Raw genomic sequence first — 112,866 nt, 5'->3', positions numbered from 1 at the left:
GGCCTCCGGGGTGCCGTAGCCGCTGGCCCGGGAGATCTCCTCGACGCCGTCGGTGGTGTCCTCCAGGAGGCGGCGGGCGTGTTCGAGGCGGATCCGGTCCACGTAGCGGCCGGGAGTCATGCCGGTCTCGCTCTGGAAGGCGCGGGCGAAGTGGCGCGGGGACAGGCTCGCGCGGGTGGCGAGCGCCTCCACGCTCAGGTCGGCCTCGGGGTGTTCGGTGATCCAGCGCTGGACGTCTCTGAGGGGGGCGCGCTGGGCGGTCTGGGCGGCGAGCTGGGCGCTGAACTGGGCCTGGTTCCCCGGCCGGCGCAGGAAGACGACGAGGTGGCGCGCGATGGCGAGGGCCACGTCCCGTCCCAGGTCCTCCTCCACCAGGGCGAGGGCGAGGTCGATGCCCGAGGTCACACCGGCCGAGGTGGCGACATGTCCGTCGCGCACATAGATGGGGTCCGGGTCCACCTCGACGCCCGGGTGGTCGCGGGCGAGCTTGTCGCAGTACGCCCAGTGGGTCGTGGCGCGGCGGCCGTCCAGCAGGCCCGCGGCGGCGAGCAGGACCGCGCCGGTGCAGACGGAGACCAGGCGCTCGGCGCTCGGGCCGTGCGCACGCAGCCAGTCGACGAGGCCGGAGTCCGGGCTGCGGGTGCCCTGACCGCCCGGGACGACGAGGGTGTGCGCGGCGAGCCGGTCGCCGAGGGCCTCGTCCGGTACGAGGGTCAGGCCGCCGGAGGTGCGTACGGCGGCGCCGTCCAGGGAGGCCGTGCGGATGCGGTACGTGCCCGGAGTGTGCTGCTCGGCCCCGGCGAAGACCTCCAGCGGCCCGGTGACATCGAGGCTCTGCACCGCGTCGAAGAGGACGAAGAGAACGGTTCGCTGCGCCATGCCCCGATTCTTCGCGGCCGCCGGGATGGCCGCAATGACGAGCTCCCCACCTTTCCTGCCATGGCCCGTCCGGCCCCCTGGCGACGTACCAAGCGGTTGGTAACCTGCCCGGCATGACTACTGCCGCCCTCGAGCCCCGTGCCGGTCGCCGCTGTCACAACATGCTCAACACCCTGCACTCGACGTCCTACTTCGCTCCCGAGCTGGGCAGGGAACTCGCCGCCGTCGGCATCACGCACCCCAGGGCGGTCAACTTCGCGGTGCGGGCCGCCGCGCTGGGTCCGGTCGGTGCGGGCGCGGTGACGGCGACGTTCTACAACTACAAGCACGAGCTGGTCGCCCGGCACGTCCCAGCGGTCTGGGCGATCGCCTCGCCGGCGGACGTGCTGGCGGCACGCGCGCGTGCGGTCGACGCGGCGCTGCGGCGGCTGCTCGGCGAGGAGGCGGTGACGTCCCCGGAGATGGCGGAGGCCGCGCGGCTGGCGCTGCGGGCGGCCGAGGCGTGTGCGCGCGGCGCCCGGCCGCTGTACTCGGCACACGCCGACCTGCCGGTCCCCGAGGAGCCGCACCTGGCGTACTTCCACGCCACGACCCTGCTGCGCGAGCACCGCGGTGACGGTCATCTGGCCGTGCTGACGGCCTCGGGGCTGGACGGCCTGGAGGCCGTGGTGACCCACACGGCGACCGGCAAGGGCATGACGCCGAAGTGGGTGTTCTCCACGCGCGGCTGGACCCAGGAGGACTGGGACGCGGCCTGCGAACGGCTGCGCGGGCGAGGCCTCCTGGACGACGCGGGCGAGCTCACGGCGGAGGGCGTCGCCCTGCGCGACGGGATCGAGGCCGAGACGGACCGGCTGGACCGGGCGCCGTACGAGCACCTCGGGGCGGACGGTGTCGCCCGGCTGACGGAGCTCGGGAAGGAATTCGCGCGGACGGCGGTCGCCGCCGGCGCGTTCCCGGCAGATCTGACCGGCAAGGCCTGAGATCACCGCACGGGCACGCCATGCATGGCGTGCGCCCGCCGCGGTACCCGGACCCCAGTCGGCCACCGTGGCCGGAAGAGGAAAGGGTGAACCACGTGTTCCGTGCAATCGCAGATGTTCTGCGCCAGATCGGTGGCGCGATCGCCACTGTCGTGACGCTTCCGTTCCGGGCGCTCGCCCGGCTCTTCGGCGGCGCGTCGAGCAGCACACGCAGCCGCCGGGTCTGAATCCGTCCCGCCGCGACGGGCCGGGGTGCCGCCCTGATCCCCGGTTGTCGGTGTCACCTGCCACAATTGCCGCGCAACCTCAGTGAGAAGGCGGGACGGGATCGTGACGACACCCCTCGTAGGGTCCATCGAAGGCAGGATCGCCGCGGAGCTCGGCGTACGGGAGCGGCAGGTGAAGGCTGCCGTGGAGCTGCTCGACGGCGGTTCGACGGTGCCCTTCATCGCCCGGTACCGCAAGGAAGCGACCGAGATGCTCGACGACGCGCAGCTGCGCACGATCGAGGAGCGGCTGCGCTATCTGCGCGAGCTGGAGGAGCGGCGGACGGCGATCCTCGACTCGGTGCGCGAGCAGGGCAAGCTGACCGAGGAGCTCGAGGCCCAGATCCGCGGTGCCGAGACCAAGGCGCGGCTCGAGGACATCTATCTGCCGTACAAGCCCAAGCGCCGCACCAAGGCGCAGATCGCGCGCGAGGCGGGCCTCGAGCCGCTCGCCGAGGGACTGCTCGGGGACCCGGGCGTCGATCCGGTCGCCGCCGCCGCCGCGTTCGTCGACGCCGACAAGGGCGTCGCCGATCCGCAGGCCGCCCTGGAGGGCGCCCGCGCGATCCTCACCGAGCGGTTCTCCGAGGACGCCGACCTGATCGGCGAGCTGCGCGAGCGCATGTGGGTGCGCGGACGGCTGGCCGCCAAGGTGCGCGAGGGCAAGGAGGAGGCGGGTGCGAAGTTCGCCGACTACTTCGACTTCGCGGAGCCGTTCACCGAGCTCCCCTCGCACCGGATCCTGGCGATGCTGCGCGGCGAGAAGGAGGAGGTCCTCGACCTCGTCCTGGAGCCGGAGGAGCCGACGGACGGCCCGTCCTCGTACGAGGGCATCGTCGCCCACAAGTTCCAGATCGCCGACCGCGGCCGCCCCGCCGACAAGTGGCTGACGGACACGGTCCGCTGGGCCTGGCGCACCCGCATTCTCGTCCACCTCGGCATCGATCTGCGGCTGCGCCTGCGCACCGCCGCCGAGGACGAGGCGGTGGGCGTGTTCGCGGCCAACCTGCGCGACCTCCTCCTGGCCGCCCCGGCCGGCACGCGCACGACGCTCGGCCTGGACCCCGGTTTCCGTACCGGTGTGAAGGTCGCCGTGGTCGACGCGACCGGCAAGGTCGTCGCGACGGACGTCATCTACCCGCACGTCCCGGCGAACAAGTGGGACGAGGCGATCGCCAAGCTGGCCCGCCTCGCCAAGGAACACGCGGTCGACCTGATCGCGATCGGCAACGGCACGGCGTCCCGCGAGACCGACAAGCTCGCCGGTGAGCTCATCACCAAGCACCCCGAGCTGAAGCTCACCAAGGTGATGGTCTCCGAGGCCGGCGCCTCCGTGTACTCGGCCTCCGCGTTCGCCTCGCAGGAGCTGCCGGACATGGACGTGTCGCTGCGCGGCGCGGTGTCGATCGCCCGCCGTCTGCAGGACCCGCTGGCCGAGCTGGTGAAGATCGACCCGAAGTCGATCGGTGTCGGCCAGTACCAGCACGACCTGTCCGAGGTGAAGCTGTCGCGCTCGCTGGACGCGGTGGTCGAGGACTGTGTGAACGGCGTGGGCGTGGACGTCAACACCGCTTCCGCGCCGCTGCTCTCGCGCGTCTCCGGCATCACCTCCGGGCTCGCCGAGAACATCGTGTCCCACCGGGACGCCAACGGCCCGTTCACGTCCCGCTCGCAGCTGAAGAACGTGGCCCGGCTCGGCCCCAAGGCCTACGAGCAGTGCGCGGGCTTCCTGCGCATCCGCGGCGGCGACGACCCGCTGGACGCCTCCAGCGTGCACCCCGAGGCCTACCCGGTCGTACGCCGGATGGTGAAGACGTCGGGCCAGGAGGTGGCCGCGCTCATCGGCAACACGGGCGTGCTGCGCTCGCTCAAGCCGGCCGAGTTCGTGGACGAGACGTTCGGTCTGCCGACCGTCACGGACATCCTCAAGGAACTGGAGAAGCCCGGCCGCGACCCGCGTCCCGCCTTCAAGACGGCCACCTTCAAGGAGGGCGTCGAGAAGATCTCCGACCTGGCGTCGGGGATGGTGCTGGAGGGCGTGGTGACGAACGTGGCGGCGTTCGGCGCGTTCGTGGACATCGGTGTCCACCAGGACGGACTGGTGCACGTCTCCGCGATGTCCAAGACGTTCGTCAAGGACCCGCGCGACGTCGTGAAGCCCGGTGACATCGTCAAGGTGAAGGTCCTCGACGTGGACATCCCGCGCAAGCGCATCTCCCTGACACTGCGGCTGGACGACGAGGCCGCCGCGCAGGGCCAGCAGGGCGGGGGCGGCGGCGAGCGCCGGCAGCGCGGCGGACGGCCGCCGCAGCAGCGCCAGCGCCAGGGCGGCGGCCGTGGCGGTCAGGGCGGCGGTTCGCGCCAGGCACCGCCTCCGGCCAACAGCGCGATGGCCGACGCACTGCGCAAGGCCGGGCTGCTCGATCCGAAGAACGGCAGGCGCTGACGGCTGCGCCGTGGGGGACTGCGGGCCTGTTGAGGCGGGTCCCGCAGTTCCCCGCGGCCCGGATGAGGCGCTCAGCACCCTCCCTCACCTGGAGTGACCGCTATGCCCGCTTCGCACGTCATCACCTGGGAAGTGCTCGGCAGTGGAGGGTTCGAGACCGCCTGGGCCGAGCTCGACGGTGACGCCCTGCGCGGGCGAGGCAGAGCCGTCGGTATGGATCCGTGGCCGTACTGGATCTCGTACGAACTCGACACGTCCGATGCCTTCGTGACGCGGCGGCTGCGGGTCACCGCGGAGTCCGCGGACGGGGTGCGCACGCTCGACCTGCGGCACGACGGGACGGGCCGGTGGACGGCGAACGGTGAGCGGCTGCCCGAGGTCGACGGCGCCCTCGACTGTGACCTCGGCCTGTGCCCGCTCACCAACACGATGCCGGTGCTGCGGCACGGGCTCCATCGGGCGCCCGGGGAACGGGAGTTCCAGATGGCGTGGGTGTCGGTACCGGACCTGACCGTCGTCGCCTCACGGCAGACGTACACGCATCTCGGTCCGGGGCTGGTCCGCTTCGTCTCCGGCGACTTCCGCAGGGACCTCGTGTTCGACGACGACGGCTTCGTCGTCGACTACCCGGGGCTGGCCACCCGGAACGCGCCCTAGCGCTCGGTCACCTTGCCGTCGGCGACCTCCAGGCGGCGGGTGACGTGGACCGCGTCGAGCATGCGCCGGTCGTGAGTGACCAGGAGGAGCGTGCCCTCGTAGGCGTCCAGGGCCGACTCCAGTTGCTCGATGGCCGGCAGGTCGAGGTGGTTGGTGGGCTCGTCCAGGACCAGCAGGTTGACTCCCCTGCCCTGGAGGAGGGCGAGGGCGGCGCGGGTGCGTTCGCCCGGGGAGAGGGTGGCGGCGGAGCGCAGGACGTGGTCCGACTTCAGGCCGAACTTGGCCAGCAGGGTGCGCACTTCGACGGGTTCGGTGTCCGGGACGGCCGCGCAGAAGGCGTCCAGCAGGGATTCCTCGCCGTGGAACAGCTTGCGGGCCTGATCCACCTCGCCGATCAGGATGCCGGAGCCGAGCGTGGCCGTGCCCGCGGTCAGCGGGAGGCGGCCGAGCAGGGCGGCCAGCAGGGTCGACTTGCCCGCGCCGTTGGCGCCGGTGACGGCCACGCGGTCGGCCCAGTCGATCTGCAGGGACACCGGGCCGAGGGTGAAGTCACCGCGCCGGACCTCCGCCTCCCGCAGGGTCGCGACCATCGCGCCGGAGCGGGGCGCGGAGGCGATCTCCATGCGCAGTTCCCACTCCTTGCGCGGCTCCTCGACGACCTCCAGACGCTCGATCATGCGCTGTGTCTGGCGGGCCTTCGCGGCCTGCTTCTCGCTGGCCTCGCTGCGGAACTTGCGGCCGATCTTGTCGTTGTCGTTGCTCGCCTTGCGCCGGGCGTTCTTGACGCCCTTGTCCATCCAGGAGCGCTGCATCTGGGCCCGGTCCTGGAGGGCGGCCTTCTTGTCGGCGTACTCCTCGAAGTCGTCGCGGGCGTGCCGGCGGGCCACGTCACGCTCTTCGAGGTACGCCTCGTAGCCGCCGCCGTAGAGGTTGATCTGCCGCTGGGCGAGATCGAGTTCGAGGACCTTGGTGACCGTGCGGGTGAGGAACTCGCGGTCGTGGCTGACGACGACCGTGCCGGCGCGCAGGCCGCCGACGAAGCGCTCCAGGCGCTCCAGGCCGTCGAGGTCGAGGTCGTTGGTCGGCTCGTCGAGCAGGAACACGTCATAGCGCGACAGCAGCAGCGAGGCGAGGCCGGCGCGGGCCGCCTGGCCGCCGGACAGGGACGTCATCGGCTGGTCCAGGTCCACGGCGAGACCGAGCGAGTCGGCGACCTCGTCCGCCCGCTCGTCGAGGTCGGCGCCGCCCAGGTTGAGCCAGCGGTCCAGGCTCGTGGCGTACGCGTCGTCCGCGCCCGGGGCGCCGTCGACGAGGGCCTGCGTCGCCTCGTCCATGGCCCGCTGGGCGTCGGCCACGCCGGTGCGGCGGGCCAGGAACTGCCGTACCGTCTCGCCGGGGCGCCGCTCCGGCTCCTGCGGGAGGTGACCGACGGTCGCCGTCGGCGGCGACAGCCGCAGCTCGCCCTCCTCCGGCGCGATCAGCCCGGCGAGCAGGCGCAGCAGCGTGGACTTGCCCGCGCCGTTGGCCCCGACCAGGCCGATCACGTCTCCGGGGGCCACGACGAGGTCGAGCCCGCTGAACAGGGAGCGGTCACCGTGGCCGGCGGCGAGGTTCTTGACGACGAGAGTGGCAGTCACAGGGAGCGATCCTAGTGGCCGGGGCGCACGAAACACGCCTGGGATTTCCGGTGCGCAAGGTCGCCGGGGGCTCGGCGCCCCGCAAAGGGGCGCGGGGAACTGCGCGACGACCAGCCACAGCGGCCCCGCAGCCGCGCGACGGCATATCGCGGCACCCCCGAGGCGAATCGCGCCACCCCCAGCGGAGCGCTACCGTGCCATCGCCTCCACCAGCACGCTCCCCGAAGTCCTGGCCACCACGAACGACTCCCCCTTCACCGCCTTCGCGTCCAGTGCGATGCGATGCCGCCCCGCCTCCAGGATGCCGTCGAAGACCTCGTGGGTGTGGGTGCGGTACAGGCGGTCGAGGCGGTACGCCGTCAGCTGCACGCGGCAGGGCGAGGTGACCTCGACGCCCGCCTCGCCGTCGGCGGCGACCAGCCGGGTCAGCCGGCGCCGCTCGACCGGGCTGCGGTCCAGGGCGTGTTCGATCTGGGCCACCAGCAGGGGCACGATCGGCGCGAGGCCGTCGACGTACGTCACGTCGACTCCGGCGTCGTGGAAGGCACGGCGTACGGCGGCGCGCTGGTCCGCGCCGACCGCGCGGCCGAAGGCGACGGCCCCGTAGGTGCCCAGTTCCTCGGCGGGGACACCGCTGACGTGGTCGGTGATCTCGGCGCCGATGCCGATGGTGCGCAGCGCGGCGGCGAGCTTGGCGAGCAGGGCGACGCGGGCGCCGATGAGGAGGACCCGGCGCCGTGGTGGCTCGGTGTGCTGGTCGAGCAGGGAGCCCAGCGCCGCACGGTACTCGGCGGCCCGGAAGCGGAAGGGCCCGATGCCGTGGTAGCCGTTGAGGTCCAGGTCGGCGTGTTCGTCGGTCTGCCAGGCGAAGTCCCGCCAGATGAAGTCGTCACCCTCCTTGTCGATGACCGCGGTGACGGCGCCGCAGGCGAGATCGGCGCACTCGGGGCAGCCGTAAATGACGTACCGCCCGCCCGGAAGCGGGGCCTCCGCCTCCAGAAGGAGGCTGCGGACCTGTGCGGTGAAGATGGCGGGCGGTACGTCGGAGGCGAGCGGGGAGACGGCGTCGAGGTCGGACAGCTGGAACAGCAGCGGGCGTCCGTCGACGATGAAGTCCACGAAGTCCCGGTGCACCTGGTAGTCACCGTTGGAGAGGACGCCACCGGCACGCATCGCCGGTGCCAGGCCGAAGGTCGCGTACTCGGCAGACATGCTGTGAGTATCCCCAGAGCGGGACCGATATGAGCGCGGCATGACATATTCCGCTACGTCCCGCTCGGGAGGGGAACAGAGGGACGGACCCCGGACGTCCGTACGTGCTCAGCCGTGTTCGTGTCCCAGTGGGTCCCCCTCCGCCTCGGTTCCGGGACCCGGCCCGACCTTGATCTCGAAATCTCCGTCGTACTTCTTGTGGCCCGCGATCACGGCGAGTTCGACGGCCTCGGAGCCCATCTCGGTGCGCACGATGATCGGGTCCCGGCGCAGATCGCGCATGAGGGCCACGCACATGCCGACCATCACCAGGACGAACGGCGCCGCCGCCAGGATCGTCAGGTTCTGCAGGCCGGTCAGCGCGTCGCCCTGGCCGCTGCCGACGAGCAGCATGATGGCGGCGACGGCTCCGGTGACCACACCCCAGAACACGACGACGAACCGGCCCGGTTCCAGGGCGCCCTTCTGGGACAGCGTGCCCATCACGATGGAGGCGGCGTCGGCTCCGGAGACGAAGAAGATGCCGACCAGGATCATCACGAGCAGGCTGGTCGCGGTGGCGATGGGGAACTCCTGGAGCAGGCCGAAGAGTTGACCCTCGGGGGTCTCCTCGCCACCGAGCCCGCCGCCCTCCTTCACCTTCATCGCCGTACCGCCGAAGATCGCGAACCACACGAGGCTGACGGTGCTGGGCACCAGGATGACGCCGCCGACGAACTGCCGGATCGTACGGCCGCGGCTGATGCGGGCGATGAACATGCCGACGAAGGGCGTCCAGGAGATCCACCAGGCCCAGTAGAAGACGGTCCAGCTGCCGAGCCAGTCCGCGACGCCCTGGCCGCTGCTGGCCTCGGTACGGCCGGCGAGCTGGGGCAGGTCGCCGAGGTAGGCGAAGATCGACGTGGGCAGCAGGTCGAGGACGATGATCGTGGGGCCCGCGACGAACACGAAGAGCGCGAGGATCAGGGCGAGCACCATGTTGGTGTTGGACAGCCATTGGATGCCCCGCTCGATACCGGAGATGGCCGAGGCGACGAAGGCCAGGGTCAGTACGGCGATGATGGCGACGAGCAGACCGGTGCTCACGTCGTCCATCCAGCCCAGCTCCTCGAAGCCCGAGCCGATCTGCAGCGCGCCGAGGCCGAGGGAGGCCGCGGAACCGAAGACCGTGGCGATGATCGCGAGGATGTCGATCACCCGTCCGCCGGCGCCGTTGGCGTGCTTCTCCCCGATCAGCGGTGTGAAGACCGCGCTGATGGTCTGGCGCCGGCGCTTGCGGAAGGTGCTGTAGGCGATGCCGAGTCCCACCACCGCGTAGATCGCCCACGGGTGCAGCGTCCAGTGGAAGAGCGTGGTGGCCATCGCCGTCTCCATGCGTTCGGCGGAGTCGGCGGGGTCCGTGCCCGGCGGCGGGGTGGTGTAGTGCGCGAGCGGCTCGCTGACGCCGTAGAACATCAGGCCGATGCCCATGCCGGCGCTGAACATCATCGCGACCCACGACACCGTGCGGAACTCGGGTTCCTCGCCCTCGGCGCCGAGGTGGATACGGCCGTAGCGGCTGATCGCGAGCCACAGGGCGAACACCACGAAGCCCGAGGCGGCCAGCATGAAGGCCCAGCCGCCGTTGTGGATCAGGCCGTTGAGCATCTTCGTGGAGACGCTCTCCAGCGAGTCCGTGGCCGCCCAGCCCCAGATCACGAAAGCCAAGGTGATGACGGCGGTGACGCCGAACACCACTTGGTCCGTGTGGCGGCCGGAAGGGTCCCGCGGACCTTCCCGGCCGCCCCTCTTCATCAGATCATCGGTCATCAGCGGCACCTTCCCCAGGAAACGGTGGATACGCCGGCTCCACATCGTTTCCCAGGACCTACCACAGATCCCGCCGATCACAGCCCCTTCAGCAGTCGATGTCGGGCTCACCTACCGTGAGGTGATACGGGGCGCGCTCGTCGAGAAGGAGCGGGACGAGATCGCGCAGCGACTGGCCGAGCGGGACGTACGTGCCGTGGGTCCGTACTCCGTGCAGGGCCAGTTCGTCCTTGACCTGGGCGTACTGCTCGGGGGTGAGCCGGTAGCCGCAGGGCGGGTCCTGGATCACCTCGGCCGGTTCGGGCGGGTCGTTGTCGGCGCCGCCGAGGTAGACCGGGCCGGTGTCGGCGTAGCCCTTGAGACGGGCCAGTCCGGTCACCGCCTCGATCCGGGCGCGGCGGTCGTCGGTGAAGTCGAACAGGCCCTTGAGCGCTGCGAGTTGGGAGTGCACGCGGCGCCGGTTGTTGAGGGCTCCGTCCGCCTTCTCGGCGTCCGTGAGGGGGTCGACACGGCTCTCGATGAGCAGGCCCACCGAGTGCTTGACGCCGGACATGTTCCGCAGGATGCGCTCCTGCCCGTCACCGGCGACCTGCCGGATCGGCTCCCCGGTCTCGGGGTCGGTCCAGATGCCGTACGTGCCGGTCGAATAGCCGGCGTCCGTCGCGGCGGGCCGTACGTACGCCTTGGACAGGGCCTCGGCCTCGTCGTGGACGTGCGCGTCCGTGTTGAGGTTGCGCGGCCACAGGTCGAACAGGTCCTTGTCGTAGTACGGGGGTGTGGCACCGTACTCGTGCAGGTCGTAGATGACGTCGGGGCGCTGGTCGCGGACGACCGCGGCCAGGGCACGGCCCTCGGCGGTCGCCAGTGCGATGTGGTCGCGGTTGATGTCCACGCCGTCGCTGTTGCCGCGGGTGTTCGCGGCCCGGCCGTCGGGGTTGGCGGTGGGCACGACCAAAAGGGTCGTGCGCTCCAGGAAGCGCAGGGTACGGCGGTCCTTGGCGTAGGCCAGGTCACGGACGGTGGACAGGCAGGCCTCGCGGCCGGAAGGTTCGTCGCCGTGCTGGCTGCACACGAGCAGCACCTTGTTCGGGGTGGGGCGGCTGCCGATGCGGACGAGTTGGAGCGGGCGGCCCGATTTCGTGGTCCCGATCCGGGCGACGGAGACCCGGTCGCTCGCCCTGTCGACGGCGGCGAGGAGGTCCTGTTCCTCTGGCTGGCTGGTCCAGCGGGCGCCGTTCGACTGCTCGAAGCCGGTGCGGGGCGGGGTGTCGGCGGCCTGGGCCGGTACGGCCACGAGGGACGCGGCGAGGGCCGCCGCGGTCACGGCGAGGGTTCGGATACGGGTCACTGGCCTCCCCCCGGGATGCGGTGGGCGGGACGCGGCGTGTGCGTCAGGCCGTCCAGGGGCCCGGTCGGCGCCGCGGCGGACGGCGCGCCGGCGGTGGCGCGGGCGAAGGCGTGGGCGCCGCCGACCAGCGGGACCTCGGCCTTCGTGCGGGACAGGTCGAGCGTGAGGGTCGGCCTGGTCGACGGGGGGTCGATGAGGTCCTTGTCGGTGCCGCCGACGATCAGGGCGAGGCGGTGGCCGGCCGGGACGACGTGGTCCGTGGCCGCCAGGTCGAGGGTGATCGTGTACGCCTTGCCCGGGGTGAGCGGTTCGCCCTTGAGGTCGGAGGCGTGGTTGCCGAGGTCGGCCCAGCCGCGGCTGACGACCGTGGCCTCGACGTCGGCGGTCTTGGCCTTCGTCTCCTTGAAGCAGGCGCTGTCACCGCTCGTGCTCGCGCCCCAGCAGGTGCGGTCGGTGAGCGTGGTGATGCCCTCGCCGCTCGCCGCGTAGTCGCGGATGGTGTCGGGACCGAGGTCGACCAGGACGGCCGAGAGGTGTGCCGTCGAGGTCGTGGGGGTCGCGGTGACGGTGACCTCGGAGGAGCCGGACAGACGCAGGGCGCGGGTGAGCGGCCCGGTCACGAAGCCGGCCTTGTCCGGGGTCGACTGATCGATGTGCGCGGCCCAGTCGGTCTCGCCGCGCTGCGGGTCGTCGGTGAAGGTCTCGGTGCCGCTGCCCTTGCGCAGTCCGAGGGTGCCGACGCCCGCCTCGGTACCCCGGGCGGGGCGCAGGGTGGTGGAGTCGGTGCCGCGCGGCGGCCAGACCTTGGAGGTGACCCACTGGCCGGGGTGGCGCTCGATGTCGGCCATCGGCTCGCGGTCGATGCCGTTGTCGTAGCCGAGGAGTTCGTGGTCGAACCAGCGGTGCAGGGTCTTCACCCAGTCCGCGCGCCGGAAGTCGAAGGGGTCGACATGGCCGGTCTGGGAGAGCCAGATCTTGCGCTCGACGCCGTTCTTCGCGAGGGCGTCCCACCACTGGCCGACGTGCTTCATACGGACGTTGAGGTCCTGCATGCCGTGGATCAGGAAGACGCTCGCCTTCACCTTGCGCGCGTTCTTGACGTAGTCGCGCTCGGTCCACAGCGGCGTCCAGTCGCCGGTGCGCGGGGCGCCGTCGACGAGCGCCTGCTGGACGGCACCGCACTTGGCGCGGGCGTCGGGGCTGTCGACGTAGTTGGAGAGCCAGTCCGGGCCCGAGTCGTAGAGCGGGGCGCCCTGCTGGAAGTAGTAGTCGTACCAGGAGGAGATGGCGCTGATCGGCACGATGGTCTTCAGACCCTCGACGCCGGTCGCGGCGACCCCGTTGGCGATGGTGCCGTCCCAGCTCTTGCCGATCATGCCGGTGCGGCCGTTGGTCCACTTCGCGGTGGCCTTCGTGGTGCCGGTGCGGGTGGTGTACGCCTTGGCGCGGCCGTTCAGCCAGTCGACGACGGCCTTCGCGGAGAGGATGTCGGAGCGGCCGCCGACGTCCACACAGCCGTCGGAGCGGTTGGTGCCGGCGAGGTCGACGCCGACGAAGGCGTAGCCGCGGGGCACGAAGTAGTTGTCGTAGAACAGCGGCATCTGGACGACGTCGCCGTCGGCGTCGTACGTCTTCTTCTGGCCCTCGTTGCCGCGCCCGCAGCAGGAGTAGTACGGGCTCGCGTCCATGATGACGGGTACCTTGCGGCCCTGCTCGGCCGCTTCGCGGGGCCGGACGATGTCGACGGCCACCCGGTCGTGCCTGCCGTCGCGGTCGAGGTCGAGGCCGGTGTCCACCCAGACGGCCTCGCGGATGGCGTCGGCGTAGGAGTGGACGGGTGTGCTCTCCCGCGGGGCCGCGTGGGCGGTCACGGGTGCGAGGAACGTGGCCGCCAGGGCGGCCGCGGCCACGGTCGCGAGCGGTCTCCAGATCGTGAAGCGCATGCGTTTGGGCATGCGCGGACGGTACATCGGTCAACTCCCGTGCAGAAGAGGGCGGCTGACGGCCTGTGAAGTCCAGCGTGGCCGATAAACGCCCTTGCGGCGGATTCACTCATGTCGGCCGAATGGCGATCGTGTGACAGGGGTGGTCATGGACACGCGGGGGGCCCAGGTACTCAATAGGCTCCGGACACACTTCGGCCCCTACGACTTGGAGCTTTCGTGCACCGCAGAATCATGGCGCCGGGCGCACTCGCAGCCGCCTCCCTGATGCTGGCGATCCCGGCTTCGGCCGCGAGTCACTCCCCCGGCGCTCCGGGCATCGGCGACCCCTACTACCCGGCCTACGGCAACGGCGGCTACGACGTCTCCCACTACGACCTGCGGCTGAGGTACCAGCCCGCCACGGACCGGCTGGAGGGGACGGCGACGCTGCTGGCGAAGACCACGCAGGACCTGTCCCGCTTCAACCTGGACTTCCTGCTGGACGTCAGCGAGGTCCGGATCAACGGCGCGAAGGCGTCGTTCGCGACCTCCGGCGAGCACGAGCTGGAGATCACGCCGAACAAGCCGCTGGCCAAGGGCACGTCCGTCACGGTCGTCGTGCGCTACAGCGGTGTGCCGTCGACGAAGGAGGCGTACGGCTTCAACGCGTGGCTGCGCACTCCGGACGGCGGGGTCGCCGCGGGTGAGCCCGAGGGTTCCTGGTGGTGGTATCCGAGCAACGACCACCCGCTGGACAAGGCGACGTTCGACGTGTCGGTGCAGGTGCCGAACGGTACGCAGTTCATCTCCAACGGCACGCTCCAGGGGACGAGTTCACGGGCCGGCTGGACCCGCTACTCCTGGCGCTCCAACAAGCCGCAGGCGACATATCTCGCCACCTTCGCGGCGGGACGCTTCGACGTCACCACGGGGACGTCCGAGAGTGGCATTCCGATCATCAACGCCTACAGCAAGGACCTGGGCGACCACGCGAACGCGGCACGGGCGAGCATCGAGCGGAGCGGGGAGATCGCCGACTGGCTGAGCGAGTACTTCGGGCCTTACCCGTACAACGCGCTCGGCGGGTATGTGCCGAACACGCGGACCGGGTACGCGCTGGAGACACAGACCCGGCCGTTCTACAGCCCCGCGAACTTCGCGAACGGGTCGAACACCTCGGTCGTCGTGCATGAGCTGGCCCATCAGTGGTGGGGCGACCTGGTGTCCGTCAAGGGCTGGAAGGAAATCTGGATCAACGAGGGCTTCGCGCGGTACGCGCAGTGGCTGTGGTCCGAGCACGAGGGCGAGGGGACGGCGCAGGAGATCGCCGACTACGTGTACGCCTCGCGCTCGGCCGACGATCCGTTCTGGACGGTGAAGCCCGGTGACCCCGGGCCGGAGAAGCAGTTCCATATCTCCGTGTACGACCGGGGTGCGCTGGCGCTCCAGGCGTTGCGGAACGAGATCGGGGACGAGGCGTTCTTCGCCGTTCTGAAGGGCTGGCCGCAGAAGTACGCCTACGGCAACGCCACGGTGGCCGACTTCGTGCGGTACGCCGAGGAGGTGTCCGGCAAGCGGCTCGGGTCGCTGTTCGACACGTGGCTGTTCCAGCCGTCGAAGCCGGGCGCGCCGGCGGCGCGCAGTGCGTCGATCGCCAAGTCGGCGCCGGCGCAGCCGAAGTCGTGGAAGAAGATCGCCGCGACGAATGAGGTGCACGAGCACTGAGCGGCGGAGCCGCATGTCGGTACGGCCCCGCACCCCTAGGGGGTCGCGGTGCGCCGGAGTAGTTCCTTGAGGTCTATCGCGTTCGTCTCCGTCGACGGGACCGTGCACGCGTGGGCGCCGGCGACTGTGCCGTACCGGGCGCTGCGCCTTGGGGTCTCGCGGTTCAGCCAGGCGTAGAGGAACGCGGCGGCGAAGGCGTCGCCCGCGCCGTTGGAGTCCACCACCGGCGCGGGCGGTGTCGCCGCCGGCACGTGGGTCAGTTCGTCGTCGGCCAGTACGTAGGCACCCTTCGCACCGGCCGTGGCCACGACCACCTCGGCCCGGCCCCGGTCGGTGATGCGGCGCATCGTGCGCTCGGGGTCGGCCAGGGCGGCGGCGGACAGGAAGACGACGTCCGCGGCCTGTGCGAACGGCTCGTGGTACGGGTTCTCACCGTCCCAGTCGTGCAGGTCGGTGGAGAGCGTCGCGCCCGTCTCGCGCAGGAGGGGCAGGGCGTGGGCACAGGGTTGGGTGATGGCGACGTGGACGTGGCGGCTCGCCCCGGCCAGGTCACGCACCGTGGCCTCGGGGAGGCGGTCGTCGGCGTGGCCGCGGCTGGTGTCGTACAGCGACAGCCGTCTGCCGTCGGGGCTCACGAGGTTGACGGCGCGCTTCGTGCCCGCGGGCTGCGGGATCGCGGTGAGCGCGATGCCCTTCTCTCGGTGGAGGGCCCGGACGAGGTCGCCCTCGGGGTCGTCGCCGAGCATGTCGAGGTGGTGGGTGCGCAGGCCGAGAGCGCTCAGACCGAGGGCCACGAAGTCGCCGGTCTGGCCGGCGCGCGTACGGATGCCGGAATCGATCATGTAGCTGTCGGCGTACGGCAGCGGAAGCTCCGGCACGTACACGATGGTGTCGACGCCGGCCCCGCCGAGTACGAGGACGTCGATGTCGCGGCTCAACTTCCGTCCTCCCCGTGGTCGTAGACGGTGACGGCGATGCCGCGCCGGAAGGGCAGGCTATCTCGCCGTGGTCCCACCCGACAGTGCGCACCTGATGGCCGTACGTGGCTTGTCGCGCAGTTCCCCGCCCCCCTGGTCGGCGTGGGCCCGGCCGCACGACGAAGCGCTCGGTACCTCGGTCGGATGCCCTTCACCGACGGAACGGTGGCGTCACCCCGGACATAAGTGATCTCCGACATGACGCCACCGTAGGGGCCGCCACTGACAACGGCCCCGGGATTACTTCGTGAGGTCGGCCAGTTCGCGGTCCTCCGTCTTCGCCGTGCGGCGGCGGATCGCGTACCAGCCGGCGATCAGCATCGCGGCGATGGCGGGGATGAGGAGGAGGGTCTTGCGGCCGACCTCGGGGTCGTTCCACATCATGCCGAGGCAGGCCAACAGGAAGACGACCGTGGCGATCTCCGTGACGGGGCTGCCGGGGAGGCGGAAGGAGGGGCGTTCGACCAGGCCCGCCTTGGCGCGGCGGACGAAGATCAGGTGGCAGACCATGATGATCACCCAGGTCGAGATGATGCCGAGGGAGGCCACGTTGAGCACGATCTCGAAGGCCTGGGTGGGCATGAGGTAGTTGAGGCCGACGCCGAGGACGCACACGGCGCAGGTCAGCAGGATGCCGCCGTAGGGGACCTGGCTGCGGTTCATACGGGCCGTGAACTTCGGGGCCGAGCCCGCCATGGCCATCGAGCGCAGGATGCGGCCCGTGGAGTAGAGGCCGGAGTTGAGGGAGGACATCGCCGCCGTCAGGACCACCAGGTTCATCACGTCGCCGGCGGCCGGGACGCCGATCTTCGACAGGACCGTGACGAAGGGGCTCTGGTCGGCGGAGTAGACCGAGCCGGGGAGCAGGAGGGCGAGGAGGACGACCGAGCCGACGTAGAACAGGCCGACGCGCCACATGATCGAGTTCACCGCGCGCGGGACGACCTTCTCCGGCTCCGCGGTCTCGCCCGCGGCCACGCCGACCAGCTCCAGCGCGGCGTACGCGAAGATCACGCCCTGCATGACCAGGACGACCGGCATCAGGCCGTGCGGGAAGACACCGCCGTTGTCGGTGATGACGTTCAGGCCGGGCGTCGTACCGCCCACCTCGTGCTGGGTGGCCAGCAGGAAGATGCCGACGAACATGAAGGCCACCAGCGTGGCGACCTTGATGATCGCGAACCAGAACTCCATCTCGCCGAAGATCTTCACCGAGATCAGGTTCACCGCCAGCACCACGGCCAGCGCGATCAGGGCCAGCGTCCACTGGGGGATGCTCGTGAACATGCTCCAGTAGTGCGTGTAGAGCGCGATCGCGGTGATGTCGGCGATACCGGTCGTCGACCAGTTCAGGAAGTACATCCAGCCCGCGACGTACGCGCCCTTCTCCCCGAGGAACTCGCGCGCGTACGACACGAACGAGCCGGACGAGGGACGGTAGAGGACGAGCTCGCCGAGGGCTCTCACCACGAAGAAGGCGAAGATGCCGCAGACCAGGTAGGCGATCGCCAGCGCGGGGCCGGCGTTGTGGAGGCGACCGCCTGCGCCGAGGAAGAGGCCGGTGCCGATGGCACCGCCGATGGCGATCATGTTGACGTGGCGGGCCTTGAGGTCCTTGCTGTAACCGGCGTCGCCCGCGTCCGCGGGCACCTGGGCCGCGTCGGTACGGGGTGCGGCCACTGCCGTGTTCACGGCGTCCTTGCTCACGGGTGGTACCACTCTCTGGTGCGCCCGAGCGGGTCGCGCTCGGGTGTCCGGACGAACGTATGGCCTGCGCCCTTCCGTAAAAGGCACAGACCAAGGGGCCACCTTCCCCCACGGAGCGCGACTCACGCGGTGGCGTACGTCACAGAGCGTTACTTGTCACAGGAACTCACGGTTCGTCGCGAGAGGTGTCACAGCAGTGGTGAGACAGCGATACTGCTGCACATGACGACCGGCACCGAGGAAGATCCCCTCACGATCGACGAGCTGGCCGCGCGGGCGGGTATGACGGTCCGTACGGTGCGGTTCTACGGCACCAAGGGCCTGCTGCCGCCGCCGGTGATCGGTCCGCGCAGGGTGGGGCACTACGGTCGCGAGCATCTGGCCCGGCTGGCGCTCATCGAGGAGCTCCAGCAGCAGGGCATGACGCTCGCGGCCATCGAGCGGTACCTGCAGCAGCTGCCGCCGGACCTGGACGCCCATGACCTCGCCATTCACCGGGCGGTCGTGGCCTCCTGGGCCCCGGACGCCATCGAGACGGTGACGCGGGCGGAGCTGGAGCGCCGGGCGGGGCGGGCGCTCGGGGACGACGACGTGGAGCGGCTGGTCGCGATGGGGGTCGCCGAGGCAGCGGACGGCGGTTACCGCGTCGATCTCGGACTGCTGCGGCTCGGTGTCGGGCTGCTGGACGTCCCGCTGTCTCAGGAAGCGATCCTCTCGGCGCGCAACGTCCTCATCGAGCACGCGCGTGCCGCCGCGCACGAACTGTCGCGGCTCTTCCGCGGCGAGGTCTCCGAACGGGCCGCGCGGGACGTGAAGTCACTCTCCGCGTACATGCACCCCCTCGTCGTGCAAGCCCTGCTGACGACCTTTCAGCGTTCCCTGCGCGAGGACCTGCGGGAGTGGCTGGGCGGCGTGCCGGAGACGGCGGCGGATGAAGGCGGATCCGCCTGACACGTGCGTGGTCCGCGCCCTCGCCGCGCAGGAGGTTCAGCAGGGCGAGGGTGGGCGGCCACGGGAGGGCGAGGGCCGGGTGTCCACGGGAGCCAACAGCCCCGTGGCCGCTCAGCGATACGTCAGCGGCCGTCGGTGAACGTCTCCCCCTTCTCCGCCTTCTCGACCAGCAGCGCGGGCGGCGTGAACCGGTCGCCGTAGCGCTCGGCCAGCTCACGCGCGCGTGCCACGAATCCGGGCAGGCCGACACCTCCCCCGGCGCCCCCGTCGTAGCCGTTGATGTACTGGAGGACGCCGCCGGTCCAGCCGGGGAAGCCGATGCCGAAGATGGAGCCGATGTTGGCGTCGGCGACGGAGGTCAGGACGCCCTCCTCCAGCAGCTTGACCGTGTCGAGCGCCTCCGAGAACAGCATGCGTTCCTGCATGTCCTCGAACGGGATCCGGTGACCCGGCTTCGTGAAGTGCTCGCGCAGCCCCGGCCACAGACCGGTCCGCTTGCCGTCCGCGTCGTACTCGTAGAAGCCCGCGCCGCCGCTGCGCCCCGGGCGGTCGAACTCGTCGACCATGCGGTCGATGACGGCCTCGGCGGGGTGCCCGGCCCAGGTGCCGCCGGCCTCCTCCACGGCCCGCTTGGACTCGTTGCGGATCTTGCGCGGGAGGGTCAGGGTCAGCTCGTCCATCAGGGACAGGACCTTCGCCGGGTAGCCCGCCTGCGCGGCCGCCTGTTCCACCGACGCGGGCTCGATGCCCTCGCCGACCATCGCGACGCCCTCGTTGATGAAGTGGCCGATGACCCGGGAGGTGAAGAAGCCGCGCGAGTCGTTGACGACGATCGGCGTCTTGTTGATCTGCCGGACCAGGTCGAAGGCGCGGGCCAGCGCCTCCTCCCCCGTCCGCTCGCCCTTGATGATCTCGACGAGCGGCATCTTGTCGACGGGCGAGAAGAAGTGCAGCCCGATGAAGTCGGCCTGGCGCTCGACGCCTTCGGCGAGGGCGGTGATCGGCAGCGTCGAGGTGTTGGAGCACAGCAGCGCGTCCGGCTCGACGATGTTCTGGATCTCCTGGAAGACCTTGTGCTTGAGCTCGGGGTTCTCGAAGACGGCCTCGATCACCGCGTCGCAGCCGGCCACGTCCTGCGGGTCGGCCGTCGGCGTGATCCGGGCCAGCAGCGCGTCGGCCTTCTCCTGCGTCGTACGGCCCCGGGAGACCGCCTTGGCGCACAGCTTCTCGGAGTAGCCCTTGCCCTTGACGGCGGCTTCGAGCGCCACGTCCTTCAGGACGACCTCGATGCCCGCGCGGGCGCACGAGTAGGCGATGCCCGCGCCCATCATCCCGGCACCGAGGACGGCGACCTTGCGGACCTTGCGGGGCTCGATGCCCTTGGGGCGGTTGGCGCCGGAGTTGACGGCCTGGAGGTCGAAGAAGAACGCCTGGATCATGTTCTTCGACGTCTGGCCGGCCGCCAGCTCCACGAAGTAGCGCGCCTCGATGGCCTGGGCGGTCTCGAAGTCGACCTGGGCGCCCTCGACGGCGGCCGCGAGGATGTTGCGCGGGGCCGGGTAGGGGGCGCCGCCCGTCTGCTTGCGCAGGTTGGCGGGGAAGGCGGGCAGGTTCGCCGCGAACTTGGGGTTGGCGGGCGTGCCGCCGGGGATGCGGTAGCCCGGCCTGTCCCAGGGCTGCTGCGACTCGGGGTGGGCCTCGATGAACGCGCGTGCCTTGGCGAGCAGTTCGTCCTGCGTGGTGGCCACGTCGTCGATCAGGCCGTTCTGCAGGGCGCGCTGCGGGTTGTACTGGGTGCCCTGGAGGAGGACCTTCAGCAGGGCGTCGGCGATGCCGAGGAGGCGGACGGTGCGGACGACACCGCCGCCGCCCGGCAGCAGACCGAGGGTGACCTCGGGGCAGCCGATCTTGGAGCCGGGCGCGTCGAGGGCGATGCGGTGGTGGCAGGCGAGCGCGATCTCGTAGCCGCCGCCCAGGGCCGCGCCGTTCAGCGCGGCGACGACCGGCTTGCCGAGGGTCTCGATGCGGCGCAGCTGGCGCTTGATCGCCATGCCGCCTTCGAAGAGGTCCTGCGCGGTCTCCGGCGTGACCCGGATGAGGTCGCGCAGGTCGCCGCCCGCGAAGAAGGTCTTCTTGGCGGAGGTGATGATGACACCGCGGATGGTGTCCTTCTCGGCCTCCAGGCGGTCGGTGATCACGGCGAGGGAGTCGCGGAACGCCTGGTTCATGGTGTTCGCGGACTGGTTCGGGTCGTCGAGGACGAGGGTGACGACGCCTTCGCGGTCCTGTTCCCAGCGGATGGTGGTGGACTCAGTGCTCATGGGGAGGTGCTCCGTGTGATCCGTCGGGAGGGGGGTCAGATGCGCTCGACGATGGTGGCGATGCCCATGCCGCCGCCCACGCACAGCGTGGCGAGGCCGTACCGCTTGTCCTGGCGCTCCAGTTCGTCGACGAGCGAGCCGAGGATCATCGCGCCGGTCGCGCCGAGGGGGTGGCCGAGGGCGATGGCGCCGCCGTTGACGTTGACCTTGTCCAGGGACAGGCCCATGTCCCGCACGAAACGCAGCACGACCGCCGCGAACGCCTCGTTGATCTCCACGAGGTCGATGTCGTCGATGGTCAGCCCGGCCTTGGCGAGCGCCTTGCGGGTGGCGGGCGCGGGGCCGGTGAGCATGATGGTGGGCTCGGAGCCGGAGACGGCGGCGGAGATGATGCGGGCGCGCGGGGTGAGTCCGTAGCGCTCGCCGACCTCGCGCGAGCCGATGGCCACCAGCGAGGCGCCGTCGACGATGCCGGAGGAGTTGCCCGCGTGGTGGACGTGGTCGATCTTCTCGACCCAGTGGTACTTCTGCAGCGCGACGGCGTCGAAGCCGCCCAGGTCGCCGATGTCCGCGAAGGACGGCTTCAGCTTGGCGAGGGAGTCGGCGGTGGTGCCGGGACGCATGTGCTCGTCGTGGTCGAGGACGACCAGGCCGCTGCGGTCCTTGACCGGGACGACGGAGCGGTCGAAGCGGCCCTCCTTCCAGGCCGTCGCCGCGCGCTCCTGGGAGAGCGCGGCGTACTCGTCGACGTCCCGGCGGGAGAAGCCCTCGATCGTGGCGATCAGGTCGGCGCCGATGCCCTGCGGCACGAAGTTGACGGCGAGGTTGGTCATCGGGTCGTTGAACCAGGCGCCGCCGTCCGAAGCCATCGGCACCCGGGACATGGACTCCACGCCGCCCGCGAGGACGAGGTCCTCCCAGCCGGAGCGCACCTTGGCGGCGGCCATGTTGACGGCCTCCAGACCGGAGGCACAGAAGCGGTTCTCCTGGACGCCGGCCACGGTGTCCGGCAGGCCCGCGGCGACGGCGGCGATGCGCGCGATGTCGGAGCCCTGGTCGCCGACCGGGCCGACGACGCCGAGCACGATGTCGTCGATGGCGGCCGGGTCGAGGCCGGGGAAGCGGTCGCGGATCTCGTGGATGAGGCCCACGACGAGGTCGATGGGCTTGGTGCCGTGCAGGGCGCCGCTGGCCTTGCCGCGGCCGCGCGGGGTGCGGATCGCGTCGTACACGTACGCTTCGGTGCTCACTGGTAAGCCTTTCGAGGGTGAGGTCAGCCCAGCAGGGAACGGCCGATGATCTCCTTCATGATCTCGGTCGTCCCGCCGTAGATGGTCTGGATGCGGCCGTCGGTGAAGGCACGGGCGACCGGGTATTCGCTCATGTAGCCGTAGCCGCCGTGCAGTTGCAGACAGCGGTCGGCGACCCGCTTCTGGAGCTCCGTCGCCCACCATTTGGCCATCGAGGCGTGGACGGCGTCGAGCTCCCCGTTCGAGTGATCCTCGATGCAGCGGTCGAGGAACGTGCGGGTGACGGCGCATTCGGTGGCCATCTCGGCTATCTCGAACCGGATGTGCTGCTTGGTGGCGAGCGCCCTCCCGAACGCCTCGCGCTCCTTGACGTAGTCGGTGGTGATCTCCAGCAGGTGCTCGGCGGCGGCGATCGCGGAGACGGCGATGCTCAGCCGCTCCTGGGCGAGGTTCGTCATCAGGTGGACGAACGCGCCGTTGAGATCGCCGAGGAGGTTCTCCTTGGGCACGCGCACGTCGTTGAAGAAGAGCTCGGCCGTGTCCTGCGCCTTCTGGCCGATCTTGTCGAGGTTGCGGCCGCGTTCGAAGCCGGCCATGCCGCGCTCGACGACGAGCAGCGACAGCCCGTGCGCGCCGCCCTCGGGTGTCGTTCTCGCGACGACGATTACCAGGTCGGCGAGGATCCCGTTGGAGATGAACGTCTTGGAGCCGCTGAGCACCCAGTGGTCGCCGCGGTCCTCGGCGTGGGTGCGGATGCCCTGGAGGTCGGAGCCGGCGCCGGGCTCGGTCATCGCGATGGCGGTGATCAGGGAGCCGTCGCAGAAGCCCGGCAGCCAGCGCCGCTTCTGCTCCTCGGTGGCGAGGCCGGTCAGATACGGGCCGATGATGTCGTTGTGCAGGCCGAGCGCGAGGCCCGGGGCGCCAGCGCGGGTGAACTCCTCCGCGAGGACGGCGCTGTAGCGGAAATCGGGGGTGCCGCCGCCTCCGTACTCCTCGGGCACCGCCATGCCGAGCAGGCCCTGCTTGCCGGCCGCGCGCCAGGCGTCGCGGGAGACGATGCCGTCCTTCTCCCACTGCGCGTAGTGGGGCAGCACCTCCTTGTCCAGGAAGCTGCGCACGGTCGCGCGGAACGCGTCGTGCTCGGGGGCGAAGATCTGCCGCTTCATTCGGGGCCCTTCATAGGTCCTGGTCCTTCAGGAGGTCGGGTACGTCCCAGTCGCGCGCCACGTCCGCGGTGTCGGCCCCGGGCTGGGCGGGGCCCCTCCGTACGGCGGTCGGGGTCGCAGAGAAGCGGGGGGCCGGGGCGGGCTGGGTGATGCCGCCGTGGTCGGTGAAGGTGCCGCGGGCGGCGAGGTGGGGGTGGTGCGGGGCCTCGCGCAGGGACAGCACGGGGGCCACGCAGGCGTCGGAGCCCTCGAAGACGGCCGCCCACTCGTCCCGCGTACGGGACTTGAAGCGGACGGCGACGGCCTCGCGCAGGTCGCCCCAGCGGGAGAAGTCCTTGCGGGCGGAGGCGAACTCCTCGATGCCGAGCAGGTCCAGGAACTCGGCGTAGAACTGCGGCTCCAGGGCGCCGACCGCCATGTACCCGCCGTCGGCGGTCTCGTAGGTGCCGTAGTACGGGCAGCCGCCGTCCAGGAGGTTGGCGCCGCGCCGGTCCTGCCAGCCGCCGGCGGCGAGCATGCCGTGGATCATCGCGGAGAGGTGGGAGGTGCCGTCGACGATGGCGGCGTCGACGACCTGGCCGGCGCCGGTGGCGCGGGCGTGGTGGAGGGCGGCGAGGACGCCCACGACGAGGTAGAGGGAGCCGCCCGCGTAGTCGCCGACGAGGTTGGCGGGGACGGCGGGCGGTTCGCCGGGGTTGCCGATCATGCCGAGGGTGCCGGTGAGGGCGATGTACGCGATGTCGTGGCCGGCGCGGTCGGCGAGCGGCCCGTCCTGGCCCCAGCCGGTCATCCGGCCGTAGACGAGCCGCGGGTTACGGGCGTGGCAGGCGTCCGGGCCGACCCCGAGGCGCTCGGCGACGCCGGGCCGGTAGCCCTCGATGAGGACGTCGGCGCGGGCGGCGAGGCCGAGCACGCGCGCGGGGCCGTCGGGTGCCTTGAGGTCGACGACCACCGAGCGTTTGTTGCGGTTGGTGATGTCGTACGCGGTGTCGATGGCGAGTCCCGTGCCGCCGGGCCGGTCCACGCGGACGACGTCGGCGCCCAGGTCGGCGAGGAGCATGGCGGCGAACGGGCCGGGCCCGATCCCGGCCAGCTCGACCACGCGCACGCCGGTGAGCGGGCCCTGTCCTGGCGTCGTCGCCATCCTGCCCCCAGGGGTATGACACTACTGCTGTAACACCAGTGATGCTAAGAACATGCCGCAGTGGACACAAGAGCAAGCGCTTAGGAAGTTACCCGCCGGAAGCCCGGCCGCGAACCCGCCGCGGCGGATTCAGCGCGCGTCGAGCTCCGCTATCAGCCGCTTCGGCGCGATGGTGCGGTAGCTCTCCTCCACCCAGTCGCACAGCAGCTCCGCCGCCGGGGCGCCCTTCTGCTCCAGCGGGATGGAGACCCAGCCCGACCTGCCCAGGCCGTATCCGGCGGGTTCGGCGCCGGGACAGGTCAGGGCGTGCGCGTGGGCGGCCTCCTCCTTGAGCTTCACCGTGATGCCCATGGGGTAGCTGCCGTCGTCGACGCCGAGGAAGACGAACACCTTCTTGTTGACCTTCGCGACCGTCTCACCCCAGGGGAACTCCTCGGCCGCACCGGGCATCCCGAGGGCGAACTCGCGTACTTTTTCCCACTTCTTCAGGGCAGTCCTGGGCACGGCCACCGCATACCTCCGGGCTCGTCGTCGGGCTCCGCACCCCTCACGCTAGCCTCGGCCACCGACAACGGCGCGTGGTGCGGGACCGAGGGGTGTCATGAGCAGGCTGAGCAGGACGGATCGTCCCTACGACATCGTGCTCTTCGGAGCGACGGGCTTCGTCGGGGTACTCACCGCGGAGTACCTCGCCGAGCACGCGCCCGAGGGGCTGCGGTGGGCGATCGCCGGCCGCAGTGGCCGGAAGCTGGAGCGGCTGCGCGAGTCGCTGCCCGGCGGGGAGCAGGTCGGGGTGCTGGAGGCGGACGTCGCCGACCCGGCCTCGATGCGCCGGCTCGCCGAGCAGGCGCGCGTGGTGGCCACGACGGTGGGTCCCTATGTGATGTACGGCGAGGATCTCGTCGCCGCCTGCGCGGACACCGGCGCGGACTATCTCGATCTCTCCGGAGAGCCGGAGTTCGTGGACCTGACGTACGTCCGGCACGACGCACGCGCGCGTGAGACGGGCGCGCGGCTGGTGCACGCGTGCGGCTTCGACTCGATCCCGCACGACCTGGGCGCGTACTTCACCGTCCAGCAGCTGCCGGAGGGCGTGCCGCTGACGGTGGACGGGTTCGTGACGGCCGACGCGACCTTCTCGGGCGGTACGTTCGCCTCGGCGCTCAACCAGTTCGCGCGCGGGCGCCAGATGCTGGCCGCCGGGCGCGACCGCGCGCGCCACGAGCCGCGGCTGATGGGACGCCGGGCCGCAGCGCCGACGGGTGCGCCCCGGTTCGCCAAGGAGGTCGGCGCCTGGGCGCTGCCGCTGCCGACGATCGACCCGCAGATCGTCAAGCGCTCCGCGCGGGCCCTGGAGCGCTACGGCCCCGACTTCCGCTACCGCCACTACGCCGCCGTACGGCACCTTCCCGTGGCGGTCGGCGGGGTCGCGGCGATGGGCGCGCTGTTCTCGGCCGCCCAACTGCCGCCCGCCCGCCGCTGGTTGTCCGACCGGCTCAAGCCCGGCGAGGGGCCCGGCCCCGAGAAGCGGGCGCGGAGCTGGTTCTCCGTCCGCTTCGTCGGCGAGGGCGGCGGCAAGCGGGTGTTCACCGAGGTGGCGGGCGGCGACCCCGGGTACGGCGAGACGGCGAAGATGTTCGCCGAGTCGGCCCTCTCCCTGGCCTTCGACGACCTGCCGCCGACGGCCGGCCAGGTCACCACGGCGGTCGCGATGGGCGACGCCCTGATCGACCGCCTGCGCGCGGCGGGCCTCACCTTCCGGGTGGCCGCCGTCCGCTGAACCGGCGCGCGCCTACAGCGGCCAGCCCGCGATGGTGTAGATCATCCCGATGATCCATCCGAGCCCCGCGAGCGTGGCCACCACGAGCGCCGCGGTCACGGCACGCTCGACGGGACGGTCGGGGTCGGCGAGGGGCTTGGGGGAACGGTGCGTCGTCATGAGGCACAGCCTGCCGATCACGGTGGGCCGGCGGCATCCGTACGGGTACTCAGTCGAGGTACTCAGCCGGCCCGTTCAGGACGTGCCGTCGGTTCCGGCCGGCGGCCACTCCCCCAGCGCCTCGGCGATCCGGTTCCGTGTGCCGCGATCCTGTGCGAGGGCGGCGAGCCGGACGGCGAGGGGCCCGACCTGCCAGCCCACGTGGTGGTCGAAGAAGGGCGCGGGACCGGCCGCGTTGTGGGCGAGTTCGGCGACCGTTTCACCGAGGCGGAGCAGTATGCGCCGCTCCTCGGTGAGCTCGTCCTCCGCGGGCGCGCGCCCGCGGACCTCGCCGAACACCTCGCGGCCCCGGCACCATCGGTCACGGTCGGCGGCCAGTTCCAGGGCGGCCTCGATCTCCGGCGGGCGCTCCCCGCCCTCCACCGCCGCCGCGAGCACGCGGCCGGCCCAGGTCACCGGATCGCGCTGCCGCTCGAAGAGCGATCGCCCCCACGTGCGCGTGGGGTCCGCCGCGGCTCGGGCGGCGAGTTCCGGCCGCGGAGCGGTGGCCTCCTTCAGTGCCCGTCGGCACAGGGAGTCCGCACGTCGTGTGGTTTCCGGCAGCCGGTATTCGGGGGTCAACGCCAGGGTGTGGGCGCAGGCGTTGCCGAGGGTCACCCGGTGGCCGGCCGAGACGAAGACCGGCTTGACGGCGTCCCGTGTGCGCAGGGCGCGGCCGACCTCCTCGTCGCCGGACATGAGGGGCGTGGAGGAGCCGCGGGACGGGTCCGGGGCGTCGTAGGTGAAGGTGAACGGGTTCTTGGCGACGCCGATCGTGGGGAGACCGGTGAGGACGCCGAGATGGCTGGCGAGGCCGAAGCGGCGGGGGTGGGCCCGGCCGTAGCCGTCGCAGACGACCAGGCCGGGCGGGCACGGTAGGGCGTCGAGGGCGGCCAGGACGGTGGGGATCTCGCGGAACGCGAGGAGGCCGGGGACGTACGGGAAGGAGATCCGGCCGACGGCCGTGGCCTCGGCGACGACCTCCAGGGTCGCCGCGTCGAGGACGACGGCCGCGGCGGCGACCACGTCCCGCTCGTCGTCGTAGGCCACGTCCACGCCGGTCACGTGCCCGGAGCCGGGCGGGGGCCCCGGTTGGTCGAGCACGACCCGCTCGCGCAACGCGTCCTGGACCGCGCGGGCCTCTTCCTCGGTCGCGGGCCAGCCCGCGGGGATGGGTACGACTGTCATGGTGGCAACGAGCGTAAGGGGACAGGGCCGTTCGCCGACGGCCCAGGGGTAGGCTCGCGATCATGTTCGTGCTGGAGCTGACCTACACCGCCCCGATCGAGGACGTCGACGCCGTGCTGGACGCCCATGTGGCCTGGCTCGACGAGCAGTACGACAGGGGCGTCTTCCTCGCCTCCGGACGGAAGAACCCCCGCGACGGAGGGGTGATCCTCGCCGTCGCGGGAGACCGGGCAGGCATCGAGGAGATCGCCGCGGGGGATCCGTTCGTGCGGGCCGGGGTCTGTGCGTACCGCATCACGGAGTTCGTCGCGACGAAGACGGCACCGGCGCTGGAGCCGTACCGCGAGACGCTCGGCTGAGGCGGGCGCCGGTCACTTGCCCAGGGCCTGCTTGAGCTGGCTCTTGTTCATGTCCGAACGCCCGTGGATGTTGCGCTTCTTGGCCTCCTCGTACAGCTGATCCCTGGTGGGGCCCTGGGAGCCCTGGCCGGACCGCTGACCGCCCCGCTTGCCGGAGGACATGTCCTGGGTGGAGGTGCGGCTGGCGGTCTTCGACTCGCCGGACCGGGCGCGTTCCTTGTTCACGGTCCGCGACGCGATCTCCTTGGCGCGCGAGGCGCTCTCGCCCCGGTCCTGGGCGCTCTTCTTGATGTGCTCGTACTGTCGTTCCCGCTTCGGACTCGAACCGGCTGGCATGTGAGTCACTCCTCTCGCAGTCCGCGTCCGAGTACCCACATTCCGGATCACTTCTCCAGCCGCGCGACCCTGCCTTTCTCGCCCGCGGCCCAGCAGCCCTGGTCGGGCGTGCAGTCGACCGTGTCGTACGAACCGCCGTCGACCGTCCGCCAGGTGCGCCCGCCGTCGGTCGTCAGGTCGGTGCCGGTGGGGCCGACCGCCAGGGCGGCGCCGCGGCTGTGCGGGAGCCAGGTGACACCGGAGCGGTAGGCGGGCGGCGGTGCGCCGGCCGGCGTCCAGCCGCGCCCGGCGTCGGCCGTGCGTGCCGCGGCCCGCGGGGAGGCCTGGTCGGCGCGGTAGTCGCCGCCGACGGCGAGTCCGTGCGTACGGTCGCGGAAGGCGACGGCGAAGACGCCCCGGGCCGGGTCGCCGGCCGGGATCGGCGTGTCGGCGGCCGTCCAGGTCAGCCCCCGGTCGGCGGAGTGCAGGACACGCGCGCGTGCCGCGCCGCCGGTGGCCAGCCAGACGTCCTTCGGCCCGGAGGCGACCAGGCACTGCCCGCTCGCCGCGAAACCCGCCTCGCCCTCCTGCGCCCCGGGCATCCCCTCGCTCGGCAGCACCTTCCAGGAGCGGCCGCCGTCGCTCGTCGACAGGATGCGGAACCTGCCGTCGACCGGGTCGCTCATCGCCAGGCCGTGGCGGTGGTCGAAGAAGGTGAGGCAGTCGTAGAAGGCGCGCGGATCGGTGTTGCGGAAGGACTCGGTCCAGGTCGCGCCGCCGTCCTCGGTGCGGTACACGCGGGACGCCTCGCCCTCGCCGATGGCCAGCACGACGGCCCGCCGGGCATCGAAGGCCTCGACGTCCCGGAACTCCAGGCCGGCGGCTCCGGGCGGTGAGACGTTCCGCCAGCTCGCGCCGCCGTCGGTGGTGCGCAGGACGGTGCCCTTGCTCCCCGCGAGCCAGGCGGTGTGCCGGCTGACCGCGGCCAGCCCCCGGAACCGCACGTCCGGCGTGCCGCTGTCCTTCAGTTCCCAGTGCGGTACGCGGCCCTGCGGCTCGTGCGCCTGCGCGGGCAGGGCCGTCAGCGCGGCCAGCGCCGCACCGCACGCCACCCCCGCGGCCATCGTCCGAACCGTACGCCCCGCCCGTCGCGTGCTCCCCGAACGCCTCATGGCGGGCGAAGCTAGTCCACCGCCACAGTGGCGTCCAGATGGCCGCACCCCCCCCCCCGCGGTGGCCTCCAGACCTCCGCAAGCCGGTACCCGCCACAGGTGACCTTCCGGTCACGGCAGGACGAACAGCCCACTCCCATGCATGAGGGCGGTGACAGAGGTCACTCGCCCTCCGTGTGCACGGATTGGCCGATTCCGTCGTCTCTACCAGTGCCCGGTCTCGTCCACCCGGAAGTTCGTCCAGCCGTCACAAGGGAGCAAGGCGTTGTCCACCGTCATCGAGCAGCCCGTCGAGGCCCGTCTCGTCGCCGCCGCGCCGCGGATGCAGAGCATTCCGGCGACCCTTCACTACGACCGCAGCGACCCGTTCGCCGTCCGGATGACCTTCCCGGCCCCGGCCACCCTGGAGGGCGTCGAGGTCTGCTGGACCTTCAGCCGCGAGCTGCTCGTGGCCGGTCTGGAGGGACCCGAGGGGCACGGCGACGTCCGGGTGCGGCCGTACGGATTCGACCGTACGGTGCTGGAGTTCCACGCCCCCGAGGGCACCGCCGTGGTGCACATCCGCACCGGCGAGGTCCGGCGCTTCCTGCAGTCCACGAGCGAGCTGGTGCCGCTCGGCCTGGAGCACCTCCAGCTCGACCTGGACCACGACCTCGCCGAGCTGATGCGGGACGCCTGCTGAGGACCCGTCCGGCTGGCGCGGCCGCCCCAGCAGATCGTTGAGCTCGCCGTAGTCCAGCCCGCCGGCCAGCGCCTCGTACGTTCCCGCGCCGAGCAGCTCCCGCGCGGCGCGCCGTACGAGGGCGTGGACGGCCTGGGCGATGCCCGCGCCGACACTGACGCGGGCCACTCCGAGCGCCGCCAGCTCGGCGACCGGCGGTGCGCCGGGACCGGCCATCACGTTCAGCGGGGCGTCGACTCCCTCGACGAGCGGCTTCACGGTCCCCGGGTCGACGGCCCCGGGGACGAAGATCCCGTCGGCGCCCGCGGCGAGGAACGCGGCGGCCCGCTCCAGGGTGGCGTCCACTCCCCCGGCACCGCGCAGGAACGTGTCGATCCGGGCGTTCACGAACACGGGCACGCCGGCGGCGTCGGCTGCCGCGCGGGCGGCGGCGATCCGGGCGGCCTGTTCAGCCACCGGACGCAGCGCGGGCCCGCCGGGCTCGTACAGGGCGTCCTCGATGTTCACCCCGACCGCGCCCGCCTCCAGCACCGCCCGGACCGTCGCCGCCACGCCCGCCGGGTCCGGCGCGTAACCGCTCTCGATGTCGGCCGTGACGGGCACGCTCACGGCAGACGCGATGTGCGCGGCCGCCCGCAAGGCCCGGTCCCGGTCCAGCCGGTCGCCGTCCGCGGCACCGAGGGCCCAGGCGAGCCCCGCACTCGTGGTGGCCACGGCGGCGGCCCCGGCGTCCTCGACGATGCGGGCGCCGGCGGCGTCCCAGACGTTCGGCAGGACGAGCGGGGCGCCCGGGACGTGCAGGGATCGGAAGGCGAGAGCGCGGTCGCGGAGCGTGGTGTCCTTGGTCATGCGGTTCACTGAACCAGCCGGACCCGGACGAGGGCTGGCAGAAATCCGACCTCGACGGGCGACGCGAATGCGGAGCTTCGTTCAATCGCGTTGACGTCCTCTCCACTCCCTCGTACGCTGTACAGCGGTCCTGTTGCCGTCGATTGGAGAAGGACGTTGTTCGTCTGAGGTCTGAGACACCGCGTCACACCTGAAGTGTGTGTACGCCGCGTGCGACCTCGGCGTTCGAGCCGTCCCTCACGGAACAGGGCTTTTCTCATGCCCAGGGCCCCTCACCGCCCGTTGGTCGCCGGTGTCTCGATACGCGATTGCCCCTGATCGTTTCGAGCAACCGCGGAGGCGCCCCTATGCCTACTTCCATCAGCTGTACCTCCCTGTCCTTCACCTGGCCCGACGGCAGTGGCGTCTTCGAGGGCCTGGACGTCGCGTTCGGTCCCGGCAGGACCGGGCTCGTTGGCGTCAACGGGTCGGGAAAATCAACCCTGTTGAAACTCATCGCCGGTGAGCTCACCCCGGTCGACGGCACCGTGCGCGTCGCGGGCGAGGTCGGCTATCTCCCGCAGAACGTCACGCTGGACACCGCGCTGAAGGTCGACGAGGCGCTCGGCATCGACGCCAAGCGGGCCGCGCTGCACGCCATCGAGGCGGGCGACGTGGCCGAGGAGCACTTCGAGACCGTCGGCGACGACTGGGACGTGGAGGAGCGCGCCCTCGCCACCCTCGGCGAACTCGGGCTCGGTCACGTCGAGTTGGACCGTACGGTCGGCGAGGTGTCGGGCGGCGAGTCGGTGCTGCTGCGGCTGGCCGCGCTGCTGCTGCGCCGCCCGGACGTCCTGCTGCTGGACGAGCCCACCAACAACCTCGACCTGTACGCACGCCGGCGGCTGTACACGGCCGTCGAGTCCTGGCCGGGAGTGATGGTCGTGGTCAGCCACGACCGCGAACTCCTGGACCTCGTGGACCAGATCGCCGATCTGCGCTCCGGCGAGATCACGTGGTACGGCGGCAACTTCTCGGCGTACGAGGAGGCACTCGCCATCGAGCAGGAGGCGGCCGAGCGCATGGTGCGCGTGGCCGAGGCCGACCTGAAGAAGCAGAAGCGCGAACTGGTCGATGCCCAGGTCAAGCTGGCCCGCCGCAAGCGGTACGGCCAGAAGATGTGGGAGCAGAAGCGCGAGCCGAAGATCGTCATGGGTGCGCGCAAGCGGGCGGCACAGGAGTCCGCCGGCAAGCACCGGATCATGCACGAGGAGAAACTCGCCGAGGCCAAGGAGCGCCTCGACGACGCGGTGGAGGCCGTGCGGGACGACGACGAGATCCGCGTCGACCTGCCGTACACGGCCGTACCGCCGGGCCGCGCCGTTCTCACCCTGCGCGAGCTGGAGCTCGTGTACGGCGCGCGGGTCGCCGGCGGGTTCGATCTGCACGGTCCGGAGCGGATCGCGCTGATCGGACGCAACGGCTCGGGCAAGACGACGCTGCTGCGGACCGTCGCCGGGGAACTGCTCCCGGTGGCGGGCGAGGCGACGGCACACGTGCCGCTCCGCTTCCTGCCGCAGCGGCTGGACGTCCTCGACGACGAGTTGTCGGTCGCCGAGAACGTGGCCCGGTTCGCGCCGGGCGCCACCAACAACCGGATCCGGGCGCGGCTGGCCCGCTTCCTGTTCCGGGGCGCCCGCGCCGACCAGAAGGCGGCGACGCTGTCCGGCGGCGAACGCTTCCGTGCGGCCCTGGCCGCGCTGATGCTGGCGGAGCCCGCGCCGCAGCTGCTGATGCTGGACGAGCCGACGAACAACCTGGACATGGCGAGCGTCCGGCAGCTCACCACGGCGCTGGAGTCGTACGAGGGGGCGCTGATCGTGGCCAGTCACGACGTGCCGTTCCTGGAGTCGATCGGCATCACGCGCTGGCTGATGATGGAGGACGGAGAACTGAAGGAAATCACGCCAGAAGCTGTCGGGTATCCCGCCTAGCTTCGGAGGCATGCCCGAGTTCACAACCGAGATCACGCCCGAATTCGCTCCCGAAATGGCTCCCGAGTTCACTCCCGGGTTCATCACCATCACCGGAGCCCGGGAGAACAACCTCAAGGACGTCACGCTCCGCATCCCGAAAGGCCGGCTGACCGTGTTCACCGGCGTTTCGGGATCGGGGAAGTCGTCGATCGTCTTCGACACGATCGCCGTGGAGTCGCAGCGCCAGCTGAACGAGACCTTCACGTGGTTCGTGCGCAACCGGCTGCCCAAGTACGAGCGCCCGCACGCGGAGGAGCTGCGGGACCTCTCCCCCGCGATCGTCGTGGACCAGCGGCCGATCGGCGGCCACTCGCGGTCCACGGTGGGCACGATGACCGACATCCACTCCGTGCTGCGGGTGCTGTTCTCCCGGCACGGCACACCGAGCGCCGGCCCGGCGACCGCGTACTCGTTCAACGACCCCTCCGGCATGTGCCCGGAGTGCGACGGGCTGGGGCGGACGGTACGGCCGGACTGGGACCGCATCCTCGACCCGGACCGGACGCTCGCCGACGGCGCGGTCCGCTTCCCGCCGTTCGCCGCGGGCACCTGGCAGGGCCAGGCGTACACCAACAGCGCCGACCTCGACCCGCACAAGCCCGTCGGCCGGTTCACCGCCGCCGAGCGGGAGTTCCTGATGCGCGGCCGCCCCGGCAGCAAGGTGACCGTCAACGGCACGGGCGGCACCTGGACCACCGACTACGAGGGGCTCGCCACCCGCTTCGAGCGGCTGTACCTGAAGCGGGACCTGTCGGCGATGAGCCAGAAGACGCGCGACCTGGTGCGCGCGTACCTGGTGGAGGGCGCCTGCCCCGTGTGCGACGGGGCCCGGCTGAACGCGGCGGCGCTCGCGACCAGGATCAACGGCCTGACCATCGCCGACTGCACGCGCATGCAGGTCACCGACCTGATCGCCGTACTGCGGGACGTCGACGGGCCGGTCGCCGGGCCCGTCGCCCGAGCCGCCGTCACCGCCCTCGAACGCATCGACTCCATCGGCCTCGGCTACCTCAGCCTGGACCGCGAGACGTCCTCGCTCTCCGGCGGCGAGGGGCAGCGCCTGAAGACCGTGCGGCACCTGGGCTCCAGCCTCACCGGCATGACGTACATCTTCGACGAGCCCAGCGTCGGACTGCACCCGCGTGACGTCGGCAGGCTCGGCGATCTGCTGCTGCGGCTGCGCGACAAGGGCAACACCGTGCTGGTCGTCGAGCACGACCCGGACGTCATCGCGCTCGCCGACCACGTCGTCGACATGGGGCCGCGCGCCGGTGCGGGCGGCGGGCGGGTGGTGTTCGAGGGGACGCCGGGCGCGCTGGCCCGCTCGGACACGGTGACCGGGCGGTGCCTGGGCCGTCGTACCGCGCTCAAGGAGGACGTGCGAGCGGCGGGCGGCGGTCTGTGGGTGAAGGGCGCCGACCGGCACAATCTGCGCGAGGTCACCGTCGAGTTCCCGACCGGGGTGCTCACCGTGGTGACCGGGGTCGCCGGGTCCGGGAAGAGCACGCTGGTCAAGGAGTTCACCGCCGCCCACGCGGGCGCCGTGGTCGTGGACCAGTCGGCGATCGGGATCTCCGCGCGGTCGACTCCGGCGACGTATCTGGGGATCATGGACACGGTCCGGAAGATCTTCGCCCGCGAGACGGGCACCGAGCCGGGCCTGTTCAGCTTCAACTCCTCCGGAGCGTGCGGCGCCTGCGAGGGGCGCGGGATCATCCAGACCGACCTCGCCTTCATGGACCCGGTGACGACCACCTGCCAGGACTGCGAAGGGCGGCGCTTCAAGGAGGAGGTGCTGCGGCTGACCGTCGGCGGCAACTCCATCGCGGACGTGCTGGAGATGACGGCCGAGCAGGCGCTGGACTTCGTGCCGGACGCGGGCGTGCGGCGCCGGCTGGGCGCGCTGCGGGACGTGGGGCTGACGTACCTCACCCTGGGCCGGCCGCTGTCCACGCTGTCGGGCGGCGAGCGTCAGCGGATCAAGCTGGCGACGCGGCTGCACCGCACCGGAGCGGTGTACGTCCTCGACGAGCCGACGACCGGACTGCACATGTCGGACGTCGACGGGCTGCTCGGGCTGCTGGACCGGCTGGTCGACGGGGGCAACACGGTGGTGGTCGTCGAGCACAACCTGGACGTCGTCGCCCACGCCGACTGGATCATCGACCTCGGGCCGGACGGCGGCCGGGACGGCGGCCGGGTGATCTTCGAGGGACCGCCGCGACAGCTCCTTCGAGCCCGCCGTTCCTACACCGCCGAGCATCTCAGGAGGGCCACAGCATGAGCACGAGGGTTTTGTACGGGCGGGTAACCCCTGCATGATGGCCGTTCGGTGCCCCTTGCATCAGGGGCGCCGGGAACCCGCCACCCACCCGGAGATCCGTCGTGCCCAGCAAGAAGGCCCTCATCCGCCGCCCCAGCCCGCGCCTCGCCGAAGGGCTGGTCACGCACATCGAGCGGGAGAAGGTCGACGTCGATCTCGCGGTCGAGCAGTGGGAGGCGTACGCGGAGGCCCTGCGCACGCACGGCTGGGAGACCGTCGAGGTGGACCCGGCCGACGACTGCCCGGACTCGGTGTTCGTCGAGGACACGGTCGTCATGTACCGGAACGTCGCGCTGATCACCCGGCCCGGTGCCGAGTCCCGGCGTGACGAGACCGTCGGCGTCGAGGAGGCCGTGGCCTCGCTCGGCTGCTCCGTGAACTGGATCTGGGAGCCGGGCACGCTGGACGGCGGCGACGTGCTGAAGGTCGGCGACACGATCTACGTGGGCCGCGGCGGCCGCACCAACGCGGCCGGCGTCCAGCAGCTGCGGGCCGCCTTCGAACCGCTGGGGGCGCGGGTCATCGCCGTACCGGTGAGCAAGGTGCTGCACCTGAAGTCGGCGATCACGGCGCTGCCCGACGGAACGATTCTGGGCCGTATCCCGCAGCTGGACGCCCCGTCGCTGTTCCCGCGCTTCCTGCCGGTGCCCGAGGAGTCCGGGGCGCATGTGGTGCTGCTCGGCGGCGACAAGCTGCTGATGGCCGCGAGCGCGCCGAAGACGGCGGAGCTGCTCGCCGACCTCGGCCACGAGCCCGTGCTGGTCGACATCGGCGAGTTCGAGAAGCTCGAAGGATGTGTGACATGTCTCTCGGTGCGGATGCGGGAGCTGTACGCCTGACGACTGACGCGCTCGCCCTTTCAGCCCCGGGACCTGCGGGTCCTGGGGCTTTTTCGCGTGCCCGTGAACTCCTCGGCGAAGGGCGGCTGATCAGCACTCTTTACATCGCCCTTAACCTACGGCTTCGTAACCTACGGATTCGTAGCCTACGATCCCGTAGGTTCCGGCAACCGCTCGCCGGTTCTCTTCTCAATGTTGCGCGTCCCCCTGGAGTTCCCGTGACGATCACTTCCCCTCATCTCGGCAGCCCTGCTGTCTGGACCGACGCCCGTCTGCTGTACGCGCTGGAGGAAGTGGTCGAGAAGGAACTCAACCGGCATCTGCAGGTCGCGAAGGACTGGATGCCGCACGAGTACGTGCCCTGGACGGACGGCCGTAACTTCCCCGGCCTCTTCGAGGACGGCGAGGCCTGGGACAAGGAGCAGTCCAAGGTCACCGAGATCGGCCGGATCGCGCTCGTGGTGAACCTGCTGACCGAGGACAACCTCCCCAGCTACCACCACGAGATCGCCTCGCTCTTCGGCCGCGACGGCGCCTGGGGCACCTGGGTGCACCGCTGGACCGCCGAGGAGGGCCGGCACGGCATCGTGATGCGCGACTACCTGCTCACCTCGCGCGCGGTGGACCCGGACAAGCTGGAGCAGTTCCGCATGTCCCACATGAGCGAGGGCTTCGAGTCGGACAACCGCCACTCGATGCTGCACTCGGTCGCCTACGTCGCCTTCCAGGAGCTCGCGACCCGGATCTCGCACCGCAACACCGGCCACCAGTCGGGCGACCCGGTCTGCGACCGCATGCTGGCGCGCATCGCGACCGACGAGAACCTCCACATGGTCTTCTACCGGAACCTGCTGAAGGCGGCCTTCGAGCTCGCGCCGGACCTGACGATGCAGGCGGTGCGGGACGTGGTCGTGAACTTCCGCATGCCCGGCCACGGCATCCCCGGCTTCGAGCGCGCCGCCGCCCAGATGGCCATCGGCGAGGTCTACAACATGCGCATCCACCACGACGACGTCCTGCAGCCCGTCCTGCGCTTCCTGAAGATCATGGAGATCGACGGCCTCGGCCCGGAGGGGCAGAAGGCACAGGAGGAGCTGGGGCTGTTCATGGGCGGGCTGGACGCCGAGGCCCTGAAGTTCGACGAGAAGCTGGCGGCGCGCAAGGCGCGCATGGCGGCTCGTGCCGCCGGCTGACCGGCGGCTCTGAGGCTGTTCGACGGCCGGCCCGCTCGTCAGCGGGCCGGCCGTCGCTTTGTTCCGTGCCGGGCCCTCAACGGGACGTACGCCGGAGCGCCAGGCGCTCCTTCTCCGACAGGCCGCCCCAGACGCCGAAGCGTTCGTCGTTGTCCAGCGCGTACTCCAGGCACGCGGAACGGATCGGGCACAGGCCGCAGATCCGCTTCGCCTCACGGACGGAGCTGCCGGGCTCGGGGAAGAAGAACTCCGCCCCGGTCTGCGCGCACAACGCCTCCTCCTGCCAGGCCAGGTCGGGCGGGGTGATCGTCGTGATCGTGTCGATGTGCATGCCCAGGATGGTGCCGGGAGACGAAAAACGTTCGATCAACGCGGGATCAACGCCGCGCCGCGGGGCCCCCGGCCGACTCGATGGTCCCCCTCCGGACGGCGGGACGCACGGCGGCGCGCTGCAATTGTCAGTGGGCGGTGCAAGACTCGGCAGTGCCAGCGGGACCCTGCCGAGGAGGGCGATGATGCTCACCACCCGTTACGTCACCGGCGCGCCGAACTGGATCGACGTCGGCACCCCCGACATCGAGGGCGCCGGTTCCTTCTACGCCGGTCTGTTCGGCTGGCGGTTCCAGCCGGGCGGGCCCGAGACCGGCGGTTACGGCCTCTTCCAGCTCGACGGGAGGACGGTGGCCGGCGGTATGCAGACCACCGAGGAGCAGGGCCCGCCCTCCTGGACGGTGTACTTCCAGGCGCCGGACGCGGACGCCACCGCGAAGGCGGCCGAGCAGGCGCACGGCTCGGTGGTGGTGGAGCCCATGGACGTGCTGGACCTGGGCCGCATGGCCATCCTCGCCGACAAGGCGGGCGTGACCTTCGGCGTGTGGCAGCCGGGCACCAACAAGGGCCTCGACGTGGTCCAGGACCCCGGCTCGCTGTGCTGGCTGGAGCTGTACACCCCGGACGTACCGGCCGCGGCGGGTTTCTACAACGCCACGCTCGGGCTGGAGACCTTCGCCCTCGACTTCTACGGCGGCACCTACACGACGTTCAGCCCCGCGGGCCAGGGGGAGGACGCCATGTTCGGCGGGGTGGTCGACAAGGCCGACGACCCGGCGGAGGCGGAGGGCCCCGCGTACTGGCTGCCGTATTTCGAGGTCGACGACACGGACGCGACGGTCGCGAGGGCGCAGGAGCTGGGCGGCACGGTGCGCATGCCCGCCACGGACCTGCCGGACGTCGGCCGCATCGCCAAGCTCACCGACCCGTACGGCGCCCGCTTCGCGGTGATCAAGAGCGCACCGGCGCGGAGCTGACGGGGCCAGGCCGGACCGGGTCGTATCCGCAAAGTCCCGTCGTCCGACCGCAGGGCGGGCTCCGCGGCGTCCCGGTGCGTGCTCTCGGCGTGCCGGGCGAAGACCCTCGTACTGGATGTACTCAGGACTTCGCCCGGTGCGGCGAGAGGGCGTGCCAGGCGTCGCGGAGCAGGCGGGGCTTTGCGGATACGGCCTAGGCGGACGCGCGCCGTACCAGGGTGGTCGGTAGGACCACGCTGGACGGCGCGGCGGTGATGCCACGCTCGGTGGCCCTCCGGTCGAGGCCGCGCAGCAGCAGGCGGGCCATCAGCCGGCCCATCTCCTCGATGTCCTGACGAATCGTCGTGAGCGGCGGCTCGGTCTGCTCCGCCACCGGCAGCATGTCGTCGAACCCGACCACCGCGACGTCCTCCGGCACCCTGCGCCCGGCCTCCCGCAGCACCCGCAGTGCCCCGGCCGCGGTGAGGTCGTTGGCGGCGAACACGGCGTCCAGGTCCGGGCAGCGGTCGAGCAGTTCGCGCATGGCCCGTTCCCCGCCGGCCGGGGTGAAGTCGCCCTCGACGATCAGCCGCGGATCGGCGTCGACCATGACGTCCCGGTATCCGTCGAGCCGGTCCGCGGCGGACGTCTGGTCGAGGGCGCCGGCGATGTGCGCGATGCGGGTGCGGCCGAGGCCGGCGAGATGCCGTACGGCGTCCCGGGCGCCGCCGCGGTTGTCCACGTCGACGTACACGATGCCCCGCCGGTCTCCGCTCCAGCCGGGCCGGCCGCCGAACACGGTGGGCACCCCGGCGCGTTGGATCAGTTCGGGCAGCGGGTCGTCGAGGTGCAGCGAGAAGACGAGCGCGCCGTCGACATGCCCGCCGGCGAGGTAGCGGCCGACGCGGGCGTGGTCGTCGCGGCCCTCGGTGAGCAGCAGCACCAGCTGGTTGTCGTGGGCGGTCAGCTCCTTGCTGATGCCGCGCAGTTGGAGCGCGAAGAAGGGGTCGGCGAAGACCCGGGTCTCCGGTTCGGCGACGACCACGGCGATGGCGTCATGGCGGCGGGTGACCAGGCTGCGGGCGGCCTGGTTGGGCACGTACCCGAGTTCCTCGACCGCCTTGCGCACCCGCTCGACGAGCGGCTCCCGCACCCCGTCCCCGCCGTTGACCACCCGGGACACGGTGGCCCGCGAAACCCCGGCCCGAGCGGCGACGGCCTCAAGGGTGGGACGCGGGGCGGTGTCGGTCACTGCGCGGCTCCTCGTCGACGGTTGCGGATCAGGATAGCCCTCGGGGGAAGGGGAGGTGAGAGCGCTCTCGGATCGGCGTCCGCCGCCGTGCGCAGCAAGCTCTCCTGCGCCCCCTCACGCCAGCAGATCCACCCGCCGCCCCACCCCCACCCGCTCCGCGGCCCGATACGCCGCCCAGCTCAGCGCCAGGTCCTGCCACGGCAGACCGACCGGTGCGTACACGGTCCGGTCGTCGGGGCTCACGCGTCCCGGGTGGTCGCCCCGCAGGATGTCCGCGAGTGTGGCGTCGGCGGCTGTCGCCGGGAGGCCGGCCGCCGACAGCGCCCCCGTGTGGGCGGCGAGTTCGCGGTCGTCCACGACGAGCACCGCGGCTCGCAGGAGGTCGGCGGACAGCTCCTGCTTGCCGGGTTCGTCGGCGCCGAGGCTCGTGAAGTGGCCGCCCTCCCGCGCGTCCGCGAGTCGCAGCAACGGCTCCCGGGCCCATGTGGCCAGCAGCACGGTGTCGGCCGTCGCCGCGACCTCCCGTGCCGAGGCCGCCGGCCGGCCGCCGTGCCGTGCGGCGAACGCGGCGGCCCGTTCGTCGTCCGTGTCGTGGACGACGAGGGTGCGGTGCGGCCGCAGCGCCGCCAGCCCGCGCACCATCAGCTCGGCCTGGGCTCCCGCGCCGATCACCCCGAGGACGTCGCCCGGGCCGGCCAGCACATGCGTCCCGAGGGCCGCCGCGAGCCCCGTACGCCACGCCGTCACGGTGGCCGAGTCCAGGAGGGCGAGCAGTTCCCCGTCGCGCCCGCTGTGCAGACAGATCACACCGCGCAACGCGGGCCGCGCGCCGGGGAACTTGGCGTTGACCTTCACCGTGTACGCGTCGATGCCCGGCAGCACGCCGGGGATCAGCGCGGTGGCGGTGCCGGGGAAGGGCAGGTCGGTCCGCACCCGCTGTCCCGCCACCGCGGCGTCCCGCGCCCGGACGAATCCGTCCCGCAGCAGCTCCAGGCAGGCCTCGGGGGTCAGTACCGCTTCCAGATCACTACGTGTCAGAACAAGGGTCACCCGTCCATGATCCGTCAGTGCTGGTGCGTGGTCCCCGAAGCGGCCCCGTGATCGTGTTCGTGCGGGTCGTAGCCGGGAATCGTCCCGTCCGTCTTCTTCACCAGGAACAGGCCCACCATGCCCATGTCGGAGTGGCTCTGCACATGGCAGTGGTACATCCACGCGCCCGCCCCGACGCCCTCCCCCGCGATCACCTGGAAGCCGAAGGAGTCCGCCGGGCCGACGATCTTGTTGTCGATGACCTGGCTCGGGTCGTCGGGGCCGGTCAGCATGCCCGTGCGGTTGTCCGCCCAGCGATGACCGTGCATGTGAAAGGTGTGGTAGTACTCGCCGTGCGTGATCATCACGAACTCGACCCGATCGCCCACCGTGGCCTCGAAGTTGGGGCCGCTGTGCGCGGGTTTGTTGTTGATGAGCATGTCGTTGAAGACGATCGTGTGGGTCGCGTCCGGCAGGATGTCGCCCTTGCGCCGCACGATCACCGGCCCGTAGAGGCCCTTGCGGATGCCGATGGTGCCGTGCTCGGTGCCCACGACGTGGTCGTGGTAGTGCCAGTAACCGGCGCTGCCCGCCCGCCAGGTGCCGTCCTTGCGGCGGCCGGGGGCGTGGGTGCGCCAGGTGTAGGTGCGGGTGCCGCCTGGCTCTACGTCGCTCCTGTTCAGCTTGGTGCCGTCGCTGGTGATCTCGTAGTCGAGGCCGTGGACGTGCAGGCTCACCGGTACGTCCATCGTGTTCTCGAACTCGACGTGCAGCGTGTCGCCTTCGTTGAGCTCGATCAGCGGGCCGGGAACGGTCGCCTTGCCCTTCTCCAGGCCGTATCCCATCTGCCCGTCGGCGAGCTTCTCGGCGTACAGCTTGATGCGCCTCACCTCGCCGCCGGCCGGGGCGGTCCTCGGTGTGTCGGCGCCGACGGCCTGGGGTACCGATGCCAGCGACAACGATGTCGCGACGGTCGCGCCGCCCAGCAGTACGCGCCGGTTGAAGCCGCGTCGGTCGAAGCTAGGTCTGTCCATGCCGAACTCCCCACGGCGGTACGGAAATTACGGGGACGAGCCGCTGAGACGGTACCGGCCACTTCCTCGTTTATCCACACTCAGGACAAAGTTCGTCCGAGTCCGGTCATAGGTATTGGCGAGTCGTTCAAAGGGGTCTAGCTTCCTTTTCGCTGTTGCTGTGACCGTGGAGGTGCCCATGCACTTACGAGGGTTGAGCACGAGAAGACAGACCTGGGTGGCCACTGTGGCTGCCGGGATCGTCGCCGCCGGGCTGATGTCAGCCCCGGCGGCGGACGCGCGCCCGGCCCCGGATCCGTCCCTGACAACGATGTCCATCAAGTCCCCGCCGGGCGGCGCCAATGTGCGTGTGCTGATCTTCTACGGGTCCGCGGCCGCCGGCGACGAGTCACCCTTGGTGAACGCCGGGATCGAGGCGATCGAGAAGATCGGCCTGTCGGGTCCGGCCGACCAGCGTTTCAAGACCGAGGCCACCGCCGACGCCTCGGTCTTCACCGATGAGACCAGGCTGGGCCGTTTCAACTCGATCGTGTTCCTGACCGGCGGCGGCGACGTCCTGGACCCCGAGCAGGAGGCGGGCCTGGAGGCCTACATGGAGGCGGGCGGCGGATTCGTCGGCATCCATGACGCGGCCCGCGCCGAGCCGTACTCGGACTGGTTCACCGGCCTGGTCGGCGCCCGCCCGGCGGCCGGCGGCCCCACGAACGCACAGCGTGCCGTCGTGGAGGTCGGTGACCGCGCGCACCCGGCCACCAAGGAGCTGCCGGTCCAGTGGAAGCGGCCGGACAAGTGGCTGAACTGGGCGAAGAACCCCTCGGGTGCGGTGCACACGGTCGCCCGCGTGCGCGAGTCCAGCTACCGGCCGGGGACCGGCGCGGGCGGCTGGGACCACCCGGTGAGCTGGTGCCGTGACTACGACGGCGGCCGCTCCTTCTACACCGGCATGGGCGGCACGGTGTCGTCGTACGACGAGACCGACTTCCGTACGCATCTGCGCGGGGCCCTGCTGTGGACCACCCGGCTTGCGCAGGCCGACTGCAAGGCCACCATTACGGGGAACTACAAGGCCGAGCGCCTCACCCAGCCCAACCAGCCGGGGCAGAACGACCAGATCGGCGAGCCGCACGGCCTGGTCACGGCCCCCGACGGCCGTGTCCTCTACATCGGCCGGGGCGGCGCCGACTCCTCCCAGCCGGTCGTCACCGACTGGAACAACCCGGAGATCGGCAAGGGCAAGGGCGAGATCCATGTCTACGACCCGGAGACCAAGAAGGTCACCCTCGCCGGGGCGTTGACCGTCTTCGGCAACAAGGGGGGCGGCGACGAGCTGATCAAGGTCGAGGAGGGGCTCCTCGGCATCGAACTCGACCCGCGCTTCACGGAGAACGGGTGGGTGTACCTGCACTACACCCCGCACTCCCAGCTCAACCGGGACACACGGATGGCCGAGCGGCGCGTCTCGCGCTTCACGCTCGACCTCGCCACGAACAAGCTGGACCTGGGCAGTGAGAAGGTGCTGCTCAAGTGGCCGGTGCAGGTGCACAGTTGCTGCCACTCGGGCGGCGGGATGTCCTGGGACTCCAAGGGCAACCTGTACATCGCGACCGGTGACAACAACTCCAGCCGCTTCAGCGACGGTTACTCGGGCAACAACCCCGAGCCCAACTACAAGGGCGTGTCCTTCGCCGACGCGCGCCGCACCGCCGGCAACACCAACAACCTCAACGGCAAGATCCTGCGCATCCACCCGGAGCCGGACGGGACGTACACGCTCCCGGACGGCAACCTCTTCACCGGCCGGGAGACCGCCGAGGGCGGTGGCAAGACGCGCGGCGAGATCTATGTGATGGGCGTCAGGAACCCCGCGCGCATCTTCGTCGACAAGAAGACCGACGTCCTGTACGCGGGCTGGGTCGGGCCCGACGCGGGCGCGCCCTCGACGACCTGGGGACCGGCCAAGTACGACACCTTCGCCGTCATCACCAAGGCGAGCAACCGGGGCTGGCCGTACTGCATGGGCAACAAGCAGCCCTACCGGGACCGCAATCTGCCCGATCCCAGCAAGCCGCTGGGCTGGTACGACTGCGACGCCCCGAAGAACGAGTCGCCGAACAACGACGGCCTCGTCAACCTGCCGCCGGTCACCGGCAACAACATCTGGTACTCGCCCCAGGGCGGCGCCCCGGACTTCCCGCGCGACGCGAACGGAGTGCCGTCGTACAAGCAGGAGGAGGCCACCTACTCGCTGCCGTGGCTCAAGGGCGGCGGCCAGGCCGCGATGAACGGTCCGGTGTACCGGTACGACGCGGCGAGCACCAGCGGCACCAAGTGGCCTGCCTACTGGGACGGCAAGTGGTTCGTCGGTGACTTCTACGACGCCGACCAGCCGCGCAACGCGGTGATCACCGACCCCAGGACGCACGGGGACGGCGGTCTGCCGGTGCACTCGGAGTCGCTGAAGAAGATCGTGCCGATCGGCAACGACGGCATCAAGAACCTCATGGACTGGAAGTTCGGTCCGGACGGCGCGCTGTACGTGCTCGACTACGGCCGGGGCTTCTTCACCTCGGACGCCAAGTCGGCGCTGTGGCGGGTCACCTACACGGGCGGCGGCCCCACTCCGGCCGCCGGACAGCTGGCGAGGGGGGCGCAGTGACACGGCAACGAAGAATGTGGGCGGCCCTGTTGGCCGCACTGCTGGTGGTGCTCGGGCTGCAAACGCTGCCCGCGACCGGACAGCCGCAGGCCCCTGAGGCAGCCGCCGCGCAGGTCCTGACCTGGACCGCCGGCGACGACATCACGAAGTACGCCTCGGCGCCCGCGACGACGGTGGCGGGCGCGACGACGATCGTCTTCGAGAACAGCAAGGCGACCGGCAACACCACCGGAATGCCGCACACGTTGACGTTCGACACCTCCGATCCCGAGTTCAACAACGACGTCCAGCTCAACATCCTCGCCAACCCGGGCGACGACCAGGGCGGCAAGCACAGCGCCGAGGTCACGCTCACCCCCGGCCGCTACCGCTACTTCTGCACGATCCCCGGTCACGGGCAGATGCAGGGCATCCTGGTGGTGACCGAGGGCAGCGGCGAGGACACCACGGCCCCCGAGGCCGCCGCGCACGTCAGCGGGACGCAGAACGCGCAGGGGCAGTACGTGGGTTCGGCGAGCGTGGCGCTGCACGCCACCGACAACGAGGGCGGCTCCGGGGTCGACCGCGTCGAGTACGCGGTCGGTGACGCGGGCGCCTGGCAGCCGTACACCACGCCGGTCGTCGTCGACCAGGTCGGCGATCACAAGATCCGCTACCGCGCCTTCGACAAGGCAGGGAACGTCTCGGCGGAGAAGAACGTCACGTTCACGGTCGTCGCGCCGCAGAGTGACGACACGACCGCGCCGGAGACGTCGGCGACGGTCAGCGGCGAGCAGAACCCCGACGGGACGTACGTCGCCATGGCGACCGTCACCGTCACCGCCTCCGACACCGGGTCCGGCGTCAACACCATCGAGTACGCGATCGGCTCCGGTGCCTGGCAGCCGTACACCGCGCCCGTGATGGTGCACGAGGTCGGCAGCCACACGGTGCGCTACCGCGCCACCGACAAGGCGGGCAACGTCGCGCCGGAGAAGAACGTCGCGTTCACGGTCGTGGCGGCGCCGCAGCCGGACACGACCGCGCCGGTGACCGGTGTGAGCGTCGAGGGCACGAAGAACTCGTCCGGGGCGTACGTCGGCAGCGCCGCGGTGACCGTCACGGCGACCGACGAACACCACGGCTCGGGCGTCGACCGGATCGAGTACTCGATCGACGGCGGACCGTACCTCGCGTACACCGCTCCGGTCGTCGTCGACCGCGCGGGCACCCACACCCTCGCCTACCGGGCGACGGACAAGGCGGGCAACACCTCCGCCGCCCGCACGGTGACCTTCACGGTGGTCTCCAGCCAGGTCCCCGCGCCCAACTGCCCGGAGTTCGACGAGCGGTTGACGGTGATCGTCGGCACGGTCGACTCGGGCGTCCCGAACCGGCTGACCAACAGCCGGTGCCGGATCAACGAGCTGATCGAGGACGAGAAGGAGTGGACGTCCCACGCGCTGTTCCTCAAGCACGTGACGGCGGTCCTGGACAAGCTCCTCAAGGAAGGCGTCGTCGACCAGCGCGAGTACAACGCCATCCGCAAGGCTGCCCGCCAGTCCGGGATCGGCAAGCCCGGCCAGACCGAGGGCTACCGCACGATCCTCGACGGCAGCGCGGCGTCGTTCGCCAAGTGGCAGCAGGTGGGCGGTGGTTCGTTCGCGCCGAACGGCGACGGCTCGATCACGTCCGGGACGACGAAGGCGGGCCTCGGCATGCTGTGGTTCCCGGAGCGGAAGTACGGCGACTTCTCGCTCAAGCTCCAGTGGCGTGACGACGCGCCGGGCACCGGCAACGCCAACTCCGGCGTGTTCGTGCGGTTCCCGTGGGTCCATGACCACCCCGAGGAGTCACGGCCGGAGTGGGTCGCCATCAAGTACGGGCACGAGGTGCAGGTCTTCGACCGGCCCGACGGCGACATGTACAAGACCGGTTCGGTCTACGGCTTCGACCGGGTGGGGCTCGCGGGCGCGGGCGTCACCCAGAAGGGGACGTGGAACGACTACGAGATCCGGGTGGTCGACCAGCACTACTCGGTCTTCCGCAACGGCGTGCTGATCAACGAGTTCGACAACACCGGCGGCCAGGACTTCGTCCCGCCCCGCTCGGACGACCCGGGCACGGACGGGCGGCGGTTCGCCTCCGGCTACGTCGGGCTCCAGGTGCACGGCACGACGGATGTGGTCTCGTACCGGGACGTCCGGATCAAGGAGCTGTAGGTTCCGGCGGCGTCTCCTTCGGCTTCCCCTCGGGAGGCGCCGCCTTCTTGGCCCGGCTCGGCTGCACCCGCTTGGGCTCCCCCGGCATCTTCGGATACTCGGGCGGGTACGGCAGATCGCCCAGCCCATGGTCGCGCTCGTCCTTGTTGGCCAGCTCCAGCAGCGCGTCCAGGGAGAAGCGGTGGTCGTCCATGTCCGCGTGCACATCGCCCAGTTCGGCGAAGCGCGCGGGCATGGTCACGATGTCGAAGTCCTGGGGGTGGGCGACGCCGACCTCGTCCCAGCGCAGGGGCGCGGAGACCGGGGCGTGCGGGCGGGGCCGTACGGAGTACGCCGAGGCGATGGTCCGGTCCCGGGCCGTCTGGTTGTAGTCGACGAAGATGCGCTCGCCCCGCTCCTCCTTCCACCACTTGATCGTCACGTGGTCCGGCATCCGGCGCTCCAGCTCCCGGCCGACCGCGATGGCGGCGCGCCGGACCTGGGTGAACGTCCAGCGCGGCTCGATCGGCACGAAGACGTGCAGGCCGCGGCCGCCGGAGGTCTTGGGCCAGCCGCGCAAGCCCCCGAACTCGTCGAGGACGGCGCGCAGTTCGTGGGCGGCGCGTACGGCGTCGTCGAAGTCGGTGCCGGGCTGCGGGTCGAGGTCGATGCGCAGTTCGTCGGGGCTGTCGACGTCGGCGCGGCGGACCGGCCAGGGGTGGAAGGTGAGCGTGCCGTACTGGGCGGCCCACAGGACGGCGGCCTCCTCGGTGGGGCACATCTCGTCGGCGCTGCGGCCGCTGGGGAAGGTGATGTGGGCGGTGGGGATCCAGTCGGGCATGCTCTTGGGCGCCCGCTTCTGGTAGAACCACTCGCCGGTCACGCCGTCCGGGTAGCGCTCCAGGGTGGTGGGGCGGTCGCGCAGGGCGCGCAGGATGCCGGGGCCGACGGCGATGTAGTAGCGGGCGAGGTCCAGCTTGGTGTAGCCGCGTTCCGGGAAGAAGATCTTGCCCGGGTTGGACAGGCGTACCGTCCGCCCGGCCGCCTCCAGTTCCACCGCTTCGCCCATGCGAGCCACCGTAGGCGCAGCGCGCGTGCCGCGCATACCGGGCGACGGCCGCCGGATGCGAGCAGAATCGGAGCATGGACCTGCCGGTGATGCCGCCCGTGAAGCCGATGCTCGCCAAGTCGGTCGCGAAGATCCCGCCGGGCATGCAGTACGAGGCGAAGTGGGACGGGTTCCGGGCGATCGTGTTCCGCGACGGGGACGAGATCGAGCTGGGGAGCCGGACCACGAAGTCGCTGACCAGGTATTTCCCGGAGCTGGTGGCGGGGCTGAAGGAGCGGTTGCCGGAGCGGTGCGTGCTGGACGGGGAGATCGTGATCGCGCGCGAAGGGCGGCTGGACTTCGACGCGCTCACCGAGCGCATCCATCCGGCGGACTCGCGGGTGCGGACGCTGGCCGAGCGGACCCCGGCGTCGTTCGTGGCCTTCGACCTGCTGGCCCTATCGGACCAGTCGCTGCTGGAGACCGCGCTGGCCGACCGGCGGGCGCTGCTGACGATGGCGCTGTCGGGGGTGACGGCCCCGGTGCACGTGGCGCCGGCGACGACCGACGTCGAGACGGCCCAGGGGTGGTTCGAGCAGTACGAGGGTGCAGGTCTGGACGGGGTGATCGCCAAGCCGCTGACCCTGCGCTATCTGCCGGACGAGCGCGCCATGTTCAAGGTGAAGCACGAGCGGACGGCGGACGTGGTCGTCGCCGGCTACCGCCTCCACAAGAGCGGGCCCGTCGTGGGCTCCCTGCTGCTCGGCCTCCACGACGACCGGGGCACCCTGCAGCACGTGGGCGTGTCGGCGGCGTTCTCGATGAAGCGGCGGGCCGAGCTGATCGACGAGCTGGAGCCCTTGCGGATGGAGGAAGCCGCGGGGCATCCCTGGGCGGCGTGGGCCGAGGAGGCCGCCCACGAGTCGGCCCGGCTGCCGGGGGCGCCGAGCCGGTGGTCCGGCAAGAAGGACCTGTCCTGGGTGCCGCTGCGGCCGGAGTGGGTCGCCGAGGTGGCGTACGACCACATGGAGAACGGGGTGCGCTTCCGGCACACGGCCCGCTTCCGCCGCTGGCGCCCGGACCGCACTCCCGAGAGCTGCACCTACGCGCAGTTGGAGGAGCCGGTCCGCTACGACCTCGCGGAGATCTTCGCGCCGCAGGCCTGACCGGACGGGGCCGGCGTCAGGGCCGCATCAGCACCTTCACGGCGCCGTCCTGCTTGCGCTGGAACATCTCGTACGCCTGCGGGGCGTCGCTGAGCGGTACCCGGTGCGTGGCGAAGTCGTCGACGCCGAGGGGGTCGTCGTCCGTCAGGAACGGCAGGATGTCGTCGGTCCAACGGCGCACGTTGGCCTGGCCCATCCGCAGCTGGATCTGCTTGTCGAAGAGCGTGAGCAGCGGGATCGGGTCCGCCGTGCCGCCGTAGACGCCGGACAGCGAGATCGTGCCGCCCCGCCGGACCAGGTCGATCGCGGTGTACAGGGCTGCCAGCCGGTCGACGCTGAAGCGCTCGGCGAGCGGAGCGCCCAGCTTGCGGGGCAGGATCGCCGACGCCTGCTGTGCCAGCCGGGCCGCGGCGCTGCCGTGGGCCTCGGTGCCGACCGCGTCGATGACGGCGTCGGGGCCGCGGCCGTCGGTCCGGTCGCGGATGGCGGCGACGAGCTCCTTCTCGTCGTCGAAGCTCCTCAGGTCGAACGTCTCGACACCCCGTCCCCGCACCCGCCGCAGCCGCTCGGGCACCAGGTCCACGCCGAACACCTGCCCGGCGCCGGTCGCCCGGGCGATGCGGCAGGCCATGTCCCCGATGGGGCCGAGGCCGAGCACGGCGACGCTACCGCCCTCCGCGACCTCGGCGTAGCGGACCGCCTGCCAGGCGGTGGGCAGCACGTCGGAGAGGTAGACGAACCGGTCGTCGGGCGGCCCTTCCGGGATCTTGATCGGGCCGAACTGTGCCTGCGGGACGCGCAGGTACTCGGCCTGGGCGCCCGGTACCGCGCCGTACAGACGGGTGTAGCCGAACAGGGCGGCGCCCATGCCCTCACCGGTGACCTGGGTGGTCTCGCACTGCGTGGGCAGCCCGGTCAGGCACATCCAGCAGTCGCCGCACGCGATCTGGAACGGCACCACGACCCGGTCCCCCGCCTGCAGGTCCGGTACGCCGGCGCCGACCTCCTCGACGATGCCCATCGGTTCGTGGCCGAGGATGTCCCCCGGCGTCATGAACGGCGTGAGCACCTCGTACAGGTGCAGGTCGGAGCCGCACAGTCCGCTGGAGGTGATGCGGATGACCGCGTCCGTCGGCTCCTGGATCTGCGGATCGGGCACGTTCTCCACCCGCACGTCCCGCTTTCCCTGCCAGGTCACTGCCCTCATCGTCCGCGCTCCCTCCGCTCGCGTGCGTGTGCGCTCGTACGGTGGCCGCCCGGGTACCCCTGTGATCCCCCGGCGAACCGCCGGGCCGGCCGGTGGGCCGATCGGCGCATTCACGGGACCGCGGGGTCCGGCCGGGTATGACATCAATGAACAGATAAGCGCACAATTGATGACATGAACCGGACGGGTGGTCGCGGGTGACGACGTTGGGCAGACGACGAGCGGCGCGCACCCGACGCGCCACGACCATGACGGGGCTGATGGCCGCGGCGCTGGCGGCCGCCCTGGCCGCCGGCTGCACGCTCTCCGGCGGCCCGCGCGACGACAGCCGTGGCAAGGACACCTCGACGCCGAGCGAGAGCGAGAGCCGGGCGAAGACGTCGTCGGCGCTGGCCGTGAAGATCGACAACTCCCCCTCCGCCAGGCCCCACACGGGCCTGAACCAGGCGGACATCGTCTACGTCGAGCAGGTCGAGGGCGGTCTGAGCCGTCTGATGGCGGTCTACGCGCAGAAGCTGCCGAAGGCCGTCGGGCCGGTGCGCAGCGCGCGCGAGACGGATCTGGAGCTGCTGCGTCAGTTCGACCGGCCGGTGCTCGCCTTCTCCGGCGCGCAGCGCAAGCTCCTGCCGCTGATCGACGCCGCCCCCTTGACGGCGGAGCCGCCCGGCGAGGCGGCCGACGCCTACTTCCGCGGCACCGGCCGGCCCGCGCCGCACAACCTCTACCTGCGGCCCCACCGGCTGATGTCCGCGCCCCCGGGCTCGCCCGCCCTGACGACCGGATTCCGCTTCGGGCCGGCCCCGGCGGGCGGCAAGGCCACCGCCTCGCAGACGGTCAGCTACTCGGCGGCCCGGTACTCCTTCACCTGGTCCGAGAGCCGGCACCGCTGGCTGGTCGCCATGGACGGCACCGCGGCCAGGACGACGGACGGCGAGCGGGTCATGGCCGGGACGGTCGTCGTGCAGTACGTGAAGATGCGCAGGTCCGGCTATCACGACTCGCTCGGCCACCACACGCCGTACACCGAGACGGTGGGCGCGGGGAAGGCGCGGGTGCTGCGCGACGGGCGCGCCTACGACGTCAAGTGGAAGCGTCCGAAGGCCAAGGACGGCACGACGTTCACGACGAGGGACGGCAAGCGGATGACCTTCCAGCACGGCCAGGTGTGGGTGGTGTTCGCGAACGCGTCCTGAAGGGCGGTCAGGGTTGCCCGACGAGGGGTTCCGCCGGGTTGCGCAGCCCCTCGGCCGCGTCCGCGACCCGGCGGATCAGATCGAAGAAGACCGTCTGTTCCTCCGCGGACAGCGGGGCCAGGAACACCTGGTTCATCCGGGCCGTGCGCACGGTCAGTTTCTTGTGGGTCCGCAGGCCCTCGTCCGTGAGGCGCAGCAGGAAGCGGCGGCCGTCCTGGGGGTCGCGGACCTTGTCGAGCAGTCCGCGGCGGCCGAGCCGGCTGATCACCTCGGCGATGGTGGACCGGTCGAGCCCCACCCGCTCGCCCACCGTCCGCTGGTCCAGGCCCGGCTCGGCGACGAGCGTGTTGAGGACGGCGAACTGGGGCGAGGTGATCTCCTCCGAGACCATCGTGTTCCACAGCAGGTAGTGCGCCTGCTGGAGCCGCCGGGCCAGATGCCCGGGGTGGGTGGTGAGGTCCACGGCGGCCATGCGTGCTCCCCTGGTCGTTTCGTCGGTGCACTGAACAATACCCGGCCATGAGGTGACTGTCTGCGGTGCGTACGACCCGACGAGGCTCACATTTGCCGAGGTCTTGACGGCTTCGAGCCGCAGTGGCAGCGTGAGGGGGAACCTCGCAGAAATACTCAGTGCCCTGACTAATTCGGCGCTGGGAGCTCGGAAGAGATGGGGCTTCTCGGATGGACAAAGTGGTCGCCACGGCCCTGGAGGCGGTGGCCGATGTGGGCGGGGGCGCGTCGCTCGCGGTGGGTGGCTTCGGGCTGAGCGGAGTGCCCAACGTGCTGATCCAGGCGCTGTACGAGCGGGGCGTGTCCGGCCTGTCGGTCGTCTCCAACAACTGCGGGGCGATGGAGTCCGGTCTCGCGGTCCTGCTGTCGGCGGGGCGGATCGCCCGGGTGACCGGCTCCTACATAGGGGCCAACAAGGAGTTCGCCCGCCAGTACCTGTCCGGGGAGCTGGAGGTCGAGATGATCCCGCAGGGCACGCTCGCCGAGCGGCTGCGCGCGGGCGGCGCCGGGATCCCGGCGTTCTACACGCCGGCCGGGGTGGGCACCCAGGTCGCCGACGGCGGACTGCCCTGGCGCTACGACGGCTCCGGCGGGGTCGCGCTGGCCTCGCCGCCGAAGGAGGTGCGGGAGTTCGACGGCACCGAGTACGTGCTGGAGCGCGGGATCCGTACCGACTTCGCGCTGGTGCGGGCGGCGAAGGGCGACCGGCACGGGAACCTGGTGTTCAACAAGTCCACCCGGAACTTCAACCCGCTGGCCGCGATGGCCGGGCGGGTGACGATCGCCGAGGTCGAGGAACTCGTCGAGCCCGGCGAGATCGATCCCGACGCGGTGCATCTGCCGGGGATCTTCGTGCAGCGGGTGGTGGCGCTGACATTGGAGCAGGCCGCCGCCAAGGGCATCGAACAGCGCACGGTCTCCGTGCGTCCGGCACCGGGGACGGTGAGCTAGTCATGGCGTGGACGCGGGAAGAGATGGCCGCGCGGGCCGCGCGCGAGCTGCGGGACGGGCAGTACGTCAATCTCGGCATCGGACTGCCGACGCTGATCCCGAACTATCTGCCCGAGGGCGTGGAGGTGATCCTGGAGTCCGAGAACGGCATCCTGGGCACCGGCCCCTACCCCACCGAGGACCAGGTCGACCCGGATCTGATCAACGCGGGCAAGGAGACCGTCACGGTGCTGCCGGGCGCGTCCTTCTTCGACTCGGCGCTGTCGTTCTCGATGATCCGGGGCGGCCACATCGATGTCGCGGTGCTCGGCGCGATGCAGGTCTCCGAGACCGGAGACCTCGCGAACTGGGCGATCCCCGGCAAGATGATCACGGGCATCGGCGGCGCGATGGACCTGGTGCACGGGGCCCGCACGGTCATCGTCGTGATGACCCACACCGCCAAGGACGGCTCGGCGAAGATCCGCACCGAGTGCGCGCTGCCGCTCACCGGCAAGGCGTGCGTGAACCGGGTCATCACCGACCTCGGCGTCCTGGACGTCACCGAGGACGGGCTGCTGCTCGTCGAGACCGCGCCCGGCGTGGCCGTGGAGGAGATCGTGGCCAAGACCGACGCCAAGCTGACCGTCGCGGAGGACCTGCTGTGAGGACCGTCTACCTCGTCGACGCCGTCCGCACCCCGGTCGGCCGCTACAACGGCGGCCTCGCGAGCATGCGCCCGGACGACCTGGCCGCCCACGCCATCCGTGAACTGATGGCCCGTACGCCCGACCTGGAGCCGTCCCGCGTCGAGGACGTCTACTTCGGCAACGCCAACGGCGCCGGCGAGGAGAACCGCAACGTCGGCCGCATGGCCGCCCTGCTCGCCGGTCTGCCCACGTCCGTGCCCGGCGTGACGGTCAACCGGCTGTGCGCCTCCGGCCTGGAGGCGGTGATCCAGGCGGCCCGCGCCATCGCCGTCGGGGACGCCTCCGTCGCCGTGGCCGGCGGGGTGGAGTCGATGACGCGGGCGCCGTACGTGCTGCCCAAGTCCGACAAGCCGTTCCCGGCGGGGCACACGGAGCTGTACTCCACCACCCTCGGCTGGCGCATGGTCAACCCGCGGATGGAGCCGCAGTGGACCGTTCCGCTGGGCGAGTCGGCGGAGCTGATCGCCGAGAAGCACAAGATCGGCCGGGAGCAGCAGGACGAGTACGCGCTGGCCTCCCACCGGAAGGCCGCCAGGGCCCAGCGGGCCGGCCTGTTCGACGCCGAACTCGCGCCCGTGTCGATCCCGCGGCGCAAGGGCGACCCGGTGGTCCTCGCCGCGGACGAGTGCGTACGGCCGGATGCCTCCCTGGAGGCCATGGCCAGGCTCAAGCCGTCGTTCCGCGCCGAGAACGGCACCGTCACCGCGGGCAACGCCTCCCCGCTCAACGACGGAGCCGCGGCCCTGCTCCTGACCGACGAGGAAGGGCTGAAGGCCACCGGCCGCGAGCCGCTCGCCCGGATCTCCGCCACCGGCGTCAACGCCCTCGACCCGCACTACTTCGGGCTCGCGCCGGTCGAGGCCGTCAACCGGGCCCTCGCCAAGGCAGGCCGGACCTTCGCCGATCTGGACGTGCTCGAACTCAACGAGGCCTTCGCTGCCCAGGTGCTGGGCTGTGTGGCCGAGTGGCCCGAGTTCGACCCGCAGATCCTCAACCCGCAGGGCGGCGCGATCGCCCTCGGCCACCCGCTGGGCGCCTCCGGTGCCCGCCTCGCCGGCACGGTCGCCCACCAACTCGCCCGCAAGGGCGGCGGAGTCGGCGTCGCCACCCTGTGCATCGGCGTCGGCCAGGGCCTCGCCCTCGTTCTGGAGCGTTAGGAACCCCGAGGAACTCCCATGACTCTCACCCAGCACGACATCGACCAGGAGATCGCGGCCGAGCACGCCGCGTACGAGAAGCGGATCGCCGACGGAGCGCCGGTCGAGCACCATCCGCGCCGCGACTACGCGCCGTACCGCTCCTCCGTCCTGCGCCACCCGAAGCAGCCGCCGGTCGCCATCGACGTCAGCAAGGACCCGGAGCTGGTGGAGCTGCACTCCCCCGCCTTCGGCGAGCGCGACATCACCGAGATCGACAACGACCTGACCCGGCAGCACACCGGTGAGCCGATCGGTGAGCGGATCACCGTCGAGGGCCGGCTCCTCGACCGCGACGGGCGCCCGGTCCGCGGCCAGCTCGTCGAGATCTGGCAGGCCAACGCGGCCGGCCGCTACGCCCATCAGCGCGAGCAGCACGACGCCCCGCTGGACCCGAACTTCACCGGGGTCGGCCGCACGCTGACGGACGACAGCGGCTTCTACCGCTTCACCACCGTCCAGCCGGGCCCGTACCCGTGGCGTCAGCACGTCAACGCCTGGCGGCCGGCCCACATCCACTTCTCGGTCTTCGGCACGGCGTTCACCCAGCGGCTGGTGACGCAGATGTACTTCCCGAGCGACCCGCTGTTCCCGTACGACCCGATCATCCAGTCGGTGACGGACGACGCGGCGCGGCAGCGGCTGGTCGCGACCTACGACCACAACCTGTCGGTCCCGGAGTTCTCGATGGGCTACCACTGGGACATCGTGCTCGACGGGCCGCACGCCACCTGGCTCGAAGAAGGGCGCTGACCTGCGATGACGAAGATCGACACCAACCGTCCGGAGACGGTGCTGCCCACTCCCTCGCACACGGTCGGCCCGTTCTACGGCCACGCCCTGCCCTTCCCGGGCGGCGGCGACATCGCGCCCCTCGGCCACCCGGACACGATCGCGCTGCAGGGGTACGTCCTCGACGGCGAGGGCAACCCGCTCCCGGACGCCTTCGTGGAGCTGTGGGGCGCCGACCCGGACGGCCATGTCGCGCGGGTCGACGGTTCGATGCGCCGCGACCCGGCGAGCGGTGGCTTCCTGGGCCGCAACGGGCTGGAGTTCACCGGCTGGGGGCGGATCCAGACGGACGCGTCCGGTCACTGGAGCGCGCGGACGCTGCGGCCGGGGGCGCGCGGGAACAGCGCGCCGTACCTCAGCGTGTGCGTGTTCGCGCGGGGGCTGCTGGTGCATCTGTTCACCCGGATCTATCTGCCGGGCGACGACGCGGCGCTGGCCGCCGACCCGCTGCTCGGCCGGCTGGACGAGGCGCGACGCGACACGCTGATCGCGAAGGACCAGGGCCGGGGCACATACCGTTTCGACATCCGCCTTCAGGGCGAAGGCGAGACGGTCTTCCTGGAGTTCCAGTGACTTCTGCCGGTTCCGACGACACCGGCCTGCTCTCCCCGGGGTGGGCAGGCTCCCCCGCCGCCGCCGCGACCGGCGACACGGCCTTCCTGCAGGCTCTGCTCGACGCCGAGGCCGCCCTCACCCGGGCCCAGGCCGCCCTCGGCCTCGCCCCGGCCGGGGCGGCGTCGGCGGTGACCGAGGCGGCGGACGCGGGCCGCTTCGACGCGCACTCCCTCGCCGGGCGGGCCAGGGCCGGCGGCAACCCGGTCATCCCCCTGGTCGCGGACCTGACGAAGGCGGTCGGCGAGGAGTACGGCCCGTACGTCCACCGGGGCGCGACCAGCCAGGACATCATGGACACGGCGACGATGCTGGTCGCCGCCCGCACCCTCGACCTGGTCGTCGGCGACCTCGACCGCACCGCGCGGGCAATGGCCCGGCTGGCCGCCGAGCACCGGGACACCGCGATGCCGGGGCGGACGCTCACCCAGCACGCCGTACCGACCACGTTCGGCCTGAAGGCGGCCGGCTGGCGGGCGCTGGTGCTCGACGCGCGGGACCGCACGACGGCCGTACGGGACTCGCTGCCCGTCCAACTCGGCGGCGCGGCGGGCACGTTGGCGGCCTTCGGGACGTACGGGGCCGGCGACCCGACCGAGTTGCCGGCGGCGTACGCGCGCGAACTCGGCCTGCGGGCGCCCGACCTGCCCTGGCACACCCTGCGCACGCCGGTCGCCGACCTCGCCGGCTGCCTCGCCTTCACGGCGGGCGCGCTCGGCAAGGCCGCTGTGGACGTCCTCACGCTCTCCCGCACCGAGATCGGCGAGCTCGCGGAGGGCAGCGGCGGGGGTTCGTCCGCCATGCCGCACAAGTCGAATCCCGTACGGTCCACACTCATCGCCGCCGCGGCACGCCGGGCGCCTCAGCTCGCGGCCACGCTGTACGGGTCGATGGCGGCGCAGGACGAGCGGCCGGCCGGTGCCTGGCACGCCGAGTGGGAACCGCTCAGGGACCTGCTGCGACTCGTCGGCGGGGCCGCCCGGGACGCCGTGGAGCTCTCCGAGGGTCTGGTCGTCAGGGCCGATGCCATGCGTGAACACCTCGATCTCACCCACGGGTTGATCGTCTCCGAGCGGCTGTCCGCCGAGCTGGCCCCGGTGCTGGGCCGGGCCCGCGCCAAGGAGCTGCTCACCCGGCTGGCGTCCGAGGGGCGCCCGCTCGCCGAGGCTCCCGAGCTGGCGGACGTCGACCTCGACCCCACCCACTACACCGGCTCCGCCGGAGCCCTCACCGACCGTGCCCTGGAGCGACGTTGACACTCCTCGACCACCGTGCCGAAGGGCCCGCCTCGGCACCGCCGCTGCTGCTCGGCCCGTCCCTCGGGACCTCGTCCGCCCTGTGGGACAAGGTCGCGCTCGAGCTGTCGATCACCCATCGGGTGGTGCGCTGGGAGCTGCCCGGACACGGCGGATCCGACCCCGGTCTCATCGGGCCCGGTGCGACGGTCGGTGATCTCGCCGACCTGGTGCTCGCGCTCGCCGACTCGCTCGGCATCGAGCGGTTCGCCTACGCGGGGGTCTCGCTGGGCGGCGCGGTGGGGCTGCATCTCGCCGTGCACCACCCGCAGCGGGTCGGCTCCCTGGCCGTGATCTGTTCGTCGGCGCACTTCAACGGCTCGAAGCCGTGGGAGGAGCGGGCCGCGCTGGTGCGGCGCGAAGGGCTGGCGGGGCTGGCCGAGAGCGCGGACGCCCGCTGGTTCACGCCCGGGTTCACCGTGCCGGAGCTGGTGCGGGACCACCGCGACGCCGATCCGGCCGCCTATGCCGCCTGCTGTGACGCGCTGGCCGCCTTCGACCTGCGCGAGAGGCTGGCCGAGATCTCCGCGCCGACCCTGCTGGTCGCCGGGCGCGAGGACCCGGCGACGCCGCCCGCGCATCTGCGGGAGATCGCGGACGCCGTTCCCGGCGCCGCGCTCGTGGAGCTCCCCGGGGCCTCGCACCTGGCGCCGGCACAGTGTCCACAAGCCGTGCTGACGGCTCTGCGGGCGCACCTCGGCGGGGGCGCCACGCGGGGCATGGAGGTACGGCGGGAGGTGCTCGGCGACGATCACGTGGACCGGGCCCAGGCTCGGCAGACCGCGTTCACCGCGCGCTTCCAGGACTTCATCTCGCGCTACGCCTGGGGCGAGATCTGGACCGACCCGACCCTGACCCGCCGCGAACGCAGCATGATCACTCTGACGGCGCTGGTCGCGCACGGCCACTACGAGGAGCTGGCCATGCACGTCCGGGCGGCGCGGCGCAACGGGCTGACGCCGGACGAGATCGGTGCCGTGCTGCTCCAGACGGCCGTGTACTGCGGGGTTCCGGCGGCGAACTCGGCGTTCGCCACGGCCCAGCGGGTGCTCGCGGAAGAGGAAGGGTGACCCTGCTGGTCGTAGCCCCAGCAGCACCTCGCACCCGCGTGCCCGGTATGCCTACGGTGGAGGCATGTCCACCATTCTGATCACCGGCGCCACCTCCGGACTCGGCCGCTACGTCGCCTTCGAGCTGGTCCGGTCCGGACACCGCGTCCTCGCGCACGGGCGGGACCCGGGTCGTACGGAGGGGCTCGTCGAGGAGTTGCGGGGCGAGGGCGAGGCCGAGGGGTTCGTGGCGGATCTGGCCTCGCTCGGACAGGTGCGGGAGCTGGCGGCGCATGTCGCCGGCGCGCATCCCGAGCTGGACGTGCTGATCAACAACGCGGGAGTGGGCTTCGGCCCGCCCGGCACGGGCCGCGAGCTCAGCGCCGACGGGCACGAACTGCGGCTGGCGGTGAACTACTTGGCGCCGGTCGCGCTGACCCGTGCCCTGCTTCCCGTGCTCCGCGCGAACGCGCCCGCGCGGATCGTCAACGTCGGCTCGGCCGGCCAGGAGCCGCTCGACCCCGACGACCCCGAGCTGACCCGTGGCTACACCGGCGCCGCGGCGTACTGGCGGAGCAAGTTCGCTCTCGCGGCCCATACCTTCGCCCTCGCCGAGGAGCTGGAGAGCACCGGCGTCTCGGTCAACGTGCTGCACCCGGCTACCTACATGGACACCGGGATGGTCCGCGAGGGCGGCATCACCCCCTGGAACACGGTCGGCGACGGCGCTCCGGGAGTGCTGGCCCTCGCCACCCGCGACCTGGGGACGGGCGGCTACTTCGACGGGACGTCCCGGGCGCGGGCCCACGAGGGGACGTACGACCCCGAGACACGCAAGCGGCTGGCCGCGGTCACCGATCAGCTGCTGAGCCTCTGAGCCGCCGCGGAACGTTCGGACGGGCTCACACCAGCCCGGCGAGCGCCGCCTCCGCCTGGCGGACCAGTCCGTCCGCGCCGCACGACCGCGCCAGTGTCAGGCCTCGTCGGAGTTCGGCCGCCGAGCGGGCGGCGATGCCGTACTCGACGCGGGCGGCGGCGTGTTCGTACCGGCTGGGCGAGGCCTCCAGACAGGTGACGGCCCGCTCGGCGAGGACCACCGCGCGCCGGCCGGTCTCCAGGGCGGCGGCGCAGCGCAGGGCCTCGCCGATGGCGGTGTCGGTGCCCAGCCGCTCGGCACGCCGGCGGACCTCGCCGGCCAGGCGCACGGCGCGTTCGGGGTCCTCGCTCGCGAGCGCACGGGTCAGGTCGAGGGCCCAGGGCACGGCCACCGGGTTGTGGTGGCCGCGTACGGCCGCCGCCTTGCCGGCCGCCTCCAGTTCGTTGATGCCGTCCTTGGTGCGGCCGACGGCGAGGAGCAGCCGGCCACGGACCGAGCGCGGGTCCGGCAGGAGGATGGTGGACGGGTAGGGCGGGGCGAAGCCGTACCGCTCGGCGATCTCCCAGGCCTGCGCGACATGGCCGCGGGCCAGCAGTGTGTCGACGAGGTTGCAGGTCGTGGACCAGTACAGGGGCAGCCCGCGGCCGACCCGCTCGGCGAGCGCCAGGGATCCGCGCAGGGACGCCTCGGCCTCGCGCAGCCGTCCGCGCCTGCGGTGGCCGAGGCCGACGTAGGCGTGGGCCAGCGCGAGGTGGCCGCCGCTCCAGCCGGCGGACTCGTAGGCGCGCAGGGCGTCGTTGTAGAGGGCCTCGGCCCGGTCGAGCCGGTCGGTGTAGGCGTAGGCGCTGGCCAGCATCATCAGCAGCTCGATGCCCCACTCCGGATCGGTCCAGCCGAGTCCGGGGGCGAGCCGGCCGTCGACGAGGGCGCGGTCGCACAGCTCGGCGACCTCCTCGGCGCTCTCGCCGCGGGTCATGGCGTCGAAGCCGCGCAGGATGAGCACGGCGCGCTCGGAGTTGTCGCGGCCGGTGCAGGTCCGGGCGAGTCCGGCGAGGCGCGCGGAGCGTCCCGGGGAGGTGGCCTGGCCCGCGTGGACGCCCTCCCACATGAACTGCACCGCCTGGAGCCGCAGTTTGGCGGGCCCGTCCCGGTGCCGGGCGGCCTCCGCCTCCACAGTGCGGACGGCCTCCTCCATCTGGTCGTTGTGGACCAGGGCCTGGGAGAGACGGAAGACGGCGTCGACGCGTTCGGCGCCGTCGAGGCCGGGCATGGCGAGGGCGGTCCGGAGGTGGCCGACCGTGGTGGCGGGCGCCGTGAGGAGGGTGGCGCAGCCCAGTTCGTGGAGCACGCGCGCGTGGACGGCGGGCAGGGGCGGCTCCAGCAGGGCGCGCTCCAGACAGCGGCGGGCCGCGTCCGGGGCGCCGACGGCGAGATGCTCGCGGGCGGCCTCGCGCAGCTGCTCGACGAGCTCGTTGTCGTGGTCCGGGTGGACTTCCAGCAGGTGGCGGGCGGCGACCGCGGCGCCGTGGCCGTGGTCGGTGACGACCCGCGCGGCGATGCCGTGCATCGCGGTGCGCAGCGCCTCGGGGATGGAGTCGTAGACGGCGGTGGCGATCAGCGGGTGGACGAACTGCAGCTCGCCGTCGCCGGGTTGGACGCCCGCCGGGTCGGGTTCCGTGAGGATGCGGGCGGTGCGCAGGAGTTCGGCGCAGCGCACCGCCTCGTCGAGGCTCATGGTGGCGAGCTCGGCGACCAGGTCGACGGAGATGCCGGTGCCGAGGATCGCGGCCGCCCAGGCGAACCTGGTCGCGTCGAGGCCGAGTGCCTCCAGCCGGGCGACGAGTCCGCCGCCGCGTGCCGAGCGGTTCAGGGCGCGCAGCTCGCCTGCCGCCGACTCGGTCGGCCCGAGCTCGCCGGCGCGCACCTTGGCGAGGAGTTCGACGGTCTCGTAGGGGTTGCCGCCGGTGACGGCCCAGACCTCGCGGCAGAACGGGGCGTCGGCGTGCGGTCCCAGGGTGGCGCGGGTGAGGCCGGCGGTGGCGTCGGGGGTGAGGGCGCTCAGGGTGGCGACGGAGGAACCGGCGGCGGCGATCGCGTCGAGGTGGCGGGCGCTGTCGCCGTCGGCCTCGCCGGGGCGGTGGGCGACCACGAGCAGGACGCTCTCCTCGTCGAGGCATGCGGCCAGGGCGGCGAGCCAGCGCAGGGTCTCCTGGTCGGCCCAGTGGGCGTCGTCGACCAGCAGGACCAGCGGCCATTCCCGCCGGGCCAGCCCGCGCACGGCGGCGACCAGTCCGTCGCACACGCCCTGGGGGTCGGCCTGGCGTTCCCCGGGGTCCGCTATGCCGAGGGCGGGGCCGGCGATGTCGTACCAGTCGCCGAGGTACTCGCGTGCCTCCTCGGGCATCAGCGAGAGCAGCGCGGGCTGGAGCAGCTGCCGTACGACGTTGAAGGGGACGGCGCTGAGGGTCTCGCCGCCGCGGGCGGACCACACCGTGCAGCCGCGGGCCTCGGCGATGCGCCGGGTCTCGGCCAGCAGGGCCGTCTTGCCGAGTCCCGCCTCGCCGCGGACCACCAGGAGGCTGCCGGAGGAGGACTTCTCTGCGCACACCGTGTCCAGGGCCCGCTCGACCGCCGCGAGTTCGTGGTCGCGTTCCCACAGGGAGGCCGAGGCGGCCGACGTGGGCCGTACCTCCGTCATCCCGTTCCTCCCCCGGTCGCCCGAACGGCGTACGAACGTCGAGCCTAGCCATCCGGCCGACTGGGCGGAGGGCGGTCCGGGCACCTGTTGCCGTGACGGGTGACAGGGAGGCGCCGCAGGGCGACACGAAGGCCCCGCGACCTGCCCCGCACAACTGACTGGCGGTCAAAATCTGGTCGTCAGACCGGCGTTGGGAAGGCAGGGGCATGACACGGCTGCATCAGGACCACCGCGCGGTGCGGTCCCGCAAGGCCCTGGTGGCGGGGTCGGTGGGCAACCTCATCGAGTGGTACGAGTTCGGTGTCTACGGCTACTTCGCGACGGTCATCGCGGCGCGCTTCTTCACGCCCGAGGGCGGCAGCGAGGCCGAGGCGCTGGTGAAGACCTACGCGTCGTTCGCGCTGGCGTTCTTCTTCCGGCCCGTCGGAGCCGCCCTGTTCGGCCGGCTCGGCGACCGGATCGGCCGGCGTCCGGTGCTGATCCTGGTGATCGCGCTGATGACCGTGGCGACGACCCTGATCGGCGCGCTGCCGACCTACGACAGGGTCGGCGCCCTCGCGCCGTGGCTGCTGACGTTTCTGCGGGTCCTCCAAGGGCTTTCGGCGGGCGGGGAGTTCGGCGGCGCGGTGTCGGTGATGACCGAGTTCGCGCCACCGGGGCGGCGCGGGCTGTACGGGTCCTGGCAGTCGTTCACCGTGGCGCTGGGGCTGCTGTGCGGGGCGGGGGCGGCGGCGCTGCTGGCCACCGTGCTGAATGCGGAGCAACTGGCCGACTGGGGCTGGCGGTTGCCGTTCCTGCTGACCCTGCCGCTGGGGCTGGGCGCGCTGTGGCTTCGGCTGCGGCTGGACGAGACGCCCGCGTTCCGCGCGGAGAGGGAGGCCGAGCGCCCGCCGGTGCGGGAGGTCGCTGGGGCGATCGTGCTGGGTGCCGGGCGGATCATGGGGTGGGCCGCGGCCGGATACACCTTCCTGGTGGTGCTGCCGTCGTATCTGCAGTCCACGCTGGACGCGACCTTCCAGCAGGCGCTGATCGCGACCGTGCTGGCCAACTTCGGGTTCGCGGTGACGATCGTGCCGGCCGGATGGCTGAGCGACCGGCTGGGGCGGCGGGCGGTGATGCTGACGGGGGCGCTGCTCGTGGTGGTGCTCGCGGTGCCGCTGCTCAACCTTCTTCAGGACCCGGGCGTTTCCCTCACCGTGAAGGGTGCGGCAGTGTGGGGCGCGGGTGCCGTCGTGGGGCTGATGGCGGGACCGGGACCGGCGATGCTCGCGGAGCTGTTCCCGACGAACGTGCGCTACACCGGGCTGGGACTCGCCTACGCCCTGTCGAACGCGGTGTTCTCGGGCTGCGCCGGGCTCATCATCGCGGAGACGATCGAACGGACGGGAAGCGTGGACATCCCCGCGTACTACGCGGCGGCGACGTGCGCGGTGAGCGTCCTCGCGCTGGCCACGGTCCCGAAGGCCCGGGTCGGCGGGCCGGGGGCCGCGGCCGCCCCGGTCGGCGATGCCGAGGGAAAGGCGAGGTGAGCGCATGCGGGTGATCGGCCTGATGTCGGGCACGTCCTACGACGCCATCGACGCCGGCGCCGCCGATCTGAGCCTCGTCGGCGACAGCCTGGTCCTCGAACCGCTGGGGCTGGTGAGCGAGGCGTACGACGAGGTGCTGCGGGAGTCCCTCACGGCCGCGCTGCCGCCGGCGACGACCTCGCTGGCCGTGGTGTGCAGGCTCGACACCGGGATCGGGCGGGCGTTCGCGGCGGCCGCCGTCCGGGCGAACCGGGAACTGTGCGACGGGCGGGCGGAGCTGATCGCCTCGCACGGGCAGACGGTGTACCACTGGGCCGAGGACGGGCGGGTCCACGGCACGCTGCAACTCGGGCAGCCGGCGTGGATCGCCGAGGCCACCGGGCTGCCGGTGGTCGCCGACTTCCGGCCGCGCGACATCGCCGCCGGAGGCCAGGGCGCGCCGCTGGTCAGCCTGGTCGACCTGCTGTGGCTGCGCGGCCGGCCGGGCGCTCCGGTCGCCCTCAACCTCGGCGGCATCGCCAACCTGACCTCGCCCGACGGCACCGCCTTCGACACCGGTCCGGGCTGCGCGCTGATCGACGCCGCGGCACGGGGGTTCAGCGGCGGACGGCTGGCGTACGACGTGGACGGGGCGCTGGCCGGTCGCGGCACCGTCCACGAGCCGCTGCTGCGCCGGCTGCTGGAGGAGCCGTACTACGCGCTGCCGGCGCCGAAGACGACCGGCAAGGAGCTGTTCCATCTGGGGCATCTGCGGGACGCGCTGGCCGGCGTCGGAACGCTGCCCGCCGAGGACGTAGTGGCCACGCTGACCATGCTCACGGCACAGACGGTCGCCGACGCCGTGCGCACGGTGGGCGCGACCGAGGTGATCGCCTCGGGCGGCGGGACCCGCAATCCCGTGCTGATGAGGATGCTCGGGCAGCGGCTGCCCGGGGTGACGCTGCGCACCTCCGACGCCCTCGGACTCCCGTCGGCCGCCAAGGAGGCGTACGCCTTCGCCGTACTGGGCTTCCTGACCGCGCACGGACTGCCCGGCACCGAGCCGTCGGCCACCGGGGCCCGCGAGGCCCGCATGCTCGGTTCCATCACGCCGGGCCGGGACGGTCTGCGGCTCCCGCCGCCCGTCGCGCGGCGGCCCGTGCGGCTCGTCGTCGAGTGACACGTGCGGACACCCGCCGTGACACTGCGCACCTCCGACACCCTCGGACTCCCGTCGGCCGCCAAGGAGGCGTACGCCTTCGCCGTACTGGGCTTCCTGACCGCGCACGGACTGCCCGGCACCGAGCCGTCGGCCACCGGGGCCCGCGAGGCACGCGTGCTCGGTTCCATCACGCCGGGCCGGGACGGTCTGCGGCCACCGCCGCCCGTCGCGCGGCGGCCGGTTCGGCTCGTCGTGCAGTGAGGCGTGGGGGCACCCGGGGTGGCGGAATGCCGGATCCTCTCATCCCGCTTTCACCGACGCCTCATACGGTGTTCCCATGACGCAGGTGACTCCTCCCGGCTGGTACCCCGATCCCGGCCGGCAAAGTGACGGTCCGCCCACCGAGCGCTGGTGGGACGGCAAGGCATGGACGGACCAGGTCCGGCCCGCGGCGGCGGCCGACGCGTGGAGTCCGCCGGAGCAGCAGGTGGCCGGCGGGGGCTCCTCGGCGCTGCCGGCGTATCCCGGGTATCCGGTGCACCCCGGCTATCCCGGCCAGGTGCGGCCGAGCGGGCGGCGCGGGCTGCGCACGGGCATAGCCGTGGGGGTGGCCGCGGTCGTCCTCGCGAGCATCGGCGTCGGCGTGTACGCGCTGAGCGCCGACGGGGGCTCGAGCGGCGGCGCCAACTCGCAGCAGCGGGGCCCCGGCGGGCAGGACGGCCAGGGGGGTCCCGGGGGCGGTCAGGGCGGGCCGTTCGGGGACTCCGGCGGCGGCAACGGGGGCTCCGGTGGGCAGTCGCCCGCACCCGAGGGTTCCGAGGCGCCGCGGATCGAGAGCGGCTCGGTGACCGACCCCGTGAACGGGATCAGCCTGCCCGTGCCCGACGGCTGGTACGGGCAGCAGCTCACCGTGGGCGCGCAGGTGGCGTCGGACGAGACGTACAAGTGCCCCTCGGACACCTCCCAGAGCTGTATGAAGGGCGGCGCCTACTCGGCCCCCGCGCTCACGCACGGCAGCAAGGGCGAGACCGCCGAGGAGGTCGCCAAGGCGGACATCGCGGCGAACGCCAAGGAGTCGTACGGCAAGGGGTACGGCGAGATCACCTCGCACGAGGTGCTGGCGTCCAGGGCGGTGACCGTCGCCGGGCAGAAGGGCTACATGGTCCGCTGGAAGGCGGTGACGAGCAAGGGCTCCGACGGTTACGTCGAGTCGCTCGCCTTCCCCTCGCCCGTCGGCGGGCGGCAGATGGTCGTGGTCCGCCTCGGCGTCGACGTCGGGGAGGGGCAGTCGGTCCTGGACGAGATCGCCGAGGGCATCAAGGTGTCCACCGGCGGCGGCAACGGCCAGGACGTCTGACGCCCGACCTGGAAAGGTGCGGCCGGGCGAGGCTCCCCTCCGCTCAAGAGGAGCCCCACCCGGCCGGGGGGGTGCGCGCCGCCCCCGTCCCCACGGGTCGGCGCGGAACAGGTCACCGTCCAGTCATCCCGTGGACGGCGGCCTGAGTCTCAGGCGAGGCCGAGCGTCGGCAGCACGGCGGCCTCCACGAATCGGACGATGTACTCGGGATCGGCGTCCTCGCCCTCCAGCACGGGACGGGCCCGCAGCACGCCGAAGATCTGGGCGGGGATGTACTCCAGCGCCGGATGGCCCTCGGCGACCTCGCCCCGCTCCACACCGCGCCGCAGGATCTGCTGCAGCGCCTGGATCTCGGGGTCGATAAGCGCCTCGCGCAGCGCCTTCTTGAGCTCCGGGTCCTCCATGACGGCGTGACCGAGCGCCTGCAGCAGCCGGGTGTCCCTGGCCGACCACGCCCCCGCGGCCCGCGCGGCCTCCTTCAGGTCTCCCGCGAGCGTGCCGGTGTCGATGCCGTCGAAGCGGCTCTGCCGGCTGGCGCGCAGGGCGGCCGCCACGAACTGCGGTTTCGTCCTCCACTGCCGGTACAACGTGGCCTTGCTGCAGCGCGTGGACGCGGCGACGCCCTCCATGGTGACGGCGTCGTAGCCGCAGGACCGGATCTGTTCGAGCACGGCGTCGAAGAACTCCTGCTCACGCTCGGGCGTGATCTTGGAGCGGCGCGAGGCGGCGACCGTCTCCGGTCCGTCCGCGGCCTGCGACGTCATCTGCTCGTCTCCTCGCTCGGTGCGATGCCCCGGCGTCCCCTGGGGCCCGCTTACCAGTGTGGCGTATGTCTATCGAAACGCCACTGTACCGGAACGCCGACGTATCGGTACAGTGGCGTATCGGTACAGGCACGTTTCGGTACGTCGCCGTATCGATGAGTTCGCCGGGCCCGAGGAGTCATCAGCTCGACAGCTCCACCCAGCACCACCCACGTCAGCGAAAGGGCCGGGGGATGAATGGCCGCACCGAGCCTGCGCGAGCCGAGACCGACGCGATAGCGCGGCCTCCGCTCGTCCGTGAGCTCCTGCTCGTCGCAGGGCTCTTCCTTGTCTACAAGTTCGGCCGGCAGCTGGCCACGGGCCACACCGGCGAGGCCTTCCGCAACGCGGACCGTGTGTGGGACCTCGAACGGGCGGTCCGTCTGCCCGGCGAGGGCTCGGTGCAGCACCTGCTGCTGCACGGCGACACGCTCGTCCACGTCGCGAACACCTACTACGCGACCGTCCACTTCCCGGCCACCGCCGCGTTCCTCATCTGGCTGTACCTGCGGCGCCCCACGCACTACGTCTGGGCCCGCCGCGTCCTCGCCGCGGTCACCGCCGCCGCCCTGGTGGTCCACCTGGCCTTCCCGCTCGCCCCGCCGCGCATGCTCGCCGCGACCGGGCTGATCGACACCGGGCGGGTGTACGGCCCGACGGTGTACGGCGCGCCCGCCACCGACCATCTGTCGAACCAGTTCGCGGCGATGCCCTCGCTGCACTTCGGCTGGGCGCTGATGGTGGCGGTCGGCCTGATCGTGGCAACCGGCTCCCGGTCGCGCTGGCTATGGCTGCTGCATCCGCTGCTGACCCTGCTGGTCATCGTGGGCACGGCCAACCACTACTGGCTCGACGCGATCGTCGCCACGGCCATGCTCGGCCTCGCGCTCGCCGTCGTCCACCTGCCCAGGCGCACGGCCACCACGGCCGGACAGGGTGCCGAAAAGCTCGTACCGGCGGCCCGCGACGAGGAAGCCGTCCTGGTGGGAGCGGGCCGATGAACGCCACCGCGCTCGCCGTCGCCCTGTCGCTCTTCTCCGCCGTCGCCTACGCCACCGCGGCCGTCGCCCAGGAGCGGCTGGCCGCCCGTGCCGCAGGCTCGGGCCTGCTGCGCCTGCTGGGCTCGGGCGCCTGGTGGGGGGCGGTCCTGCTGAACGGCTCCGGTGCGCTGCTGCACGTCGTGGCCCTGAAGTACGGTCCGCTGACCCTGGTCCAGCCGCTCGGCGCGCTCACCCTCGTGGCCGCCGTGCCGCTGGGCGCGCGCATCGCGGGGCGGCGGGTCAGCCCGGTGGAGTGGCGCGGTACGGCGCTGACGCTGGTGGGCCTCGCCGCGATCCTCGTCACGGCGACCGGGCCCGCCCCCGACGACGTGCTGAGCACGTCCGAGGCGCTGGCGGTCGCCGCGGTGACGGTGGCCCTGATCGGCACGCTGTCGTGGCCGGGCGCGCGGCCGGGACTGCGGCACGCGACCGCGTCCGGCTTCGCCTCCGGGGTCGCCTCCGCGCTCACCCAGACGGTCACCGTGGCCGCGACGGACCACTCCGCCCCGCTGCTCGGCCTTCAGGTGGTCGGTGTGGCGGTGCTGGTCGCGGCGTTCGCGGTGAGCGGGCTGCTGCTGTCGCAGACCGCCTACCGGGGCGGCCTCGGCGCACCGCTCGCGGTGGTGACGCTGGCGAACCCGCTGGCGGCCGCGGCGATCGGGCTCGTCCTGCTCGGCGAGCGGCTGCGGGGCGGCCCGGCGGGGGTGTTGCTGGCGCTGGCCGGTGCGGGTCTGGCGTCCTGGGGCGTGGTGCTGCTCAGCCGGGCGACGCCCGAGCCCGCCGGCACGCACTCCCCCGAGGCCGACGAAGAGCACCCCGTGGCCGCCGTACTGGCGCTGCCGCCCGAGTCGGCGGCACCGGAACGGCCGTTGGTGCCCCGGCAACCTGAACCGGGGCACCTCACCGCACTGTGAGCCGGACTACTCGGTGATGATCGCCGGGTCGCTCACACCCGGCCGCCCGTTCTCCACACGTCCGGCGAACCGCCGCAGGAACGCCGGGTCGGCGTCGGAGGTGACGGACAGGTCGTACCAGCGCCGGCTGGCCAGGAGGTCGACGCAGCGGCGCACCGTGGCGCCGGGCGCGACCGTCACGGTCGTGGCTCGACCGCCGTACCCGTTGGCGATCTTCAGGCGGACGCTCGCCCTTCCCTTGTTGGTGAAGGTCAGCTCGATGTCGTCGCCCTTGGGGCGGGCGGTGACCTCGGGACCGGCCGTCTTGTTCGAGCCCTTGAAGTAGCGCACGAAACCGGCCGGGCCGTGCACCGTCAGGTCGTACGAGCCGCCCGAGTACACCGAGTTCCAGGTGTCGGCGAGGGACTTGCCGGCCTCGGTGGTGTACATCCACGGGCCGTCGGTGCGGTTGCCGGAGGTGACGTGGAAGGCGGCACCGGCCTTGGCGCCGGAGGCGAAGGACAGCGTGAACTTTCCGGCCGCCGCGTCCACCGAACCGTCCACATACGGGGCGTATTTCAGCGCACGGGAGGGACGCAGACCGCGCTCCTGCTTGGGCATGTCGACATCGGCCGGCGGCGTCGGCTTGTAGTCGGGGTGACGCTCGCGGTCCTGCGGCTCGTACTCGTCCGTCTCCGGCAGGGCGGCCGGGCGGCTGTCCTTGCGGGAGAAGTCGAAGGCCGAGGTCAGGTCGCCGCAGACGGTCCGGCGCCAGGGCGAGATGTTGGTCTCCTTGACGCCGAAGCGGCGCTCCATGAACTGCAGGATGGAGGTGTGGTCCAGGGTCTCGGAGCAGACGTAGCCGCCCTTGCTCCACGGCGAGACGACGAGCATCGGCACCCGCGGGCCGAGCCCGTAGGGGCCGGCCGGGCGCTTGCTGTCGCCCTTGTAGAGGTCGAGCGAGACGTCGACCGTGGACTTGCCCTTGGAGGCGTCCTTCGGCGGCAGCGGCGGCACGACGTGGTCGAAGAAGCCATCGTTCTCGTCGAACGTGATGAACAGGGCCGTCTTCGACCAGACCTCCGGGTTGGAGGTGAGGGCGTCCAGGACCTGGGCTATGTACCAGGCGCCGTAGTTCGAGGGCCAGTTGGAGTGCTCGGAGAAGGCCTCGGGCGCGGCGATCCAGGAGATCTTCGGCAGCTTGCCGGCCTTGACGTCGACCCTGAGCCGGTCGAAGTAGCCGTCGCCGTTCTTGACGTCGGTGCCGGTGCGGGCCTTGTCGTACCAGGGGTCGCCGGGCTGGGCGTTCCGGTACTTGTTGAAGTACAGCAGCGAGTTGTCGCCGTAGTTGCCCCGGTAGGCGTCCTCGATCCAGCCCCAGGAGCCGGCCGCGTCCAGGCCGTCGCCGATGTCCTGGTAGATCTTCCAGGAGATACCGGCCTGCTCCAGGCGCTCGGGGTAGGTGGTCCAGCCGTAGCCGAGCTCGTCGTTGCCGAGGACCGGGCCGCCGCCGGTACCGTCGTTGCCCGTGTAGCCCGTCCACATGTAGTAGCGGTTCGGGTCGGTGGAGCCGATGAAGGAGCAGTGGTAGGCGTCGCAGACGGTGAAGGCGTCGGCGAGGGCGTAGTGGAAGGGGATGTCCTCACGGGTCAGGTACGCCATCGTCGTGGTGCCCTTGGCGGGGATCCACTTGTCGTACTTGCCGCCGTTGTAGGCCTGCTGGCCGTCGGTCCAGCCGTGCGGGAGGCCTTCCAGGAACTGCATGCCGAGGTCGTCGGCGTCCGGGTGGAACGGCAGGATGTCCTTGGTGCCGTTCGACTGGTGCCAGATCGACTTGCCGTTGTCGTGCGCCACCGGACGCGGGTCGCCGAAGCCGCGCACACCGCGCAGCGCGCCGAAGTAGTGGTCGAAGGAACGGTTCTCCTGCATCAGGACGACGATGTGCTCGACATCCTCGATCGACCCGGTGCGGTGGTTCGCCGGGATCGCGGCGGCCCGCTGGATGCTGCTCGAGAGAGCCGTGAACGCCGTGGTCGCGCCCGCGAGTTGGAGGAATCTGCGGCGATTGACTTCGGGCATGAGTGAGGGACCTCTTCCCATAGGGGGTGATTTGACCGGACGGCACGTGACGGAATGCGCGCGGAAGGAGTGTTCCAGGAGCACCAAACGTCAGGGAAGGGTCCGGTGGCGCTCGTGTGAAAGTCGCGGGTACGTGAGGTGTGCCGGGCGCGGGGTGCGGGGATGGTCGCGATCATGACAGAGACGACGCGCACGGTTTCCCCGCCGACGAAACGGCCCGTACGCCAGCTCCTGGCCGCCTCGGTCGGCAATGCCGTGGAGTGGTACGACTGGTACGCCTACACGTTCCTCGCCACCTACATCGCGGCCGAGGTCTTCCCGAAGAGCGCGGACAACTCCCTGGTACCGCTTCTCTCGACGTTCGCGGTCTTCGCGGTGGGCTTCTTCATGCGACCGGTGGGCGGACTGCTGATGGGCGCCATCGCCGACCGCCGCGGCCGGCGCGCCGCGCTGACGGTCACCATCCTGCTGATGGGCGGCAGCAGCCTGCTGGTCGGCCTGACCCCGGCGTACGAGTCGGCCGGCGTCCTCGCTCCGGTGATCCTGGTCCTGGCGCGGCTGCTCCAAGGCCTCTCGGTGGGCGGCGAGTTCGCGGCATCGACGACGTTCCTGGTGGAGTCGGCGGGGCCCGGGCGACGCGGGCTGTTCTCCAGCTTCCAGTACGTCTCGACGACCGCCGGGCAGCTGGTGGCCTCCGGCATCGCGACACTGCTGGTGGACACCCTGACCGACGGGCAGATGAACGGCTGGGGCTGGCGGATTCCGTTCGTGCTCGGTGCCGTGCTGAGCCTGGTCGGCTTCTGGATCCGGCAGGGCGCGCAGGAGACACGGAGCGCCGAGCAGCGACAGGCCCCGCGGCCCGGCCTGCTGGAGGCACTGCGCCGGCATCCCCGCCAGTCCCTGCTGATCTGCGGAATCACCGCGGGCGGCACCATCGCCTACTACACCTGGACGTCGTATTTGCCGACGTACGCCGAACTCAACGCGGGCGTCGAGAAGTCGGACGCGCTGCTCGCGGGCACCATCTCGCTGGCCTTCTTCGGTCTGCTCCAGCCCCTCGGCGGCCTCCTCTCCGACCGCTTCGGCCGCCGCCCCCTCCTCCTCTTCTTCGGCCTGGGCTTCACCCTGCTCACCGTCCCGCTGCTGCACGCGCTGCACGACTCGTTCGCGGTGCTGCTGCTCGTGCAGTGCGCGGGCATGGTGCTGCTGACCGGGTTCACCTCGATCAGCGCGGCGGTGAACGCCGAGCTGTTCCCGCCCCGGGTGCGGGCGGCGGGCATCGGGTTCCCGTACTCGCTGACGGTCGCGCTGTTCGGCGGTACGGCGCCGTACGTCGGCACGCTGTTCAAGGAACTGGGTCACGCGGACCTCTTCCCCTGGTACGTCGCCGCCCTCTGCCTCGGTTCGTCGCTGGTGTATCTGCGCCTGCCCGAGACGGCGCACAAGGCGCTCGAACGGTGACCGCGCTCGGCTGCGGGTCGGCGCGGCTCGGGGTGTGGTGAGGTGGGCACCATGACGACGAGTGACACGATCGTGGTGCCGGAGCTGTACATCGGCTATCCCAAGGTGGCCTTCGGCGGCTATGTCGCCGGTGTGCTGGCGGCGAGGTCCGGGGCGCCGGCGGTACGGGTGGACTTCCGTGGGCCGGTGCCGGTCGAGGCACCCGTCCGGATCGCCGAAACCGCGGACGGGGGCGTGGAGTTGGGCGAGTCCGAGCGGCCCCTCGCCCTGGCGCGTCCCGGCGAGTTGCCGCTCGACGCGCCGGCCGCGCCGTCCTGGGACGAGGCCGCCGCCGCGGCCGAGCGGTTCCGGGCGGCGCCCCCGTCGGGCGTGGTCGACTGCTTCGGCTGCGGCCTGCGGTCCGCGGACCGCGGTCTGCGCGTGTACTGCGCGCCGGTGCCGGAGCGCGGTCTGGTGGCCTCCGCCTGGACCCCGTCGCCCGTTTTCGCCGACCCGGACGGCCTGCTCCCGACCGAACTGGTCTGGGGCGCTCTGGACTGCCCGGGACACTGGGCGGGCCGCTTCCTCGGCACTCTGCGACCGGGCGCGGTCACCGCGGCCCTCACGGGCACGATCATGCGGCCCGTCGCCGTGGGTGAGCCGTACGTCTCGTACGCGTGGCTGCTGTCGGAGACCGGCCGCAAGCACACGATGGGCGTGGCACTCGCCACGGTGGAGGGCGAACTGTGCGCCGTCTCCGAGGCGTTGTGGATCGATCCGAAGCCCGCCCCCTGAACAGGCAGGGTCTCCTGTGACGGGCACGCGTGGCGGGGGAAGCGGAGGTGCCGCACCCTGAGAGGGAAGGGAGGGATGGCCATGGTGCGTGTCACGGGCCCCCTGCTCTACGGGGCCGCCGCCGGGGCCGCGGGAGCGACGGCACTCGACGTGGTCTCCTACGGCGACATGGTGCTGCGGGGCCGGCCGGCCAGTTCCACACCCGAGACGACCGTACGCAAGCTGGCGCAGACGCTGCACCTGCGCATTCCCGGCGAGGGCCGGGCCCAGGAGAGTCGCGTCGAGGCGCTCGGCGCGCTGACCGGCCTGGCGGCCGGGATCGGTATGGGCGCGGTCCTGGGGCTGGGGCACGTGGCCGGCTGGCGTCCGACCCGAAGCACCCAGTACGCGGCAGCCGTGGCGGGGGCACTGGTGGCCACCAACGGGCCCATGACCGTGCTGGGGGTGACCGATCCCCGGACCTGGGCCGCGTCCGACTGGGTCGCCGACATCGTTCCCCACGTCGCCTACGCGGTGGTGACGGTGAGCGTGTTCAATCGCCTGCTCGGTCGGGTCCCGCCACCCTGACGCCGGGCAGCGGGTGCGGCCGCCTCCGGGCCGGGTCATCCTGAGGGCAGGAGGACAGGAACTCCGCAGCCCCGGTCAGGAGGACGCCCCGCCATGGCCGACACGGTCGCCGACCTCATCGTCTCCACGCTCAAGGCATCCGGGGTGCGACGGGTGTACGGACTGCCCGGCGACTCCCTCAACGGCTTCACCGACGCGCTGCGCCGGGACGGCACCATCGCGTGGGGCCATGTCCGGCACGAGGAGGCCGCGGCCTTCGCCGCCGCCGCGGAGGCCGCGACGACGGGTCGCCTGGCGGTCGCGGCCGGCAGTTGCGGGCCGGGAAACCTGCACCTGATCAACGGACTGTTCGACGCCCAGCGCATCCGGGTGCCGGTGCTCGCGGTGGCCGCGCACATCCCGCAGGAGCAGATCGGCAGCGAGTACTTCCAGGAGACCCATCCGGAGCTGCTGTTCCGTGAGTGCAGCGTGTACTGCGAGCTGGCGAGCATGCCCGAACAGGTGCCCTGGCTGCTGGCGACGGCGATGCGCGCCGCGCTCGAACGCGGCGGGGTGTCGGTCCTGGTCGTCCCCGGCGAGCTGTTCCTGGCTCCGGCGCCCGACAGACCGGCTCAGCACCCGGTGCTCAAGACGTCGTCCCACGTCCGGCCGGACGACGCCTCGCTGGCCCGTGCCGCGCAGGTCCTCAACGCGGCCGAACGGGTGACGATCCTGGCCGGCGCAGGCTGTGAAGGGGCGCACGACGAGGCCGTGGCACTGGCCGAGGCGTTGCGGGCACCCATGGTGCACTCGCTGCGGGGCAAGGAGTTCCTGGAGCACGACAACCCCTACGACGTCGGACTGACCGGGCTGATCGGCTACAGCTCCGGCTACCGGGCGATGGAGCACTGCGACGCGCTGCTGATGCTGGGCACCGACTTCCCGTACCGCTCCTTCTATCCGCCGAAGGCGTCCGTCGTGCAGGTCGACGTGCGCGGCGAGCACATCGGCCGCCGTACACCGGTGGAAGTCCCGCTGGTCGGGACCGTCAAGGACACCGCGCGGGCGCTTCTTCCGCTGTTGGAGCGCCGGGACGACGACGGCTTCCTCGGGACGATGCGCCGCCACTACGAGCGGGTGCGGTCCCGCCTGGACCGGCTCGCCGAGGCCAGGCCCACCGAATCCCCGCTGCACCCGCAGTACGTCGCCGCCACCATCGACCGGCTCGCGGCCCGCGACGCTGCCTTCACCGCCGACGTCGGCACGCCGACCGTGTGGGCGGCGCGCTATCTGCGCATGAACGGGGAGCGGCGGCTCATCGGTTCCTTCAACCACGGCTCGATGGCGAACGCCCTGCCGCACGCGATCGGCATCCAGGCCAGTCATCCCGGCCGGCAGGTGATCGCGCTGTCGGGCGACGGCGGCCTGGCGATGCTGCTCGGTGAACTGATCACGCTGCGGCAGCTGGACCTCCCGGTGAAGGTCGTCGTCTTCAACAACTCGGCGCTGGCGTTCGTCGAGTTGGAGATGAAGGCGGCGGGTGTCGTCACCTACGGCACCGGGCTGGAGAATCCCGACTTCAGCGCCCAGGCCCGCGCCGCCGGCCTGCACGCGTCCAGCGTCCGGCGCGCCGACGAACTGGAGGACGCGCTGCGGGAGGCCTTCGCCCACGACGGGCCCGCCGTGGTCGACGTCCACACCGAGCGCCAGGAACTCTCGCTGCCTCCCAAGCTCACCCTCGAGCAGATCAAGGGTTTCACCCTGTTCGCCACCCGCACGATCCTCTCCGGACGCGGTGACGAGATCGTCGAGCTCACCAGGACCAACATGCGTCAGCTCAGCCTTGAGTAGGCCATCGATCTTGCGGGCTGGCAGCCTGGAGTTGCGCGTCGCCGTCGCGAGCTTGTGACGTATTCAGATTTCCGGTGAGATATCTCCATCCCGCTGGGGATGGGTGCCCGGATGTGAGGGGGCTCGCGACCGGGCGGTCGTCGCGACGAGCCGAGGATCTCAAGTGACCGTGCATCAGCATCAGGGGGGCACCACTCCGGGCCGGGATTCGCTGTACGACGTGTTCATTTGCTACACGTGGGCGGACGGCAAGGACTGGGCGGACGACATGGGCCAGGCCCTGCGCGCCAAGGGACTGGACGTCTTCCAGGACGACCAGTCCGTGCCCGAGTGGGCCGAGGAGGAAATGCTGCCGTCGGTGAAGGCGGCGCTACTTGGCTCACGGCTCCTCCTTCCCCTGCTCACTCCGTGTTTCGACGAGAGCGACCACTGCTGGTCCGAGCTGCACCTCGCGCTGTCCTGCGCGAAGGCCCTGGGTGGAACGGCGATGCGCCGGGTCATGCCGCTGACTTGGAGGGTGCCGCCCAAGCAGGTCCGGCCGAAGGCGCTCAAGAAGCGCAAGCTGACCCGAGAGGGCCATTCCGTCGAGGAACTGGCAGACCATGTCGCAGCGGTGGTTGCCGAGGTACGGGAAGCCGACGATCGGCGCTTCGGTGACGTGATGCCGCAGAGGCCGAGCTGGCTTGCCGACGAACTGACCGGCGACTCCGGTTTCGTCGGACGGCGCAAGGAGCTCTGGGCCCTGCACGACGCGTTCCAGGAGCCGGGCGGAACACTGGACGGCGGTGCGCCCATCGTCTCTGTACGAGGGCTCGGAGGCTCGGGCAAGAGCACTCTCGCCAAGCAGTACGCCCGTTGGGCAGCTGACGATCACCCGGGTGGCGTCTTCGTCGTCGAGCTGTCCGGTAGTGACCCCTTCGGTCGGCATGATGCCAGTGCCGTCGAAGCCGCCTTCCACCGTGCGATGCGGCGCATCGCCGTGCGCCTCTCCTTACCGGAAGGCGAAGGCACCCCCGAAGAGTTGCGGCGTGCTGTGGGCAGCCGCCTGAGTGGTCTGCCGCCCTATCTCTGGATCGTCGACGACCTCCCCGCCTCGGTGAGCCTGCGCGAGCACCCTTACCTGCTGTCCCCCAGCCCCAATGGCAGGTCTCTGATCACCACCCGCGGCAGTGTCCGCGGCATGGGCCGCACCGAGATCGTTCTGTCCGGCTTGGGCCCGAGGCCGGGACTCCGGCTGTTGACCGCGTGCCGCAGGCCGGCCCAGGAAGATGTCGACGAACGCAATGCGGCTCGTTCCGTCGTGGCGGATCTGCGGGAGCACCCGCTGGCCCTGCAGATCACCGCCGGGTTGACGGCGGCGGAGGGATTCCCCGGCTACCGGTCCCTGCTCACGGATCTACGCGAGGACGCCAGGCCCGCGCTGGAACTCGCGGAACATCTGGGCCACGTGCTGCCGGCGGAGAACGCCCGTCCGCTCAGTGGAGTCCTGCTGCGCGCCTTCGACGCCCTGCCGGCCCCGGCCGTCCGCGTGCTCGCCGCCACGAGCGTGCTCGCCGCAGCGCCCATCCCGCACGACCTCCTGACGGCGCTGTTTCGCGCCACAGCCGAGGACTCGAACGCCGTCGCCTCAGCCGTGACGGAGGGCATGCGCGCTCTTGAGCGCCGAGGCCTCGCCGAGGAAGTCCGCGAAGACGGCGGCACCACCTACTCCGTCCATGCGCTGGTCGGTCACGCGGCGCGCATCCTGTCGCGCGAGGGAACACGAGCCGAGTTCTCCCGTCGGGCCGTGCGCGTGCTGGCCGAGATACTCCACGAGGCAGGCGCCGACGCCGAGTCGAGACACCGTACCCTCGGCCTGCTGGCCCACGTGCGGGCCGTGGCAAACCCGGCGGCACCCGAAGGCTGGGGTGTGGACGCCGCCCGCTGGTCGCTGCTTGCGGACTCCGGTCGTCTTCGCTCGGAACTGGGGGACAGCCCGGGTGCCGTCGAGGACTTCCGGTCCCTGTACGCCTCGTGCTGTGCGTCGTCGCTCTGCGACCCGTACACCACACTGCGCGCGCTGGTCGGGCTCGGTGCCGCACTGCAGGAGAACGGCGCACTCACGGAAGCGCGTGGACTTCAGGAGCGGGCGGTCGAGGAACTCGACGCGCTGTACGGCCGTGACCCGTTCGACAATCCTCATCCCGCCACGCTTTGGGCGATGAACAATCTCGCCAATACCCATCAAGCCCTCGGGGACCATCGGAAAGCCCGCTCGCTGTTGTGGGAGACCTACCGTGGCTGGCGTGGACGGGGCGGCCCGTCCGCTCAGCCGGCCTTGACGACTCTCAACAACCTGGTGATCGCGATCGGTCGAGGCCCCGGCCGTTATGCCGCGGCGACCGCACTGCGCATCGCCACCTGCGCCCACGAACAATGGGTGAGCACGGCCGGACGGGACGCCCGGGGCACGGTGGACAGTCTGTTCAGCATCGGCGCCAACCACCTCCGCCTGGGTGAAACCGCGGCGGCGCGCACGGCGTTCGAGGAAGTCTGGCAGCGCCGCCGATCCCACTGGGGCGACGACCACCCCGACACCATGGATGCCCGCGAGAACATCATCACCGCACGCAGGAGGGCCACCTCGTGACCACTGAACCCGACGACTGGAGCCACTACGGTCTTTATGCGGACCGTTTGCGCGTCCAAGGCCCCGGCCATCTGGCCACCGTGACGACGTTGATGGCTCTGCTGCAGGGAGGCCTCGCGGACCTGCCCGCGCCGCAGGCCGCCGACAGGTCCGTGGGTGAGCCGAGCGATCTGCCGGAGGGGGTCGGCCCCGACGACGTGTACCTGGAAGGCGATCACGACGAACTGCTCGCCGAACTCCTGGTGGCCGCCGTCGAATTCCAGGAGCGGCAGGTCGAACGGCACGGCCCGGACGCTCCCGAGACACTGCGCGCGACCCTGGGCCTTGCCCATGCGATGGCCGCCGCCAACCAGTACGAAGGGCAGCGCGGCGATGCCTTGGTACTGGCGCAGGACGCCCGGGACGGCATCGACGACTGGGCGGTACGGTCACCCGATGCCGTCGATGCCAGGGACCAGGAGGTCGCCCGGACCCTGCACCACTGGATCCTCGACGGCCTGGGCGAGGATCCGGCCTACTGATCCGGGAGCCCGGCGCCGAGGCCTGCCAACTGCGCGGCCACGGCGTCGGCATCCGACGCTCCGAGAGACGTGAACAGAGCCAGCGACCGCTGCCACCGGTCGCGGGCCGCGTCCACCTGGCCCGCGGAGGCGTACAGGGAGCCGAGGCGCCGAAGGCTCCTCGCCTCCTCGTACCGGCTGCCGGCCCTGCGCCCGAACTCCACGGCCTGTTCGTAAGCCTGGACGGCGGATGCGTCACCACCACGTTCCCGGGCCAGACCCAGCGTGTACGCGGACTGAGCGACGTCCAGGTCAAGGTCCAGCGCGGAGAAAAGAGTCATCGCTTCGGTGGCATGCCCCGCCGCGTCGGCGGTGTGACCCAACTCGATCTCGACCTTGGCCATACTGCGCAGCGTGATGCCGATCTTCCGCACTGCCTTGGTCCTGCGATAGGCGTCCAGAGCACGTTGCTGCAGGTCCAGCGCCTCGGCGTATGCGCCCTGACGCCTGAGTACCGAGGCGAGGTTGGCGAGGGAGTCGCTGAGGCCGAACTCGTCGTCGAGTTCGGCGAATCGGTCGTGCGCCAGCTGATACTGACGGGCCGCCTCGTCCATGCGGCCCGCTTCCAGCAGAGCACGTCCGAGATTGTTGCGGGTGATGGCCTCGGCCCTGCGGTCGCCGAGGCGTTCGCATCCAGCCAGCGCCAGGTAGTGGCTTTCCGACCACCCGTCCAGGTGCTTGGTCAGGTAGAAGTAGTCACGCAGGGTATAGGCCAGCTGCCAACGGCGAACATCGAACACGGGCTCGTCCAGGCGGCAGAGTGCCACCAGCGTGCGCCACTCGGCATCCAACCAGCACAGTGCGTCGGCCCTGCCGGCCATGGACGGCTCGACCGTGATCGAACACCCTGCGGTCTCCAGGACGAACCGGTGGCGATACGGCATGATGATGCGCCCCGCCCGGTCCGCCATGGACAGGTAGTAGTCGTACAGGCAGGTGAGCGGGTGACGTTCGGGGGCCGGTGTTCCGCCGGCCGAGTGCAGTTCGCGCCCGTAGGAGCGCAGCAGGTCGTGCATCGCGAACCGGTTGTCGGCCGTCTCGTCCACGAGGTGCGAGTCGGACAGTCGCCGCAGCACGCGGACCGTTTCATCACCCGGAGTTCCGAGCAGCGCCGCGGCCGAGGGGAGGTCGAACGTGTCGCCCGGATGCAGCGCGAGGGTTGCGAAGGCGTCGCGCACGGTCCTCGGCAGTCCTCGGTAGGACCACGAGAACACGCTGCGCAGCGTGGAACCGGTGTCGTCGTCCGCGTCGAAGAGGTCGAGCCCGGTGCCGATGTCGTTCAACTCGCCGACGAGCGAGGCGATGCTCCGAGCGGGCCGGGCAGCCACCTTCTGCGCTGCGATACGCAGGGCCAGGGGAAGACCCGCGCAATGGGAGGCGAGCCGGCCCACGCTCTCCTCCTCCGCGGCGGCTCGCTCCCCGATCGCGGCGTTGAGCAGTGCCCGGCTCTCGGCGCCGCCGAGGACGCCGAGCGCCACGGGCCGTACCGCGTGGTGCACGCCCAACCCGCTCAGCCTGCGTCGGCTGGTGACCACCACGGCGCACGAGTCCGAGCCGGGGATGAGAGGACGAACCTGCTCGGTGGTCGAGGCGTTGTCGAGGATGACGAGCACCCGGCGACCGCTCAGTGCCGTACGGAAGGTGGCCGCACGTTCCTGCAGCGGCCCGCTCTCCGCGGCGTGCGACCGGCCGAGAGCCCTGAGAAAGCCGCTGAGAACGGTGAGCGGGGAAAGGGGTTCCTCCGGACCGAACCCCCTCAGGTCGACGTAGAGCTGGCCGTCCGGGAAAGCAGAAGCGGCCCGGTGTCCCCAGTACGCGGCCAGCGCTGTCTTCCCCGTGGCAGCGGCACCGGTGATCAGCACGATTCTCGGCTGCCCGGCCTCAGGGGGCCGGAGCAGGCATCCCAGTGCTTCGAGTTCGGCGGTCCGCCCCACGAACAGGCCTGCGCTCACCGGAAGCTGGTGCGGTGTCTCGGTCACCGGCGCGCTGCCGGTCACCCGGATCCCGCCGTCGATCCGGCCTGCCTGGACCACCACGCCGGCAGAGGCGTTGACCGAGTTGCGGACGTCGAGTCCTGTTGGGCCAGGGGGTCGGTCCGACCGATCAGCCATGTGACTCCCCCTCGGCGCACGCGCGAGTATCACCGTCCTTCCGAGAGTAGCCACCGGTCGGTTCCACGGACACGGTGCCTCAACTGGGGCCGTGTTACTCCTGCGTCCTTTGGGCAGGTGACGGTCCGATGGTGAGTGAGCCCACCGTGCCCGCCTGAATCACCGGGCCGTGCTGCACCCCGCCGCTGATCGCGTTGTGGACCTCCACACCTTGCTGATCGGTCCGGTGGGGTTCCAATTCGTCCAGCACCGCCCGCAGTTCGGACGCGGCGTGGGGATCAGCCAGCAACGTGCGCCGCAGGCGGGTGCGCCATTCGGCGCGGACGTCCGCCACGGTCTGCTCGTCCCCGGAGTCCGTGGCCGCCGTCAGCTCCTCGCGCGAGGTCTCCAGCTGTCCTTCGATCACTTCCTCCTCGGTGCCCTCATGGCGGGAGAAGAACGCGATGACGCGATCACGAACCTGTCCCCAGGAGTCCGTCGCCATCTGCTGGACGACCGCCGTAGCGCCCGCGGCGGCCAGTGCCATCAGCTCCGCTTCCATCGAACCCCCTACGCAGCGACTGAGGCGGCAACCGTACTCCGGCACCTCACCTCTTCCCTTCCGCGAGACGGAAGAAGCATTGCGGCCCCGTGCCGGTCTTCCGGACGATGCACCCACAGCAGACAGACGGGAGCCGCAACGATGCCGCACACCACCGCCTTCGCCAGGAACCAGTGGTACGTCGCCGCCTACAGCCACGAGGTCGGGCGCGAGTTGCTCGGACGGAGCATTCTCGGGGAGACGCTCGTCCTCTACCGGACCGAGGAGGACGGGACGCCCGTCGTGCTGCACGACCGGTGCGTGCACCGCCGGTACCCGCTGTCCGAGGCCCCGACCCGGCTCGACGGTGACCGGATCGTGTGCGGGTATCACGGGTTCACGTACGACACGACCGGTACGTGCGTGTACGTGCCGGGGCAAAAGCGCGTCCCGCGCACCGCGCGCGTGGCCTCGTACCCGGTCGTCGAGCAGGACTCCCTGATCTGGGTGTGGATCGGTGACCCGGCGCTCGCCGACCCGCAGGTCATCCCGCGGGCCAGGCACCTCGACTCCCCCGGCTGGGTCACCGTGCGCGGCATGGAGCCGATCGACTGCGACTACGGCCTCCTCGTCGACAACCTCCTCGACCTCTCGCACGAGACCTACCTCCACGGCGGCTACATCGGCACCCCCGAGGTCGCCGAGACGCCGATCACCACGGAGGTCGACGAAGGAGCCGGGATCGTGCGGGTGAGCCGGCACATGGACGACGCCGAGTGCCCGCCGTTCTACGCCAGGTCGACCGGGATCGAGGGGCGGATCACGCGCTGGCAGGACATCGAGTACCACGCGCCCTGTCTTTACCTGCTGCACAGCCGTATCGCCCCGGCCGGTGTGCTGCCGGAGGCCGACGGCAGTGATCCCAACGGCTTCCACACCGAGATCACGTACGCCATCACCCCGTCCGGCGACGGCAAGGTCTACGACTTCTGGGCGGTCTCCCGGGACTGGGCGACGGACGACGACGAGGTCACCGAGTTCCTGCGCGGCAACAACCACACCGTCGTCATGCAGGACGTCACCGCCCTGAACCTGCTCCAGCGGACCCTCGGCACCGAGCGCCACGGCTACCAGGAGCTGAGCATCAACATCGACACCGGCGGCCTGGCCGCGCGCCGTATCCTCGCCCGGCTGGTCGAGGAGGGCGCCAAGCCCGTGGAGAAGGTCCAGTGAGCACGCGTCCGACCGGCGAGATCTACCGCATCGACTGGCTGCCGGGCACCGACGTCCTGCACGGCACCTGTCACTGCGGCCGCGAGCACACCGCGCAGGACCCGGTGGAGATGTGGGAGTGGATGCTCGCCCACCCGCAAGGACACGAACCGCGAGGAACCGTTCATGAGTGACGTGTACGAGGCCGAACTCGTCGTCGACCGCCTGGAGCCGGCGGCCGACGGCGTCCTCGCCCTCACCCTGTGCCACCCGCTGGGCGAGCGCCTCCCGGCCTGGGAGCCCGGCGCCCACATCGACGTCGTGCTCGGGCCGGGGCTGGAGCGGCAGTACTCGCTGTGCGGCGATCCGGCGGACCGGACGCGGTGGCGCCTCGCCGTGCTGCGGGAGCCGGACGGACGCGGCGGATCCGCCCATGTGCACGAGCAGTTGGGGCAGGGCGACAAGGTCCGGGTGCGCGGTCCGCGCAACCACTTCCGGCTGGAGTCCGCCCCCCGCTACCGCTTCGTCGCCGGCGGCATCGGCATCACCCCGATCATGCCGATGCTGGCCGCGGCCGAGGCGGCGGGCGCGGAGTGGACGCTGCTGTACGGCGGGCGGACGCGTCAGTCCATGGCGTTCACCGAGGAGTTGGGCCGGTACGGCGACCGAGTCACCGTCGCCCCGCAGGAGGAGGTCGGGCTGCTGGACCTCGCCTCGGTGCTCGACGGCGTTCCCGACGGCACCCTCGTCTACTGCTGCGGCCCCGGTCCGCTGCTCGACGCGGTGGAGGAGCGGTGCCCGGCCGGCGTGCTGCGCGTCGAGCGGTTCCAGGCGAAGGAGAAACCCGTCGGTGAGGACGGGGAGTTCGAGGTCGAGCTGGCGCGGAGCGGGCTGACGCTCACCGTCGCGCCGGGTGTGTCCGTGCTGGACACGGTGCGGTCGGCCGGCATCGAGGTGCTCTACTCCTGCACCGAGGGCACCTGCGGGACCTGCGAGACCGACGTCCTGGACGGCACCCCGGACCACAGGGACTCCGTCCTCACGTCGGAGGAGCAGGAGAGCGGCGAGACGATGATGATCTGCGTGTCGCGGTGCCGGGGGCCGCGGCTGGTCCTGGATCTGTGATCCGTCCCGTACCGGTGATCCGCAGGTCGGCCTCGATCCCGGCGACGGTCGCCAGCAGCGGTGGCAGCAGGTCCCGGCGCACCGAGTCGACGGTGTTGCGGCCCGCGTGCACGGCGATGTTGACGGCCGCGACCACCTCGCCGTCCCGGTCCCGCACCGGGGCGGCGACCGACCTGAGCCCCTCCTCCAGCTCCTGGTCGACGACGGCGTAACCCTGCCGGCGGACCCTGCGCAGCTCCGCCCGCAGGGCGTCCGGCGAGGTGAGGGTGCGGGCGGTCAGCGACTTCAACTCCGAGCGTGCGAGCCGCACTTCGGTCTCCTCCTCCGGCAGATGCGCGAGGATCACCCGGCCCACCGACGTCACGTGCGCCGGGAAGCGCGTGCCGACCGTGATGGACGCGGTCATGATCCGGCGGGTCGGGACCCGGGCGACGTACACGATGTCGTCGCCGTCGAGGACGCACAGGGACGACGACTCCCGTACCCGGGCGACGAGTTGCTCCAGATGCGGCTCGGCGATCTGGGGCAGGGTGTAGCTGGAGAGGTAGGAGTAGCCGAGTTCCAGCACGCGTGGGGTGAGGCGGAAGAGCCGGCCGTCCTGGTGGACGTAGCCGAGGTCGGCGAGGGTCAGGAGCAGACGGCGGGCGGCGGCGCGGGTCAGGTCGCAGGTGTGGGCGACGTCGCTGAGCGTGCGGGCGGGGTGCTCGGCGTCGAAGCAGCGGATGACGGCGAGGCCACGCTCGAAGGACCTCACGAAGTGCGGTGCGCGGGCTTCGGCGGACATCGCCACCTCCAGAAGTGTCAACAATGTTGTCGGCGAACCTTGGTGAACCCATTGACCGGATGCGATTGAGGCTTCTACCTTCCCGCTGAGCAACCCCGCGCACTACTGTGCGCCTTGCGCACAACCTGTCGGAACACCGTTGCCGTTGTCTGTACAGGAGGAGCCATGCGTCGTCTGTCCGCCGGTCTCACCGTCGGCGCCCTGTTGCTCGTCGCGACGGCCTGCGGCTCGTCCGACGACGGATCGCCGAACGCGGGCGAGTCGTCCGGTGGTGTCACCACCGTCAAGATCGGACTCATCCCCATCGTCGATGTCGCGCCGTTATATCTCGGCCAGAAGAAGGGGTTCTTCGAAAAGCGGGGCCTGAAGCTGGAGTTCACCCCCGCGCAGGGCGGCGCGGCGATCGTGCCGGGTGTGACGAGTGGTCAGTTCCAGTTCGGCTTCAGCAATGTGACGTCCCTGATGGTGGCTCAGTCCAACGGCGTCCCGGTGAAGGCCGTCGCCAACGGCATCGCCTCGACCGGTGAGCGGGGCAAGGACTTCAACGGCCTGATGGTCAAGAAGGACAGCCCCGTCAAGTCGGCGAAGGACCTTGAGGGCAAGAAGGTCGCCATCAACACCCTGAAGAACATCAACGAGACCGCGGTCCGCCAGGCGGTGCGCGAGGCGGGCGGCGACCCCGACAAGGTGGACCTGGTCGAGATGCCCTTCGACCAGATGCCCGCCGCCCTGGACCAGGGCCAGATCGACGCCGCGTGCGTGGTCGAGCCGGCGACCGCAACCATCCGCAGCCAGGGCGGACGCGAGATCGCCTCACCGTTGGTCGACATAGCGCCGCAGCTCACCGTCGCGATGTACTTCACCTCGACGCAGTACGCGCAGCAGAACCCGGACGTCGTGAAGAAGTTCCAGGACGCCACCGCCGAGTCCCTCGCGTACGCCGAGGCTCACCCGGACGAGGCCCGGCAGATCGTCACGACGTACACCAAGATCCCGGCGTCGGCGTTGGAGCAGGTCATCCTCCCGAAGTGGCCGACCGAGCCGAACCGCCCCTCGATAGAGGCCCTCATGAAGCTCGGCGAGGAGGACGGCCTCTTCAAGAAGACGCCCGACCTGGACGCGCTGCTCCCGTGAGGGGGACGAGCCTCGCACTCGGTGCGGCCGGGCTCGCGGGCTTCCTCGCCCTGGGCGAGGCGGTGCCGCGGCTCGGCCTGGTCAAGGAGGCCTACTTCCCGCCGACCAGCCGCATCGCCGAGGCGCTCGTGGACGAGGCCGGCGACCCCGCCTTCTGGACAGCGCTCGGCGACACCCTCACCGGCTGGGCACTGGGCCTGGCCATCGCCTCCTGCGCGGGCGTCGTCGCCGGAGTGGCCGTCTCGGTCGTGCCCTACCTGCGCGAGGCGACGGCCTCGACGATCGAGTTCCTGCGCCCGATCCCGTCGGTGGCGCTGATCCCGCTCGCGGTGCTGCTGTACGGCACCGAGCTGAGGTCGGTCCTCCTTCTCGTCGTCTACGCCTCCTTCTGGCAGGTCCTGATCCAGACCCTGTACGGCGCCCAGGACGTCGACCCGGTCGCCGAGGAGACGGCGCGCTCGTACGGCCTCGGCACCTGGGCGCGGGTCCGCCATGTGCTGTGGCCGACGGCACTGCCGTACGTCATGACCGGGGTGCGGCTGGCCGCCGCCGTCGCGCTGATCCTCGCCGTCACGGCCGAACTCGTCATCGGGGCCCCGGGGCTGGGCCGGCAGATCGCGGTGGCGCAGACCTCGCAGGCGGTGCCGGAGATGTACGCGCTGGTCGTGGTCGCGGGGCTGCTGGGACTGCTCATCAACGTCGGCGCGCGCATGGTGGAGCGGTGGGCGCTGGCCTGGCACCAGTCGGTGCGCGGGGAGGTGGCGGTGTGATCGGGCGCCTGCTGCGGAGGCTGATGTTCGTGGTCACGCTGCCGGTGGCGCTGGTCACCGGGTGGTGGGCGGCGTCGGCCGGCAGCACGGACCCCTTCTGGCCGCCGCTGCGCACGATCCTCGAGACCTTCCCGGACGTCTGGACGACCGACCGGCTGCGTTCGGACGTCGTGCCGAGCCTCCTGCGGCTGCTCGCGGGCTACGCGACGGCGGTGGTGGCCGGTGTCGCGCTCGGCACGGTCATCGGCTCCTACCGCTGGGTCCGCGCGCTGTGCGAGCCGGTCCTGGAGTTCCTGCGGGCCGTGCCGCCGCCCGTGCTGGTCCCCGTCATCATGCTGTTCGCGGGCATCGGCGACAGCATGAAGATCGTCGTGATCGCGAGCGGCTGTGTCTGGCCGATCCTGCTCAACACCGTGGAGGGCGTGCGCGCGGTCGACTCGGTGATGCTGGAGACGGCCCGCTCGTACGGCATCACGGGGATCGCCCGGCTGCGCCGTCTGGTGCTGCCCTCGGCGAGCCCGCAGATCTTCGCCGGGCTGCGTCAGGCGCTGTCCATCGGCATCATCCTGATGGTCATCAGCGAGATGTTCGCCGCCGACAACGGCATCGGCTTCACCGTCGTCCAGTTCCAGCGCGGCTTCGCGATCCCGGACATGTGGACCGGGATCCTCGTCCTCGGCCTGCTCGGCTTCCTGCTCTCCGTCGTGTTCCAGCTGGTCGAGCGCCGGGTGCTCGGCTGGTACCACGGTCTGCGCGCGACCACCCGGCGGTCCTGAGTGAACATCGTGAAGGGGCGGGTCATGCTCGACGTACGGGGCCTGAGGAAGGTCTACGAGGGGTCGGGGCGGCGGGTGGAGGCGGTCCGCGACCTCACCTTCACCGTCGACGCGGGCGAACTGGTCTGTCTCGTCGGCCCTTCGGGCTGCGGCAAGACGACCCTGCTCAAGTGCATGGGCGGCCTGCTCGCGCCGACCGGCGGTGAAGTGCTGCTGGAGGGGCGCAGGGTCACCGGTCCGCCGCCGGGCATGGCCTTCGTGTTCCAGGAGTACGGCCGCAGTCTCTTCCCGTGGATGCGGGTCGGCGAGAACGTCGAACTCCCGCTGAAGCAGAAGGACTTGAGCAAGGCTCGGCGCCGGGAGCTGGTGCGGGACGCGCTGGAGTCGGTCGGGCTCTCGGACGCCGTGGGGGCGTATCCGTGGCAACTGTCCGGCGGAATGCAGCAGCGCGTCGCCATCGCCCGCGCGCTGGCCTACGAGCCTCGTGTGCTGCTGATGGACGAGCCGTTCGCGGCGGTGGACGCGCAGACCCGGGCCGATCTGGAGGACCTGGTCCGCGGGCTGTGGCGGGAGCGCGGCATCACCGTCCTGTTCGTCACCCACGACATCGACGAGGCCGTCTATCTGGGCGAGCGGGTGATCGTGCTGTCGGCCTCCCCCACGGTCGTCCAGGAGCAGCTCAAAGTCGAACTGCCCGCCGAACGCGACCAGTTGCACACCCGCGTGGACCCGCGCTTCGCCGAGCTGCGCACCCATGTGTATGAGCAGATCCAGGCGGCGAAGCGCGGGGTCGTGCGGGACGCGGTCACGAAGTCAGATACGCCTCCACCTCACTGAACTGCCCGGCCGGCCATCCGGTGTTGGCGCTGACCGACAGCCGCAGGTAGCGCAGGCCGGTGCCACCGGGCAGGGACACGGTGGCCGTGTTGCCGGTGGCCGGGTCGAAGCGGTAGCCGGTGGCGCCGACGACCGTGGAGTAGTTCGAGCCGTCGGTGCTGCCCAGCACCGTGACGGTCTGCGTCCGCGCGCCCCACGCCGGGGACGGCGGCAGCTTCAGCACCAGCCGGCGGACGGCCTCCGTCGAGCCGAGGTCGACCGTCAGGGACTGCGGGAAGGCGTTGTTGACGGACTCCCAGTAGCTGTTCGCGTCGCCGTCGACCGCCTTGCCCGGCGTGTAGACGTCCTCCGAGCCGGTGGCGGTGGCCGGGCGGCCCTTGGCGAGGTTGCGCGCCGGGTCGGGGTCGGGGTTGCCCTGGCCGGGCTGCGGCCAGGTCGAGCAGTCGGACCAGGTGCTGCTCCAGCCGGAGTTGCCGCCGCCGTCGGTGAGGGTGAAGGCTCCGGAATTGGCCGGGTAGGGGCAGTTGTAGACACCGGCCGCGCCGACGCCGGTGGCGGTGACGTTACGGAAGGTGGCGGCACCCTGGGCCTCGGCCTGGACGACGACCGTGCCGGTGTTGCGGACGCTGGCGCCGTCGACGGTGATGTTCTTCGCCGCGTAGCCGCGCCCGCCGCCCGAGACGAACTCGAAGGCGCTGTAAGGGCTGTCGGTGATCGTCGTGTTGGTGATCTTGACCTGGGCCTCGATGGCGCTGTCGTAGGAGTCGACGCGCAGGGCGCCCATCGGGTGGTTCCAGTTGGGGTTCATCGCGCCCGTGCGGACCAGCGTGTTGCCGTCGACCGTGATCGTGCCGGACAGCGGGTGGAACGGGTCCAGGAACTTCTGGTTGGAGATCGCGATACCGCTGCCGAGCGCGTTGGTGTCGGAGATCAGGTTGTTCTTCACGGTGATGTCGGTGCCACCGTAGATCGCGATGCCGTTGGCCAGGTTCGGCTGGGTGATGGTGTTGTTCTCGAAGCTGCTGTTGGTGTCCGGCGCGTACAGCGACCACATGGCGAGCGCGTCGTCGCCCTGGTTGCGCAGGAAGTTGCCCCGGACCCGTACCCCGCGCGCGTTGCCGTTGAGGTTGAGTCCGTCGGCGGTCATGTCGAGGAAGCGGTTGTTCTCGACGACCAGGTTGTCGTTGTTGCCCATCAGCCAGAGGCCGACCTTGAGGTGCTGGAGCCACATTCGGGACACGGAACTGTTCGGCCCCAGCGACCCGTTGACGAAGTTGTCGGGGTTGGAGTCCACCCGCTCGGTGACCTCGCCGATGACCGCGAAGTCCTTGATGTGGACGCCGCCGGACGAGCTGGACTGGTCGATGAAGCGCGAGGTCCGCACGACCGAGTGCCAGCTGCCCGCGCCCTGGAGGGTGACGTTCTGGACCCCGCTGAGGGAGGACGTCAGCCGGTAGTCACCCGGTGGGATCCACACGACACCGCCCTGGGCGGAGGCGATGGCGTCGCGGAAGGCCTGTGTGGAGTCGCCCTGGCCGGTGGGGTCGGCGCCCTTGGACGTCACCGACACCGACCCCGCGGGCTGGCTCGCCGCGCCCGCGACCTGCTCGAAGTCGGCGACGTCGACGGTGACCTGCGTGTTCGCCGCCTCGAGGGAGACCTTGTCGCCGGCTTGGATGTTCTGCCCGAGCAACAGCCGGGCGTTGTCGTAGAAGTGGTGCGTCTTGGCGCCCGGGATCCAGCCGGTGTCGACGTAGGAGTACTTGGAGGTGACGGCGATCGTCTTCGCGAGCCTGGTGCCGTTCACGTAGACGTTCAGTGAGCCGCTCTGGCCGTCCGGGACGCTGTAGGCGATGTTGAGCGCGTTGGCCGCGCGCGGCGCGGTGAACTCGACGCGCTGCCCTGCGGTGAGGCGTACGGCCTGACGTCCCGACGCCTCCGAGGCGAGGGTGCCCTGGGTGTGGTCGGGGCCGATCTTCGTTCCGGTGGTGGTGGCGGACTCCGCCTCGACGGAGGTGAACGGGAGGGTGGCGCCCGCCGCGGCCCGGGCGGTGGGGGCCGTGGCGGTGAGGAGGCCGGCCGCGAGGGCGACGGCCACTGCGGTTGGCATGATCCTGACAGATCTGCGCGTGTACTGCATGTGCTGATCCCTTCGTGGTGGGGGTACGGGGATAGCGGGCCGCGGTCTCAGGCGCGCAGCCAGACCGCGGTGTCCTTCGGCAGCCGCTGGTCCGTGTCCAAGGGGCCGCTGGCAAGCAGGAGTTCGGAGTGTGCGGGGAGGTCGGCGGGGACGTCGGCCAGGTTCACGACGCAGGTCACGCCGGGCGCGCGGGTGAAGGCGAGGACGCCGTCCGGCGCGGGCAGCCAGCTCAGCGGGCCGTCGCCGAACCCGGGACGGAGCGCGATCGCCCGGCGGTAGAGGGCGAGCATGGAGCCGGGGTCCGCGGCCTGGTGGTCGGCGGCGTACGCGGCCCAGCCGGCCGGCTGCGGCAGCCACGGTTCCCGCCGGGCGCCGAAACCGGCGTACGGCTCGTCGGCCGACCAGGGCAGCGGCACCCGGCAGCCGTCCCGGCCCGGGTCGCTGCCGCCGGAGCGGGCGTGCATCGGGTCCTGGATGCGGTCGAGCGGGATGTCCGCCTCGGGCAGGCCGAGTTCCTCGCCCTGGTAGACGTAGACGGCCCCCGGCAGGGCGAGCGAGAGCAAGGCGGCCGCCCGCGCGCGCCGGGTGCCGAGCGCGAGGTCGGTCGGGGTGCCGAAGGTCTTGGCCGCGAAGTCGAAGCCGGTGTCGGCGCGGCCGTAGCGGGTGACCGTGCGGGTGACGTCGTGGTTGCACAGCACCCAGGTGGCGGGGGCGCCGACCGGCGCGTGCTCGGCGAGGGTCGTGTCGATGGATTCCCGCAGCCGCTCGGCGTCCCAGGGGCAGGACAGGAACGCGAAGTTGAAGGCGGTGTGCAGCTCGTCCGGGCGCAGGTAGCGCGCGAAGCGCTCGGGGTCGGGGAGCCAGACCTCGCCGACGAAGACACCGTCGTAGTCGTCGGCGACGCTCCGCCAGGAGCGGTAGATGTCGTGGAGTTCGTCGCGGTCGATGAAGGGGTGCGGTTCGGGTGCGTCGGCGAGGTCGGTGAGCGCGGGGTCCTTGGCGAGCAGCGCGGCCGAGTCGATGCGTACGCCGGCCACGCCCCGCTCGAACCAGAAGCGCAGGATGTCCTCGTGCTCCTGGCGGACCGCCGGGTGGGCCCAGTTGAGGTCGGGCTGCTCCGGGGTGAACAGGTGGAGATACCAGTCCCCGTCGGGGAGCCGGGTCCACACGGGCTCGGTCGAGCCGACGAACTGCGACGGCCAGTCGTTGGGCGGGAGGCCGCCGTCGGGGCCGCGTCCGGGCCGGAAGTGGAACAGCTCGCGCTCCGGACTGCCGGGTCCGGCGGCGAGGGCGGCCCGGAACCACGGGTGCTGGTCGGAGACGTGGTTGGGCACGATGTCGACGATCGTGCGGATCCCCAGCTCACGTGCCTCGGCGATGAGCTTCTCCGCCTCGGCGAGGGTGCCGAAGGCCGGGTCGATCGCGCGGTAGTCGGCGACGTCGTAGCCGCCGTCCTTCAGCGGTGAGACGTACCAGGGCGTGAACCACAGGGCGTCCACGCCGAGTTCGGCGAGATACGGCAGCCGGGCGCGGACGCCCGCGAGGTCGCCGGTGCCGTCGCCGTCGCCGTCGGCGAAGCTGCGGACGTAGACCTGGTAGATGACGGCGGAGCGCCACCACTGTGCGGCGGCATGACGGGGCTGTGCCACGGTGTGGCCCTTTCTGTGGATGCGAGTAGGACGTCAGCCCTTCGTGCTGCCCGCGCCGATCCCGGCGATGATGTGCCGCTGGAAGACCAGGAACAGCGCGACCATGGGGATGCTCGCGATCACCATGGCGGCGATGAGCACGGTCAGCGGGATGTTCTGCGACAACTGGACGAGCGCCACGCTGATCGGCTGCTTCTCGGTGTCGGAGAAGACCATCAGCGGCCAGAGGAAGTCCTGCCAGACGGCCACCAGGGCGAAGATCGACACCACGCCGAGGACCGGCCGGGACATCGGCAGCACGATCGACCACAGGGTGCGCAGCTTCCCGGCGCCGTCGATCTCGGCGGCCTCCAGGACGTCGCGCGGCAGCTGGTCGAAGAACCGCTTGAGCAGATAGAGGTTGAAGGCGCTTGCGACGGCCGGCAGCCAGATGGCGAGCGGGTCGTTGAGCAGGCCGAGGTCCGCCGCGGTCAGGTACTTCGGCACGATCAGGGCCTGGGCCGGGACCATCAGGGTGGCGAGGATGCCGCCAAGGATCACCTTGCCGAGGACCGGCCGCAGCTTGGACAGCGCGTAGGCGGCGGCCGTGCAGAACACGAGCTGGAACAGCCAGGCGCCGGTGGCCTGGACGACCGTGTTCCACAGGTGGGTGGGCAGCTGCATCAGGTCCCAGGCGCCGGTGTATCCGCCGAGGTGCCACTGCTCGGGGACGACCGTGGGCGGGGTGCGCGCCACCTCGTCAGGTGACTTCATCGCGCCCGTCGCCATCCAGTAGACGGGGAAGAGGAACGCGAGGGTGAAGAGCAGGACGGTGCCGGTGAAGACGGACCAGTACACGGCCCTGCCGCGCGGGCGGGCCAGGGCAGCCGGGGAGACCAGGGTCCGGGTCGTCATGCGTCCTCCCCTTCGGTGCGGGTCAGACGCAGATATACGGCGGAGAAGGCGCCCAGGAGCATGAGCAGCATGACGCTGAGGGCGCAGGCGCCGCCGAAGTCGTTGTAGAGGAAGGCGTACTTGTAGATCAGGTACAGGACGGTGACCGTCGCGTTCTCGGGGCCGCCGCCCGTGATGACGAACGGCTCGGTGAAGACCTGCATGGTGGCGATGATCTGAAGGAGCATCAGCATCAGGATCACGAAGCGGGTCTGCGGGATCGTGACGTGGCGGATGCGTTGCAGCAGGTTCGCGCCGTCCAGTTCGGCGGCCTCGTACAGCTCGCCGGGGATGGACTGCAGCGCCGCGAGGTAGATCAGCACGGTGCCGCCCATGTTGGCCCAGGTGGCCACGATCACCAGGGAGAGGAGCGCGGTGTCGGCCCCGTTGGACCAGTTCGACGTGGGCAGGTGCAGGAAGCGCAGCGCCTCGTTGGCGAGGCCGGTGCCGGGGTCGTAGAACCACTTCCACAGCAGGGCGCTGACCACCGGCGGGATCATCACGGGCAGATAGACGACGACCCGGAAGAACGTTTTGGCGTGCCGCAACTCGTTGAGGACCAGGGCGAGTACGAAGGGGATCGCGAAGCCGATCAGCAGGGCGAGCAGCGTGAAGGTGAGGGTGTTGCGCCAGGCGGCGGCGAACTCCGGGTCGGCGAAGACGCGGGTGAAGTTGGCCGTGCCGACCCATTCGGGGTCACTGCCGGGCGTGTACTTCTGGAAGGCGATCACGACCGCGCGGAGCGCCGGGTACCAGGAGAACAGCGCGAAGCAGACGAGGCCGCCGACAAGGAAGCCGTACGCGCGCAGCTGGTCGGCGAGGCGGCGCCGCCTCCGGTCCCCTGCCGGGGGCGGCGCCTGCATCGGGCGGACCGCGACCTTCTCGGCGGTCCGGAGCTGAGCCGTTCTGGTCATGGCTCGTCAGCCTCGGGCCAGGATGCCGTCGATCTTCCCGGAGGCGTCCTTCAGGAGCTGGTCGATGTCGGCGTCCTTCTTGGTGAGGACGGCGGAGACGACACCGTCGAGGACGGAGTAGATCTGCTGGGCGCTCGGCGGCTCGATCTTCATCTCCAGGCTCTGGTTGCCGTCGAGGAAGGCCTGGTAGTTCTCCACCGGGACGTTGGCGTTGGCCTCTTTGACCTGCTGGTCCTTGGTGTCGGCGGCGCCGGTGAACAGCCGGGGCTCGGGCAGTCCGACGGGGGCGTCGTTCTTCTTGGCGCGGGCGTAGTCGCCGAGGAAGCCGTCCCCGGGCGTGAGGAACATGTGGTCCAGCCACTTCAGGCCGGCGCGGATCTGCTCGGGGCTGGCCTTCTTGTTGAACATGTAGCCGTCGCCGCCGATGAGTGTGCCCTCACCGCCGGGCATGGGGGCGAGCGCGAGGTCCTTGTAGTCGCCGCCCTTCTCCTTGACCAGGATCGGGATGTTGTCCGGGGCGGAGAGGTACATGCCGAGCTTGCCGGAGCCCATCATCTGCTGGACGTCGTTGATGACCAGGAGCTGCTTGCTGCCCATGGAGTTGTCGGTCCAGCGCATGTCGTGCAGGTTCTGGAGCACGGCACGGCCCTCGGGGGTGTCGACGGTGGCCTTCTTGCCGTCGGCGCTGACGACGTCGCCGCCCTGGGAGTAGAGCTCGGCGGTGAAGTGCCAGCCGCCTTGGTTCTGGGCGCTGTAGTCGGCGTAGCCGACGGTGCCGCCTCCGAGACCGGCGATCTTCTTGGCGGCGGCCCGCAGTTCCTCCCAGGTGGCAGGGGGCTTCTCCGGGTCGAGGCCGGCCTTCTCGAAGAGCGCCTTGTTGTAGATCAGGCCCATCGAGTAGCCGGTGCGCGGGATGCCGTAGACCTTGCCGTCGACGGTGTAGATGTCGCGCAGCTGCTGCTGGATGGTCCCGTAGCTCTTCAACTCCTTGACGTACGGGGTGAGATCGGCGGCCTGGTTGATGTCGACGACGTGCCGGGCGTCGGTGAAGTACGTGTAGAAGACGTCCTCCATCTGCCCGCCGGCGAGCTTGGCGTCGAAGGTCTTCGGGTCCTGGCAGGGGAACGCGTCGTGGGCGACGACGTCGATGTCCGGGTTGGCCTTCTCGAACGAGGCGATGTCCTGCTCGAAGAACTGGCGGTCGACCTTGGCGCTCTTGGGCGGCATGCAGTTGACCGTGATGCGGGTCTTGCCGCTCGCCGAGTCGTCGCCGCCCGACCCGCAGGCGGAGACGGCGAGGGCGAGGGAGCAGACGCTGAGCGCGGCAAAGGTACGGCGGAACCCGGTGCTTCTCATCGGTGGACCCCTTTGGGCAGGAGCGGTGGGCGCCGCACACTCAAGCACCGCCGACATCCGTCCGCAAGATGTCGCGCGAAATTTGCAATTTTTGAACAGCAGGACGGATCCCCGGCAGGAGCCGTCGGATCTCAGGGACGAGGCGCCTGGGCAGTGGAACCCCGCACCACGAGTTCCGGCTCGAAGAGCAACTCCTCAGCCGGCACGGCGGTCCCCGCGATCTGCGCGTTCAACAGCTCCACGGCGGCGCGGCCCACGCCTTCGACGGGCTGCCGTTCGTGAGCGGAGGCTCGGTTCTTGAACAGCAGGACGGATCTACGACAGGAGCCGTCGGATCTCAGGGACGAGGCGCCTGGGCGGTGGAACCCCGCACCACGAGCTCCGGCTCGAAGAGCAACTCCTCGGCCGGCACGGCGGTCCCCGCGATCTGCGCGTTCAACAGCTCCACGGCGGCGCGGCCCATGGCCTCGATGGGCTGCCGGACCGTGGTGAGCGGGGGCTCGGTGCAGTTCATGAACGCCGAGTCGTCGTAGCCGACCACGGAGATCTGCGACGGGACGACGAGCCCCTTGCGGCGAGCGGCCCTGATCGCGCCAAGCGCCAGCGGGTCGCTCGCGCAGATGATGCCGGTCACGCCCCGGTCGATCAGCCGGGAGGCCGCGGCGTGCCCGCCCTCGATGGAGAAGATGGCCCGCGCCACCCGCTCTTCGGGCAGCTCGCCGGCGATGCCCCGGGCGGCGGCCAGCTTGCGCGCCGACGGCATGTGGTCGCCCGGCCCGAGCACCAGCCCGATGCGCTCGTGCCCGAGCGAGGCCAGATGCCGCCAGGCCTGCTCCACGGCCACTGCGTCGTCGCAGGACACGGCCGGGAAGCCGAGGTGCTCGATGGCCGCGTTGACCAGGACGACCGGGATGTTGCGGTCGGCGAGCTCCTTGTAGTGCTCGTGCGGCGCGTCGGCCTGCGCGTACAGACCGCCCGCGAACACGACCCCGGAGACCTGCTGCTGCAGCAGCAGCGCGACGTAGTCGGCCTCGGACACCCCGCCCTTGGTCTGTGTGCAGAGCACCGGCGTCAGCCCGAGCTGGGCGAGCGCCCCCCCGATGACCTCGGCGAACGCCGGGAAGATCGGGTTCTGCAGCTCGGGCAGCACGAGGCCGACCAGCCGGGCGCGTTCGCCGCGCAGCTGCGTGGGCCGCTCGTAGCCGAGGACGTCCAGGGCGGAGAGCACCGCCTGCCGGGTGGCCTCGGAGACGCCGGGCTTGTCGTTGAGCACCCGGCTGACCGTGGCCTCGCTGACCCCGACTTTCTTCGCCACTTCAGCAAGTCGTCGCGTCATGCGCGCAAGAATAGCGCAAGAAACGCAAGCCGCTTGCGTTGGGCGCCGCCGAAGACCCGCCTACTGCTTCTTCGCCGCCCAGAGCCCGCGCACATGCCCCAGGTGACGGGTCATGACCTCGCGTACGGCTTCCTCGTCGCGGGCGAGCAGCGCGTCGAGGAGTTCGAGGTGCTCCTCCGCCGAGGCCAGCAGGCGGCCGGCCTCGACCAGCGCGGTGAGCCCGTAGAGCCGGGAGCGCTTGCGGAGGTCACCGACGACCTCGACGAGATGGGCGTTGCCGGCCAGGGCGAGCAGGCCGAGATGGAAGCGGGTGTCGGCCTCGACATACGCGATGAGGTCCCCGGCGACAGCGGCCTGGACGATCTCCCGGGCGGCCGGACGCAGCGCCTCCAGGGAGACCTCGTCGGCGGTCCCGGCCAGCTCGACGACCGTCGGGATCTCGATGAGCGCCCGGATGTGCTTGTACTCGTCGAGCTGCCGCTCGGAGACCGCGGTGACCCGGAAGCCCTTGTTGGGGACCGTGTCCATCAGTCCCTCCTTGACCAGGTCCAGCATGGCCTCGCGGACCGGCGTCGCCGAGACGCCGAACCGGGAGGCGAGCGTGGGCGCCGAGTACACCTCCCCCGGGCGCAGTTCCCCGGCGATCAGCGCGGCCCGCAGGGCGTCGGCGACCCGCTCCCGGTAGCTGCTCTTCCTGCCGCCCAGGGTGGGCAGCGCGGGAGCGGCTGCGCTGGACGGGGCGCCGGTGCGCGGGGCGGCCATGGGTCTCCTAGCTGTGCAATGTCACGTGTTACGGGCTGTTTCGCGCCTCATTATCGTCGACGGTTCACAGCACGAACCCGGCCGGGAAGGGATCCGACGGATCGAGCAGGTACTGCGCGGTGCCGGTGATCCACGCCCGGCCGGTGAAGCTCGGCAGGACGGCCGGCCGGCCCGCGACCTGCGTGGTGCCCAGCAGCCGGCCGGTGAAGCGCGTGCCGATGAAGGACTCGTTCACGAACTCCGTGTGCAGCGGCAGTTCACCCCGCGCGTGCAGCTGCGCCATCCGCGCGCTCGTGCCGGTGCCGCAGGGCGAGCGGTCGAACCAGCCGGGGTGGATGGCCATCGCGTGCCGGGAGTGGCGGGCGGTGGCTCCGGGGGCGATCAGGTGGACGTGGTGGCAGCCGCGGATGGACGGGTCCTCGGGGTGGACGGGCTCCTCCTCGGCGTTGATCGCGGCCATGAGGGAGAGACCCGCTTGGAGGATGTCGTCCTTGCGGGAGCGGTCGAAGGGCAGCCCGAACTGCTCCAGCGGCAGGATGGCGTAGAAGTTGCCGCCGTACGCCAGGTCGTAGGTCACCGTGCGCCCGTCGGCCAGGGTGATCTTGCGGTCGAGGGCGACGGAGAAGGACGGCACGTTCTGGAGGGTGACCGCCTTGGCGGCGCCGTCCTCCACGGCCACCTCGGCGACGACGAGGCCCGCCGGGGTGTCGAGCCGGATGGTGGTGACCGGCTCGACGACCTCGACCATCCCGGTCTCGACGAGCACGGTCGCCACGCCGATCGTGCCGTGTCCGCACATCGGCAGATAGCCGGAGACCTCGATGTAGACGACCCCCCAGTCGCAGTCCGGCCGGGTGGGCGGCTGGAGGATCGCACCGCTCATCGCGGAGTGGCCGCGCGGCTCGTTCATCAGCAGCTGCTTGATGTCGTCGCGGTGCTCACGGAAGTACAGCCGCCGCTCGTTCATGGTCGCGCCGGGCACGGTCCCGATCCCGCCGGTGATCACGCGGGTGGGCATGCCCTCGGTGTGGGAGTCGACGGCGTGCAGGACGAGTTTGCTGCGCATGGGTCCAGCCTCCCTGGTGATTACGCGAGCCCGGCGGCGACGGCCTTCTCGGTGGCGGCGCGGATCGCGGCCTCCTGCTCCGGCAGCAGGGGCACCCGCGGCGGACGGCAGCGTCCCCCGTGCCGGCCGACGATGTCCATGCTGAGCTTGATCGCCTGCACGAACTCCACCTTGGAGTCCCAGCGCAGCAGCGGGTGGAGCTGCTCGTACAGCTTCCTGGCGGTGCCCAGGTCGCCGGCGACGGCGGCGCGGTACAGCTCGACGGTGGACCTGGGCAGCGCGTTCGGGTAGCCGGCCACCCAGCCCTTGGCGCCGGCGACAGCCAGCTCCAGCAGGACGTCGTCGGCGCCGATCAACAGGTCGAGTTCCGGGGCGAGTTCGGCGAGCTGGTAGGCACGGCGGACGTCGCCCGAGAACTCCTTCACCGCCTGGATGTACCCCTCGCCGTGCAGCTTCGCGAGCAGTTCGGGGACGAGGTCGACCTTGGTGTCGATCGGGTTGTTGTACGCCACGACCGGCAGGCCCGCCTTCGCGACCTCCGCGTAGTGGGCGAGGACGGAGCGCTCGTCGGCGCGGTACGCGTTCGGCGGCAGCAGCATCACGGACGTACAGCCCGCGTCCCGCGCCTGCTCTGCCCAGCGCCGCGACTCGGCGGAGCCGTAGGCGGCGACCCCGGGCATCACCCGCGCCCCGCCGATCGCGGCGACGGCCGTCTCCACGACCTTCGCCCGCTCCTGCGGGGTGAGCACCTGGTACTCCCCGAGGCTGCCGTTCGGTACGACGCCGTCACAGCCGTTCTCGACGAGCCAGGCGCAGTGCTCGGCGTACCGGCCGTGGTCGACGCGGAGGTCGTCGTCGAGCGGGAGGGCGGTGGCGACGAGGACGCCGCGCCAGGGGCGGTGGTCGGTCATGAGGTTCCTCTCCGAGTGGCGTTGTCGTGTTGCCGGGCGAGTACGCCGAGCGGTACGGGCCTCGCGAACGGCCGTCGGGACGGCGTGAGTTCGCAGCCGGCGAGCCCGGCGACCGCGGGCCCGCACACGCGGCCCTGGCACCAGCCCATTCCGGCCCGGGTGAGCAGCTTCACGGTGCGGACGTCCCCGGCGCCGAGTTCCTCCACCGCCTCGCGGACGGCACCGGCGGTGACCTCCTCGCAGCGGCAGACGACGGTGTCGTCCGTGACCTGGTCGCTCCAGCGCGCGGGCGGCGGGTACGCGGCGTCGAGGGCGGCGGCGAGCTTGCGGAGTCTCGTGCGGGACCTGGCGGCCGCGGCCCAGCGCGCCGGGTCGGGGTCGGCGCCGCTGAGCCGTGCGGCGACGGAGAGTCCGGCGAGGTGTCCCTCGGCCAGGGCGAGGGCCGAGCCGCCGATGGACTCCCCCGCCGCCCATACGCCGGGTACGTCGGTGCGCTGCTCGTCGTCGACGGCGACCGTCGGCCCGTCCAGCCGGCAGCCCAGGGTCTCGGCGAGGTCGGTGTGCGGGAGCATGCCGTGTCCGACCGCGAGGGTGTCGCACGGCAGATGGCGTTCGGTGCCCGGCCGGACACGCCCGTCGGCGTCGAGGGCGGCGACGGTGACTCCGGTGAGCCGGTCCTCGCCGTGGGCCCGGACGACCGCGTGGCGGGCGAGGAGGCGGACCCGGTGGCGCAGCAGGCGGGCCGCGTATCCGGCGCCCTCGGGCAGCTTGGCGGCCAGGGCCCGGCCGTGCCGTACGAGGTCCGCGGCGCCGGCCGCTTCGACGAGCGCCGCGACCTCGACGCCCGCCGCCGCGAGCCCGGTCGCCACGGGCAGCAGCAGCGGCCCGGTCCCGGCGACGACGGCCCTGCGTCCGGGCACCGCCAGCCCGCCCTTGAGCATCGCCTGCGCGCCGCCGGCGGTGACGACACCGGGGAGGGTCCAGCCGGGGAAGGGGAACACGCGCTCGTAGCCGCCGGTGGCGAGGAGTACGGCGGCGCCGCGCACCACGGCCGGCTCCCGCTGCTCGGGGCCGACCAGGGCGTGCACCGCGAAGCCGTCCGAGTCCCGCTCCACGGCCCAGACATGGTGGCCGGGCAGGAACCGGGCGCTGCTGCCGGCCAGCGCGTCCCTGAGCCGCTCCCAGGTCCGCCACTGGTGGTGCAGGGCCTGCGGCCGGCGGGCGTGAAGGGCGGACGCCGGCTGACGGTAGAACTGCCCGCCCGCTTCGGCCGCCGAGTCGACGATCGCCACGTCCAGGCCCTGGGCGGCGGCCGCCACCGCCGCGGCGAGTCCCGCCGGTCCCGCCCCGATCACCGCGAGGTCAGTCATCGTGCCCCGTCCCCTCCTGTGTCCGGATCACGTCACCGGGGTGCAGTCGCACCAGGCACGCCCTCAGGTTGGGGCGGTCGTTGACCATGACCAGGCAGTCGAAGCAGACCCCGATGCCACAGAAGACACCACGCGGCCGGCCCTCGCCCCGGGTGGCCCTCCAGGAGGTGATGCCGGCCGCCCAGAGCGCGGCGGCGACCGTCTGTCCGGGCAGCGCCTCGATCTCGCGCCCGTCCAGGGTGACCGTGAAGGCGGGGCCAGGATGGGCGTCGGCGAGCTCCAGAGGGGTTCTCATACGGCCTCCTCGGCGAAGCGGTCGGGGCGGAACGGCGTCAGGTCCAGGTCGGGGGTCTTCGCGGTCAGGGCCTGCGTGATCAAGTGGCCGGTGCCGGTGGCGAGTCCGATGCCGGCGCCCTCGTGGCCGCAGGCGTGGTGCAGGCCGGGCACCCGGGGGTCGGGGCCGATGGCGGGCAGGTGGTCGGGCAGGTACGGGCGGAAGCCCACGTAGGCGCGCATCGCGTGGACGTCGGCCAGGAACGGGAACAGCCGTGTCGCGCCCGCCGCCAGCGCCCGTACGACGGGCAGGGAGAAGGTCCGGTCGAAGCCGACGCGTTCGCGGCTCGCGCCGATCAGGACCGGGCCCGCCGCGGTGCCCTCGACGACCGGGGAGGTCTGGAGCGCGGCCGAGTCGCTGGCCACGTCGGCCACGTAGTCGGCGGCGTACACCTTGTGCCGGACCTTGCGCGGGAGGGGCTCGGTGACCAGGACGAAGCCTCGCCGCGGGAGGACGGGGAGGTGGGCGCCGGCGAGTGCGGCGAGTTCGCCGCCCCAGGTGCCGGCGGCGTTGACGACCGCCGGGGCGTGGATGTCGCCCCGGTCCGTGCGCACGCCGCGCACCGCGCCCCCGGGTGTGCGCAGGACGCGGGTCACCGTCGCGCCGGTGATCAGACGGGCGCCGGAGGCGCGGACGAGGTGGGCGGCGGCCAGGGCGGGCATGACCTGGGAGTCCTGCGGGTAGTGGACGCCGCCGGGCAGGCCGGGTGCCAGGTGGGGTTCCAGGTCGTACAGCCCGTCGCCCGCGACGGGTTCGGCGACGACCCCGGCGGCACGCTGCCCGTCGGCGAACCGCTCCAGCGCCGCGAGCCCGGCCGGGGACGAGGCCACGACGACGCCACCCTTCGCCTCGTACTCGACGGCCGTGCCGAACTCCCGCGCCAGTTCGCCCCACAGACGGCCGGACAGCAGCGCGAGGTCCAGCTCCGGGCCCGGTTCCTTGTCCGAGACGAGGATGTTGCCCTCACCGGCGCCGGTCGTGCCGCCGGCCACCGGGCCGCGGTCGACGAGGATCACGTCGAGCCCCGCCCGGGCCGCGTACAGCGCGCAGGCGGCGCCCACCATCCCGGCACCGACGACCACGACGTCGCAGGTCAGTCGCTCGCTCACGCCAGTACTATGTCACACACCACCCTCTGACGGAACAGTGCGGAACAGTGGGGAACAGTGCGGAACAGCTGGAACGGCAGAGCACGGCGGAACACGGACACGGCGGAACACGGGGGCTCTCCGCTTCCCGGGGACGCGCGACGCACTGACGGGGCGCCGCCGGCGACCTGAACGCCGACGGTGCCCCGGTCAGTCTTCGGTGGCGGGCACCACGCGCAGATGGGCCGCGCCCCGGCGCACCGTGCGCGCCCGGGGCCGGTCGCGGCGCACCTCACGCAGCACCAGCGTCAGCCGGGTGTATCCCATCTCCTGAAGGGTCCTGGGCGTCTCGTCGACGACCCGGCACTCGGTGGCGCCCCAGCGCGGGTCGGGGTGCAGCAGCGGGCGCACGGCGCCGTCCTGGGCGACGGCCCGCTCGCCGACCGCGCGGATCCAGTGCGGCAGGCCCTGCCGGTAGGCGGCCTCCATGATCGGGTCCTGGGCGATCTCGCGGCGGATGGCCTGCAGGCCGTGGTCGTGGCCGTGCCGCTCCACGGCGGCGGCGAACTGGGCCAGCATGGGCAGGCACCAGCTGGACTCGTGCTCACCGAGGACCGTGGCGGCGTCCGGGTGGAAGAGCACGAACCGCAGGAGGTTGTCGCCGGGCATGGCCGTCGGATGCGGGCCCACACCGCGGAAAAGTGACGCGAAAGCGGTGTTCGCCAGGACGACGTCCCAGCAGCGGTCGAGAACGACGGACGGGAAGGGCACGGCCTCCACGAGGCCGGCGAAGTCCCGCAGATACGCCTGGGCCTCCGAGCTCTCGGGGACGGGTCGCGGTGCGGACCGCTGCCCACCTGCCTGATATGCCATCGGGAGGTCACCCCTCTTGCCTATGCGGCCTTCACGCGGCGCCCCGATCCTGCTGCCCATGCCAGAGCCGTGTCAACTATCGTGGCATTTCATGTCGGTTGACGGCTGAAATTGGCCACAGTTGTGGCGAGACCTGGATGTGAGTTCGAACTACCCGGTAATCTCCGTCGAGTTCACGGGAAGGGCTTGTGAGGAGCCTGTGAGAGACGTAGGAGATCTGTCGGTGACGGATGGCTTCGAGGTCCCGGGCGCCACGCCGACGGCAGCGCTGCCGGCCGTCGTCGCCCGCGTCACCGCGCTCGCCGACCGGCTCGGCGTGCCGCACGCGGAGGTCTTCGACACCGGACGCCTGTCCGTAGCCTGCGGTGTCCCCGAGCCCGTGGTCAAGGCGCTGCTGAGCGGACGCCCCGCGGGTGAGCCCGATGTGCAGGCACGCTTCCTCCAGCGGCTCGACCTCCTGCGCCGCACCCGGCTCAAGCCGAACGGCCGCAAGTACACCCAGCAGGAGATCGCCGACGGCGCGGCCATGTCACGGCAGCAGGCGGGCGCCCTGATCAACGGCGACCGGCGCCCCACCATGGAGCACTGCGACGCCATCCAGCGCTTCTTCCGGGTGCACGCCGGATTCCTCACGGCCGAGGACCCCGAGGCGCTCGCGGGCGTCCTCCAGCGCACCGAGCAGGACCTGCTCCAGAAGCTCGCGGAGCGCGAGGCCGCCCAGGCCGCCGAGGACCCGCTGGAGAAGCTCCTCCAGGACCACGGCGTGCGCGGCATCGCCTGGCGGGCCGCGCAACTGCCCACCGACCAGCACCGCGACAAGGTCGCCGAGTGGCTGGACATGCTCCTGGAAAGCGTCAAGCGACCCGAGTCGTGATCCGGGGAGAACGGAGATCTGTGGGCATCGGCAGGGAAATGCGCCGCCTGTGCGGCGAGTTGGTCGCGGAGCTCACGCTCCCCGCGCCCGCGGCACCCGGGCAGCTCTACGGCGCGCTGTGCGACGCCATGAGCAGACGCCGGGGCCGTCCCGTCCACTTCCGTACGGCCGCCTTCCCGGTCGGCACCGCCAGCGGCCTGTGGCTCGACATGGCCGACCAGGACCTCGTCGTGATCGAGGAACGCACCGCGCCGGACCACCAGTTGGTGATCCTCGGCCATGAGCTGTGGCACATGAAGGCCGGTCACTGCAGTCACAGCGTCGAGGGCGCCAGCGTGGCGGCCCGGCTCCTGTGCGACGACGCCGACCTGCGCTCGACGGTGCTGAAAGTCGCCGCCCGCAGCCGTTTCGACGAGGCCGAGGAGCAGGAGGCCGAGAGTTTCGGCCTGCTGCTGGCCAGCAAGTGCCGTACCTGGCTGGCCGACTCGTCGGCGCGCGGGCAGCGGGACCATCTGGCGGGGCGCATCGAGGCGTCACTGGGGTACCTCGGGCCACAGGGCTGACCCGCCGTCACGCGGAAGCGGCCGTCCCGCGCCTGCGGTACCCCCGCTCGGGCGACGCCCGGAGCGGCGGTGGGACCCGATTGTCAGTGGTGGACGGCAAGCTGGTGGTGCGCCCTCATATGCGGGGCGTGACGCGACGACGCCGACTTGGGGAGAGCCGACCGATGCCCACCGCCGTACTGACCGATCGCGAGCGCACCGCCGTCCAGGCCTATCTGCGGCTGTTGCACACCGTACGAGCCGCGTTCGACGGTCCGCCCGGAAAGGGCCGACCACCCGTCGTGCCGCCCGCCGTCCTCGCCGAGGCGGAGCAGGCACTGGCGGACGCGGGCCTGACGGGCAACGAGGAGGCGTTCTTCCGGCTGCTGACGAGCTGGTGCCCGGCGGAGCCGTAGCGCGTCCCGTGTCCGGCCGCGGGGGTCTCAGGTGTGCGGCACGCTCACCGCTGTCGCCACCAGCCCCCGCCGGACCGTCCAGCGGCCGTCGAAGTGGTCGAGCCGGTGCTCGCCCACCCGCGGGCCCGGCACCAGCAGCCGGGCGCGGAAGCCGCCGCTGTGCCGCTCGCCGGGGTCGACGAAGACGTCGATGTCGGCCTCGGTGAAGTCCAGCCACTTCCCGGTGAGCGGGAACCACGCCTTGTAGACGGACTCCTTGGCGCTGAACAGCAGCCGGTCCCAGTGGATGTCCGGGTGGTCGCCGGCCAGGCGGCGCAGCCGGTCCGCCTCGGCGGGCAGCGCGACGGCGGGCAGCACGCCCTCCGGGAGGGTCTGGTGGGGCTCGGCGTCGATGCCGAGGGAGGCCAGGTCGGCGGCGCGGACCAGTGCGGCTGCGTGGTAGCCGTCGCAGTGGGTCATGCTGCCGACGAGGCCGGCCGGCCAGCCGGGGGCGCCGCGTTCGCCGGGCAGGATCGGCCGCGGGGGCACGCCGAGCTTCTCCATGGCGCTGCGCGCGCAGACGCGGACGACGGCGAACTCCCGGCGGCGCTTGGCGACCGCCTGGGCGACGATCGCCTCCTCCTCCGGGTACAGCGCCCCGGCGGCGGGCTCCTCGTTGCCGTACGCCTCGACGGTGACCACCGGGTCCGGCAGCAGTTCCTCGATCAACGCGCCCCGTCCTCCTTGGGCAGAATCCGGCGCAGCTGTCCCGGCGGGCCCGGTCGCTTGCGCCACTCGCGGGGATATCCCACCGAGACCTCCTCGAACCGGACGCCCTCGTGCCAAGTGGTCCGGGGGATGTGGAGGTGGCCGTAGACCATGGTCGCGACGCGGAACCTGCGGTGCCAGTCCGCGGTCCGCCGGGTGCCGCACCACATGGCGAACTCGGGATACCAGAGTACGTCCGTCGGGTGCCGGTCCAGCGGGTAGTGGTTGACGAGGACGGTGGGCAGGTCCTCGGGGAGCGCGGCCAGCCGGCGCTCGGTCTCGGCGACGCGGGCCTCGCACCAGGCCTCGCGGGACGGGTAGGGGTCGGGGTGCAGCAGGTACTCGTCGTTGCAGACGATCCCGGTCCCGTGCGCGTACCTCAGCCCCTCCTCCTTGGTGGCGCAGCCGGAGGGCAGGAAGGAGTAGTCGTACAGCAGGAACAGCGGGGCCACGGCGACCGGGCCGCCGGGGCCGTCCCAGACGGGGTAGGGGTCCTCGGGGGTCGTCACGCCGAGGTCCCGGCACATCTCGACCAGGTGCTCGTAGCGCTCGACGCCGCGCAGGGTGACGGAGTCCTTCGGGTGGGTCCACAGCTCGTGGTTGCCGGGCGCCCAGACCACCTTGCGGAAGCGGCCGGCGAGCGTCTTCAGCGCCCAGCCGATGTCGGCGACGGTCTCGGCCACATCACCGGCGACCAGCAGCCAGTCCTCGTCGGAGCCGGGCCGCATCCGCTCGACCAGCGCGCGGTTCTCCTCGTAGCCGATATGCAGGTCGCTGATGGCCAGCAGCTGTCCGGCACCGCCGACCGTCGACGTCACCCTTCGCCCCTTCCGCTCACACGGACTCGTCCACGGACTCTCACCCGGACGATCACACGAATGAGACCACGAGAACACACAGTGTTCCACCGGTACAAGGCCGGATCACGTCGGCGCGGCCGGGAGCGCGGAGGGGCCCGGGACGGTCAGGAAGCATCCGCAATTCCGTAACACGTACGTTGCACGCGGCACCCCTTTAAACCCGTATGATCGCCCCAACACCACCGCTTTGAACGTCCCTTCGCAAGGGGCGATTTGGTGTCCCTCCATTCATCCTGCCCGGGCAAGGGCCTGCTTCGCCCTGCCCGCGAACCCGAAAGGACGGCCCTGCATGGTCTCTCGCGTACGCGTCTGGCTCAACCGCACGTACGCGGAGAACGTGTTCTTCGTGGATCAGCTGCGACGAAATCCCAGCGATCGGGCCGTGGAGATCCATGCGACGCACGGGGACGCCGACTCCCCCGTGCTGGCCGCCGCCGACACCGCCGAGCTGGAGCCGGAGGGCCTGTCCCCGGCCGGGTACGTGGAGTACGCCCTGGCCCAGTGCCGGCGCCGCGGGATCGACGTCTTCGTGCCCCGGCTGCACCAGTCGGCGATCGTGGCGCACCGGGCGGACTTCGAGGCGATCGGCACGGCGCTGCTGGCGCCGCCGCCCGAGGCCGTGGCCGTCTTCCACGACAAGGTGATCGCCTACGAGGCCGTGCAGGCGGTCGGGGTGCCGGTGCCGCCGTGGTGGCGGGTGCGCAACGCCGACGAACTCCTCGCCGCCGTCGAGGAGTTGGAGGCGGCCGGTCACAAGGCCTGCTTCAAGCCGGCGTCCGGTGCGGGCGGGGTGGGCTTCCGGGTCATCACGCGCGCCCCCTTCTCGCTGCTGCACCTCAGCGGGTTCCCGACGCCGTACGTGCAGCTGGATCTGGTGCTGGACGCACTGCGGCGGGCGGACGAGCCGGTGGACTGGCTGGTGATGCCGCGCCTCGAGCAGCCGGAGGTGTCGGTGGACTGCCTCACCGGTCCGGACAACCGGGTGCGGCTGGCGATCGGCCGGATCAAGAACGGCCGGCGTCGCGGGTTCACGCTGCAGGAGCAGTGGCTGGAGCCGGCGCGGCTGATCGCGGAGGGGTTCGGGCTGCACTACCTGTCCAACATCCAGTTCCGGATGTTCGGCGACACTCCGGTCCTGATGGACGTGAACACCCGGCCGGCCGGCGGGCTGCACCAGCTTTCGCTGTGCGGCGTCAACGTGCCCTGGCTGGCAGTGCAGTTGGCGCTCGGTGAGGACCCGGGCGAGGTGGTTCCGCCGTTCCTGGGACAGGACTACACGGTGGTCTCGGGGCCGCGCCCGCTGCGCCCGGTGTCCATTCCGCAGCAGCGGTCCGAGGACACGGAGCCGTTGCTGCCGGCGGTTCCGGCGCCCGCGCCGGTGGAGTCGGTCGAGAGCGGGGCGGCCCAGGCCCTGCCGCTCTAGCACTTACCGGTATGGACCAATCCCTACGTCAGAGCTTGACAGCGGGATTGGTCCATACCAACTTGGTCTACGTATCGCGTATCCCTCCGCACTTCCCTGCACCTGTGGCACTCCCGAACACCCCACTTTTCCCAGGGAGATCACGTGCGCAACCAACCTCTCGGGCGTCTCAGACGCCGACTCCTCGCCCTGCTCGGCTCCGCCGCTCTCGCGTTCACCGGAGCCGTCGCCCTTCCCACCACCGCCCACGCGGCCAACGTCCTGTCCAACGCCGGCTTCGAGTCGGGCGGGCTCTCCCCGTGGTCCTGCACCGGCAATCTCGGGTCGGTCGTCTCCTCCCCCGTGCACGGTGGGTCCAGGGCCCTCGCGGGGGCGGTGAGTTCGAGTGACATCGCCCAGTGCGGCCAGACCGTCGCCGTCCAGCCGAACACGACCTACACGCTCAGCGGCTGGGTGCGCGGCTCCTACGTCTACCTCGGGGTGAACGGCGGAGCCTCCACCTGGACCTCGTCGCCGTCGGCGTACAGCCGGCTGTCCCTGTCGTTCACGACCGGGGCCTCCCAGACCAGCGCCACCGTCCATGTCCACGGCTGGTACGCCCAGGGCACCTACTACGCCGACGACATCAGCCTCGACGGACCCGGCGGCGGTTCGGACACCCAGGCGCCGAGCGTGCCGGGCAGCCTGCGGTCCACCGGCAAGACGTCGTCGAGCGTGTCGCTGGCCTGGAACGCCTCGTCGGACAACGTCGGGGTGACGGCGTACGACATCTACCGCGGCGCCACCCAGGTGCTCAGTGTGTCCGGCACCAGCGCCACGGTCAGCGGGCTGTCGGCGAGCACGGGCTACACCTTCACCGTGAAGGCGCGGGACGCGGCCGGGAACACCTCCGCGGCCTCCAACGCCGTCACCGTCACCACGGACCCGGGCGGCGGCGGTGGCGGCTTCAAGCAGGCCGCGCCGTATCTGTACCTCGGCTGGGGCGATCCGCCGAGCGCGCCCTCGGTGATGAACGCGACCGGCGTCAAGTGGTTCACCATGGCGTTCATCCTGTCCTCCGGCGGCTGCAACCCTGCCTGGGACGGACAGCGCCCGCTGACCGGCGGGAACGACCAGAGCGTCATCAACTCGATCCGCTCGGCGGGCGGTGACATCGTCCCGTCGATCGGCGGCTGGAGCGGCAACAAGCTCGGGCCGAACTGCTCCAGCGCCGAGGCACTGGCGGGGGCGTACCAGAAGGTCATCGACGCCTACGGACTGAAGGCGATCGACGTCGACATCGAGAACACCGACGAATTCGAGAACGCGACCGTGCAGGACCGGATCCTGAACGCCCTGAAGATCGTCAAGGCGAACAACCCGGGGCTGCGGACCGTCCTCACCTTCGGCACCTCGACGACCGGGCCGACGTACTGGGGCAACCGGCTCGTCGAGCAGGCCAAGGCGCTGAACGCGGACATCGACGTCTTCACGATCATGCCGTTCGACTTCGGCGGCGGCGCCGACATGTACGGCAACACCGTGAACGCGACGGAGGGGCTGAAGAACAAGCTGAAGTCCACCTTCGGGTGGGACGACGCCACCGCCTACGCCCACATCGGCATCTCCGGCATGAACGGCCTGTCCGACCAGCAGGAGCTCACCTCACCCGCGACCTGGACGCAGATCCGCGACTGGGCGAACTCCCGTCACATCGCCCGTCTCGCCTTCTGGTCGGTCAACCGCGACCGGCCCTGCCCGGGCGGCGGCGTGACGAGCAACTGCTCCGGGATCAGCCAGAGCAACTGGCAGTTCACGTCCATCACGGCCGGCTTCACCGGCTGAGGAAACCCGTCACCCGCGCCGGGAGAATTTTTTCCGGCGCGGGTGTATCAGGGCGCCGCCCGCGCGCTCATAAGAGTGAAAGGCAACGGGGAAACCCACGGGGGAACGACGGGGGACCGAGGGAACACGGGGGAAGCACGGGGGATTCGGGCCGGTGGGCCACCGCCACGGGGGCGGCGGCCCACCGGCCCGAAGTCGGTCCCGGGGTGTGTCAGAAGCGGCCCGAGCCCCGGTACAGCTCCAGTTCCCCGTCCAGCTCGACGGCGAGCACGGTGGCGTGCGGGTCGAGGTCCGCCGCGGTGGGCGGTTCGATCCAGAGCACCCCGGGTGTCTCGTGCAGTCCGCCGGTCACCCGGTGGGCCAGCTCCCGCCCGCTGCCGAGCACCGTGACCCGGCACACCCCGCCGAGCAGCCCGCGTACGTTGATCTCGGCGCGCGGGGCGTCGAAGAGGACCAGGTACAGGGTGCGGCGGTCCTTGGACAGGGTGCTCGGGCCGTAGTGGTGCCCGGCCGGGAGGCCGCGCTCGGTGCCGTACACCGCTTCCGCGTGCTTGGCGATCCAGTCGCCGAGCCCTTCCAGGCGCTCGACGTGCTCCCGCGGGATCGTGCCGTCCTCCCGGGGACCGACGCTGAGCAGCAGGTTGCCGCCCCCGCCGATGGTCTCCGTGAAGTACCGGATCAGCTGGTCGACCGACTTGTGGTTGTGGTCGTGGTGCTGGTGGCCCCAGGAGTCGTTGAGCGTCAGGCACAGCTCCCAGGGGCCCTCGGGCGGGACCACGGGTGCGCCCTGCTCGGGCGTTGCGTAGTCGCCCTCGCTGAGCATGCGGGCGTTGAAGACGACGTCCGGCACCTCGGAGCGGATCAGCGCGGCCAGCTCGGGGATGCGCCACTGCTCCTCACTGCGGTCCCACTCGCCGTCGAACCACATCAGGTCCGGCCGGTAGCGGGACGTCAACTCCCGTATCTGGCCGTCCCGGTAGGCGAGGAAGCGTTCCCACGCGTCCAGGTCCTCGTCCTCGGCGGCGACCTCGGAGTACCGGTTGTCCTCCAGCTCCGGCGGGCGGCCGGGCTTGCGGGTGGAGGCGTAGTCGGGGTGGCTCCAGTCCGAGTGGGAGTAGTACAGGCCGACCTTCAGGCCCTCCTCGCGCAGGGCGTCGGCGTAGCCGCCGATCAGGTCGCGGCCCACGTTCAGATCGCCGTACGCGGTGTCCCACAGGGCCACGCCGTCGTGGTGGCGGCTGGTCAGCACGGCGTACCGGGCGCCGGCCCGCGCGAAGAGCTTCGCCCAGTCACGTGGCTCGTAGCGGGACGCCGTGAAGCGGTCGAACTGGGACATGTACCGGTCGTACGGGACGATGTCGTCGTAGAACGACCAGGACTCCTGAACTCCGTCCACGGCGTAGATGCCCCAGTGGACGAAGATCCCCAACTTGGCGTCGGTGAACCAGGGTTGTATCGCCATCAGCCCACCTCGGCGCGCTGGAGACGAAGGGTCAGCACCTGGAAGGGGCGCAGTGAGACCGGCACCCCGCCGTCGACCTCGGCGGCCTCCAGCGGGCGCTCCAGGAGGTCGGTGATCTGGGCGCCGGCCAGCGGGAAGCCGGTGCGCACGACGCCCTGGGCCCGGCCGCCCCGCGACTCGTAGAGCCGCACCACGACGTCGCCGGACTGGTCGTCGGCCAGCTTGACCGCCTCGACGGTCACGCCGTCGCCGTCGACCGAGACGACCGGCTCGGGCGCGCCGGCCGCGTCCGCCACGCGCAGCGGGAGGTTGAGGGAGTACCCCTCGGCGACGGCGTCCTCGATGCTCGCGCCGGGCAGCAGGGAGTAGGTGAAGCGGTGCATGCCCTGGTCGGCATCCGGGTCCGGGACACGCGGGGCGCGTACCAGGCTGAGGCTGACCCGGGTCGTCGTACCGCCGTCCGCGCGGACCGTGCGGGTCACGTCGTGGCCGTACGTCGAGTCGTTGATGACGGCGACGCCGTAGCCGGGCTCGGCGATGTGCACCCAGCGGTGGCCGGAGACCTCGAAGCGGGCCGCCTCCCAGCTGGTGTTGGTGTGGGTGGGCCGCTGGATGTGGCCGAACTGGATCTCCGCGGAGGAGTGCGGGGCGCGGATGTCGACCGGGAAGCCCGCCTTGAGGATCTTCTCGGCCTCGTGCCAGTCGATCTCGGTCTCGAAGTCGATCCGGGGGCTGCCGGCGCGGACGGTGATCGTCTGGGTGAGCCTCGAGCCCTTGCCGAAGGCGCGGGTGACCCGGATCGCGCCGATCAGCGGGTCCTCCTCGACGACGGTCAGCGACTCGGTCTCCAGCAGGTCCTGGTAGCGGTTGCGGTAGTGCTTGTCGATGTCCCAGGCGTCCCAGTAGTTGGGCAGGTCCGTGTGCAGGCGGAGCAGGTTGCCCTGGTCGGCGAGGACTTCGCGGTTGGCCCGGAGGTCGAACACCGAGGCAAGGGTGCCGTCCTCGGCGACCTCGACCCGGATCAGTCCGTTGTCGAGGACACGGCCGGAGACGGTCACCGGCCGCGCGGGCTCCTCCGATGCGAGGGGCGCGCTGCCGCTCGCGGGCACCGTGACGTACGCCGGTGCGCCCTCGGCCGTGCGGACCACCTCGGCGCGCTCGAACGGGCTCGTGTTGAAGACCCGGGCCTGGCCTTCGCCCAACGCGGCTACCGCGTCGGCCGTCAGCGCCTCCAACTCCTCGGCCACGCGGGCGTATTCGGCCTCGGCCTCACGGTGCACCCAGGCGATCGAGGAGCCCGGCAGGATGTCGTGGAACTGGTGCAGCAGGACCGTCTTCCAGAGCCGGTCCAGCTTCTCGTACGGGTAGGTGTAGCCCGGCGCGTGCAGCGCGGCGGTCGTCGCCCACAGCTCGGCCTCGCGGAGCTTGTGCTCGCTGCGCCGGTTGCCCTGCTTGGTGCGGGCCTGGGAGGTGTAGGTGGCGCGGTGCAGCTCCAGGTAGAGCTCGCCGTTCCAGACGGGGGCGTCCTCGTACTCGGCGCGGGCCTTGGCGAAGAACTCGTCGGGGTGCTCGATGACGACCTTGGGTGAGCCCTCCAGGTCGGCGAGGCGGCGCGCCCGCTCCATGATCTCGCGGGTGGGGCCGCCACCGCCGTCGCCCCAGCCGAAGGGCGCGAGCGAGCGCGTACCGCCGCCCTTCTCCGAGTAGTTGCGGACCGCGCGGTCCATCTCCTCGCCGCTGAAGCGGGCGTTGTAGGTGTCGACGGGCGGGAAGTGGGTGAAGATGCGCGTGCCGTCGATGCCCTCCCACCAGAAGGTGTGGTGGGGAAACTTGTTGGTCTGGTTCCAGGAGATCTTCTGGGTCAGGAACCAGTCGTTGCCGGCGAGCTTGGCGAGCTGCGGGTAGGCGGCGGTGTAGCCGAAGGAGTCCGGCAGCCAGACGCCCTTGGTCTCGACGCCGAAGTGCTCGATGAAGAACCGCTTGCCGTGGATCAGCTGGCGGGCGATGGCCTCGCCGCC

The 112,866-nt window shown here is 71.4% G+C and carries 96 protein-coding genes and 3 pseudogenes (2 of these 99 only partly in view); 50 read left to right on the top strand and 49 right to left on the bottom strand.

All coding sequences use genetic code 11. From position 1 onward, the window contains the following. Positions 1 to 879: the 5' portion of a GlxA family transcriptional regulator gene (locus tag ACIRD7_RS04855; protein ID WP_403449759.1), read on the bottom strand. Its footprint begins 81 nt before the window's first position; the window shows 879 of its 960 coding nt (coding positions 1–879); its start codon is at positions 877 to 879; the stop codon falls past the left edge of the window. A 113-nt stretch (positions 880 to 992) separates the two neighbouring features. On the opposite strand from ACIRD7_RS04855, the gene ACIRD7_RS04850 reads away from it, so the two are divergent. From ACIRD7_RS04850 to ACIRD7_RS04835, 4 genes are all read left to right on the top strand, one after another. Next, on the top strand, positions 993 to 1,862 hold the full coding sequence (locus ACIRD7_RS04850) for a hypothetical protein (RefSeq protein WP_403449756.1): 870 nt from the start codon (positions 993 to 995) through the stop codon (positions 1,860 to 1,862). Between the two features lie 95 nt (positions 1,863 to 1,957). Then, positions 1,958 to 2,089 carry an LPFR motif small protein gene (locus tag ACIRD7_RS04845; RefSeq protein ID WP_010042827.1) on the top strand — a complete coding sequence of 44 codons (132 nt, stop codon included), beginning with the start codon at positions 1,958 to 1,960 and terminating at the stop codon, positions 2,087 to 2,089. A gap of 103 nt (positions 2,090 to 2,192) precedes the next feature. After that, positions 2,193 to 4,574 (top strand): Tex family protein, encoded by a 2,382-nt coding sequence (locus tag ACIRD7_RS04840; protein WP_403449753.1) that lies wholly within the window; start codon positions 2,193 to 2,195, stop codon positions 4,572 to 4,574. Between the two features lie 102 nt (positions 4,575 to 4,676). Then, positions 4,677 to 5,231 carry a putative glycolipid-binding domain-containing protein gene (locus ACIRD7_RS04835; protein WP_403449750.1) on the top strand — a complete coding sequence of 185 codons (555 nt, stop codon included), beginning with the start codon at positions 4,677 to 4,679 and terminating at the stop codon, positions 5,229 to 5,231. Here ACIRD7_RS04835 and ACIRD7_RS04830 read toward each other — a convergent pair. From ACIRD7_RS04830 to ACIRD7_RS04810, 5 genes are all read right to left on the bottom strand, one after another. Continuing rightward, positions 5,228 to 6,868 (bottom strand): ABC-F family ATP-binding cassette domain-containing protein, encoded by a 1,641-nt coding sequence (locus tag ACIRD7_RS04830; RefSeq protein WP_403449748.1) that lies wholly within the window; start codon positions 6,866 to 6,868, stop codon positions 5,228 to 5,230. The genes ACIRD7_RS04835 and ACIRD7_RS04830 overlap by 4 nt on opposite strands. A 189-nt stretch (positions 6,869 to 7,057) precedes the next feature. Next, positions 7,058 to 8,080: an oxidoreductase gene (locus ACIRD7_RS04825; protein ID WP_403449745.1), complete on the bottom strand. Its 1,023-nt coding sequence runs from the start codon at positions 8,078 to 8,080 to the stop codon at positions 7,058 to 7,060. 108 nt (positions 8,081 to 8,188) lie between these two features. Next, on the bottom strand, positions 8,189 to 9,889 hold the full coding sequence (locus tag ACIRD7_RS04820; protein ID WP_403449742.1) for a BCCT family transporter: 1,701 nt from the start codon (positions 9,887 to 9,889) through the stop codon (positions 8,189 to 8,191). A gap of 88 nt (positions 9,890 to 9,977) precedes the next feature. Next, complete coding sequence (locus ACIRD7_RS04815; protein ID WP_403449739.1) at positions 9,978 to 11,237, bottom strand: M14 family metallocarboxypeptidase; 1,260 nt, start codon at positions 11,235 to 11,237, stop codon at positions 9,978 to 9,980. Beyond that, positions 11,234 to 13,192, bottom strand: a complete 1,959-nt coding sequence (locus tag ACIRD7_RS04810) for a Xaa-Pro dipeptidyl-peptidase (protein ID WP_403449736.1) — start codon at positions 13,190 to 13,192, stop codon at positions 11,234 to 11,236. Before ACIRD7_RS04810 ends, ACIRD7_RS04815 begins: the two co-directional genes overlap by 4 nt. 207 nt (positions 13,193 to 13,399) lie before the next feature. Between ACIRD7_RS04810 and ACIRD7_RS04805 the strand changes: the two genes are divergently transcribed. After that, entirely contained in the window at positions 13,400 to 14,887 is a 1,488-nt protein-coding gene (locus tag ACIRD7_RS04805) for a M1 family metallopeptidase (RefSeq protein WP_403449733.1), read from the top strand. A 35-nt stretch (positions 14,888 to 14,922) separates the two neighbouring features. Here ACIRD7_RS04805 and ACIRD7_RS04800 read toward each other — a convergent pair whose 3' ends face one another. Then, on the bottom strand, positions 14,923 to 15,825 hold the full coding sequence (locus ACIRD7_RS04800; RefSeq protein ID WP_403449731.1) for an adenosine kinase: 903 nt from the start codon (positions 15,823 to 15,825) through the stop codon (positions 14,923 to 14,925). A gap of 279 nt (positions 15,826 to 16,104) precedes the next feature. Beyond that, the gene (locus tag ACIRD7_RS04795; RefSeq protein ID WP_403449729.1) at positions 16,105 to 17,571 is read right to left on the bottom strand and encodes an amino acid permease; all 1,467 of its coding nucleotides are present in this window, start codon (positions 17,569 to 17,571) and stop codon (positions 16,105 to 16,107) included. A gap of 222 nt (positions 17,572 to 17,793) precedes the next feature. Between ACIRD7_RS04795 and ACIRD7_RS04790 the strand changes: the two genes are divergently transcribed. Then, positions 17,794 to 18,522: a MerR family transcriptional regulator gene (locus ACIRD7_RS04790; RefSeq protein ID WP_403449727.1), complete on the top strand. Its 729-nt coding sequence runs from the start codon at positions 17,794 to 17,796 to the stop codon at positions 18,520 to 18,522. A gap of 122 nt (positions 18,523 to 18,644) precedes the next feature. Here ACIRD7_RS04790 and ACIRD7_RS04785 read toward each other — a convergent pair whose 3' ends face one another. The 5 genes from ACIRD7_RS04785 to ACIRD7_RS04765 form a co-directional block, all read right to left on the bottom strand. Continuing rightward, positions 18,645 to 20,843 carry a 3-hydroxyacyl-CoA dehydrogenase NAD-binding domain-containing protein gene (locus ACIRD7_RS04785; protein WP_403449724.1) on the bottom strand — a complete coding sequence of 733 codons (2,199 nt, stop codon included), beginning with the start codon at positions 20,841 to 20,843 and terminating at the stop codon, positions 18,645 to 18,647. Positions 20,844 to 20,878: 35 nt separating this feature from the next. Next, positions 20,879 to 22,093: an acetyl-CoA C-acetyltransferase gene (locus ACIRD7_RS04780; protein ID WP_403449721.1), complete on the bottom strand. Its 1,215-nt coding sequence runs from the start codon at positions 22,091 to 22,093 to the stop codon at positions 20,879 to 20,881. Positions 22,094 to 22,116: 23 nt separating this feature from the next. Further along, a complete protein-coding gene (locus ACIRD7_RS04775) occupies positions 22,117 to 23,259 on the bottom strand; it encodes an acyl-CoA dehydrogenase family protein (RefSeq protein WP_403449719.1) in 1,143 nt (380 codons plus the stop codon). A 10-nt stretch (positions 23,260 to 23,269) separates the two neighbouring features. Beyond that, on the bottom strand, positions 23,270 to 24,403 hold the full coding sequence (locus ACIRD7_RS04770; RefSeq protein ID WP_403449716.1) for a CaiB/BaiF CoA transferase family protein: 1,134 nt from the start codon (positions 24,401 to 24,403) through the stop codon (positions 23,270 to 23,272). Positions 24,404 to 24,532: 129 nt separating this feature from the next. Then, positions 24,533 to 24,913, bottom strand: coding sequence for an MmcQ/YjbR family DNA-binding protein (locus ACIRD7_RS04765; RefSeq protein WP_403449713.1), 381 nt, complete (start codon positions 24,911 to 24,913; stop codon positions 24,533 to 24,535). A gap of 91 nt (positions 24,914 to 25,004) precedes the next feature. On the opposite strand from ACIRD7_RS04765, the gene ACIRD7_RS04760 reads away from it, so the two are divergent. Then, positions 25,005 to 26,183 (top strand): saccharopine dehydrogenase family protein, encoded by a 1,179-nt coding sequence (locus ACIRD7_RS04760; protein WP_403449710.1) that lies wholly within the window; start codon positions 25,005 to 25,007, stop codon positions 26,181 to 26,183. A gap of 12 nt (positions 26,184 to 26,195) precedes the next feature. Here the strand turns inward: ACIRD7_RS04760 and mmpA are convergent, their stop codons facing one another. Both mmpA and ACIRD7_RS04750 read right to left on the bottom strand, forming a co-directional pair. Beyond that, a complete protein-coding gene (gene mmpA, locus ACIRD7_RS04755; RefSeq protein ID WP_403449707.1) occupies positions 26,196 to 26,342 on the bottom strand; it encodes a morphogenic membrane protein MmpA in 147 nt (48 codons plus the stop codon). A gap of 540 nt (positions 26,343 to 26,882) precedes the next feature. Beyond that, positions 26,883 to 27,569 (bottom strand): annotated as a pseudogene (locus ACIRD7_RS04750) (endonuclease V); the annotation flags it as partial. A 62-nt stretch (positions 27,570 to 27,631) separates the two neighbouring features. Between ACIRD7_RS04750 and ACIRD7_RS04745 the strand changes: the two are divergent. Further along, a complete protein-coding gene (locus ACIRD7_RS04745; RefSeq protein ID WP_403449704.1) occupies positions 27,632 to 27,928 on the top strand; it encodes a YciI family protein in 297 nt (98 codons plus the stop codon). 12 nt (positions 27,929 to 27,940) lie between these two features. Here ACIRD7_RS04745 and ACIRD7_RS04740 read toward each other — a convergent pair whose 3' ends face one another. Beyond that, a complete protein-coding gene (locus ACIRD7_RS04740) occupies positions 27,941 to 28,264 on the bottom strand; it encodes a plasmid stabilization protein (RefSeq protein WP_403449701.1) in 324 nt (107 codons plus the stop codon). Between the two features lie 47 nt (positions 28,265 to 28,311). Then, positions 28,312 to 29,367 carry a WD40/YVTN/BNR-like repeat-containing protein gene (locus ACIRD7_RS04735; RefSeq protein ID WP_403449698.1) on the bottom strand — a complete coding sequence of 352 codons (1,056 nt, stop codon included), beginning with the start codon at positions 29,365 to 29,367 and terminating at the stop codon, positions 28,312 to 28,314. A 313-nt stretch (positions 29,368 to 29,680) separates the two neighbouring features. Between ACIRD7_RS04735 and ACIRD7_RS04730 the strand changes: the two genes are divergently transcribed. Then, on the top strand, positions 29,681 to 30,097 hold the full coding sequence (locus ACIRD7_RS04730; RefSeq protein ID WP_403451664.1) for an SsgA family sporulation/cell division regulator: 417 nt from the start codon (positions 29,681 to 29,683) through the stop codon (positions 30,095 to 30,097). Between the two features lie 15 nt (positions 30,098 to 30,112). Here the strand turns inward: ACIRD7_RS04730 and ACIRD7_RS04725 are convergent. Further along, positions 30,113 to 30,946, bottom strand: a pseudogene (locus tag ACIRD7_RS04725) (isocitrate lyase/phosphoenolpyruvate mutase family protein); the annotation flags it as partial. 347 nt (positions 30,947 to 31,293) lie between these two features. Between ACIRD7_RS04725 and ACIRD7_RS04720 the strand changes: the two are divergent. From ACIRD7_RS04720 to ACIRD7_RS04705, 4 genes are all read left to right on the top strand, one after another. Then, entirely contained in the window at positions 31,294 to 32,919 is a 1,626-nt protein-coding gene (locus tag ACIRD7_RS04720) for an ABC-F family ATP-binding cassette domain-containing protein (protein WP_403449695.1), read from the top strand. A 55-nt stretch (positions 32,920 to 32,974) separates the two neighbouring features. Beyond that, a complete protein-coding gene (locus ACIRD7_RS04715; protein ID WP_403451662.1) occupies positions 32,975 to 35,245 on the top strand; it encodes an ATP-binding cassette domain-containing protein in 2,271 nt (756 codons plus the stop codon). 101 nt (positions 35,246 to 35,346) lie between these two features. After that, positions 35,347 to 36,123: a dimethylargininase gene (gene ddaH, locus ACIRD7_RS04710; RefSeq protein ID WP_403449692.1), complete on the top strand. Its 777-nt coding sequence runs from the start codon at positions 35,347 to 35,349 to the stop codon at positions 36,121 to 36,123. A 218-nt stretch (positions 36,124 to 36,341) separates the two neighbouring features. Continuing rightward, a complete protein-coding gene (locus tag ACIRD7_RS04705; protein ID WP_403449690.1) occupies positions 36,342 to 37,316 on the top strand; it encodes an acyl-ACP desaturase in 975 nt (324 codons plus the stop codon). Positions 37,317 to 37,392: 76 nt separating this feature from the next. On the opposite strand, the gene ACIRD7_RS04700 is transcribed toward ACIRD7_RS04705, so the two are convergent. Further along, positions 37,393 to 37,647 carry a WhiB family transcriptional regulator gene (locus tag ACIRD7_RS04700; RefSeq protein WP_403449687.1) on the bottom strand — a complete coding sequence of 85 codons (255 nt, stop codon included), beginning with the start codon at positions 37,645 to 37,647 and terminating at the stop codon, positions 37,393 to 37,395. A 184-nt stretch (positions 37,648 to 37,831) separates the two neighbouring features. Here ACIRD7_RS04700 and ACIRD7_RS04695 point away from each other — a divergent pair, with 184 nt between their 5' ends. Next, entirely contained in the window at positions 37,832 to 38,623 is a 792-nt protein-coding gene (locus tag ACIRD7_RS04695; protein WP_403449684.1) for a VOC family protein, read from the top strand. Between the two features lie 193 nt (positions 38,624 to 38,816). Here ACIRD7_RS04695 and ACIRD7_RS04690 read toward each other — a convergent pair whose 3' ends face one another. From ACIRD7_RS04690 to ACIRD7_RS04680, 3 genes are all read right to left on the bottom strand, one after another. After that, entirely contained in the window at positions 38,817 to 39,854 is a 1,038-nt protein-coding gene (locus tag ACIRD7_RS04690) for a LacI family DNA-binding transcriptional regulator (RefSeq protein ID WP_403449682.1), read from the bottom strand. Positions 39,855 to 39,968: 114 nt separating this feature from the next. Next, entirely contained in the window at positions 39,969 to 40,904 is a 936-nt protein-coding gene (locus tag ACIRD7_RS04685) for an ornithine cyclodeaminase family protein (protein WP_403449681.1), read from the bottom strand. Positions 40,905 to 40,918: 14 nt separating this feature from the next. Further along, the gene (locus ACIRD7_RS04680) at positions 40,919 to 41,917 is read right to left on the bottom strand and encodes a multicopper oxidase domain-containing protein (RefSeq protein ID WP_403449678.1); all 999 of its coding nucleotides are present in this window, start codon (positions 41,915 to 41,917) and stop codon (positions 40,919 to 40,921) included. 178 nt (positions 41,918 to 42,095) lie between these two features. On the opposite strand from ACIRD7_RS04680, the gene ACIRD7_RS04675 reads away from it, so the two are divergent. Both ACIRD7_RS04675 and ACIRD7_RS04670 read left to right on the top strand, forming a co-directional pair. Then, complete coding sequence (locus ACIRD7_RS04675; RefSeq protein ID WP_403449675.1) at positions 42,096 to 44,573, top strand: ThuA domain-containing protein; 2,478 nt, start codon at positions 42,096 to 42,098, stop codon at positions 44,571 to 44,573. A 14-nt stretch (positions 44,574 to 44,587) separates the two neighbouring features. Further along, positions 44,588 to 46,774, top strand: coding sequence for an OmpL47-type beta-barrel domain-containing protein (locus ACIRD7_RS04670; protein WP_403451660.1), 2,187 nt, complete (start codon positions 44,588 to 44,590; stop codon positions 46,772 to 46,774). On the opposite strand, the gene ligD is transcribed toward ACIRD7_RS04670, so the two are convergent. After that, complete coding sequence (gene ligD, locus ACIRD7_RS04665) at positions 46,761 to 47,822, bottom strand: non-homologous end-joining DNA ligase (RefSeq protein ID WP_403449673.1); 1,062 nt, start codon at positions 47,820 to 47,822, stop codon at positions 46,761 to 46,763. The genes ACIRD7_RS04670 and ligD overlap by 14 nt on opposite strands. Before the next feature lie 74 nt (positions 47,823 to 47,896). On the opposite strand from ligD, the gene ACIRD7_RS04660 reads away from it, so the two are divergent. After that, positions 47,897 to 48,967, top strand: a complete 1,071-nt coding sequence (locus ACIRD7_RS04660; RefSeq protein WP_403449671.1) for an ATP-dependent DNA ligase — start codon at positions 47,897 to 47,899, stop codon at positions 48,965 to 48,967. A 16-nt stretch (positions 48,968 to 48,983) separates the two neighbouring features. Here the strand turns inward: ACIRD7_RS04660 and ACIRD7_RS04655 are convergent, their stop codons facing one another. Then, positions 48,984 to 50,174, bottom strand: coding sequence for an alcohol dehydrogenase catalytic domain-containing protein (locus tag ACIRD7_RS04655; protein WP_403449668.1), 1,191 nt, complete (start codon positions 50,172 to 50,174; stop codon positions 48,984 to 48,986). A 248-nt stretch (positions 50,175 to 50,422) separates the two neighbouring features. Here ACIRD7_RS04655 and ACIRD7_RS04650 point away from each other — a divergent pair, with 248 nt between their 5' ends. After that, positions 50,423 to 51,367, top strand: coding sequence for a DUF3048 domain-containing protein (locus ACIRD7_RS04650; RefSeq protein ID WP_403451658.1), 945 nt, complete (start codon positions 50,423 to 50,425; stop codon positions 51,365 to 51,367). A gap of 7 nt (positions 51,368 to 51,374) precedes the next feature. Here the strand turns inward: ACIRD7_RS04650 and ACIRD7_RS04645 are convergent, their stop codons facing one another. Continuing rightward, positions 51,375 to 51,839: a MarR family winged helix-turn-helix transcriptional regulator gene (locus ACIRD7_RS04645; protein ID WP_403449667.1), complete on the bottom strand. Its 465-nt coding sequence runs from the start codon at positions 51,837 to 51,839 to the stop codon at positions 51,375 to 51,377. Positions 51,840 to 52,048: 209 nt separating this feature from the next. Between ACIRD7_RS04645 and ACIRD7_RS04640 the strand changes: the two genes are divergently transcribed. From ACIRD7_RS04640 to ACIRD7_RS04605, 8 genes are all read left to right on the top strand, one after another. Next, the gene (locus ACIRD7_RS04640; protein WP_403449664.1) at positions 52,049 to 52,828 is read left to right on the top strand and encodes a CoA transferase subunit A; all 780 of its coding nucleotides are present in this window, start codon (positions 52,049 to 52,051) and stop codon (positions 52,826 to 52,828) included. 2 nt (positions 52,829 to 52,830) lie between these two features. Continuing rightward, positions 52,831 to 53,475: a CoA transferase subunit B gene (locus ACIRD7_RS04635; RefSeq protein ID WP_403449663.1), complete on the top strand. Its 645-nt coding sequence runs from the start codon at positions 52,831 to 52,833 to the stop codon at positions 53,473 to 53,475. Continuing rightward, positions 53,472 to 54,674, top strand: coding sequence for a thiolase family protein (locus tag ACIRD7_RS04630; RefSeq protein WP_403449661.1), 1,203 nt, complete (start codon positions 53,472 to 53,474; stop codon positions 54,672 to 54,674). Before ACIRD7_RS04635 ends, ACIRD7_RS04630 begins: the two co-directional genes overlap by 4 nt. Positions 54,675 to 54,692: 18 nt before the next feature. After that, positions 54,693 to 55,466 carry a protocatechuate 3,4-dioxygenase subunit beta gene (gene pcaH / locus ACIRD7_RS04625; RefSeq protein ID WP_403449658.1) on the top strand — a complete coding sequence of 258 codons (774 nt, stop codon included), beginning with the start codon at positions 54,693 to 54,695 and terminating at the stop codon, positions 55,464 to 55,466. Positions 55,467 to 55,472: 6 nt separating this feature from the next. Continuing rightward, positions 55,473 to 56,078: a protocatechuate 3,4-dioxygenase subunit alpha gene (pcaG, locus tag ACIRD7_RS04620; RefSeq protein WP_403449656.1), complete on the top strand. Its 606-nt coding sequence runs from the start codon at positions 55,473 to 55,475 to the stop codon at positions 56,076 to 56,078. Next, the gene (gene pcaB, locus ACIRD7_RS04615) at positions 56,075 to 57,373 is read left to right on the top strand and encodes a 3-carboxy-cis,cis-muconate cycloisomerase (RefSeq protein ID WP_403449654.1); all 1,299 of its coding nucleotides are present in this window, start codon (positions 56,075 to 56,077) and stop codon (positions 57,371 to 57,373) included. Before pcaG ends, pcaB begins: the two co-directional genes overlap by 4 nt. Further along, a complete protein-coding gene (gene pcaD, locus ACIRD7_RS04610; RefSeq protein ID WP_403449651.1) occupies positions 57,370 to 58,482 on the top strand; it encodes a 3-oxoadipate enol-lactonase in 1,113 nt (370 codons plus the stop codon). The genes pcaB and pcaD overlap by 4 nt, the downstream gene beginning before the upstream one ends. Before the next feature lie 64 nt (positions 58,483 to 58,546). Continuing rightward, positions 58,547 to 59,338, top strand: a complete 792-nt coding sequence (locus ACIRD7_RS04605; RefSeq protein WP_403449648.1) for an SDR family NAD(P)-dependent oxidoreductase — start codon at positions 58,547 to 58,549, stop codon at positions 59,336 to 59,338. A gap of 25 nt (positions 59,339 to 59,363) precedes the next feature. Here the strand turns inward: ACIRD7_RS04605 and ACIRD7_RS04600 are convergent, their stop codons facing one another. Beyond that, complete coding sequence (locus ACIRD7_RS04600) at positions 59,364 to 62,036, bottom strand: ATP-binding protein (protein ID WP_403449645.1); 2,673 nt, start codon at positions 62,034 to 62,036, stop codon at positions 59,364 to 59,366. 206 nt (positions 62,037 to 62,242) lie between these two features. On the opposite strand from ACIRD7_RS04600, the gene ACIRD7_RS04595 reads away from it, so the two are divergent. The 4 genes from ACIRD7_RS04595 (at position 62,243) to ACIRD7_RS04580 (ending at position 66,063) form a co-directional block, all read left to right on the top strand. Beyond that, positions 62,243 to 63,565: an MFS transporter gene (locus ACIRD7_RS04595; RefSeq protein WP_403449643.1), complete on the top strand. Its 1,323-nt coding sequence runs from the start codon at positions 62,243 to 62,245 to the stop codon at positions 63,563 to 63,565. A 4-nt stretch (positions 63,566 to 63,569) separates the two neighbouring features. Continuing rightward, a complete protein-coding gene (locus ACIRD7_RS04590; protein ID WP_403449640.1) occupies positions 63,570 to 64,724 on the top strand; it encodes an anhydro-N-acetylmuramic acid kinase in 1,155 nt (384 codons plus the stop codon). Positions 64,725 to 64,742: 18 nt separating this feature from the next. After that, positions 64,743 to 64,967, top strand: a complete 225-nt coding sequence (locus ACIRD7_RS04585) for an anhydro-N-acetylmuramic acid kinase (RefSeq protein WP_403449638.1) — start codon at positions 64,743 to 64,745, stop codon at positions 64,965 to 64,967. Positions 64,968 to 65,043: 76 nt separating this feature from the next. Further along, positions 65,044 to 66,063 carry a DUF2510 domain-containing protein gene (locus ACIRD7_RS04580; RefSeq protein ID WP_403449636.1) on the top strand — a complete coding sequence of 340 codons (1,020 nt, stop codon included), beginning with the start codon at positions 65,044 to 65,046 and terminating at the stop codon, positions 66,061 to 66,063. Between the two features lie 149 nt (positions 66,064 to 66,212). On the opposite strand, the gene ACIRD7_RS04575 is transcribed toward ACIRD7_RS04580, so the two are convergent. After that, on the bottom strand, positions 66,213 to 66,827 hold the full coding sequence (locus tag ACIRD7_RS04575; protein WP_403449633.1) for a TetR/AcrR family transcriptional regulator: 615 nt from the start codon (positions 66,825 to 66,827) through the stop codon (positions 66,213 to 66,215). A 233-nt stretch (positions 66,828 to 67,060) separates the two neighbouring features. Here ACIRD7_RS04575 and ACIRD7_RS04570 point away from each other — a divergent pair, with 233 nt between their 5' ends. Both ACIRD7_RS04570 and ACIRD7_RS04565 read left to right on the top strand, forming a co-directional pair. Continuing rightward, positions 67,061 to 67,867: a phosphatase PAP2 family protein gene (locus ACIRD7_RS04570; RefSeq protein WP_403449630.1), complete on the top strand. Its 807-nt coding sequence runs from the start codon at positions 67,061 to 67,063 to the stop codon at positions 67,865 to 67,867. Further along, positions 67,864 to 68,820 (top strand): DMT family transporter, encoded by a 957-nt coding sequence (locus ACIRD7_RS04565; protein ID WP_403449627.1) that lies wholly within the window; start codon positions 67,864 to 67,866, stop codon positions 68,818 to 68,820. Before ACIRD7_RS04570 ends, ACIRD7_RS04565 begins: the two co-directional genes overlap by 4 nt. Before the next feature lie 6 nt (positions 68,821 to 68,826). Here ACIRD7_RS04565 and ACIRD7_RS04560 read toward each other — a convergent pair whose 3' ends face one another. Beyond that, the gene (locus tag ACIRD7_RS04560) at positions 68,827 to 70,878 is read right to left on the bottom strand and encodes a phosphocholine-specific phospholipase C (RefSeq protein ID WP_403449625.1); all 2,052 of its coding nucleotides are present in this window, start codon (positions 70,876 to 70,878) and stop codon (positions 68,827 to 68,829) included. Positions 70,879 to 71,040: 162 nt separating this feature from the next. Here ACIRD7_RS04560 and ACIRD7_RS04555 point away from each other — a divergent pair, with 162 nt between their 5' ends. From ACIRD7_RS04555 to ACIRD7_RS04530, 6 genes are all read left to right on the top strand, one after another. Next, positions 71,041 to 72,339 carry an MFS transporter gene (locus tag ACIRD7_RS04555; RefSeq protein WP_403449624.1) on the top strand — a complete coding sequence of 433 codons (1,299 nt, stop codon included), beginning with the start codon at positions 71,041 to 71,043 and terminating at the stop codon, positions 72,337 to 72,339. Between the two features lie 51 nt (positions 72,340 to 72,390). After that, positions 72,391 to 73,113, top strand: a complete 723-nt coding sequence (locus ACIRD7_RS04550) for a hypothetical protein (protein WP_403449621.1) — start codon at positions 72,391 to 72,393, stop codon at positions 73,111 to 73,113. Positions 73,114 to 73,194: 81 nt separating this feature from the next. Beyond that, positions 73,195 to 73,680, top strand: a complete 486-nt coding sequence (locus ACIRD7_RS04545) for a hypothetical protein (protein ID WP_403449619.1) — start codon at positions 73,195 to 73,197, stop codon at positions 73,678 to 73,680. 93 nt (positions 73,681 to 73,773) lie between these two features. Then, positions 73,774 to 75,510 carry a ubiquinone-dependent pyruvate dehydrogenase gene (poxB, locus tag ACIRD7_RS04540; RefSeq protein ID WP_403449617.1) on the top strand — a complete coding sequence of 579 codons (1,737 nt, stop codon included), beginning with the start codon at positions 73,774 to 73,776 and terminating at the stop codon, positions 75,508 to 75,510. Positions 75,511 to 75,673: 163 nt separating this feature from the next. Continuing rightward, positions 75,674 to 78,139 (top strand): tetratricopeptide repeat protein, encoded by a 2,466-nt coding sequence (locus ACIRD7_RS04535; protein WP_403449615.1) that lies wholly within the window; start codon positions 75,674 to 75,676, stop codon positions 78,137 to 78,139. Then, entirely contained in the window at positions 78,136 to 78,660 is a 525-nt protein-coding gene (locus tag ACIRD7_RS04530) for a hypothetical protein (RefSeq protein ID WP_403449613.1), read from the top strand. Before ACIRD7_RS04535 ends, ACIRD7_RS04530 begins: the two co-directional genes overlap by 4 nt. On the opposite strand, the gene ACIRD7_RS04525 is transcribed toward ACIRD7_RS04530, so the two are convergent. Beyond that, positions 78,654 to 80,735 (bottom strand): tetratricopeptide repeat protein, encoded by a 2,082-nt coding sequence (locus tag ACIRD7_RS04525; RefSeq protein WP_403449611.1) that lies wholly within the window; start codon positions 80,733 to 80,735, stop codon positions 78,654 to 78,656. The genes ACIRD7_RS04530 and ACIRD7_RS04525 overlap by 7 nt on opposite strands. A 169-nt stretch (positions 80,736 to 80,904) precedes the next feature. After that, entirely contained in the window at positions 80,905 to 81,351 is a 447-nt protein-coding gene (locus ACIRD7_RS04520; protein ID WP_403449609.1) for a hypothetical protein, read from the bottom strand. 141 nt (positions 81,352 to 81,492) lie between these two features. Here ACIRD7_RS04520 and ACIRD7_RS04515 point away from each other — a divergent pair, with 141 nt between their 5' ends. Genes ACIRD7_RS04515 through ACIRD7_RS04505 form a run of 3 tightly spaced genes read left to right on the top strand, consistent with a single transcriptional unit; the run spans position 81,493 to position 83,667 of the window. Then, the gene (locus ACIRD7_RS04515) at positions 81,493 to 82,563 is read left to right on the top strand and encodes a Rieske 2Fe-2S domain-containing protein (RefSeq protein ID WP_403449606.1); all 1,071 of its coding nucleotides are present in this window, start codon (positions 81,493 to 81,495) and stop codon (positions 82,561 to 82,563) included. After that, on the top strand, positions 82,560 to 82,736 hold the full coding sequence (locus tag ACIRD7_RS04510; protein ID WP_403449604.1) for a hypothetical protein: 177 nt from the start codon (positions 82,560 to 82,562) through the stop codon (positions 82,734 to 82,736). The genes ACIRD7_RS04515 and ACIRD7_RS04510 overlap by 4 nt, the downstream gene beginning before the upstream one ends. Next, positions 82,729 to 83,667: a PDR/VanB family oxidoreductase gene (locus tag ACIRD7_RS04505; RefSeq protein WP_403449602.1), complete on the top strand. Its 939-nt coding sequence runs from the start codon at positions 82,729 to 82,731 to the stop codon at positions 83,665 to 83,667. Before ACIRD7_RS04510 ends, ACIRD7_RS04505 begins: the two co-directional genes overlap by 8 nt. Here ACIRD7_RS04505 and ACIRD7_RS04500 read toward each other — a convergent pair. After that, positions 83,582 to 84,451, bottom strand: coding sequence for an IclR family transcriptional regulator C-terminal domain-containing protein (locus ACIRD7_RS04500; protein ID WP_403449599.1), 870 nt, complete (start codon positions 84,449 to 84,451; stop codon positions 83,582 to 83,584). The two genes, ACIRD7_RS04505 and ACIRD7_RS04500, sit on opposite strands and share 86 nt — an antisense overlap. Positions 84,452 to 84,616: 165 nt before the next feature. Here ACIRD7_RS04500 and ACIRD7_RS04495 point away from each other — a divergent pair, with 165 nt between their 5' ends. Genes ACIRD7_RS04495 through ACIRD7_RS04480 form a run of 4 tightly spaced genes read left to right on the top strand, consistent with a single transcriptional unit; the run spans position 84,617 to position 87,968 of the window. Continuing rightward, positions 84,617 to 85,585 (top strand): ABC transporter substrate-binding protein, encoded by a 969-nt coding sequence (locus ACIRD7_RS04495; protein WP_403449596.1) that lies wholly within the window; start codon positions 84,617 to 84,619, stop codon positions 85,583 to 85,585. Continuing rightward, a complete protein-coding gene (locus ACIRD7_RS04490) occupies positions 85,582 to 86,355 on the top strand; it encodes an ABC transporter permease (protein WP_403449593.1) in 774 nt (257 codons plus the stop codon). The genes ACIRD7_RS04495 and ACIRD7_RS04490 overlap by 4 nt, the downstream gene beginning before the upstream one ends. A 23-nt stretch (positions 86,356 to 86,378) precedes the next feature. Continuing rightward, a complete protein-coding gene (locus ACIRD7_RS04485) occupies positions 86,379 to 87,131 on the top strand; it encodes an ABC transporter permease (RefSeq protein ID WP_403451656.1) in 753 nt (250 codons plus the stop codon). Positions 87,132 to 87,155: 24 nt separating this feature from the next. Next, a complete protein-coding gene (locus tag ACIRD7_RS04480) occupies positions 87,156 to 87,968 on the top strand; it encodes an ABC transporter ATP-binding protein (protein WP_403449591.1) in 813 nt (270 codons plus the stop codon). Here the strand turns inward: ACIRD7_RS04480 and ACIRD7_RS04475 are convergent. The 14 genes and pseudogenes from ACIRD7_RS04475 to ACIRD7_RS04410 all read right to left on the bottom strand — a co-directional run bounded on the left by ACIRD7_RS04475 (position 87,937) and on the right by ACIRD7_RS04410 (position 102,700). Then, positions 87,937 to 90,078, bottom strand: coding sequence for a discoidin domain-containing protein (locus ACIRD7_RS04475; protein WP_403449590.1), 2,142 nt, complete (start codon positions 90,076 to 90,078; stop codon positions 87,937 to 87,939). The genes ACIRD7_RS04480 and ACIRD7_RS04475 overlap by 32 nt on opposite strands. A gap of 77 nt (positions 90,079 to 90,155) precedes the next feature. Next, positions 90,156 to 91,757 (bottom strand): alpha-amylase family glycosyl hydrolase, encoded by a 1,602-nt coding sequence (locus tag ACIRD7_RS04470; RefSeq protein ID WP_403449587.1) that lies wholly within the window; start codon positions 91,755 to 91,757, stop codon positions 90,156 to 90,158. Between the two features lie 33 nt (positions 91,758 to 91,790). Then, complete coding sequence (locus tag ACIRD7_RS04465) at positions 91,791 to 92,651, bottom strand: carbohydrate ABC transporter permease (RefSeq protein WP_403449585.1); 861 nt, start codon at positions 92,649 to 92,651, stop codon at positions 91,791 to 91,793. Then, positions 92,648 to 93,604, bottom strand: coding sequence for a carbohydrate ABC transporter permease (locus ACIRD7_RS04460; protein ID WP_403449582.1), 957 nt, complete (start codon positions 93,602 to 93,604; stop codon positions 92,648 to 92,650). Before ACIRD7_RS04460 ends, ACIRD7_RS04465 begins: the two co-directional genes overlap by 4 nt. 6 nt (positions 93,605 to 93,610) lie before the next feature. Next, the gene (locus ACIRD7_RS04455) at positions 93,611 to 94,960 is read right to left on the bottom strand and encodes an ABC transporter substrate-binding protein (RefSeq protein WP_403449579.1); all 1,350 of its coding nucleotides are present in this window, start codon (positions 94,958 to 94,960) and stop codon (positions 93,611 to 93,613) included. 131 nt (positions 94,961 to 95,091) lie between these two features. After that, positions 95,092 to 95,214, bottom strand: a pseudogene (locus tag ACIRD7_RS04450) (LacI family transcriptional regulator); the annotation flags it as partial. Between the two features lie 83 nt (positions 95,215 to 95,297). Next, positions 95,298 to 96,296, bottom strand: coding sequence for a LacI family DNA-binding transcriptional regulator (locus tag ACIRD7_RS04445; RefSeq protein ID WP_403449577.1), 999 nt, complete (start codon positions 96,294 to 96,296; stop codon positions 95,298 to 95,300). Between the two features lie 60 nt (positions 96,297 to 96,356). Beyond that, positions 96,357 to 97,058 (bottom strand): GntR family transcriptional regulator, encoded by a 702-nt coding sequence (locus ACIRD7_RS04440; RefSeq protein ID WP_403449574.1) that lies wholly within the window; start codon positions 97,056 to 97,058, stop codon positions 96,357 to 96,359. A 64-nt stretch (positions 97,059 to 97,122) separates the two neighbouring features. Continuing rightward, positions 97,123 to 98,124 carry a proline racemase family protein gene (locus tag ACIRD7_RS04435; protein WP_403449571.1) on the bottom strand — a complete coding sequence of 334 codons (1,002 nt, stop codon included), beginning with the start codon at positions 98,122 to 98,124 and terminating at the stop codon, positions 97,123 to 97,125. A 20-nt stretch (positions 98,125 to 98,144) separates the two neighbouring features. After that, positions 98,145 to 99,035, bottom strand: coding sequence for a dihydrodipicolinate synthase family protein (locus ACIRD7_RS04430; protein WP_403449568.1), 891 nt, complete (start codon positions 99,033 to 99,035; stop codon positions 98,145 to 98,147). Then, positions 99,032 to 100,405, bottom strand: coding sequence for an FAD-dependent oxidoreductase (locus tag ACIRD7_RS04425; protein ID WP_403449567.1), 1,374 nt, complete (start codon positions 100,403 to 100,405; stop codon positions 99,032 to 99,034). Before ACIRD7_RS04425 ends, ACIRD7_RS04430 begins: the two co-directional genes overlap by 4 nt. After that, complete coding sequence (locus tag ACIRD7_RS04420; protein ID WP_403449564.1) at positions 100,398 to 100,700, bottom strand: (2Fe-2S)-binding protein; 303 nt, start codon at positions 100,698 to 100,700, stop codon at positions 100,398 to 100,400. The genes ACIRD7_RS04425 and ACIRD7_RS04420 overlap by 8 nt, the downstream gene beginning before the upstream one ends. Then, positions 100,697 to 101,848, bottom strand: a complete 1,152-nt coding sequence (locus ACIRD7_RS04415) for an NAD(P)/FAD-dependent oxidoreductase (RefSeq protein ID WP_403449561.1) — start codon at positions 101,846 to 101,848, stop codon at positions 100,697 to 100,699. The genes ACIRD7_RS04420 and ACIRD7_RS04415 overlap by 4 nt, the downstream gene beginning before the upstream one ends. A 189-nt stretch (positions 101,849 to 102,037) precedes the next feature. Continuing rightward, on the bottom strand, positions 102,038 to 102,700 hold the full coding sequence (locus tag ACIRD7_RS04410; protein ID WP_403449559.1) for a hypothetical protein: 663 nt from the start codon (positions 102,698 to 102,700) through the stop codon (positions 102,038 to 102,040). Positions 102,701 to 102,923: 223 nt separating this feature from the next. Between ACIRD7_RS04410 and ACIRD7_RS04405 the strand changes: the two genes are divergently transcribed. The 3 genes from ACIRD7_RS04405 to ACIRD7_RS04395 all read left to right on the top strand — a co-directional run bounded on the left by ACIRD7_RS04405 (position 102,924) and on the right by ACIRD7_RS04395 (position 104,532). Next, positions 102,924 to 103,574: a helix-turn-helix domain-containing protein gene (locus ACIRD7_RS04405; RefSeq protein WP_403449556.1), complete on the top strand. Its 651-nt coding sequence runs from the start codon at positions 102,924 to 102,926 to the stop codon at positions 103,572 to 103,574. A 38-nt stretch (positions 103,575 to 103,612) separates the two neighbouring features. Beyond that, positions 103,613 to 104,137, top strand: a complete 525-nt coding sequence (locus tag ACIRD7_RS04400; RefSeq protein ID WP_403451655.1) for a toxin-antitoxin system, toxin component — start codon at positions 103,613 to 103,615, stop codon at positions 104,135 to 104,137. A 164-nt stretch (positions 104,138 to 104,301) separates the two neighbouring features. Continuing rightward, positions 104,302 to 104,532, top strand: coding sequence for a hypothetical protein (locus tag ACIRD7_RS04395; RefSeq protein WP_383401319.1), 231 nt, complete (start codon positions 104,302 to 104,304; stop codon positions 104,530 to 104,532). Positions 104,533 to 104,559: 27 nt separating this feature from the next. Here the strand turns inward: ACIRD7_RS04395 and ACIRD7_RS04390 are convergent, their stop codons facing one another. Together ACIRD7_RS04390 and ACIRD7_RS04385 are read right to left on the bottom strand one after the other, a co-directional pair. Then, positions 104,560 to 105,240, bottom strand: coding sequence for a 4'-phosphopantetheinyl transferase (locus ACIRD7_RS04390; protein WP_403449553.1), 681 nt, complete (start codon positions 105,238 to 105,240; stop codon positions 104,560 to 104,562). After that, a complete protein-coding gene (locus ACIRD7_RS04385; RefSeq protein ID WP_403449550.1) occupies positions 105,237 to 106,097 on the bottom strand; it encodes a metallophosphoesterase family protein in 861 nt (286 codons plus the stop codon). The genes ACIRD7_RS04390 and ACIRD7_RS04385 overlap by 4 nt, the downstream gene beginning before the upstream one ends. A 331-nt stretch (positions 106,098 to 106,428) precedes the next feature. Between ACIRD7_RS04385 and ACIRD7_RS04380 the strand changes: the two genes are divergently transcribed. Together ACIRD7_RS04380 and ACIRD7_RS04375 are read left to right on the top strand one after the other, a co-directional pair. Beyond that, positions 106,429 to 107,562, top strand: a complete 1,134-nt coding sequence (locus ACIRD7_RS04380; RefSeq protein WP_403449547.1) for an ATP-grasp domain-containing protein — start codon at positions 106,429 to 106,431, stop codon at positions 107,560 to 107,562. A gap of 144 nt (positions 107,563 to 107,706) precedes the next feature. After that, positions 107,707 to 109,386 carry a carbohydrate binding domain-containing protein gene (locus tag ACIRD7_RS04375; protein ID WP_403449545.1) on the top strand — a complete coding sequence of 560 codons (1,680 nt, stop codon included), beginning with the start codon at positions 107,707 to 107,709 and terminating at the stop codon, positions 109,384 to 109,386. 211 nt (positions 109,387 to 109,597) lie between these two features. Here the strand turns inward: ACIRD7_RS04375 and ACIRD7_RS04370 are convergent, their stop codons facing one another. Both ACIRD7_RS04370 and ACIRD7_RS04365 read right to left on the bottom strand, forming a co-directional pair. After that, positions 109,598 to 110,848, bottom strand: coding sequence for an alpha-L-fucosidase (locus ACIRD7_RS04370; protein WP_403449542.1), 1,251 nt, complete (start codon positions 110,846 to 110,848; stop codon positions 109,598 to 109,600). Beyond that, positions 110,848 to 112,866, bottom strand: partial view of an alpha-mannosidase gene (locus ACIRD7_RS04365; RefSeq protein ID WP_403449539.1) — the 3' portion only. Its footprint extends 1,029 nt past the window's final position; the window shows 2,019 of its 3,048 coding nt (coding positions 1,030–3,048); its start codon lies off the right edge, out of view; its stop codon occupies positions 110,848 to 110,850. Before ACIRD7_RS04365 ends, ACIRD7_RS04370 begins: the two co-directional genes overlap by 1 nt.

It is taken from the genome of Streptomyces sp. NPDC093568, from assembly GCF_044764945.1.
In the GTDB taxonomy this organism is placed as follows: Bacteria; Actinomycetota; Actinomycetes; order Streptomycetales; family Streptomycetaceae; genus Streptomyces.
The sequence above is the reverse complement of the archived record's forward strand: the minus strand, read 5'-3'. Positions and strand labels throughout refer to the sequence as shown.

What these genes read in the sequence shown, in the direction of transcription:
- ACIRD7_RS04850 (WP_403449756.1), top strand. Translation starts at nt 993, where the DNA reads ATGACTACTGCCGCCCTCGAGCCCCGTGCCGGTCGCCGCTGTCACAAC.
- ACIRD7_RS04835 (WP_403449750.1), top strand. Translation starts at nt 4,677, where the DNA reads ATGCCCGCTTCGCACGTCATCACCTGGGAAGTGCTCGGCAGTGGAGGG.
- ACIRD7_RS04825 (WP_403449745.1), bottom strand. Translation starts at nt 8,080, where the DNA reads ATGTCTGCCGAGTACGCGACCTTCGGCCTGGCACCGGCGATGCGTGCC.
- ACIRD7_RS04820 (WP_403449742.1), bottom strand. Translation starts at nt 9,889, where the DNA reads ATGACCGATGATCTGATGAAGAGGGGCGGCCGGGAAGGTCCGCGGGAC.
- ACIRD7_RS04810 (WP_403449736.1), bottom strand. Translation starts at nt 13,192, where the DNA reads ATGCCCAAACGCATGCGCTTCACGATCTGGAGACCGCTCGCGACCGTG.
- ACIRD7_RS04790 (WP_403449727.1), top strand. Translation starts at nt 17,794, where the DNA reads ATGACGACCGGCACCGAGGAAGATCCCCTCACGATCGACGAGCTGGCC.
- ACIRD7_RS04785 (WP_403449724.1), bottom strand. Translation starts at nt 20,843, where the DNA reads ATGAGCACTGAGTCCACCACCATCCGCTGGGAACAGGACCGCGAAGGC.
- ACIRD7_RS04775 (WP_403449719.1), bottom strand. Translation starts at nt 23,259, where the DNA reads ATGAAGCGGCAGATCTTCGCCCCCGAGCACGACGCGTTCCGCGCGACC.
- ACIRD7_RS04770 (WP_403449716.1), bottom strand. Translation starts at nt 24,403, where the DNA reads ATGGCGACGACGCCAGGACAGGGCCCGCTCACCGGCGTGCGCGTGGTC.
- ACIRD7_RS04760 (WP_403449710.1), top strand. Translation starts at nt 25,005, where the DNA reads ATGAGCAGGCTGAGCAGGACGGATCGTCCCTACGACATCGTGCTCTTC.
- mmpA (WP_403449707.1), bottom strand. Translation starts at nt 26,342, where the DNA reads ATGACGACGCACCGTTCCCCCAAGCCCCTCGCCGACCCCGACCGTCCC.
- ACIRD7_RS04745 (WP_403449704.1), top strand. Translation starts at nt 27,632, where the DNA reads ATGTTCGTGCTGGAGCTGACCTACACCGCCCCGATCGAGGACGTCGAC.
- ACIRD7_RS04740 (WP_403449701.1), bottom strand. Translation starts at nt 28,264, where the DNA reads ATGCCAGCCGGTTCGAGTCCGAAGCGGGAACGACAGTACGAGCACATC.
- ACIRD7_RS04735 (WP_403449698.1), bottom strand. Translation starts at nt 29,367, where the DNA reads ATGGCCGCGGGGGTGGCGTGCGGTGCGGCGCTGGCCGCGCTGACGGCC.
- ACIRD7_RS04720 (WP_403449695.1), top strand. Translation starts at nt 31,294, where the DNA reads ATGCCTACTTCCATCAGCTGTACCTCCCTGTCCTTCACCTGGCCCGAC.
- ACIRD7_RS04715 (WP_403451662.1), top strand. Translation starts at nt 32,975, where the DNA reads ATGGCTCCCGAGTTCACTCCCGGGTTCATCACCATCACCGGAGCCCGG.
- ACIRD7_RS04700 (WP_403449687.1), bottom strand. Translation starts at nt 37,647, where the DNA reads ATGCACATCGACACGATCACGACGATCACCCCGCCCGACCTGGCCTGG.
- ACIRD7_RS04695 (WP_403449684.1), top strand. Translation starts at nt 37,832, where the DNA reads ATGCTCACCACCCGTTACGTCACCGGCGCGCCGAACTGGATCGACGTC.
- ACIRD7_RS04680 (WP_403449678.1), bottom strand. Translation starts at nt 41,917, where the DNA reads ATGGACAGACCTAGCTTCGACCGACGCGGCTTCAACCGGCGCGTACTG.
- ACIRD7_RS04675 (WP_403449675.1), top strand. Translation starts at nt 42,096, where the DNA reads ATGCACTTACGAGGGTTGAGCACGAGAAGACAGACCTGGGTGGCCACT.
- ACIRD7_RS04670 (WP_403451660.1), top strand. Translation starts at nt 44,588, where the DNA reads ATGTGGGCGGCCCTGTTGGCCGCACTGCTGGTGGTGCTCGGGCTGCAA.
- ligD (WP_403449673.1), bottom strand. Translation starts at nt 47,822, where the DNA reads ATGGGCGAAGCGGTGGAACTGGAGGCGGCCGGGCGGACGGTACGCCTG.
- ACIRD7_RS04660 (WP_403449671.1), top strand. Translation starts at nt 47,897, where the DNA reads ATGGACCTGCCGGTGATGCCGCCCGTGAAGCCGATGCTCGCCAAGTCG.
- ACIRD7_RS04655 (WP_403449668.1), bottom strand. Translation starts at nt 50,174, where the DNA reads ATGAGGGCAGTGACCTGGCAGGGAAAGCGGGACGTGCGGGTGGAGAAC.
- ACIRD7_RS04650 (WP_403451658.1), top strand. Translation starts at nt 50,423, where the DNA reads ATGACGGGGCTGATGGCCGCGGCGCTGGCGGCCGCCCTGGCCGCCGGC.
- ACIRD7_RS04645 (WP_403449667.1), bottom strand. Translation starts at nt 51,839, where the DNA reads ATGGCCGCCGTGGACCTCACCACCCACCCCGGGCATCTGGCCCGGCGG.
- ACIRD7_RS04640 (WP_403449664.1), top strand. Translation starts at nt 52,049, where the DNA reads ATGGACAAAGTGGTCGCCACGGCCCTGGAGGCGGTGGCCGATGTGGGC.
- ACIRD7_RS04635 (WP_403449663.1), top strand. Translation starts at nt 52,831, where the DNA reads ATGGCGTGGACGCGGGAAGAGATGGCCGCGCGGGCCGCGCGCGAGCTG.
- pcaH (WP_403449658.1), top strand. Translation starts at nt 54,693, where the DNA reads ATGACTCTCACCCAGCACGACATCGACCAGGAGATCGCGGCCGAGCAC.
- pcaG (WP_403449656.1), top strand. Translation starts at nt 55,473, where the DNA reads ATGACGAAGATCGACACCAACCGTCCGGAGACGGTGCTGCCCACTCCC.
- ACIRD7_RS04605 (WP_403449648.1), top strand. Translation starts at nt 58,547, where the DNA reads ATGTCCACCATTCTGATCACCGGCGCCACCTCCGGACTCGGCCGCTAC.
- ACIRD7_RS04600 (WP_403449645.1), bottom strand. Translation starts at nt 62,036, where the DNA reads ATGACGGAGGTACGGCCCACGTCGGCCGCCTCGGCCTCCCTGTGGGAA.
- ACIRD7_RS04595 (WP_403449643.1), top strand. Translation starts at nt 62,243, where the DNA reads ATGACACGGCTGCATCAGGACCACCGCGCGGTGCGGTCCCGCAAGGCC.
- ACIRD7_RS04590 (WP_403449640.1), top strand. Translation starts at nt 63,570, where the DNA reads ATGCGGGTGATCGGCCTGATGTCGGGCACGTCCTACGACGCCATCGAC.
- ACIRD7_RS04580 (WP_403449636.1), top strand. Translation starts at nt 65,044, where the DNA reads ATGACGCAGGTGACTCCTCCCGGCTGGTACCCCGATCCCGGCCGGCAA.
- ACIRD7_RS04575 (WP_403449633.1), bottom strand. Translation starts at nt 66,827, where the DNA reads ATGACGTCGCAGGCCGCGGACGGACCGGAGACGGTCGCCGCCTCGCGC.
- ACIRD7_RS04570 (WP_403449630.1), top strand. Translation starts at nt 67,061, where the DNA reads ATGAATGGCCGCACCGAGCCTGCGCGAGCCGAGACCGACGCGATAGCG.
- ACIRD7_RS04565 (WP_403449627.1), top strand. Translation starts at nt 67,864, where the DNA reads ATGAACGCCACCGCGCTCGCCGTCGCCCTGTCGCTCTTCTCCGCCGTC.
- ACIRD7_RS04560 (WP_403449625.1), bottom strand. Translation starts at nt 70,878, where the DNA reads ATGCCCGAAGTCAATCGCCGCAGATTCCTCCAACTCGCGGGCGCGACC.
- ACIRD7_RS04555 (WP_403449624.1), top strand. Translation starts at nt 71,041, where the DNA reads ATGGTCGCGATCATGACAGAGACGACGCGCACGGTTTCCCCGCCGACG.
- ACIRD7_RS04550 (WP_403449621.1), top strand. Translation starts at nt 72,391, where the DNA reads ATGACGACGAGTGACACGATCGTGGTGCCGGAGCTGTACATCGGCTAT.
- ACIRD7_RS04545 (WP_403449619.1), top strand. Translation starts at nt 73,195, where the DNA reads ATGGTGCGTGTCACGGGCCCCCTGCTCTACGGGGCCGCCGCCGGGGCC.
- poxB (WP_403449617.1), top strand. Translation starts at nt 73,774, where the DNA reads ATGGCCGACACGGTCGCCGACCTCATCGTCTCCACGCTCAAGGCATCC.
- ACIRD7_RS04520 (WP_403449609.1), bottom strand. Translation starts at nt 81,351, where the DNA reads ATGGAAGCGGAGCTGATGGCACTGGCCGCCGCGGGCGCTACGGCGGTC.
- ACIRD7_RS04515 (WP_403449606.1), top strand. Translation starts at nt 81,493, where the DNA reads ATGCCGCACACCACCGCCTTCGCCAGGAACCAGTGGTACGTCGCCGCC.
- ACIRD7_RS04505 (WP_403449602.1), top strand. Translation starts at nt 82,729, where the DNA reads ATGAGTGACGTGTACGAGGCCGAACTCGTCGTCGACCGCCTGGAGCCG.
- ACIRD7_RS04500 (WP_403449599.1), bottom strand. Translation starts at nt 84,451, where the DNA reads ATGTCCGCCGAAGCCCGCGCACCGCACTTCGTGAGGTCCTTCGAGCGT.
- ACIRD7_RS04495 (WP_403449596.1), top strand. Translation starts at nt 84,617, where the DNA reads ATGCGTCGTCTGTCCGCCGGTCTCACCGTCGGCGCCCTGTTGCTCGTC.
- ACIRD7_RS04485 (WP_403451656.1), top strand. Translation starts at nt 86,379, where the DNA reads ATGTTCGTGGTCACGCTGCCGGTGGCGCTGGTCACCGGGTGGTGGGCG.
- ACIRD7_RS04480 (WP_403449591.1), top strand. Translation starts at nt 87,156, where the DNA reads ATGCTCGACGTACGGGGCCTGAGGAAGGTCTACGAGGGGTCGGGGCGG.
- ACIRD7_RS04475 (WP_403449590.1), bottom strand. Translation starts at nt 90,078, where the DNA reads ATGCCAACCGCAGTGGCCGTCGCCCTCGCGGCCGGCCTCCTCACCGCC.
- ACIRD7_RS04465 (WP_403449585.1), bottom strand. Translation starts at nt 92,651, where the DNA reads ATGACGACCCGGACCCTGGTCTCCCCGGCTGCCCTGGCCCGCCCGCGC.
- ACIRD7_RS04460 (WP_403449582.1), bottom strand. Translation starts at nt 93,604, where the DNA reads ATGACCAGAACGGCTCAGCTCCGGACCGCCGAGAAGGTCGCGGTCCGC.
- ACIRD7_RS04455 (WP_403449579.1), bottom strand. Translation starts at nt 94,960, where the DNA reads ATGAGAAGCACCGGGTTCCGCCGTACCTTTGCCGCGCTCAGCGTCTGC.
- ACIRD7_RS04445 (WP_403449577.1), bottom strand. Translation starts at nt 96,296, where the DNA reads ATGACGCGACGACTTGCTGAAGTGGCGAAGAAAGTCGGGGTCAGCGAG.
- ACIRD7_RS04440 (WP_403449574.1), bottom strand. Translation starts at nt 97,058, where the DNA reads ATGGCCGCCCCGCGCACCGGCGCCCCGTCCAGCGCAGCCGCTCCCGCG.
- ACIRD7_RS04435 (WP_403449571.1), bottom strand. Translation starts at nt 98,124, where the DNA reads ATGCGCAGCAAACTCGTCCTGCACGCCGTCGACTCCCACACCGAGGGC.
- ACIRD7_RS04430 (WP_403449568.1), bottom strand. Translation starts at nt 99,035, where the DNA reads ATGACCGACCACCGCCCCTGGCGCGGCGTCCTCGTCGCCACCGCCCTC.
- ACIRD7_RS04425 (WP_403449567.1), bottom strand. Translation starts at nt 100,405, where the DNA reads ATGACTGACCTCGCGGTGATCGGGGCGGGACCGGCGGGACTCGCCGCG.
- ACIRD7_RS04420 (WP_403449564.1), bottom strand. Translation starts at nt 100,700, where the DNA reads ATGAGAACCCCTCTGGAGCTCGCCGACGCCCATCCTGGCCCCGCCTTC.
- ACIRD7_RS04410 (WP_403449559.1), bottom strand. Translation starts at nt 102,700, where the DNA reads ATGGCATATCAGGCAGGTGGGCAGCGGTCCGCACCGCGACCCGTCCCC.
- ACIRD7_RS04400 (WP_403451655.1), top strand. Translation starts at nt 103,613, where the DNA reads ATGCGCCGCCTGTGCGGCGAGTTGGTCGCGGAGCTCACGCTCCCCGCG.
- ACIRD7_RS04395 (WP_383401319.1), top strand. Translation starts at nt 104,302, where the DNA reads ATGCCCACCGCCGTACTGACCGATCGCGAGCGCACCGCCGTCCAGGCC.
- ACIRD7_RS04380 (WP_403449547.1), top strand. Translation starts at nt 106,429, where the DNA reads ATGGTCTCTCGCGTACGCGTCTGGCTCAACCGCACGTACGCGGAGAAC.
- ACIRD7_RS04370 (WP_403449542.1), bottom strand. Translation starts at nt 110,848, where the DNA reads ATGGCGATACAACCCTGGTTCACCGACGCCAAGTTGGGGATCTTCGTC.